The sequence below is a fragment of the Nonomuraea sp. NPDC051298 genome (assembly GCF_055586305.1).
In genome coordinates this window covers 1-91,049 of sequence record NZ_JBVJIM010000034.1, presented here as the reverse complement: position 1 = coordinate 91,049, position 91,049 = coordinate 1, and the positions used below count along the sequence as shown (strand labels likewise).

The 91,049-nt window shown below is 72.2% G+C and carries 72 protein-coding genes and 2 pseudogenes; 35 read left to right on the top strand and 39 right to left on the bottom strand.

Annotated features, from left to right (window positions below):
* Positions 1–206 precede the first annotated feature (206 nt).
* The 3 genes from ACZ6S0_RS48380 to ACZ6S0_RS48370 form a co-directional block, all read right to left on the bottom strand.
* On the bottom strand, positions 207–902 hold the full coding sequence (locus tag ACZ6S0_RS48380) for a hypothetical protein (protein ID WP_465927075.1): 696 nt from the start codon (positions 900–902) through the stop codon (positions 207–209).
* Positions 903–1,032: 130 nt separating this feature from the next.
* On the bottom strand, positions 1,033–1,656 hold the full coding sequence (locus tag ACZ6S0_RS48375; RefSeq protein WP_465927073.1) for a DUF305 domain-containing protein: 624 nt from the start codon (positions 1,654–1,656) through the stop codon (positions 1,033–1,035).
* A gap of 84 nt (positions 1,657–1,740) precedes the next feature.
* On the bottom strand, positions 1,741–2,166 hold the full coding sequence (locus ACZ6S0_RS48370; protein ID WP_465927071.1) for a hypothetical protein: 426 nt from the start codon (positions 2,164–2,166) through the stop codon (positions 1,741–1,743).
* Positions 2,167–2,300: 134 nt separating this feature from the next.
* Between ACZ6S0_RS48370 and ACZ6S0_RS48365 the strand changes: the two genes are divergently transcribed.
* Genes ACZ6S0_RS48365 through ACZ6S0_RS48355 form a run of 3 tightly spaced genes read left to right on the top strand, consistent with a single transcriptional unit; the run spans position 2,301 to position 4,571 of the window.
* Complete coding sequence (locus ACZ6S0_RS48365; protein WP_465927069.1) at positions 2,301–2,675, top strand: BlaI/MecI/CopY family transcriptional regulator; 375 nt, start codon at positions 2,301–2,303, stop codon at positions 2,673–2,675.
* On the top strand, positions 2,672–3,622 hold the full coding sequence (locus tag ACZ6S0_RS48360) for a M56 family metallopeptidase (protein ID WP_465927067.1): 951 nt from the start codon (positions 2,672–2,674) through the stop codon (positions 3,620–3,622). Before ACZ6S0_RS48365 ends, ACZ6S0_RS48360 begins: the two co-directional genes overlap by 4 nt.
* Positions 3,623–3,665: 43 nt before the next feature.
* Positions 3,666–4,571 (top strand): F510_1955 family glycosylhydrolase, encoded by a 906-nt coding sequence (locus ACZ6S0_RS48355; RefSeq protein ID WP_465927065.1) that lies wholly within the window; start codon positions 3,666–3,668, stop codon positions 4,569–4,571.
* A 28-nt stretch (positions 4,572–4,599) separates the two neighbouring features.
* Here the strand turns inward: ACZ6S0_RS48355 and ACZ6S0_RS48350 are convergent, their stop codons facing one another.
* Genes ACZ6S0_RS48350 through ACZ6S0_RS48330 form a run of 5 tightly spaced genes read right to left on the bottom strand, consistent with a single transcriptional unit; the run spans position 4,600 to position 10,354 of the window.
* Positions 4,600–6,129 (bottom strand): sugar ABC transporter ATP-binding protein, encoded by a 1,530-nt coding sequence (locus tag ACZ6S0_RS48350; protein ID WP_465927063.1) that lies wholly within the window; start codon positions 6,127–6,129, stop codon positions 4,600–4,602.
* Positions 6,129–7,118, bottom strand: a complete 990-nt coding sequence (locus tag ACZ6S0_RS48345) for an ABC transporter permease (protein ID WP_465927061.1) — start codon at positions 7,116–7,118, stop codon at positions 6,129–6,131. The genes ACZ6S0_RS48350 and ACZ6S0_RS48345 overlap by 1 nt, the downstream gene beginning before the upstream one ends.
* Positions 7,115–8,185, bottom strand: a complete 1,071-nt coding sequence (locus ACZ6S0_RS48340; RefSeq protein ID WP_465927059.1) for an ABC transporter permease — start codon at positions 8,183–8,185, stop codon at positions 7,115–7,117. Before ACZ6S0_RS48340 ends, ACZ6S0_RS48345 begins: the two co-directional genes overlap by 4 nt.
* On the bottom strand, positions 8,182–9,267 hold the full coding sequence (locus ACZ6S0_RS48335; protein WP_465927057.1) for a mandelate racemase/muconate lactonizing enzyme family protein: 1,086 nt from the start codon (positions 9,265–9,267) through the stop codon (positions 8,182–8,184). Before ACZ6S0_RS48335 ends, ACZ6S0_RS48340 begins: the two co-directional genes overlap by 4 nt.
* Before the next feature lie 28 nt (positions 9,268–9,295).
* The gene (locus tag ACZ6S0_RS48330; protein WP_465927055.1) at positions 9,296–10,354 is read right to left on the bottom strand and encodes a sugar ABC transporter substrate-binding protein; all 1,059 of its coding nucleotides are present in this window, start codon (positions 10,352–10,354) and stop codon (positions 9,296–9,298) included.
* A gap of 122 nt (positions 10,355–10,476) precedes the next feature.
* Between ACZ6S0_RS48330 and ACZ6S0_RS48325 the strand changes: the two genes are divergently transcribed.
* Positions 10,477–11,151, top strand: a complete 675-nt coding sequence (locus ACZ6S0_RS48325) for a GntR family transcriptional regulator (RefSeq protein WP_465927053.1) — start codon at positions 10,477–10,479, stop codon at positions 11,149–11,151.
* Between the two features lie 69 nt (positions 11,152–11,220).
* Entirely contained in the window at positions 11,221–12,018 is a 798-nt protein-coding gene (locus ACZ6S0_RS48320; RefSeq protein WP_465927051.1) for a DUF1963 domain-containing protein, read from the top strand.
* On the opposite strand, the gene ACZ6S0_RS48315 is transcribed toward ACZ6S0_RS48320, so the two are convergent.
* Complete coding sequence (locus tag ACZ6S0_RS48315) at positions 11,984–12,733, bottom strand: FMN-dependent NADH-azoreductase (protein WP_465927049.1); 750 nt, start codon at positions 12,731–12,733, stop codon at positions 11,984–11,986. The genes ACZ6S0_RS48320 and ACZ6S0_RS48315 overlap by 35 nt on opposite strands.
* A gap of 148 nt (positions 12,734–12,881) precedes the next feature.
* Here ACZ6S0_RS48315 and ACZ6S0_RS48310 point away from each other — a divergent pair.
* Positions 12,882–13,229 (top strand): annotated as a pseudogene (locus ACZ6S0_RS48310) (sigma factor); the annotation flags it as partial.
* 486 nt (positions 13,230–13,715) lie between these two features.
* Here the strand turns inward: ACZ6S0_RS48310 and ACZ6S0_RS48305 are convergent.
* Positions 13,716–19,310, bottom strand: coding sequence for a non-ribosomal peptide synthetase/MFS transporter (locus ACZ6S0_RS48305; protein WP_465927047.1), 5,595 nt, complete (start codon positions 19,308–19,310; stop codon positions 13,716–13,718).
* An 80-nt stretch (positions 19,311–19,390) separates the two neighbouring features.
* Here ACZ6S0_RS48305 and mshB point away from each other — a divergent pair, with 80 nt between their 5' ends.
* Positions 19,391–20,206 carry an N-acetyl-1-D-myo-inositol-2-amino-2-deoxy-alpha-D-glucopyranoside deacetylase gene (gene mshB, locus ACZ6S0_RS48300; protein WP_465927045.1) on the top strand — a complete coding sequence of 272 codons (816 nt, stop codon included), beginning with the start codon at positions 19,391–19,393 and terminating at the stop codon, positions 20,204–20,206.
* Here mshB and ACZ6S0_RS48295 read toward each other — a convergent pair.
* The 4 genes from ACZ6S0_RS48295 to ACZ6S0_RS48280 are packed head-to-tail and all read right to left on the bottom strand — an operon-like array spanning position 20,175 to position 31,571.
* On the bottom strand, positions 20,175–20,450 hold the full coding sequence (locus ACZ6S0_RS48295) for a phosphopantetheine-binding protein (protein WP_465927043.1): 276 nt from the start codon (positions 20,448–20,450) through the stop codon (positions 20,175–20,177). The two genes, mshB and ACZ6S0_RS48295, sit on opposite strands and share 32 nt — an antisense overlap.
* Positions 20,447–26,824 carry an amino acid adenylation domain-containing protein gene (locus ACZ6S0_RS48290; protein ID WP_465927041.1) on the bottom strand — a complete coding sequence of 2,126 codons (6,378 nt, stop codon included), beginning with the start codon at positions 26,822–26,824 and terminating at the stop codon, positions 20,447–20,449. The genes ACZ6S0_RS48295 and ACZ6S0_RS48290 overlap by 4 nt, the downstream gene beginning before the upstream one ends.
* 2 nt (positions 26,825–26,826) lie before the next feature.
* A complete protein-coding gene (locus ACZ6S0_RS48285; RefSeq protein WP_465927039.1) occupies positions 26,827–30,114 on the bottom strand; it encodes a non-ribosomal peptide synthetase in 3,288 nt (1,095 codons plus the stop codon).
* Entirely contained in the window at positions 30,114–31,571 is a 1,458-nt protein-coding gene (locus tag ACZ6S0_RS48280; protein WP_465927037.1) for a class I adenylate-forming enzyme family protein, read from the bottom strand. The genes ACZ6S0_RS48285 and ACZ6S0_RS48280 overlap by 1 nt, the downstream gene beginning before the upstream one ends.
* 164 nt (positions 31,572–31,735) lie before the next feature.
* Here ACZ6S0_RS48280 and ACZ6S0_RS48275 point away from each other — a divergent pair, with 164 nt between their 5' ends.
* Together ACZ6S0_RS48275 and ACZ6S0_RS48270 are read left to right on the top strand one after the other, a co-directional pair.
* A complete protein-coding gene (locus tag ACZ6S0_RS48275; RefSeq protein WP_465927035.1) occupies positions 31,736–33,058 on the top strand; it encodes a condensation domain-containing protein in 1,323 nt (440 codons plus the stop codon).
* Positions 33,055–33,786: a tyrosine-protein phosphatase gene (locus ACZ6S0_RS48270; RefSeq protein ID WP_465927033.1), complete on the top strand. Its 732-nt coding sequence runs from the start codon at positions 33,055–33,057 to the stop codon at positions 33,784–33,786. Before ACZ6S0_RS48275 ends, ACZ6S0_RS48270 begins: the two co-directional genes overlap by 4 nt.
* 105 nt (positions 33,787–33,891) lie before the next feature.
* Here ACZ6S0_RS48270 and mshA read toward each other — a convergent pair whose 3' ends face one another.
* From mshA to ACZ6S0_RS48245, 5 genes are all read right to left on the bottom strand, one after another.
* Positions 33,892–35,142: a D-inositol-3-phosphate glycosyltransferase gene (gene mshA, locus ACZ6S0_RS48265; protein ID WP_465927031.1), complete on the bottom strand. Its 1,251-nt coding sequence runs from the start codon at positions 35,140–35,142 to the stop codon at positions 33,892–33,894.
* 165 nt (positions 35,143–35,307) lie between these two features.
* Complete coding sequence (locus tag ACZ6S0_RS48260; protein WP_465927029.1) at positions 35,308–36,750, bottom strand: sensor histidine kinase; 1,443 nt, start codon at positions 36,748–36,750, stop codon at positions 35,308–35,310.
* A gap of 219 nt (positions 36,751–36,969) precedes the next feature.
* The gene (locus tag ACZ6S0_RS48255; RefSeq protein ID WP_465927027.1) at positions 36,970–38,436 is read right to left on the bottom strand and encodes a DUF6297 family protein; all 1,467 of its coding nucleotides are present in this window, start codon (positions 38,434–38,436) and stop codon (positions 36,970–36,972) included.
* A complete protein-coding gene (gene ccmA / locus ACZ6S0_RS48250; RefSeq protein ID WP_465927025.1) occupies positions 38,430–39,056 on the bottom strand; it encodes a heme ABC exporter ATP-binding protein CcmA in 627 nt (208 codons plus the stop codon). The genes ACZ6S0_RS48255 and ccmA overlap by 7 nt, the downstream gene beginning before the upstream one ends.
* Before the next feature lie 89 nt (positions 39,057–39,145).
* A complete protein-coding gene (locus ACZ6S0_RS48245; RefSeq protein WP_465927023.1) occupies positions 39,146–39,910 on the bottom strand; it encodes an SbtR family transcriptional regulator in 765 nt (254 codons plus the stop codon).
* Between the two features lie 97 nt (positions 39,911–40,007).
* Between ACZ6S0_RS48245 and ACZ6S0_RS48240 the strand changes: the two genes are divergently transcribed.
* The 4 genes from ACZ6S0_RS48240 (at position 40,008) to bla (ending at position 43,569) form a co-directional block, all read left to right on the top strand.
* Positions 40,008–40,922: an NmrA family NAD(P)-binding protein gene (locus ACZ6S0_RS48240; RefSeq protein ID WP_465927021.1), complete on the top strand. Its 915-nt coding sequence runs from the start codon at positions 40,008–40,010 to the stop codon at positions 40,920–40,922.
* A 53-nt stretch (positions 40,923–40,975) separates the two neighbouring features.
* Complete coding sequence (locus ACZ6S0_RS48235) at positions 40,976–42,115, top strand: WD40 repeat domain-containing protein (protein WP_465927019.1); 1,140 nt, start codon at positions 40,976–40,978, stop codon at positions 42,113–42,115.
* Between the two features lie 173 nt (positions 42,116–42,288).
* Positions 42,289–42,492 (top strand): hypothetical protein, encoded by a 204-nt coding sequence (locus tag ACZ6S0_RS48230; protein WP_465927017.1) that lies wholly within the window; start codon positions 42,289–42,291, stop codon positions 42,490–42,492.
* Between the two features lie 123 nt (positions 42,493–42,615).
* Complete coding sequence (gene bla / locus ACZ6S0_RS48225) at positions 42,616–43,569, top strand: class A beta-lactamase (RefSeq protein ID WP_465927015.1); 954 nt, start codon at positions 42,616–42,618, stop codon at positions 43,567–43,569.
* A gap of 30 nt (positions 43,570–43,599) precedes the next feature.
* On the opposite strand, the gene kduD is transcribed toward bla, so the two are convergent.
* The 8 genes from kduD to ACZ6S0_RS48185 are packed head-to-tail and all read right to left on the bottom strand — an operon-like array spanning position 43,600 to position 52,718.
* The gene (gene kduD / locus ACZ6S0_RS48220; RefSeq protein WP_465927013.1) at positions 43,600–44,355 is read right to left on the bottom strand and encodes a 2-dehydro-3-deoxy-D-gluconate 5-dehydrogenase KduD; all 756 of its coding nucleotides are present in this window, start codon (positions 44,353–44,355) and stop codon (positions 43,600–43,602) included.
* Positions 44,352–45,182 (bottom strand): 5-dehydro-4-deoxy-D-glucuronate isomerase, encoded by an 831-nt coding sequence (kduI, locus tag ACZ6S0_RS48215; protein WP_465927010.1) that lies wholly within the window; start codon positions 45,180–45,182, stop codon positions 44,352–44,354. The genes kduD and kduI overlap by 4 nt, the downstream gene beginning before the upstream one ends.
* Positions 45,179–46,273, bottom strand: a complete 1,095-nt coding sequence (locus ACZ6S0_RS48210) for a glycoside hydrolase family 88 protein (protein WP_465927008.1) — start codon at positions 46,271–46,273, stop codon at positions 45,179–45,181. The genes kduI and ACZ6S0_RS48210 overlap by 4 nt, the downstream gene beginning before the upstream one ends.
* Positions 46,270–48,867 (bottom strand): hypothetical protein, encoded by a 2,598-nt coding sequence (locus ACZ6S0_RS48205; RefSeq protein ID WP_465927005.1) that lies wholly within the window; start codon positions 48,865–48,867, stop codon positions 46,270–46,272. The genes ACZ6S0_RS48210 and ACZ6S0_RS48205 overlap by 4 nt, the downstream gene beginning before the upstream one ends.
* A gap of 13 nt (positions 48,868–48,880) precedes the next feature.
* Positions 48,881–49,774, bottom strand: a complete 894-nt coding sequence (locus ACZ6S0_RS48200) for a carbohydrate ABC transporter permease (RefSeq protein WP_465927003.1) — start codon at positions 49,772–49,774, stop codon at positions 48,881–48,883.
* Entirely contained in the window at positions 49,771–50,667 is an 897-nt protein-coding gene (locus ACZ6S0_RS48195) for a carbohydrate ABC transporter permease (protein WP_465927000.1), read from the bottom strand. Before ACZ6S0_RS48195 ends, ACZ6S0_RS48200 begins: the two co-directional genes overlap by 4 nt.
* Complete coding sequence (locus ACZ6S0_RS48190; protein ID WP_465926998.1) at positions 50,664–51,935, bottom strand: ABC transporter substrate-binding protein; 1,272 nt, start codon at positions 51,933–51,935, stop codon at positions 50,664–50,666. Before ACZ6S0_RS48190 ends, ACZ6S0_RS48195 begins: the two co-directional genes overlap by 4 nt.
* Before the next feature lie 9 nt (positions 51,936–51,944).
* Positions 51,945–52,718, bottom strand: coding sequence for an IclR family transcriptional regulator (locus ACZ6S0_RS48185; protein WP_465926996.1), 774 nt, complete (start codon positions 52,716–52,718; stop codon positions 51,945–51,947).
* Positions 52,719–53,258: 540 nt separating this feature from the next.
* Between ACZ6S0_RS48185 and ACZ6S0_RS48180 the strand changes: the two genes are divergently transcribed.
* Positions 53,259–53,852, top strand: coding sequence for an exonuclease domain-containing protein (locus ACZ6S0_RS48180; RefSeq protein ID WP_465926994.1), 594 nt, complete (start codon positions 53,259–53,261; stop codon positions 53,850–53,852).
* 433 nt (positions 53,853–54,285) lie between these two features.
* On the opposite strand, the gene ACZ6S0_RS48175 is transcribed toward ACZ6S0_RS48180, so the two are convergent.
* The 4 genes from ACZ6S0_RS48175 to ACZ6S0_RS48160 form a co-directional block, all read right to left on the bottom strand.
* Complete coding sequence (locus ACZ6S0_RS48175) at positions 54,286–54,633, bottom strand: YciI family protein (protein ID WP_465926992.1); 348 nt, start codon at positions 54,631–54,633, stop codon at positions 54,286–54,288.
* Between the two features lie 4 nt (positions 54,634–54,637).
* Positions 54,638–55,039, bottom strand: coding sequence for a transposase (locus ACZ6S0_RS48170; RefSeq protein WP_465926990.1), 402 nt, complete (start codon positions 55,037–55,039; stop codon positions 54,638–54,640).
* Between the two features lie 68 nt (positions 55,040–55,107).
* Positions 55,108–56,082 (bottom strand): hypothetical protein, encoded by a 975-nt coding sequence (locus ACZ6S0_RS48165; RefSeq protein WP_465926988.1) that lies wholly within the window; start codon positions 56,080–56,082, stop codon positions 55,108–55,110.
* Positions 56,079–56,432 (bottom strand): GntR family transcriptional regulator, encoded by a 354-nt coding sequence (locus ACZ6S0_RS48160; RefSeq protein ID WP_465926986.1) that lies wholly within the window; start codon positions 56,430–56,432, stop codon positions 56,079–56,081. Before ACZ6S0_RS48160 ends, ACZ6S0_RS48165 begins: the two co-directional genes overlap by 4 nt.
* Before the next feature lie 155 nt (positions 56,433–56,587).
* Between ACZ6S0_RS48160 and ACZ6S0_RS48155 the strand changes: the two genes are divergently transcribed.
* From ACZ6S0_RS48155 to ACZ6S0_RS48130, 6 genes are all read left to right on the top strand, one after another.
* The gene (locus ACZ6S0_RS48155) at positions 56,588–58,375 is read left to right on the top strand and encodes a PA14 domain-containing protein (RefSeq protein ID WP_465926984.1); all 1,788 of its coding nucleotides are present in this window, start codon (positions 56,588–56,590) and stop codon (positions 58,373–58,375) included.
* Positions 58,376–58,666: 291 nt separating this feature from the next.
* Positions 58,667–59,452: a hypothetical protein gene (locus ACZ6S0_RS48150; RefSeq protein WP_465926982.1), complete on the top strand. Its 786-nt coding sequence runs from the start codon at positions 58,667–58,669 to the stop codon at positions 59,450–59,452.
* A 29-nt stretch (positions 59,453–59,481) separates the two neighbouring features.
* Positions 59,482–60,444 (top strand): SMP-30/gluconolactonase/LRE family protein, encoded by a 963-nt coding sequence (locus tag ACZ6S0_RS48145; protein ID WP_465926980.1) that lies wholly within the window; start codon positions 59,482–59,484, stop codon positions 60,442–60,444.
* Between the two features lie 195 nt (positions 60,445–60,639).
* Entirely contained in the window at positions 60,640–61,074 is a 435-nt protein-coding gene (locus tag ACZ6S0_RS48140) for a hypothetical protein (protein ID WP_465926978.1), read from the top strand.
* A 137-nt stretch (positions 61,075–61,211) separates the two neighbouring features.
* A complete protein-coding gene (locus tag ACZ6S0_RS48135; protein WP_465926976.1) occupies positions 61,212–62,375 on the top strand; it encodes a sensor histidine kinase in 1,164 nt (387 codons plus the stop codon).
* A complete protein-coding gene (locus ACZ6S0_RS48130) occupies positions 62,372–63,037 on the top strand; it encodes a response regulator transcription factor (protein ID WP_465926974.1) in 666 nt (221 codons plus the stop codon). Before ACZ6S0_RS48135 ends, ACZ6S0_RS48130 begins: the two co-directional genes overlap by 4 nt.
* A gap of 92 nt (positions 63,038–63,129) precedes the next feature.
* On the opposite strand, the gene ACZ6S0_RS48125 is transcribed toward ACZ6S0_RS48130, so the two are convergent.
* Positions 63,130–64,278, bottom strand: coding sequence for a CU044_5270 family protein (locus ACZ6S0_RS48125; protein WP_465926972.1), 1,149 nt, complete (start codon positions 64,276–64,278; stop codon positions 63,130–63,132).
* Positions 64,271–64,822 (bottom strand): RNA polymerase sigma factor, encoded by a 552-nt coding sequence (locus tag ACZ6S0_RS48120; protein WP_465926970.1) that lies wholly within the window; start codon positions 64,820–64,822, stop codon positions 64,271–64,273. Before ACZ6S0_RS48120 ends, ACZ6S0_RS48125 begins: the two co-directional genes overlap by 8 nt.
* A 226-nt stretch (positions 64,823–65,048) precedes the next feature.
* On the opposite strand from ACZ6S0_RS48120, the gene ACZ6S0_RS48115 reads away from it, so the two are divergent.
* Positions 65,049–65,372 carry a cupin domain-containing protein gene (locus tag ACZ6S0_RS48115; RefSeq protein ID WP_465926968.1) on the top strand — a complete coding sequence of 108 codons (324 nt, stop codon included), beginning with the start codon at positions 65,049–65,051 and terminating at the stop codon, positions 65,370–65,372.
* Positions 65,373–65,940: 568 nt separating this feature from the next.
* A complete protein-coding gene (locus tag ACZ6S0_RS48110) occupies positions 65,941–66,441 on the top strand; it encodes a hypothetical protein (protein ID WP_465926965.1) in 501 nt (166 codons plus the stop codon).
* 132 nt (positions 66,442–66,573) lie between these two features.
* On the opposite strand, the gene ACZ6S0_RS48105 is transcribed toward ACZ6S0_RS48110, so the two are convergent.
* Positions 66,574–66,741, bottom strand: coding sequence for a universal stress protein (locus ACZ6S0_RS48105; RefSeq protein ID WP_465926963.1), 168 nt, complete (start codon positions 66,739–66,741; stop codon positions 66,574–66,576).
* A 323-nt stretch (positions 66,742–67,064) separates the two neighbouring features.
* On the opposite strand from ACZ6S0_RS48105, the pseudogene ACZ6S0_RS48100 reads away from it, so the two are divergent.
* The 6 genes and pseudogenes from ACZ6S0_RS48100 to ACZ6S0_RS48075 form a co-directional block, all read left to right on the top strand.
* A pseudogene (locus ACZ6S0_RS48100) lies at positions 67,065–67,505 on the top strand (MFS transporter); the annotation flags it as partial.
* 399 nt (positions 67,506–67,904) lie between these two features.
* A complete protein-coding gene (locus ACZ6S0_RS48095; RefSeq protein ID WP_465927079.1) occupies positions 67,905–70,385 on the top strand; it encodes a glycoside hydrolase family 95 protein in 2,481 nt (826 codons plus the stop codon).
* A gap of 256 nt (positions 70,386–70,641) precedes the next feature.
* Complete coding sequence (locus tag ACZ6S0_RS48090) at positions 70,642–71,493, top strand: ABC transporter permease (protein WP_465926961.1); 852 nt, start codon at positions 70,642–70,644, stop codon at positions 71,491–71,493.
* Positions 71,490–72,422 (top strand): carbohydrate ABC transporter permease, encoded by a 933-nt coding sequence (locus ACZ6S0_RS48085; RefSeq protein WP_465926959.1) that lies wholly within the window; start codon positions 71,490–71,492, stop codon positions 72,420–72,422. The genes ACZ6S0_RS48090 and ACZ6S0_RS48085 overlap by 4 nt, the downstream gene beginning before the upstream one ends.
* A 25-nt stretch (positions 72,423–72,447) precedes the next feature.
* Positions 72,448–74,115 (top strand): type 2 periplasmic-binding domain-containing protein, encoded by a 1,668-nt coding sequence (locus ACZ6S0_RS48080; RefSeq protein WP_465926957.1) that lies wholly within the window; start codon positions 72,448–72,450, stop codon positions 74,113–74,115.
* Positions 74,112–75,851, top strand: coding sequence for a right-handed parallel beta-helix repeat-containing protein (locus tag ACZ6S0_RS48075; protein ID WP_465926954.1), 1,740 nt, complete (start codon positions 74,112–74,114; stop codon positions 75,849–75,851). Before ACZ6S0_RS48080 ends, ACZ6S0_RS48075 begins: the two co-directional genes overlap by 4 nt.
* Before the next feature lie 89 nt (positions 75,852–75,940).
* Here the strand turns inward: ACZ6S0_RS48075 and ACZ6S0_RS48070 are convergent, their stop codons facing one another.
* The gene (locus ACZ6S0_RS48070; protein ID WP_465926952.1) at positions 75,941–78,091 is read right to left on the bottom strand and encodes a discoidin domain-containing protein; all 2,151 of its coding nucleotides are present in this window, start codon (positions 78,089–78,091) and stop codon (positions 75,941–75,943) included.
* Complete coding sequence (locus ACZ6S0_RS48065; protein ID WP_465926950.1) at positions 78,088–81,492, bottom strand: discoidin domain-containing protein; 3,405 nt, start codon at positions 81,490–81,492, stop codon at positions 78,088–78,090. The genes ACZ6S0_RS48070 and ACZ6S0_RS48065 overlap by 4 nt, the downstream gene beginning before the upstream one ends.
* A gap of 244 nt (positions 81,493–81,736) precedes the next feature.
* Between ACZ6S0_RS48065 and ACZ6S0_RS48060 the strand changes: the two genes are divergently transcribed.
* The 4 genes from ACZ6S0_RS48060 (at position 81,737) to ACZ6S0_RS48045 (ending at position 85,841) form a co-directional block, all read left to right on the top strand.
* Positions 81,737–83,077, top strand: coding sequence for a DUF1996 domain-containing protein (locus tag ACZ6S0_RS48060; protein ID WP_465926948.1), 1,341 nt, complete (start codon positions 81,737–81,739; stop codon positions 83,075–83,077).
* 181 nt (positions 83,078–83,258) lie between these two features.
* Entirely contained in the window at positions 83,259–84,299 is a 1,041-nt protein-coding gene (locus ACZ6S0_RS48055) for a LacI family DNA-binding transcriptional regulator (protein ID WP_465926946.1), read from the top strand.
* Between the two features lie 159 nt (positions 84,300–84,458).
* On the top strand, positions 84,459–85,406 hold the full coding sequence (locus ACZ6S0_RS48050) for an ornithine cyclodeaminase family protein (protein WP_465926944.1): 948 nt from the start codon (positions 84,459–84,461) through the stop codon (positions 85,404–85,406).
* A 207-nt stretch (positions 85,407–85,613) separates the two neighbouring features.
* Positions 85,614–85,841 carry a tyrosine-type recombinase/integrase gene (locus ACZ6S0_RS48045; RefSeq protein WP_465927077.1) on the top strand — a complete coding sequence of 76 codons (228 nt, stop codon included), beginning with the start codon at positions 85,614–85,616 and terminating at the stop codon, positions 85,839–85,841.
* A gap of 314 nt (positions 85,842–86,155) precedes the next feature.
* On the opposite strand, the gene ACZ6S0_RS48040 is transcribed toward ACZ6S0_RS48045, so the two are convergent.
* Positions 86,156–87,223 carry a serine hydrolase domain-containing protein gene (locus ACZ6S0_RS48040; RefSeq protein ID WP_465926942.1) on the bottom strand — a complete coding sequence of 356 codons (1,068 nt, stop codon included), beginning with the start codon at positions 87,221–87,223 and terminating at the stop codon, positions 86,156–86,158.
* Between the two features lie 199 nt (positions 87,224–87,422).
* On the opposite strand from ACZ6S0_RS48040, the gene ACZ6S0_RS48035 reads away from it, so the two are divergent.
* On the top strand, positions 87,423–88,094 hold the full coding sequence (locus ACZ6S0_RS48035) for a response regulator transcription factor (RefSeq protein WP_465926940.1): 672 nt from the start codon (positions 87,423–87,425) through the stop codon (positions 88,092–88,094).
* The gene (locus tag ACZ6S0_RS48030; protein ID WP_465926938.1) at positions 88,082–89,287 is read left to right on the top strand and encodes a sensor histidine kinase; all 1,206 of its coding nucleotides are present in this window, start codon (positions 88,082–88,084) and stop codon (positions 89,285–89,287) included. Before ACZ6S0_RS48035 ends, ACZ6S0_RS48030 begins: the two co-directional genes overlap by 13 nt.
* A 514-nt stretch (positions 89,288–89,801) precedes the next feature.
* Here ACZ6S0_RS48030 and ACZ6S0_RS48025 read toward each other — a convergent pair.
* Positions 89,802–90,236 carry a nucleotidyltransferase domain-containing protein gene (locus ACZ6S0_RS48025; protein ID WP_465926936.1) on the bottom strand — a complete coding sequence of 145 codons (435 nt, stop codon included), beginning with the start codon at positions 90,234–90,236 and terminating at the stop codon, positions 89,802–89,804.
* 331 nt (positions 90,237–90,567) lie between these two features.
* Between ACZ6S0_RS48025 and ACZ6S0_RS48020 the strand changes: the two genes are divergently transcribed.
* The gene (locus ACZ6S0_RS48020) at positions 90,568–90,729 is read left to right on the top strand and encodes a hypothetical protein (RefSeq protein WP_465926934.1); all 162 of its coding nucleotides are present in this window, start codon (positions 90,568–90,570) and stop codon (positions 90,727–90,729) included.
* Positions 90,730–90,866: 137 nt separating this feature from the next.
* Here ACZ6S0_RS48020 and ACZ6S0_RS48015 read toward each other — a convergent pair.
* A partial coding sequence (locus ACZ6S0_RS48015; RefSeq protein WP_465926932.1) for a hypothetical protein occupies positions 90,867–91,049 on the bottom strand: 183 nt, incomplete at its 5' end.

Here is a 91,049-nt window from a genome sequence, read left to right as displayed (position 1 = left end):
CGCCGCTTCGTTGCACAGGCGCAGCGTGTCCGCCAGCGCCGCTTCCTGGGCGGGCGTGGGGAAAAGCCGCACCTGCACAACGAATTTCACGCTGCAAACTTTACCATTACTCGAACAAACGTGCGGCACCGTAAGCGATTCCTCCCGGACCTGAAGGACCGGGGTTCCCCGCCCGCTACCGCTGAACCCACGACCACCGGCGGCGCTCAGGCGGCCGGTCTCGCCGCGGCCCGCCGCCGTCGCTCCAGTCGCTCCACGAGCACGAACTGCATCACGACCACACCCGTGAACGCGGCGGCCGCCGTCCACACGACCGCCTGCCCGATGGCCTCCACCACCTCGTTCCTGCCCGGCGGCAGCACGGCCATCTGGACGGCAGCCCCGGCCGGCACGGTCAACGTCGCGAGCAGACCGACCGCTCCCGGCCGCCGCACGCACGCGCCGACCGCTCCCAGGGGCCCGCCGAGAACGACCGCGGCGACCCACCAGAGGGCCGGCTCGGACTCGTACCAGGGGAAGGACGAGCCCCTGCGGACGGTGTCCACGGCGCTGTAGGCGGCCACGGCCGCGAGCAGGGCCAGCACCCCGGCGCCGGCGCCTCGCGCCGACGCCACGGCCGGCCGCTGCCCCGAACGGGTCGCCAGCCACCCCACCACCACCGCCAGGCCCGCCCACGCCCAACCGGAGTCGAGCACCACGCTCATGATCTCCGCGACCGACCACCCGCCGGTGGTGTAGGCGCGGCTTCCCAGGTCGGCCTGGGAGTGGGAGAGGGCGTTGACGAGGGAGGCCGCCGCGCCGAACCCCGCTCCGGCCACCGAGGCGCTCCCCACGAACGCCACGGGCACGACCACCCGCGAACGAATCCCCCGTCGACGGTCCTGCCGCTGATCGTCAGTCACGACGCCCTTCCTACCGCAGAATCACGCCCTACGGCAGGTGGCCATCGCACTCGCCTTTACATTGTAGATTCTTTCAGCGGGCGACCCAGTGACCCGCCCGAGCGGGTGGGTGCTCGGGCGGGTCAGGGGGTCAGAGGCGGTCGAGGAGCTTGCGCAACTGCTCCACCTCGGCTTGCTGCGCGGTCTCGATGGTCTTGGCCAGGGCCTTGGCCTGCGGGTTCGAGCCGTTGGCCTGTTCGGTGCGGGCCATCTCGATCGCGCCCTCGTGATGGGCGATCATCTGCCGCGCGAACAGCTTGTCGAACTCCGTCCCCTTGGCGGCCTCGAGCTTGGTCATGTCCTCCTCCGACATGACGCCGGGCATCTCGTGTGCCATGCCACCGTCGGGGCCGCCCTCGGGCGCGGGCCTGCCCCACTCGGTCAGCCAGTCCTTCATGGTCCGGATCTCCGGGTCCTGGGCCGCCTTGATCTTCGTCGCCAGTTCCTTGATCTCCGGGTCCGCCGCGCGCGTGGGCGCGAGGTCGGCCATCTCGACCGCCTGCTCGTGGTGCGGGATCATCATCTGCGCGAACATGACGTCCGCCTCGTTGAACGTGGCGGACGGCCGCACGGCGGCGGTCGTGGCGGCCGCGGGCGTGCTGCCGCTCCCCATGCCTTCGTGTCCGGTCGTGGAGTCGCCGCCGCCACCGCACGCGGTCAGCAGCGCGAGGGCGCCCGCGGCGACGGGGATGGATATCTTGCGGTTGATGCGCATAGCTGGTTGTTCTCTCGATCGGGTTGGAACGGTCGGCCGGTACGCGGGCAGGCGAAACCACCGGCCCGCACAAAAGGCGTCGGCCTATATGCGCAACATCGAGAGAACGGCCAGGCGCCGCGACGTGAGCTTCGGCGGCGGCCGCGCCACCCGCCGGACGGACGACGGCCGCTCGACCCCGGCCGCGCTTCGCCGTCCCGCCCAGGCCCATCCGGCGCCCAGCAGCAGGACAACGAGAGACGCCAGGACGGCCAGGCACACGTCCGTCGGGTCGAAACCGGGCATCGTACGATCCGGCACGAAGGCCACGAGCCCGACGGGCACCGCGGACAGCACCTCGGGCGGCACCACGGGCGGGGCCGCCGGGGCCACCTCGGTGGCGTGCGCGCCGCCGGGCGCCGAACCGTGAGGGCCGTCGAGGTGCCCGAGGGTGTGCATGCCGCCGATGCCCAGGGCGAGGGCGACGAGCAGGACGGCGCGGACGGCGCACGATGCACGGCGTCGCCGCATTGATTCCATCGCCCCTCCCAGGCCATCCGCACGTCACGACGGTTGCCAGTGTACTAATGCGAATCGTAGTACCTGCCCCGAACCGGCCCGGTCGCCGGTAGCATTGACGGGATCGCCGGCGAAGGGACCGTCAGATGGCGCGTGATCTCGGAGAGCTCGAGTCCACGATCATGGATCACATGTGGGCCGTCAGGCGGCCGGCCTCGGTCCGGGACGTCCTGGAGCACCTCCAGGAGGAGCGGCCCCTGGCCTACACGACGGTCATGACCGTGATGGACAAGCTCCACACCAAGGGCCTGCTCAAGCGCAAACCCGTCGGCCGCGCCTACATCTACGAGCCGGTGTCGTCCAAGGAGGCGTACACCGCCGACGTGATGCGCGAGTCCCTGGCCAGGAGCGGCAACCAGGCGGCCACGCTGGTGCACTTCCTCGAACGGCTCACCCCCGAGGAGGCCGGGGCCCTGGAGGCGGCGCTCCAGGTGTACCCGCCGGGAGGGCGCAGCTCATGACGGTGGCGGTCGTCCTCGCCGCCTACGGCGTCCTCGCGGCCCTGTGCCTGCCCAGGCTGCTCAGGCGGGCCGCCTGGGCCGACCGCGCGCCGCGGCTGGCGATCGCCATGTGGCTGGCGGCCGGCGCGTCGGTGATCGCCTCCGCGGTGCTGTCGGCGCTGGCCGTGGCCGTACCCGCGGCGGCGGTGGGGCATGGCCTGGCCGAGCTGTTCGCGGCCTGCGCCGCGCTGCTCGGCGACGAGACGGCGCTCGGCTCGGCCGGGGCCAGGGCGGGCCTCGCCGTCGGCGGGCTCCTCCTGGTCCGGGTCGCCGCCGTGGGGGTGTCGGTGCTGTTCCGCGCCCGCCGCGAGCGTCGCCGGCACGCCGCGGCGCTCTCCCCGCTCGGCAGGCACGACCTCGACCTCGACGCGCTCGTGGTCGACTACGACGAGTGCCTGGCGTACTGCCTGCCGGGCCGCAAGGGGCGCGCGGTGATCACCACGGGGGCGTTGCGTTCACTCGCCCCCGAGCAGGTCGCGGTCGTGCTCGCGCACGAGCGGGCACACCTGCGGGGGCGGCACCACCTGCTGCTCGCCGCCGCCGAGACCCCGGCCCTGGCCTTCCCCCGTCTGCCGCTGTTCGAGGAGGCGCGCGCCGAGGTCGCGCGGCTGGTCGAGCTGCTGGCCGACGACGTGGCGGCCCGCCGCCACCCCCGCATCCACCTCGCGACCGCCCTCGTACGCCTCGCCACCGGCAAGACGCCGGCCTTCGCGCTGGGGGCGGGCGGCGAGACCGCGCTGACCCGCGTACGCCGGATGCTGCATCCGCAGGCGCCGCTCGGGCGCGGGGAGCGTGCCGCGGGGCGGCTGGCGGTCACGGCGCTGCTCGCGGGGCCCGCGGCGCTGGCGACGGCGCCGGGGGTGGCCGCGTTCCTCGCCCACCACTGCCACTCGTTCCTCCCTCTCTAACCCTCTACTATGAGCGATAGTAGGAAGCGGTAGACTTCCCGCCATGAAGCGTGCGGGACATCGGCTGCGTGCGGGCAGCGTGGGAGTCGTGCTGGGCCTCACCCTGGCGGGCTGCGGCTCGGCGGCGCGGCCGCAGGACGTGGCCGGTCCGAGCCTTGGCATCGGCCACGTGCACGGGGTCGGCCTCGACCCGGCCGACGGGGCACTCTACGTCGCGGGCCACTACGGACTCTTCAAGGTCACCTCCCCCACGACGGCCGTCCAGGTCCCCGGGCGCGACCAGGACCACATGGGCTTCACCGTCGCGGGCCCGAAGACGTTCCTGGCCAGTGGGCACCCCTCCGCCGAGGACGTCTCACCGCGACGCCCGCCGCACCTCGGCCTGATCAGGTCGGCCGACTCCGGCCTCACCTGGAAGACGCTCTCGGAGGACGGGACCGCCGACTTCCACTCCATCCAGCCCGCCGGAGACAACCTGTACGCCTACGACAGCCAGACCTCCAAGGTCTGGCGCAGCCTCGACGGCGGCGCGACCTGGACGCAGGGCACCGAGGAGCAGGTGCTCGACCTCGGGGCCGACGCCGGGCAGCCCTCGCGCGTCTACGCCACGACGCCCGGCGGGCTGAAGGTCAGCGAGGACGGCGGGATCAACTACGCCGACGTGGCCGAGGCACCGCTCCTCACCCACGTCGAGGTCCTCCCGGGCGACGCTCCTCCGGGCGACGCTCTCCCGGTCGACGTGCTGGTGGGGGCCGACGCCGACGGCCGGATCCACACCAGCCAGGACTCCGGCAGGACCTGGTCGGCCGTCGGCCGGCTCCCCGGACGGGCGGCGGCGTTCACCGCCGTGGACCGCCGCCGCCTGCTCGCCGCCCTGGAGGACGGCACGGTGCTGGACTCCGAGGACGGCGGCGCGACGTTCGTCCCCGCCTTCTCCCCCGCGAACTGACGCGACCGGCCCAGGCCGGTGGTGCGCGTCAGGCCGCCGCCGCACCGCCCGCGGGCGGGCGCGGGGGCGCGGTGTGGATCAGCCGGATGATCGCCTGGCTCATCCGGGCGTAGTCGTGGTCGTTGACCAGCTCGCCGCGCAGGCTGAAGTCGTTCATCACCGCGATCCGGTCGGCGAGCGTGACGATCTCCGGCAGGTCCGAGGAGATCAGCAGCAGCGCCAGCCCGGCCTCCGCCAGCTCGGCGATCAGCTCGTGGAACGCCGCCTTGGTGCGTACGTCGATGCCCACGGTCGGCTCGTCCACGATGAGGATCTCGCACTCGGCGGCCAGCCACTTCGCGAGGCTGACCTTCTGCTGGTTGCCGCCGGAGAGCTGGCCCGCGAGCTGCGACGGCGACGAGATCCTGATGCCCAGCCGGTCGGCGTACCGGTCCACCAGCCGTCGTTCCGCCCGGTCGGTGACCAGCCCGGCCCTGGCCAGGCGGCGCCACACGGTGACGCCGACGTTGCGGGCGATCGTCTGGTCGAGGAAGAGGCCCTCCTCCTTGCGGTTCTCGGTGACGTAGCCGATGCGGTGGCGGCGCAGCGCCTCGCCGACGTCGCGGATGCGCACCGGGCGGCCTCGCACCTCCACCGTTCCCGAGGTGATCCGGTCGAGCCCGAGCAGCGCCTTGGCCAGCTCGCTGCGACCGGCCCCGACCAGGCCGTACAGGCCGAGGATCTCCCCGGGGCGCACCGACAGGGAGATGTCGCGGTGGCCCCGCGCGGTGGAGACCCCGTCCAGCCGCAGGGCCGGTGGCGTCGCCGGGTCGACGTGCCGCTCGGCGAGGCGGACCGACGAGTACGCCCGCCCGACCATGAGGTCGACGATCTGGTCCTGGGTGTAGCCGGCGAGCGGCTCGGCCTCGGCCACGGTACGCCCGTCGCGCAGCACGGTGACCGTGTCCGCGACCGCGAACACCTCCTCCAGCTTGTGGCTCACCAGCACGACCGCGTGCCCGCCGTCGCGCAGCTTGCGGACGATCCCGTAGAGGCGGTCGGCCTCGTCCCCGGTGAGCGACGCGGTCGGCTCGTCGAGCAGCAGCACCTTGCTGTCGACGCTCAGCGCCTTGGCGATCTCGACGAGCTGCGCCTGCGCCACGGACAGCCGGGAGACCGGGGTGTCCGGGTCGAGGTCCAGATCGAGCAGGCCGAGGCAGCGGCGGGCCTCGGCGCGCATCCGTTCCCTGTCGACGAGGCCGAAGCGGCGGGGCAGGTGGTGCAGCAGGATGTTCTCGGCGACGGAGAACCCTGGGATCAGGTTGCGCTCCTGGTGGACCACGCCGATGCCGGCCCGCTGGGCGTCGAGCGGCCCGCTCAGGTGCAGCTCGGCGCCGTCGAGCGCGACCCGCCCGCCGTCCGGCCTGTGCACCCCGGTGAGGATCTTGATGAGCGTGCTCTTGCCCGCGCCGTTCTCGCCCAGCAGGGCGTGCACGCTGCCCTCGGCCAGCCGCAGCGTGGCCCCGTCCAGGGCGCGGACTCCCGGGAACGTCTTCACCAGCTTCTCTGCGACGAGCATTACGACGGCCCCCTCGACAGCTTCTGGCGTGCGGTGCCGAGCAGCACCGCACCGAGGACGACCGCGCCGACGATCAGGTCGATCCAGCGCGGGTTGATGCCGAACTGCGCCTGCATGACGTCCACCAGCCGGACCAGGAACGCCGCCAGGCACGTGCCCGCGACGCTGACCACCCCGCCGGCCAGCGCGACCCCGCCGATGATCGGCGCGGCGAAGCTCGGCAGCAGCAGGTCGTCGCCGATGCTGGAGTTGACCGATCCGGACGCGGCGACCGTGATGACGGCGGCCACCCCGGCGAGCAGGCCGCTGAGCCCGTGCGCGATGACGATCGAACGGTCGTTGGAGACGCCCGACAGCCGCGCGGCGAACGGGCTGCCGCCGGTCGCCAGCAGCTTCCTGCCCGCCACCGCCCGGCCGAAGAACAGCGCCACCAGGGCGGCCACCACCAGGGCGAAGACGAGGACGACCGGCAGCCCGAGCAACGAGGCCGAGCCCAGGTCGCGCAGCCCCTGCGAGTATCCCTGGAAGGTGTCGGGGCCGTTGATCCCGTACCGGAGCCCTTCGATGATCGTCATGGTGGCGAGGGTGACGATGAAACCGTTGATCCGGGTGAACACGACGAGCAGCCCGTTGACCAGGCCGGCGGCCAGGCCGACCCCGAGCGCGCCGAGCACGGCCAGCGGGGCGGGCAGCCCGGCTTCGAGCATGAGCCAGGCCGCGACCATGGCGCACAGGCCCGTGAGCGTGCCGACCGACAGGTTCATCTGGCCGATGGCCAGCACGACCATCTGGGACAGGCCGATGACGATCGGGACGGCCAGGAAGCGGAAGAACGCGTCCAGGGTGCCGCGTGAGAGCAGGTTGCCGTCCGTGGCGACGGCGAGCGCGACGAACCCGGCGGCGGCGAGCACCGCGAGGGTGAACTCGGGCCGGGCGGTGACGCCCCTGAGCCCGCCGACGGGCCGGGCGCTGTTGGTGCCGGTGCTCATGCCCGCGCCCCCCTTCGTTCCGCGGCGACGTGGCGTACGCGGTCGAGCGACAGCGCGCCGAGCAGCACCAGGCCGATGTAGAGGTTGAGCTGGTCGAGCTGGAACTGCAGCAGGTTCAGGCCCTTGTAGATGACCTGGGTGAGCGTCGCGCCCAGCACCGTGCCGAGCACGCTGACCGCGCCACCGGCCAGCAGCGTGCCGCCGAGCACCGGCCCGAGGAACGACGGCAGCAGGAACGCGTCGCCGATGCGCGCCGAGAACGCGCCGTTGTTCGCGGCCAGCAGGAACCCGGCCAGCCCGGCGAGCAGCCCGCTCAGCGCGTGGGCCTGCACCACCCGGCTCCGTACGGGGATGCCCGACAGCTCGGCCGCCCTCTCGTTCGCGCCGGTCATCAGGATCTCCCTGCCCAGCCTGCTGAAGCGGAACAGCAGCCCCACCGCCAGCACCGCGACGAGGGCGAGGGGCACGACGAGCGGGATGTACGGCCCGCACACGTCACCCATGCAGTAGTCGGCGAACGTGTCGTTGCGCAGCGCGTCCATGCCGGCCGGCCGGACGCTGAAGGCGACCCCGTCGGTGAACCTGGTGTAGAGGATCGTGATGAGCCCCACCAGCGCGAAGTCCATCGCCAGCGTGACCACGAACGAGTTGACCCCGGTCCGCGAGATGATCAGCCCCGCCAGCGCGCCGAGCAACGTGCCCACGAGCAGCCCGATCACCAGGCCCACCACCAGCGAGACGCCGAGGCGGTCGTAGGCCAGCCCCATGGCGAACGCGCTCATCGCCGCCATCCGGCCGACGGCCATGTTCATGTGCCCGAGCGACAGGACCGCGAGCTGGGACAGGCCGACCACGGCGTACACGCTGATGTCCGACTGCAGGGGCACGAGCGTGAGCGTGGTGTCCAGGAACGCCGGCCGCAGCGCGGTGAAGAGCGCGACCAGGGCGAGCAGCAGGATGAGCAGGCCGAGACGCGGGTTGGCCCAGAGCGGCGGCCGTGACGCCCCGCGCGGTCCGGGCCGCCCCGGTGCCGGGGTCTGCGGCGGCGTCGCGATGCTCGTGCTCACCGGACTCTCCGGTCGTCGATCGCGTCCCGGTCCCAGACGATGCCGAGCCCGGGTGACGACGGCGCGAGCGCGTACCCGTCGACGACCTCGATCTCCTGCCGGGTGATGGCCCTGAGCTGGGGGATGTGCTCCAGGTAGCGGCTGTTCGGGACCGCACAGCACAGGCTCACGTGCAGCTCCATGAGGAAATGCGGGCAGACCGGCACGTTGTACGCCTCGGCCAGGTGCGCGACCTTGAGCCAGGGCGTGATGCCGCCGATGCGCGCCACGTCCACCTGCACGATGCCGGCCGCCTGCCGGTGCAGGTACTCGCGGAACTGCGCCACGGAGTACAGCGACTCGCCGACCGCGACGGGGATCGAGGCGGCCGCGGCCAGCGCCTGGTGCCCGGAGACGTCGTCGCCCGGCAGCGGCTCCTCGAACCAGTACGGGTCGGACGGCTCCAGCAGCCTGGCCCGCCTGATCGCCTCCGCGGGGGTCAGCGACTGGTTGGCGTCGAGCATCAGGTCGAAGTCCGGCCCGACCGCCGCGCGGACCGCGGCCAGCCGCTCCGCGTCCTCCACGGGCGAGCGGCCGATCTTGAGCTTCACACCGGGCCAGCCCGCGGCCTTGCTGGCCCTGGCCCCGGCGATGAGCTGCTCGGTGGTGAGGTGCAGCCAGCCGCCCTCGGTGTCGTACAGCGGGATGCGGTCCTTCGCGCCGCCCGCGAGGACCCACAGCGGCTGGCCCGCGTCCCGGCACCGCCAGTCCCACAGGGCCGTGTCCACGGCGGCCAGGGCCAGGGAGGTGATCGCGCCGACCGTGGTCGCCCTGGTCGCCGCGAACAGGTCGTGCCACACGGCCTCCACCCGGCGCGCGTCCGCGCCCACCAGCCTGGGCAGCAGGTAGTCGCGCAGCAGGGCGAGCACGGCGGTGCCCCCGGTGCCGATCGTGTACGTGTAGCCGGTGCCGGTGCCGCCGTCGTCGGTCTCGACCTCGACGAAGACGGTCTCCTGCTTGATGAACGACTGGACGGCGTCCGTCCGGACGGTCTCCACCTCGAGGTCGACGAGGTACGCCGCGGCGTGGGTGATCGCGGGCAAGGGTGGCTCCTCCTGAGGGCTCGCTGGACTACTTGCAGGACAGGTACTGGCTGTCGAACGCCGTCTTCAGCTCGTCCGTCTTCGCCTGCCGGTCCGTGTCGTAGGTGTCGATGTCGTCCTTGGTCACGACGAAGGAGCCGGAGTCGACGGTCACGCCCGGCTGGGTCATCGTGCAGCCGCCCGCGAGCTTCGTCAGCGCGTACGAGCCGACGGACGCCTGGCCGACCGGGTTCTGCAGCACGGTCGCGGCGACCGAGCCGTCGCGGATTCCGGCGAGGATGGTCTTGTCGTCGTCGATCGCGACGACCTTGATCGGCAGCTTGGCCCGCTGGACGCCCTCCGCGGAGGCCACCGCCGGGTTGTAGGCGGTGTTGACGATGCCCTGGATCTGGTCGCCCTTGGCGGCGAGCAGGTCGGCGACGGCCTTCTGCGCCGTCTGCAGGTCCTTGTCCACGTCGGTCACGGTCTGCAGGAGCTTGACCTTCCCGCCGGTCTCGTCCACGGCCTTCTGCACGCCCGCGATGCGGCGCTGGGTGTTGGAGTCGACCTTGTTGCCGGTCAGGTGCACCAGGTCGCCCTGGCCGCCCATGGCCTCGATCGCGGCCTGCGCCGCCTTGTAGGCGGCCAACTGCACGTCGGTGGACAGGCAGAAGTCCGCCTTGTCGACGTCGCCCGCCGGGCAGGACGCCAGCGAGGCGACGGGGAAGCCCTGCCGCTTGAGGTCCTCGAAGGTGGCGTTGATGTTCTCCGGGGAGACGCCGAACACGCCGAAGGCGTTGTAGCCCTGCGCGGCGAGGGACTTCAGCACGTCGTTCTGCTTGGTCTGGTCCCAGTCGGAGGTCTCGTTGAAGGTGACGTCGCCGACGCCGAGATCGCTCTTCGCCTTGGCGGCGGCGTCCTTCCACGGCTGGAAGTACGGGTGCGCCCCGCCCGGGACCAGGGCGATTCTGACCTGGTCAGGCGTCCTGGTGGACGCGTCCGCCGTCGCCGGGTCGTCGCTCTTCCTCGTGCAACCCGCGATGGCGGTGGCGGCGAGCACCAGGGCGGCAGCCAGCCCGCCGAGCCGGACCAGTGGTCGTTGATTCATGACCGCGCCTCTCGAAGGATCATGGATCCTATAGGATGTTTCATGGAGGTATAGTCCGTGTTCCGGCAGCGCGTCAAGACCTGGCGTCCGGGCAATACGCCGCCGTGGGAGGATGGGGCCCGATGTCAGCCACCGAACCGATCCGGCTCCGGCGCTCGACGCTCGGAGACGACGTCTACGACGTGCTCAGGGCGCGGATCCTGGAGCACAGCATGCGGCCCGGCGACCGGGTCAACATCGACGCGCTCGCCCGCGACCTCGAGGTGTCACAGACACCGATCCGCGAGGCACTGGCACGGCTGGAGTCCGACGGGCTGGTCCGCAAGCGTCCCCTCGTGGGCTACACGGTCAGCCCGCTGCTCACCCGCGCCGAGTTCGACCACCTCTTCGAGATGCGGCTGCTGCTGGAGTGCGCCGCCACGCGCTGGGCCGCCGAACGGGCCACCCCGCAACAGCGCGAGGCGATCACCGCGGAGGCCGCCACCACGATCGCCCAGGAACCTGACGACCCGAGCGGCTGGCGCTGGCACTCGGCCTTCACCACGCACGACGCCCGCCTGCACGACCTCATCGCCGCGGCCTCGGGCAACCCCCTGCTGCGCGAGGGCCTCGAACGCCTGCACGTCCACCTCCACCTCCACCGGAGATACTTCCCCTACGCCCACGCCGGCACGACGATCGAGGAACACCAGCGCATCGCCGAGGCCATCGAGGCCGCCGACCCCGACGCGGCGGAGACGGCGATGCGCGCACACCTGACCGCGGCCCGCGAGCGCCGCCTGACAGCCTTCGACTGACTGCGTTCGACTCGCAGCGTTGCCGGGGCCGGTTCCGCATCGGCGGGGGGAGCCTGAGAACATCTCGGCATGGAATTCGACGACCAGCACGAGCTGCTCCGCGAAAGCGTCGAACGGCTCGGCGAGCGGGCCGGGCGGCAGTTCGCCGCCCTGGCCCGCCGCGGTTTCCGGCTGGCCCCCGCAGCGGACGGCGCCGAGGCCACCGGGCACTGCCGGTTCGGCGGCCCCGCCCTGCTCGAACCCGGCACCTCGTGGCCTCGGTTCGGCGGCTTCCCGCTGTCCCTGCACGCCGTGCTCGACACCGGCGCGCTCGCCGCCTGGCTCGGGACCGACCTGCCCACCCGGCCGGGCCTGCTCAACTTCTTCTTCCTCGACCCCGACGTGCCGTACGACGAGCACCGGCACCTGGACGATTCCGCGCCCGAGGCGTGCCGGGTGATCCCCGCCGATCCGGCACGGGCGGCCGAGACCGCGGCCCCCGCCCCGGCGAGGACCTATCCGGCCGTCCCCGTGCACGCCGACCCGGTGGTCATGCTCCCGGACTCCTTCGACGTCGATGACGACGACATCCCCTACGATCGGGACGAGCACTGGGGAGCCACGTCGCTCATCCTCGACACGATGTACGACTTCGACAGCAACACCTCCGGCGGCCACCGCGCCTTCGGCTGGCCGGACACGTCGTACGCGTCCAAGGTGACCCGGCGCGACGCCGACGGGCCCGTGGTTCACCTGCTCCAACTGGCGGCAGACGCGCACCTCGGGTGGGGGTGGGGCGACAACGGGACGATGTACTTCACGATCCCGATGAAGGCGTTCGCGGAGGGCGACTTCAGCCGGGTCGAACCGGAGATGCGCTGCTGCTGACCGCCGGGGCGGCCCGCCACACCGCCGCACCGGCCGTCTCGGTCGCCAGGGCGCTCACCTCGGCGCGTGCCGTGGCCAGCGAACTCGCCGCCGACGGCCGGAAGGCGGCCAGGTGCGGCATCAGACCGGCCATGGTCAGCTCGGCGGTGACGACGAAGAGGTTCTCCTCGGGCACGCCGTGCCCGGCGAAGTACGCCCGCAGGTAAGGGGTCAGGAAGTCCCAGCCCTCCCGGGGGGTGCCGGGGCCGTACGCGCCGCCGCGCGCGGTGATCACCACGACCCGGGTGTCGCGCAGCAGGCTGTCACCGGTGTCAGGATCTCTGAACGCCCCGGGGAAGCTCACCCGGTCGATCCAGGTCTTCAGCGCGGCGGGCACCCCGTAGTTGTACATCGGCGCGCCGATCAGCACCGTGTCGGCCGCCAGCAACTCGCTGATCAGCGGGTGGGTCAGCGCCCACTCCCGCCGCTCGGCCGGGCTCCCGACCAGCTCGCCCACCCGGTCCGGCGGCAGCGCGCCGTGCCGCTCCACCCGCCTGCCCAGCGCGCAGTAGGCGGTGTCCAGCGGCGGCACCGGGTCGGCGGCCAGATCCCTGTACCGGTAACCGCCGGAGCCGTGCAGCGCCCGCCACGTGTCGGCGAACGACGCGGTCAGCCCTCTGCTGACCGACTCCTCACAACGATGGGCACTGGAATCCAGATGCAGCAAGGTCGTCATGGTCCTCTCCTGTCACCTCGGTCACGCCGGGTACGTCATAGGGGAGTGACGCGGCGAAGTGCGGAAAGGTGACCAGGTGAACGAGGGTGACGGGCTGGCCGAACGGTTCGAGGCGCACCGGGGACGGCTGCACGCGCTCGCGTACCGGATGCTGGGCTCGCGGAGCGAGGCCGAGGACGCCGTGCAGGAGACCTGGCTCCACCTGGCGCGCGTCGACGCCGGTCAGGTGGACAACCTGGGCGGCTGGCTGCGTACCGCGGTGACCAGGATCTGCCTCGACCTCCTCCGTTCGCGCAGGTCACGGCCCGAGCACCTGGCCGGGCAGGAGGTGTTCGACGAGGTGCCCGACGGGAGAGCCCGGCCGGAGGACGAGGCGGTGCTGGCCGACTCCGTCAGCAACGCGCTGCTCGTGGTGCTCGACACGCTGAACCCGGCGGAACGTGTCGCGTTCGTGCTGCACGACATGTTCGGCGTGCCGTTCGACCAGATCGCGCCGATCGTGGAGCGCACGCCCGTCACCACGAAGAAGCTCGCCAGCCGCGCGCGGCGGAAGGTCCACGGCACACCGGTGGTCCCGGCGGCGGAGCTGGCCCGGCACCGGCACGTCGTCTCCGCGTTCCTGTCCGCCGCGCGCGAAGGTGACCTCGACGGCATCCTCGCCGTGCTGGCCCCCGACGTGGTGCGCCGCGCCGACCCGGCGGCCCTGCCCCCGGGCATGGCTGCCGAGGTGCGCGGCGCGCGGGCCGTGGCGGAGGGGACCGCCGCGCTCGCCCGCCGGTCGCGGCTCGCCGAACCGGCGCTGGTCGACGGCAGGGCCGGGCTGGTCGTGGCCCCGGGCGGGCGGCTGGTGTTCGCGGTCGCCTTCACGGTCGAGCACGACAGGATCACCGCGTACGACGTGATCGCCGACCCCGAGCGCCTGAGGCGGCTCGACCTCGCCCTGCTCGATCCCCCCTGCCGAGGGCGCCGGCGGTGCGTGAGGTCAGCGTGGCGAGCGCGTGACGCCGGCGGGTTCCGCGGCGCGGCGTCGCAGAGCCTGGAGGCCGACCAGGTCGTCGGCGAGGGCGTCGGGGACCTCGGCGTCGAAGCGGGCCAGGACCGGGCGGCGCGCGGCCACGGCGACGACCACGGTCATGGCGACGGCGAACAGCACATAGACGAAGCCGATCCCGCGTCCCTCGCCGACGCCGATGACCGCCCCCACCGTGGAGGCGAGCGGGCCGCCCGGCGCGAGCAGGGGCTCGGCCACGGCCGCGCCCAGGGGGGCGACGACGCCGAACGCGAGCGGCAGCGTCGACCAGGCGATCAGCGTGTTGAGCGCGAACACCCGCCCGTGGTAGCGCTGCGGGACCTTGACCTGGACGATCGTGGCGTAGATGCCGTTGACCAGGGCCAGGCACAGCGACATCCCGAACGCCCCGGCCGCCACGAGGGCGAGGTCGGCCCGCAGGCCGGTGGCGAGGCAGAAGACGGCCAGGACGAGCGTCCCGAGCAGCACGCCGCGCATGCGCGAGCGGCGCGGGCCGCCCCATACGGCCATGGCGAGCCCGCCGAGGAAGGCCCCGAGCCCCGACAGGAACGCCACCCTGGCCACCCCGTCGAGGTCCGAGAACGACAGCACCAGCGGCGAGACCATCAGGAACAGCGGCGACAGGAAGACGTTGAGCGCCGCGAAGTACAGCAGCATGGCGCGCAGGCCGCGCTGGCCCCACGAGTAGCGGAACCCCTCCACGATCTCGGCCGTCACCGACTCCTTGCGCCGCCACGGCATGGTCGCGGGGAAGCGGACGAGCAGCACCACCGTGATGGCGGCGACGTAGCTGAGCACGTCCAGGATCAGGATGCCCTCGAGGCCGATCGAGGCCATCAGCCCCACCGCGATGAGCGGCACGATGAGCTGGGCGGTGCCGCCGACCATCTGCACGACCCCGTTGGCGTGGCCGAGGTACCGCTTGGGGACGAGCTGGGGCACGGCCGACGAGTACGCGAGCCGTTGGAACGTCAGGGCCACCGACAGGCACGCCAGCGTCGGGTAGATGTGCCAGACCTCCAGGTTGCCCGTCCACAACAGCGAGCCGAGGAGGAGCTGGACGCCGCCCGCGGCCACGTCGCCGATGATGAGCACCCGCCGCCGGTCGGAACGGTCGATGATCGCCCCGGCGATGGGCGAGGCGAGCATGCCCGGCACCAGCCCGATCACGGCGAACAACGCGAACTGCGCCAGCGACCCGGTGGTGAGGTAGATCCAGATCGGGATCGCGAACTCGGTCAGCGCGGACCCCGCCATCGACACGAGCTGGGCCACCGCGACCAGCAGGAACCTGCTCATGCTCGGCCGCGCCCCGCCCGTGCCCAGGTCCGCCGTGCTCAGGTCCCTCGTGCCCAGGTCCCCCGTGCCCGCCTCCCCCGTGCCCGCCTCCCCCGGCACCGCCTCACCGGCGGTCGGGACGTCCGAGCCCGGGGCGCCGGAGACGGGGATGCCGGAGACGGGGGCGCCGGACGCCGGGGCGTCCGAGACCGAGACGCCCGACAGCCGCCAGCCGGGGCCGCCCGGCTCCGGGCCGGGAACGCCGCGCGCCGGGGCGTCCTCGGTCCCGAGCGCGGGATGCGTCCGCGTGACGATCTCCGCCAGCTCCTCCGCCCGGTACTTGAGGAAGAAGTGGCCCGCCTCGTCGAGCACCACCACGGCGGCCCGGGGAGTGAGGAAGTGCCACTCCCTGAACCGCTCCTGGTAGTACTCCGTGGCCGGGTCGCGCTCCCCCGCGACGGCGATGACCGGGGCGCGCAGCCGTTCGACCGACCGCTGGAAGAGCCCGGTGAAGTACTCCTCCGCGGCGTCCGAGTCCCGCCGCATGTTGCGGATGATCCGGCGGGCCTGGGCCGGGTCCAGCTCGCCCATGTCGACGCCCATCGAGGTGAGCCAGTTGGCGTACCCCTGGTCGCCGCGCAGGAACTCCATCCGGGCCAGCCTGGACAGCACCGACATCGCCCTGCCGCTCGGCCTGGCGAACGGGAAGATCGCCCCGATGTAGACCGCCTCCAGCGCCCTGCCCTCGGCCTCCAGGCGGCGGGCGATCTCCACGGTCAGCGCCGAGCCGACGCCGCAGTGCCCGTACAGGACGAGCGGGCCGGTGACCTTCGCCCTGATCTCCGCCACGCACCGGGCGGCCAGGTCGTCGAACGCCAGCCGCTCCTCGTCCAGGCCCACGTCGTGCCCGGGGATCGCCACCGACCACAGCGCGCACGTGCCGGGCAGGGCGTCGGCGAGCGGCTGGTAGACGATCGCGCTTCCCCCGCCGTACGGGACGCAGACGTACGTCAGCTCGGCCGTGCGTCCGGCGGGGGTCAGCTCCTGCAGCAGCCCGCGCTCCCGCGGCGGCCCCTCGACGAGGGCGGCCAGCTCTCTGACCGTCGGGTGGCGGAACAGGTCGGTCACCGCCACGCCGCCGGAGCCCTCGGGCAGCTCCCTGCGCAGCCTGGCCACGGCCCTGATGGCGACCAGCGAGTGGCCACCGGCCTGGAAGAAGTCGTCGTCGATGCCGAGTTCCGCCACGCCGAGCAGGTCGCACCAGATGGCGGCGATCGCCCGCTCGGTCGCGGTACGCGGCGCGACCCGCTCACCCTCGCCCGCCGCCGGGCCCGGGGCGGGCAGGCGTGCCCTGTCGACCTTGCCGTTCGAGCTGAGCGGCAGTCGTTCGAGCTCCACGAACCGGGTGGGCACCATGTAACCGGGCAGGTCGCGGGCCAGGTGGGCGCGCAGGGCCTCCGTGCCGGGGCCGGGCAGCGAGCGCGGCACCACGTACGCGACCAGTTCGCGCTCCCCGCGCTCCCCCACGGTGGTGACGACGCATTCGGCCACGCCCGGATGCCGGGCCAGGTGCGTCTCGACCTCGCCCGGCTCCACCCGGTAACCCCGGATCTTGACCTGGGAGTCGGCCCGGCCGAGGAACTCGATGGTTCCGTCGTGGTGGTGGCGTCCCAGGTCGCCGGTCCGGTAGAGGGGCTCGCCGGTGCGCGGGTGGGTGACGAAGGCCGCCGCCGTACGCTCGGGGTCGCGCCAGTAGCCGGACGCGACCCCGGCCCCGCCGATGAACAACTCGCCCGGCACCCCGGCGGGCACGTCGAGCAGCCGCCCGTCGAGGATGTGGAAGCTCTGGTTGGCCAGTGGCCGGCCGTACGGGATGGAGGGCCAGGCGGGGTCCACGTCGCCGATCTCGTGGTGGATCGACCAGATGGCGCCCTCCGTCGCGCCGCCGAGGCTGACGACGCGTACGCCGGGGGCGAGGGCGCGGATGCGGTCGGGCAGGCTCAGCGGGATCCAGTCGCCGGACAGCAGGACGAGCCGCAGCGAGGACAGGTCGGTCCCCTCGTGCTCGGCGTGGTCCACCAGCAGCTCCAGGAGGGCGGGGACCGAGTTCCACACGGTGACGCGGTGCCCGGCGACCAGGCGGGCCCAGGCCGCCGGGTCCTTGTCCTCCTCGGGCGCGGGCAGGACGAGGGACGCTCCGGCGGCCAGGGTGCCGAAGACGTCGTAGACGGACAGGTCGAAGCTGAGCGCGGAAAGGGACAGCACGCGGTCGCCGGCGTGGACGCCGAAGCGCCGGGTGATGTCGCGGACGGTGTTGAGCGCGGCCCGGTGCTCGATCATCACGCCCTTGGGCGTTCCGGTGGAGCCGGAGGTGAAGATCACGTACGCGAGGTCGGACGGCTCGGCCGCGAAGCCCTCTTCAGCGGCGGCGACGGTGGCGGCAGTGGCGGCAGTGGCGTGGACGGGCAGCACGGTGAGTCCGGGCGGCCAGTCGAGGCTCTCGCCCAGCGCGGGCTGGGTGAGGGCGACGGCGCAGCCGCCGCGTTCGATCAGGTGGTCGCGCCGGGCCGGCGGCAGGTCGGCGTCCACCGGCAGGTACGCCGCCCCCGCCCGGTTGATCGCCAGCACCGCGACGACCTGCTCCCAGCCGCGCCGCATCACCACCGCGACCAGGTCTCCCCTGCCCACCCCCGCCCCGGCCAGCTCGGCGGCCAGCGCCGTGGCCCGGCGTTCGACCTCCTGGTGGGTGAGCACGCCGTCGGGGTGCACCAGCGCGGTGGCATCGGGGGTGCGGCGGGCGGCGGCGGTGACGTCCCAGTGGAGGCAGCCGGGCTCGCCGAGGTCGGCGGCGGTGTCGTTCCAGGTCGCGCGCCGCGCCTGTTCCGCCTCGCCCAGCAGGTCGATCCCGAGGACGGGCCGGCCGGGGTCCGCCGCGACCGCCTCGAGCAGCGTCAGCAGGTGGCCGCTCATCTCCTCGACGCGCTCGCGGGTGAACAGCGCGGTGTTGTACACGAACAGGCCGGTCAGCTCGCCGTCCTCCTCGCTCGCGTACAGCTCCAGGTCGAAGCGGGTCGCCCACTCCCCGAGGTCGAACGGCTCCGCCTCGGAGGCCGCCCCGCGCGGAGCGCCGTAGTTCTGCATGGCGAAGACGACCTGGAAGATCGGCGAGCGGGAGGGGTCCCTGGGCACGTTCAGGTCGGCGACGAGCTGCTCGAAGGGCAGCTCCTGGTGCGAGTACGCGTCCAGCGCGCTCTCGCGGACCCGCAGCAGCAGGTCGCGGAACGACGGGTCACCGCTCACGTCCATCCGCATGGCCAGCAGGTTGACGAAGCAGCCGACCAGCCCCTCCAGCTCCGGGTGCGACCGCCCGGCCACCGGGGAGCCGATCACCACGTCGTCCTGGCGGGCGTAGCGGCCGAGCAGCGCGCCGAAGGCGGCCAGCAGCACCATGTACGGCGTCGCCGCGTGCTCCTCCCCCAGCCGGGCGAGCCGGGCGGTGACCTCGCGGCCCACCCGGAAGCCGTGGCCCGCGCCCCGGTAGGTGATCTCGGGCGGCCTGGGCCGGTCGGCCGGCAGGTCCAGCGGGACGGCCCCGTCCAACCGGTCCCGCCAGTGGGCGAGGTCGTCCTCGGCCCCGGGCCGCGAACGCTGCCAGGCCGCATAGTCCGCGTGGCGCAGCGGCAACGGGTCCGGCTCGCGCCCGGCGTACAGGTCGAGCAGCTCGCGCAGCAGGATCGCGGCGGACCAGCCGTCGGCGGCGATGTGGTGCACGGCCAGCGCCAGCACGTGGTCCCCGGGGGCCAGCCGGAGCAGGAGCGCGCGGGCGACGGGGCCGGAGGCGAGGTCGAACGGGACGGCGAGGAACCGCGCCACCCTGGCCCGCGCCTCCTCCTCGCCCGGGGCGTCCTCCACGGTCAGCGGGAGGTCGGCGGAGCCGAGCACGACGGCCGACGGGCGGCCGTCGTCGGACTCGGGGAAGCGGGTGCGCAGCGTGTCGTGCCGGGCGGCCAGCCGGGCCAGCGCCGACCGCAGCGGCTCCGGGTCGATCGGGCGGCGCAGGCGCACGCTCAGCGGGACGGTGTACGCGGCGGCGCCCGGCGCGTACTTCTCCATGAACCAGAGCCGCTCCTGCGCGAAGGAGAGCGGCGGCTCGGCGTCGTCGGCGAGCCGGGGGATCCCTGGCCCGGACTGGCGGGCGCGCAGCCGCTTGGCCAGCAACGCGCGCCGGGCGTCGGACAGGGTCGCCGGGGCACCTCCGCCATCGGTCACAGAAACCTCCACGATGCCAATAAATTGCAAGATTCTGCTAGAAATTTGTCGTTGATCGTCAGGTAGTGAAAGGGGCCATCATGCGCCGCATCCTGTTCGTCCACGCCCACCCGGACGACGAGTCGATCGGCACCGGCGCCACCATGGCCAAGTACGCGGCCGAGGGGGCACACGTCAGCCTGGTGACCTGCACGCTGGGCGAGGAGGGCGACGTGGTCCCCGACGACCTCGGCCACCTCACCACCGACCGCGACGGCCTCGGGCGCTACCGCCGGGCCGAGCTGGCCCGCGCGTGCGCGGCGCTCGGCGTGCGCGACCACCGCTTCCTCGGCGGGCCGGGGCGCTGGCGCGACTCCGGAATGATGGGCACGCCGACCAACGACGACCCGCGCTGCTTCTGGCGGGCGGACGTCGACGAGGCCGCCGCCGAGCTGGCCCTGGTGCTGCGCGAGCTGCGCCCGCAGGTGGTGGTCACCTACGACGACAACGGCCTGTACGGCCACCCCGACCACATCCAGGCCCACCGGGTGACCCGCCGGGCCGTCGAGCTGGCGGGTGAGCGGGCGGCCAAGTTCTACGCCACCGCCACCCCGCTGTCGCTGCTGGCGCGGGCGGTCGGCGCCGGGCCCTTCGAGCGGGTGAAGTCGGTGGCGGACTTCGGCTTCGGGGTGCCCGACGAGCAGGTCACGGCGCGCGTCGACGCGACCGGCCACCTGGCGGCGAAGGTGCGGGCGCTGCGCGCCCACCGCACCCAGCTCACCGTGGCGGACGGGTTCTTCGCGCTGTCCGACAACGTGGGACAGCCGCTGGCCGGTGTCGAGCACTACACGCTGCTGTCGGGAGCCTGCGGCGACGTGGACCCGGTCACCGGGATGGAGACCGATCTGTTCGGCTAGCCACCAGCTCGGCCAGCGCGTCGAGGCCGGAGGGGAACCAGTCCTCGCCGTCCAGCTCGATCAGCACGTCCAGCTCCTCCTCCACGGCGTCGAGCAGCCGTACCAGGGCGATGGAGGTGACGCCGAGCGCGGCGAAGGAGCCGCCGTCGCGCAGCAGCTCCTCGGCGCTCACCTCCCCGTCGCTCGCCTCGGCCAGCGCGCGCGCCAGCCACCGTCTCAGGTCGTCGTCGGCACGGTCGGTCACGGCGTCTCCTTCAACAGGCGGTCGACTTCCTCATCGGTCAGCCCGGACAGCTCGTCGGCCAGCAGCCGTTCCACCTCGGCGGCCAGCTCGGCGACCGTGCGGTGGGCGAAGACGGCCCGGATGGGGACGTCCACCCCGGCACTCGCCCGCAGCCTGGCCGTCACGCGTACGGCGAGCAGCGAGTGGCCGCCGAGCGCGAAGAAGTCGTCCAGCGCGCCGACGGGGGCGCCGGTGCCGAGCACCTCCCGCCACACGTCCGCGACCAGGGCCTCGGCGTCGGTGCCCGGAGCGACGTAGCGGCGGCCCTGATCGGGGCCGGGGTCCGGCAGCGCGGCCCGGTCGACCTTCCCGCCCGGGGTGAGCGGCAGCGCGTCCCGCGCCACCCACAGGTCCGGCACCAGGTACGGCGGCAGCGCCCCGGTCAGGTCGCGGCGCAGCTCCGCCACCTCGACGTCGCCCGCCACGTAGGCGACCAGCCGGTCGTCCCTGGCCACGACGGCGGCCTGCCTGACACGGGGATGGGCGAGCAGGCGCTCCTCGACCTCGCCGGGCTCGATCCGGAAGCCGCGCACCTTCACCTGGTCGTCGAGGCGGCCGAGGAACTCCAGCAGGCCGTCGGGGCGCAGCCGTACCCGGTCGCCGGTACGGTAGGCGCGCTCGCCTCCGGGGCCGGTCACGAAGCGTTCCGCGGTCAGGCCGGGCCGGCCCAGGTAGCCCCTGGCCAGCCCGGCGCCCGAGAGCAGCAGCTCGCCGGGCACCCCCGGTGGCACGAGTTCGCCGTCGGGGCCCACGACGTGGGCGCGGGCGCCGCCGATGGGCAGTCCGATGGGGGGCCGCCCTGGATGGTCCTCGCCCAGGTCGGCGGCCGTGGCGATGATGGTCGCCTCGGTCGGCCCGTAGGTGTTGACCAGCCGTACGGCGTCGCCGAACCGCGCGCGCCAGCGCGCCACCGCGGGCGCGGGCGCCTGCTCGCCGCCGATGACCACCAGCCGGAGCCGTTCCGGCCAGGCCACCTGCTCGATCTGCGCGACCAGTTGGTGCCAGTAGGCCGTGGGCAGGTCGAGCACGGTGATCTCGCGGCCCCCCGGTGAGGCGAGCAGCTCGGGCAGCGTCAGCGGCCCGCCGGGCAGCAGCTCCAGCGCGGCCCCCGAGGCCAGGGCCGGGAAGATCTCCTCCGCGTGCGCGTCGAACGCCGTCGAGGCGAACTGGACCACCCGGTCGCCCGGTCCCAGGCCGTAGTGCTCCCGCATCCAGGCCACCCGCCCGGCGAGGGCTTCGTGCTCCACCACGACCCCCTTGGGCCGCCCGGTGGAGCCGGAGGTGTAGATGACGTACGCGGCGTCGCCAGGTTTCGGGCCGTCCGCCGGTCCCGGTCCGCGGGCGGGCGGGGCCCCCGCGTCGCGGGCGGAGGCGATCTCCTCTCCGGACAGCACCAGGTCGGCGCCGCCATCCTCCAGGAGCAGGCGGACCCGCTCGCCGGGCAGGTCGGCGTCCAGGGGAAGGTACGCGCCGCCCGCTTCGAGCACCGCGAGCAGCGCCACGACGGTCGCGATCGACCGGTCCGCGCGGATCGCGACCACGCTCTCGGGGCCGGTGCCCAGCGCCCGCAGCCGGGCCGCGAGCGCCCGCACGCGCGCGCCGAGCGCCGCGTAGCCGAGGGCGTCCGCGCCGCAGCGCACGGCCACGGCGTCGGGGTGCGCGGCGACGGCCGCCCTGACCAGCTCGGGCACGAGCGGGGCGCGCACCGGCTCCGCGGGCGGGCCGGCCAGTGCGCGGAGCCGGGTCTCGTCGGCCTCCGTACGCCAGGGCAGCTCCCAGACCGGCCGCGCCGGGTCCGCGGCGACCGCCCGGCACAACACGGCGAGCCGCTCCGCCAGCGCGGCCACGGTCGAGTCGTCGAACAGCTCCGCGTCGTAGCCGAACACCCCCGACAGCCCCTCGGGACCGCGCCACGCCTCCACCATGAGGTCGAACTTGGCCTGCCGGTACCCGGCCTCGAACGGCTCCACCGCCAGGTCGGCGAACCTGTCCCCCACCCCGCCGTCGTCCTGGCTGTGCAGGATGAGCATGGTCTGGAACAGCGGGGCGCGGCCCGGCCCGCGCTCGGCGTTCAGCTCGGACACCAGCTCCTCGAAGGGCACGTCCTGGTGGGCCATCGCCGAGAGCACCACCACGCGCACACGTTCCAGCAGCTCCTCGAACGAAGGATCGCCCGACAGGTCGCCGCGCAGCACCAGCGTGCTCGCGAAGTACCCGATGACCGGCTCGAACTCGACGCGGTCGCGCCCGGCGGACGGCGAGCCCACCAGGAGGTCCCGCTGTCCCGTGTGCCTGGCCAGCAGCACCAGATAGGCGGCCAGCAGCACCATGAACAACGTCGCCCCGCGCCGCCGGCCGGCGGACTCCAGCGCGTCCGCCACGTCCGCCGGCAGGGAGAACGGGTGGAACGCGCCCCTCGGCGCGGGGACCGCGGGGCGGGGGCGGTCGAGCGGCAGTTCGAGCGCGGGCGGGGCGGAGAGCCGGTCGCGCCAGTAGGCCAGCTCGTCGCCCAGGTCCCGGCCGCGCCGCCAGAAGGCGAAGTCGCCGTACTGGAGCGGCAGCTCGGGCAGGGCGGGGTCGCGGCCTTCGCGCCGTCCGGCGTACAGGGCGGCCAGGTCGTCGCCGAGGACGTTGAGCGACCAGCCGTCGGCCGCGATGTGGTGCAGCACCACGCACAGGACATGGTCGGCCTCGGCGAGGCGGATCAGGGTGACCCGGAGCGGCGGGGTCATGGCGAGGTCGAAGGGCTCGTTGGTGCGCTCGGCCACCAGCCGCCGAGCCTCCTCCAGCCGCCGCTCCTCCCGCTGCCGGGCCGCTTCCCGACGCTGCTCCTCTCCCGGGTGCCGCTGCTCTCCCGGGTGCCGGTCGCCGTCCGGTGCGGGGGCGGACAGGTCCACGTGCTCCACCTGCGGGCCGCCCGGCGGATCCACCACGCCGATGGGCCGGCCGTCGACGTCGGGGTAGCGGGTGCGCAGGGTCTCGTGCCTGGCCACGAGGTCGCCCAGCGCGCCGGTCAGCGCCCGCGCGTCGAGGGGGCCGCGCAGCCGCCACACCAGGTACATGTTGTAGGAGGCGTCGCCGGGGTCGAGCCGGTGCAGGAACCACAGCCGCTCCTGCGCGGGTGACAGCGGCGGCAGCGTCCCCCTCGGGCGGGGGCCCGGCCGCGCGCCGCCACCCGGACCGGCCGTCCGGGTGGCCACGGCCTCCCGTACGGCGTCGGCGAACGCGGCGACCGACGGCCGGGCGAACAGCTCGCGCAGCGGGACCTCCGCACCGGCCGCGGCCGCGATCCGCGCGATGACCTTGACGGCCAGCAGCGAGTGACCGCCGAGCGCGAAGAAGTCGTCGTCGGCTCCGAGCCGCGCGGGCTCCAGGCCGAGCACCTCGGCGAACGTCCTGGCCACCAGCCGTTCCGCGGCCGTGCGCGGGGGACGGCCGCGCCCGGTGGCCCGTTCGGGGGCGGGCAGCGCCCTCCTGTCGAGCTTGCCGTTGGGGGTGAGCGGCAGCTCGTCGAGGCGTACCAGCGTGGACGGCACCATGACGGCCGGGAGCGACCGGGCGGCGTGCTCGGTGAGCCCCTCGGTCTCGCCCACGACGTACGCCACCAGCGTCCCGTCCACGACCGCGGCCACCGCCCTGCGCACCGCGGGGTGGCTCTCCAGCACGGCCTCGACCTCGCCCAGCTCGATCCGGTGACCGCGCAGCTTCACCTGGCCGTCGGCCCGGCCGAGGAACTCCAGCCGCCCGTCGGCCCGCCACCGCACCCGGTCGCCGGTCCGGTACATCCGCGAGCCGGGCACCCCGTACGGGTCGGGCGGGAAACGCTCGGCGGTCAGCTCCGGACGTCCCCGGTAGCCGCGGGCCACGCCGGAGCCCGCGACGAACAGCTCTCCCCACACCCCCACGGGGACCGGCGTGAGGCGTTCGTCCAGCACGTAGACGCGGGTGTTGCCGAGGGGGCGGCCGATCGTCACCGGGCCGGAACCGTCGTCCACGCGGTCGCGGGTGGACCAGATCGTCGTCTCCGTGGGGCCGTAGACGTTCCAGAGCTGCCCGGTCCGCTCGCGCAGCGCCGTGGCCAGGGCCGGTGGCAGGGCCTCCCCGCCGACGAGCGCCGTCACCGGGCGGTCGAAACCGGCGTCCAGCATGGCCTGCCAGCCGGACGGCGTCGCCTGGACGTGTGTCACGTCGTGCTCGGCCGCCAGCCGGACGAGGGCGTGGGCGTCCGCGGCCTCGCCTGGCCCGGCGATGACGACGTGCCCGCCGCAGACGAGGGGGAGCAGCAGTTCCAGGGCGGAGATGTCGAAGGACGGCGAGGTGAGCGCCAGCCACCGGACGCCGGGCCCGGCCCCGAGGTCGTCGCGCATCGACAGCAGCAGGTTGACCAGCGACCGGTGCTCGATCTCGACGCCCTTGGGACGTCCGGTCGAGCCCGAGGTGTAGATGACGTAGGCCAGGTCATCCGGCCCGGCGGCCCGCGCGGGCGGGTGGCCGGGTTCCTCCGCGTGCGCGCTCAGGCCGGTCGGGTGGCCCGGCTCCTGCGCGTACGCGCTCAGGTCGTCGATGAGCAGGACCGGCAGATCGGGTACGGCGTCGGCCAGCCCGTCCGGCACCCCCTCCCCCGCGAGCAGCAGCCGGACACCGCAGTCCCGCAGCACGAACGCCAGCCGCTCGGCCGGGTAACCGGGATCCAGCGGCAGGTAGGCCCCGCCCGCCTTCAGCACGGCGAGCAGCGCGACCAGCAGCTCCACCGACCTGTCCGCGCACAGCGCGACCACCTCGCCGGGCCGCACGCCCTCGCGCCGCAGCCGCCGGGCCAGCCCTTCCGCGGCGGCCTCCAGCTCCGCGTACGTCAGCCCACGCCCCTCGCACGTCACGGCGATCGCGCCGGGCTCGCCCGCGACCAGCTCGTGCGCGGTGACGTCGGGCCTGGGGGCGGCCGTGTCGTTCCAGGAGACCAGGAGCCGCTCGCGTTCGGCCGCGCCGAGCAGGTCCAGCTCGGAAAGGCGCAGGCCGGGCTCCGCCACCGCGCGGGACAGCAGGAGCTCCAGATGCTCTCCCATGCGCTCCACGGTGGCGTGGTCGAACAGGTCGGCGGCGTAGATCAGGGAGAGCCCGAGCCCGCCGTCCCCGGTGTGGCGGAACTCGGCGGACAGGTCGGTCGTCGCCGCGCGCACGCCCGGGTCGAACGGCTCGGTGGACAGACCGGTGAGCGCGAGCGGCGTGCCGTCGTAGTTGTAGAGGACGAGCTGGGCGGAGAACAGCGGGGTCCGTCCGGTGTCCCTGGGCACGCCCAGCTCGCCGACCAGCCATTCGAAGGGCAGCGCGGCGTTGGCGTAGGCGTCCAGGCAGGCGTCCCTGACCCGGCCGAGCAACTCGCGGAAGGCGGGGTCGCCGGACAGGTCGGCGCGCAGGACGAGCGTGTTGATGAACGGCCCGATGAGCCGCTCCAGCTCCGGCCTGCCGCGTCCGGCGACCGGTGTGCCCACGCAGACGTCGTCCTGGCCGCCGTAGCGGGAGAGCAGGGCCGCGTAGGCGGCCATCAGCACCATGAAGCCGCTGCAGCGCGCCTGCCTCGCCAGTCGTTCCACGTCCGCCGCGAGCGCGGCGGGCAGGGTGCGGGTCACCACGCCGCCCGCCGCGCCGCGGGTCGCCGGGCGCGGCCGGTCGAGCGGCAGGTCCAGCACGGGCGGGTCGGCGAGCCGGTCCCGCCAGTACGCGAGCTGCCCGGCCGCCTCCTCGACCAGCCGTTCGCGCTGCCAGGCCGCGTAGTCGCCGTACTGGAGGGCCGGTGGGGCCGGTGCCCGGCCGTACGGGTCGGGGTAGAGCGCGGCCAGGTCGGCGGAGAACAGCTCCGTGGACCAGCCATCAACCGCGATGTGGTGGAACACCACGCACAGCACGTGCTCGCGCTCGCCCAGGCGGAACAGGCTCGCCCGCCACGGCGGCCCCGCGGCCAGGTCGAAGGGCCGCCGGATCCGTTCGGCCGCCAGCTCCCTGGCCCGCGCCTCACGTGACCCCGTGGGCAGCCCGGACAGGTCCAGCCGCTCCAGCGGCACCCCGTCGCCGGGTTCGCCGACGATCTGGACCGGCTCGCCGTCGCGGCTCGCGTACGTGGTGCGCAGGATCTCGTGCCGGGCCGCGATCGCGCCGACGGCCGCCGCCAGCCCGTCGGCGTCGAGGTCGCCGCGCAGCCGGTGGGCGAGGAACACGTTGTAGGCCCCGGCGTCGGCCTCCAGCCGGTCGAGCAGCCACATGCGCTCCTGGGCGGGCGACAGCGGCCGCTCGCCGCCGCCGAGCCGTACGGGGATCGGGTCCGCTTCGATCGCGCCCATGGCTATCGCGCTCCCCCGGTCATGCCCGCCTCGATCCTGGCCACCAGGTCGCCGAACGTCGCGCTGTCGAAGAAGGCGCGCAGCGGCAGGTCCACGCCGAGCCGTTCGTGCACGCGGGAGGCGATCTGCATAAGCGTCAGCGAGTGCGCTCCGAGGTCGAACAGGTCGTCCCGCGGGGCGATGGCGTCCACCCGCAGCACCTCCTGGCAGATCGCCCGGACCACTTCTGCGGGGCCGGTCCGCTGAGGGCCGGGCTCCTGAGGGCCGGGCTGCTCGAGGTCTCCCGTGTCGGCGGGCGGCTCGGGGAGCGCGGCGCGGTCGAGCTTGCCGTTCGGGGTCAGCGGCAGCTCCGGGAGCGGGACGAAGCACTCGGGCACCATGTACGGCGGCAGCCGCCGCGCCAGGTGTCGCCGCAGCTCCCGCTCGTCCACCGGCCCGCTCCGGACGAGGTAGGCGATCAGCCGTCCGTCGAACGAAGCCGCCGCGGCCTGCTCGACCTGGGGGTGCCCGGCCAGCGCCGACTCGATCTCGGCAGGCTCGACCCGGTGCCCCCGGATCTTCAACTGCCCGTCGGAACGGCCGAGGAACTCCAGCGCGCCGTCCGCCCGCCATCGCACCCGGTCGCCCGTGCGGTACATCAAGCCGCCCGCGTGCGGGTCGGCCTGCGGGTCGGCCTGCGGGTCGGCCTGGGGGTCGGCGTGCGGGCGGGCGAACGGGTAGGGCACGAAGCGTTCGCGGGTGAGGTCGTCCCTGCCGAGGTAACCGCGCGCCACCCCGGCGCCCGCGATCACCAGCTCCCCCGGCACGCCGATCGGCGCCAGGCCGCCGTACTCGTCCAGGACGTGTACGGCGGTGTTGGCGATGGGGCTCCCGATGGCCACGGTCTCGGGGTCCGGCGGGACTTCCCAGGCGGTCGACCAGATGGTCGTCTCCGTCGGGCCGTACATGTTGACCAGCCGCCCGACCCGCGGCCTGAGCTGCCGGGCGAGCGGCGCGGGCAGGGACTCGCCGCCGGTCAGCGCGACGACCCCGGGGGCGTCGAACCCGGCGGCGAGCAGCATCCGCCACCCCGACGGGGTCGCCTGCACGTGCGTGACGCCCTCCGCCTTGATCAGCTCGACGGCCGCGGCCGGGTCGGACTGGTCGGCGAGGACCACCCGGCCGCCGGTGACGAGCGGGAGGAGCAGTTCGAGCGCCGCGATGTCGAAGGCGGGCGAGGTCAGGGCGAGCCACGTGTCGCCGGGGCCGCCGCCGAGGAGGTCGCGCATGCCGAGCAGCAGGTTCGCCAGCGCCCGCTGCGGCACGGCCACCCCCTTCGGGCGGCCCGTGGAGCCGGAGGTGTAGATCACGTAGGCGAGGTCGTCCGGGCCGGGGCCGCCGTAGGCCGAACCGCCTTGGGCGGGCCCGTCCCGGGCCGGGTCGTCGGGGGTGGGGCCGTCCGAGGCCAAGCCTTCCGGGGTGGGGGCGTCCCGAGCGGGGGCGTCCGGGCCGAGGGCGTCCGGGCCGAGGGCGTCCGGGCCGAGGGTGGTGGCGTCGGCGCGGATCTCGCGGAACGGCGCGGACGCGGGCACAGGCACGGAGCCGTCGGTGAGGACGGTGCGCACGCCCGCGTCGGCCATGATGGACGCCAGGCGTTCATCCGGGTGCCCGGGATCGAGCGGCAGGTAGGCCGCGCCCGACCTGAGCACCGCGAGCAGGCTCGCCACCAGCGGCCACGACCTGCCCAGCAGCAATGCCACCGGCGCGTCCCCCGCCCGGGGCAGCCGCCGGGCGAGGCGGTCCGCCAGCGCGTCCAGTTCGCCGTACGTGACGCGCCGCTCGCCCGCGACGACCGCGACGGCCTGCGGCGCGGACCGTGCCCGCGCGGCGAACAGCGCCGGGACGACCAGCTCCGCCTCCTCGTACGGCACGCGGGTGTCGTTCCACGCGGTGGAGAGCAGGTCGCGCTCCGGCTCCGGGAGGATCGCGAGGTCGCCGAGCGGCGTGTCGGGGCGCTCCGCCACCTCGGCGAGCAGGGTGCGCAGGTGACCGGCGAAGCGCGCCACGTCGTCCGCGTTCAGCTCCGCCGCGTCGTACCGGAGGCTGACGGCCAGGTCGCCCGCGCCCTCCACGACCTGGAGGTCCAGCGTGCCGCGGACCGCGCCGGGGAACATCGTCCAGCGCACGGCGGCGTCGAGTCCTGGGAACACCGGCTCGGCCGCGCGCCTGCGGTAGCTCACGGTCACGGGAGTCAGCGCGGTACGCGGGCGCGCCCCGCCCACGGCCCGGCCGAGCGGCACGTGCCGGAAGCGGTAGGCGGCCCGCAACTCCGCCCGTACGGCCGCCGCGAACTCGCGGAACGTGGCACCCTGCGCGGGGTCGGCGCACACCGGCAGCTCGTTCACGAACAGGCCCACGTGGTCACGGGTCGCGGCGTCCCTGGTGCCCAGGCCGACCGAGATCGGGACCGCGCGGTTGCCGTACCGGTGCAGGAGGGCGCGCAGCAGCGCGACGACCGCCTCGAACCGGGTGACGCCTACCGCCTCGGCGGCCTTGCCGAACCGCTCCCAGGCCGCGCCCTCCAGCGTGAGGGCCTCCCCCGCTCCCTCCGTCGCGGCGGCGCGGCGCAGGCCGGGGAGCACGAGGTCGGACGTCTCCCGCCAGCGCGGCGCCCAGAAGGCCGCGGCACCGGCGAGGTCCGCGGCCACCCGGTCGTCCTCGGCTCGGGCGTGCTCGCCGTACGAGACGGGCAGGTCCGGCAGGGTGTGGGGACGTCCGGCGCGGGCGGCGGCGTAGAGGGCGGCGAGGTCGCGGAGCAGCACGTCCTTCGAGCCGCCGTCGAAGACCAGGTGGTGGGCGACGAAGAGCAGCAGGTGCCGGTCGGCGGCCAGGCTCACCAGGGTGAATCGGCACAGCGGCCCGGCGGTGAGGTCGAAGGGGCGTTCGATCTCCGCCCGGACCAGCTCCTCCACGCCCGCCACAGTGACCGCCGCAGCGTCCACCGGGGTGTCCACCCGGGTGTCCACCGGGGTGTCCACCGCCGCCGCGTGCGCGTCCGTTCCCTCCTGGAGCCGTTCGTGGTGGAAGGGGGGCGGGGTGGCGGCGGGGAGCGCGTGCAGGGCGCCGGCCCGTTCCTCGAAGCGGGACCGGAGCGGCTCGTGCCGGTCCACCAGCGCGACGCACGCCGCGCGCAGCGCCGCCACGTCCAGCTCACCGTCGAGGGCCACGGCGAGCGGCATGTGGTAGGCGGCGCCGGCGCGGCCGGTCTGCTCCGCCAGCCAGATGCCGTGCTGGGCGTGGGACGCCTGCATCAGTTCTCCTCCCTGAGCGCGCGTTTGAGCACCTTGCCCAGGGCGTTCCTGGGCAGCGAGTCCCGTACGTCGATCTGTCCCGGCAGTTCGTGCGGGGCGAGCTTGGGGGCGAGGAAGGCGCGTACCTCGCGGCCGGTGATCCCGGGCGGCGCGACGATGGCCGCCGCGACGCGTTCCCCCAGCACCGCGTCGGGGACGCCGAAGACGGCGGCCTCCTCGATCAGCGGGTGTTCGTGCAGCGCGGCCTCGATCTTCAACGTGGAGATCTTGAACGCTCCCGACTTGATGACGTCCTGGTCGCGGTCCACGAGGTGCAGGTAGCCGTCGCCGTCCAGGTAGCCGACGTCGCCCATGCGGACCCACCGGCCGCGGAAGGCGGCGGCGTCCGGGTCGCCGTAGTAGAACCGCGGGGCCGTCGGCGAGCGCAGCCACACCTCGCCCGCCTCGCCCGCGGGCAGCGCGGCCCCGTCCTTTCCCGCGATGCGGAGATCGCCCGGCGAGGCGGGCCGCCCCACCGACGTCGGCCTGGCCGGGTCGAACACCATCGTGGTCTGCGCGGGGGCGGCCTCGGTGGAGGTGTAGTAGTTGACCAGCACCGCGCCGGGGAACAGCGCACCGAGCCTGACCGCCACGTCGGGCGGCAGCGCGGACGCCGTACAGCCGAACAGCTTGACGCTCGACAGGTCGTGCCGCTCGTGCACCCGCGCCCGCAGCAGCTCGATCGCCATCGACGGCACCGCGAACACCGTGCCGGGAGCCCTCGACTCGATCAGCCGGGCGAACCGGCCGGGGGTGAAGCGCGGCAGCGTCAGCGCGCCGGGCCGGGCGTCGAGCGCGTTGAGCAGCATCGTCTGTCCCGCGTTGGTGCCGATCGGGTAGGCGTGCAGGAACAGCCGGGAGTGGGCGAGGGGACGGCGGCGCGGGCGGTCCGTGGTGCCGTGGGTGAGGTTGGCGTGGGTCGCGGCCACGCCCTTGGGGCGTCCGGTGGTGCCGGAGGTGTAGAGGATCTGGGCCAGCGCGGTGGGCGGGACCTCCGGCACGGCGGATAATCCGGCGGACAACTCGCGCCCGTCGTCTGATTCGTCCGTCGTCGCGGTCCAGCCCGCGTCCCAGCCGGGAGAGACGCCGTCCTCGTGCAGGAGGCCGGAGGCGGAGCAGTCGGCGAGCATGGCGGCCCGCTCGGCGGGCGTGGCGCGCTCCGGCAGCGGTACGGCGACGCCCCCGGCCTTGTGGATCGCGCAGTAGGCGACGGCGAACTCGATCCAGCCGCGCCCGCCGTACTGCAGGCCGACGCGGTCGCCCGCGCGTACTCCCCGGTCGAGCAGCGCTCGCGCGACGGAGCCGGAGCGGCGGTCCCACTCCTGGAAGGTCATCGAGCCGACGGTGTCCACCACGATGGCGGCGTCGTCGGGATCCTGCGCCGCCCTCGTCGCGAGGAGCTGGGGGACCGTCCTCACCGGGGCTCCTGGGCGCGCGAAGAACACGCCCACGGAAGATCCATCCGTCTCACAACAAGAGGATGACAGATGACAACTTGCCACAGCAATAACAGGACGAACTGTGTTCAGATGTCATCATGGAACGCGCAAAAGACCTACAGCCTGCGCCGTGGACACCTCCCATGCCGGTGCTGCGCAGCGGGCGGCTGACCTGGTCGCAGCAGGAGTGGGTCCAGTGGGTCCCGTCCGACTCGGCCACCTCGTTCGAGGACAACATCTGCGAGAGCGTGCCCGTCGACGGCGTGCCCCGGCGCCACGTGCTCGCCGCCGTGCGCGACGTCGTACGTCGGCACGAGGGCCTGCGCTCGCTCGTCCTGCGCGGCCCCGGCCAGAGCGGCAGCCAGCACGTCTGCCCCGTCGAGGCCGGGCTCGACACGGTCGTGGAGTTCACCGACGCGGACCCGTCCAGGCCGCACGGCCGCGGCCCGTGGCGGCTCACCTGCTTCCGCGTCGGAGAGCGGTGGCCGACCGCGTTCGTGCTGTTCGCCGCGGGCGACGAGGTGCGCGGGATCGACATCGTGATCGACCACGTGGCCGTGGACCCGTGGGGCATGCGCGTGCTGCGCGAGGACCTGGAGCACGCGATCGGGGCCCGTGCCGCCGGCGCCGAGCCGTTCCCGGATGACCGGCCGGTCGAGCAGCCGATCGACGCCGCCGAGGCCGAGGTGTCCCCCGCCGGGCTGGCCTACCAGCGGCGCGCGGCCCGGCACTGGGAACGGCGCCTGGGCCGGATGGCCGAGTCGCTCGACGGCCACGTGCCCCGCGCGCCCGCGCCGCGTCCCGGCGGCGACGGCGCGGCGGCGCTCACCGCGGTCGCCACCGCCGACGAGGCCAGGTTCCGCTCGGCGTGGCTGGCGTCGCGTCGCGTCGCGAAGGCGGCCGTGATCGTCGCGGGTGCGGCGGGCGTGCCGGTCTCGGCCGTCTACCTCCTCGCCTTCGGCAGCGCCGTCGCGATGGCGGAACGCGCCCCTGGCGCGGGGATCTTCGCCATCTCGGCCAACCGGTTCACCCCCGGGGCCGCCCGCTCGGTGCGCAAGGCGACCATGACCATGCCGGTGTTCGTCCCCGCCCCGGCCCGCGACTCCTTCGCCGCCGCGCTCACCGCCTGCGCCGCGCAGCAGTTGCAGGGGCACCGGTTCGCGAACGCCGACCCCGCCGGAACCGAGGCCATGTGCCAGGAGATCCTCGCCGGACTCTACGGCACCGGCGTGGCCTACCCCCGGTTCAGCTTCTTCGAGGCCGACCTCCCGCTGCCCGCCGGTGAGGGCGAGGTCGTCTTCTCCAGACCCCGGCTGCTCGGGGCGCGTTACATGCTGACCGTGACCCACGGCCCTCGCAGCGCCCTGCTCGACCTGCAGTACGGCGACGACACCTGCTGGGGACCCGAGGCGGAGGGCATGCTGGTGCACATGGAGGATCTGATCGTCCAGGCGGCCGGCCGGTGACCCCGCCGGACCGCCATCTCGACTGGGAGGGCTCCCACAACGCCCGCGACCTCGGCGGGCTGCCCACCGCGGGCGGGCGGCGGACCCGGTGGGGCGCCGTCGTCCGCTCCGACACCCCGCACCGGCTGACCCCCGCCGGGTGGAAGTCGCTCGCGGCGTACGGCATCGGCACCATCGTCGACCTGCGCAACGACGCCGAGCGCAGGCCGGAGGCCGAGCACGTTCCCGAGGACGTCGACGTGGTGCGCGTGCCGATCGAGGACCGCGCCGACACCGGCTTCTGGGACGCGTGGGGCGGCGACCCCCGCTACGGCACGCCGCTGTCCTACCGGCCGCTGCTCGACCGCAAGCCCGAGCGGTGCGCCGCCGCCGTGGCCGCCGTCGCGCGGGCCCGTCCCGGCGGGGTGCTGATCCACTGCGTCGCGGGCCGCGACAGAACCGGCATCGTGACCATGCTGCTGCTCGCCCTGGCCGGGGTCGCGCCGGCCGACATCCTCGCGGACCACGAGCTGACCGCCGGACGGCTGCGCCCGCTGTACGCGAAGCTGGGCGAGGCGGACGACTCGGTCAGGGTCCGGGCGGTCCTGGCGCGGCACGGCACCACGGAGCGGGAGGCGGTGCTGTCGCTGCTCACCGGGCTCGACGCCGAGGGCCGCCTGCGCGCGGGCGGTCTGGGCGACGCCGACCTGGCCGCCGTCCGCGCCCGCCTCCTCGACCCGCCCACCTGACCGCGCGACCTCCTGCCGCCGCCCCGGCCCAGGCGTCCCCGCTCGGGACGTCGTCCGGGCGCTGGGGCGTCGGCGCGTTCGGGACGTCGTCCGGGGCTCGGGCGTTCAGACGCGGACCCGCTTGGCGACGTCGTCGGCGGCCCCGGCGTAGACGCGCAGCAGCCGCTCGACGGTCCGGTCCCAGCCGAAGCGGGACGCGTGCTCGATCGCGCCCCTGCCCAGCCGCCGCGACCACCTCGGACGCCGTACGAGGTCGCCGAGCACCCGGGCGTACGCGGCCGGGTCGTGACCGTCCACCAGCACGCCGGAGACGCCGTCCCGCACGGCTGTGCGGAGTCCGCCGACGGCCGCGGCGACCACGGGGGTGCCGCACGCCTGCGCCTCCACCGCCACCAGCCCGAACGTCTCGGCCCGCGAAGGCACGACGAGCACGTTCGCCGCCCGGTACCAGTCGGCGAGCACGGGCTGGGCGCAGGGCGGCTCCAGCCGTACCAGGTGGGCGATCCCGAGAGTGGCGGCCAGGTCGGCCACGCGGCGCGGGTCGGCCCGCCCCGAGCCGCTGGGGCCGCCGACCACGGCCACCACCAGCCGTCCCGCCAGCTCCCTGTCCTCGGCCAGCTCGGCGGCGGCCATCAGCAGCACGTCGGGGGCCTTGAGCGGCTGCACGCGACCGGCGAACAGCAGCACCACGGCGTCCTGCGGTAATCCCAGCCGGTGCCGCGCCACGTCCCTCGGGCCCGGCCGGAACACGGACAGGTCGACGCCCGGGTGGATGGTGCGGACCTTGGCCGGGTCGGCACCGTACAGCGAGACGAGTTGCTCCGCCTCCTGGGCGGTGTTGGCCACCAGCCGGTCGGCGGCGGCCACGACCTCGTCTTCCCCCACGAGCCTGCTCTCCGGCTCGCGCGCGTCGCCCCGGGCCAGCGTCGCGTTCTTGGTCCTGGCCAGCGAGTGCATGGACTGCACCAGCGGCACGCCCCAGCGCCGGCCCACGAGCGCCCCGACCCTGCCGGCCAGCCAGTGGTGCGCGTGCACGACGTCGAACCCGCCGTCCCGCGCCAGCATCCCCTCGGTGAACGCGCCGAGCGTGCCCGGCAGGTCGTTCTTGTCCAGCTCTCTCAGGGGCCCGGCGGCCACCTGCCGTACGAGCACGCCGGGCGCCAGCTCGGCCACCGCCGGTAGGTCCGCCGACACGGCCCTGGTGAAGATCTCCACCTCGACCCCGGCCGCCGCCAGCCGGCGGCCGACCTCGACCATGTAGACGTTCAGCCCTCCGGCGTCGCCGGCGCCCGGCTGGGCGAAGGGTGACGTCAGGACGCTGATGGTCGCGACTCTCCGCAGATCGGCCCGGGGCATGCATCCGACCTCTTCCTGGCGCGAAAGAGCCGAGCCATCCGCGGCAGCAGCACGCCCTCGATGTCGACAACATGGTGCAATATAACGAGATCGTCGCGCAAGATATTGACTTGAGCCTGCCGCGATCACGGCAGGCTCCGCCCTCGGCGGCAACCGGCTCAGGTCTCAGCGCTCAGGGCCGGGCGAGCCACCGGCAGAGCCGTCGGAGTCGCCGGTGGAGCGGCCGTCGGAGTGGCCGGTGGAGAGATCGGAGCGGCCGGTGGGGGCGTCGTGCTGGGGTTCGGCGGCGGACGGATAGAGCGGGATGGTGGTGACGAACCGGGCTCCCCCATCGGAGTCGGCGAGGGTGAGGCTGCCGCGGTGGCGTTCGGCGATCTGGCGGGCGATGGCCAGGCCGAGCCCGGTGCCGCCGGCGTCCTTGGCGCGGGAGTCCGCCAGGCGCACGAACCGCCGGAAGATCTCCTCCCTCTTCTCCTGCGGCACGCCGGGGCCGTCGTCGGAGACCTCGAGCACGGCGTCGTGGCGGTCGCGGGTGAGCCGGACGGTGACGGTGGAGTCGGCATGGCGACCGGCGTTGTCCAGGAGGTTGGCCAGCAGACGCTGCCATTCCAGGACGTCACCGGCGACCAGAACACCGGGTTCGATCCTGGAGACGAGGACAGGGCCCGCGCACATGGCCCGGTGCTTCAGCTCGGCGGTCACCATCTGGCTCAGGTCCACCACGTCGGTGGACCTGCCGACGCCGTCCAGCCTGCTGATGGCGAGCAGGTCGGTGACGATCGCCTGGAGGCGTTCGAGGCCGGCGAGCTGGGTGTCGGCCAGGTGCCGCCAGTCGGCCGGGTCGGGGCTCATCAGCGCCTCCTCCACCTGCAGCCGCATGGCCGCGATGGGGCTGCGCAGGTCGTGGGAGGCGTCGGAGGTGAACTGCCGTTCGCGCTGCATCGCGGCTTCCAGCAGGCGCAGCGTCTGGTTGACGGTGGTGGCGAGCTGCCAGATCTCGTCGTGGTGGGCGGGCACGGGCACCCGGCTGCCGAGGTCGGTCGAGGTGATGCGGTCCAGCGCCGTACGGATGTCCTGGACCGGCCGCAGCGTCCGCCCGACCACGCGTGACGTGCCGAACGCCACGACTCCGACGATCGCGATGCCGACGCCCAGGAGCACGGTCAGGGTGGGGACGCTCACGTACCAGGGGGTGGCGGGGACGACGCCGTAGACAAGGAGGTCGTGCGCGACCGTGGTCCTGGGCATCCAGACGGCGCTGACGATCATGCATCGTCCGGGGAACGCCGGTATCCCGCAGCGGATCATGTCCACACCGCCCGCGCGCCGCGGGGGCGTGAGCAGGGCCAGTCGCGGGCTGCCGAGCAACGGCCGGCTCGCCGCGATCACCTGCCCCGACGGGTCGACCACCTGGACGGCCCACACCCCCTCGACGTCGTCGATCACGGCGGGGATCGGCTGGTGGTCATAGCGGAACGCCACCCGCCAGGTGCCGTGGTAGGCGTTGTTGACCCGGTGTTTCATGTCGCTGGCGTGCAGGAAAGCCAGGCCGAGCAGGATGAGGACCGCGCAGATCAGCGTGACCACCAGAGTCGAGAGCACCGTCATACGGGTCCGGATGGTCCAGTCACGCCGAAGTAGGTCCACAGCTCCTCCGACATCATGCTAGAAATCCGCCGTTACCGGGAAGGACGGCTGTTCCACAAGCCGCACCCATGATTGGGCCCGGAATCCCAGGAGAGCCTCCCGCGCGGACAGATCACGATTTCCCTGGCGAACCCGGACGAAACGGTTCCACCGTCCCCACGGGCGTGGACGAATCGGAGGTCAGGCCCGGCCCGATCGCCCCGCGCCCCGCCGTCCCAGGCCACCGGCGGCCGACAGGATGGAGCCGCCGAGCACGCCCAGACCCGTCACGACCTGGGCCACCAGGTAAGGGGTCAGGTCCACCGGCTGCGCGGCGAACGCCACCAGGGCGGGCGCGCAGCCGAGCAGGGCGAGGTCCACGCCGGTGAACGCCCAGAACAGCGGCCCCATGGGGATCGCACCGCCCGGCGTGTCGATCACGGGCATGGAGTGGTCGACCGGCGAGCGCCTGGCCATCCGCGACGCCGCCGCGGCCAGCGCGGGCCCGCAGGCCGGTCCGAGCAGCCACCACGGCCCGTCAGGGAGGGCGCCCACGGCGCTCATCCCGGCGAGGGCGACGCCCAGCCACACCGCCGCCAGCGACGCGGCCGGCAGGCTGCGCGCGGCCAGCGCGGCGGGCCGTCCCACGGCCAGCAGCCGCAGGAGCGCGGGGTTGTCGCCGTCGCGACGCGTACCGGACGTGACCGACGCGGCCGCCGAGAGCGCGCCCCCCAGCGCCAGCACGGTGGCCACCTGGGGCAGCCCGGCCGCCACGGCGAGGGCGGGCAGCGCGCAGGCGACGGCCAGCACCGCGAACCGGGCCGGACGCCGACCGGCGCGACGGACCTCCTGCCAGGCCAGCGTCCACGCGCCGGTCACCGGCCAGCGCCGCGAGCGCAGCGTACGGCCCCTCCAGTGGTTGTCCTCCGCCGCCCACGTCAGCGCGCCGGGATCGAGCATGGCGGTGGCCTGCGCCACCCTGCCGGTCTTGAGGGAGGCGGCCATGATCTCGCGGGCGGGCACGCGGTCGAAGGCCGCCCAGGCCCGCCGTACCAGGAACGCGGTCACCGTCACCGCGCACCCGGCAGCGGCGGCGGCCAGCCCGGCCGGGGCGCCCGCCAGCGACGTCAGCGCGGAGCGGCCGGGTCCGGCGCCGAGCACGGCCAGCAGGACGGCCGCCACCACGGTGATCGCGATCAGCGCCTGGAACCATCCGTCCCAGGCGGGGTGAGCCTGGCCCAGCACGCCCAGCGCCATGCCGCCCAGCCCCGCGCCGAGGCCCAGGACCAGCGCGGCGGTCAGCCGCAGCGAGGTCTGGTCGGGGGCGCCGAGCACCGACACCAGCGCCACGCCCAGCAGCAGTCCGCCCACGACCGAGACCGCGAGCAGCACCAGCGCCGTCCTGCCCAGCACGGCCCGGCGGGGCAGCGGGGACAGCAGCCGCCAGGACGCGTCGGCGGCCGGCAGCACCACCGGGCCGACGGTCCTGACCAGCGCCAGATAGCCCGCGTACGCCACGGCCACCAGCGCCAGGCCGGAGCCGAGCCGGGCGGGGTCGGCCTCGCGGGCGAGCCCGCCCAGCGCGGACGCGATCGGCTGCCCGCCGATCGCGAGCACCAGCGCCACGCCGAACAGCGTCACGTACCGGTCCTGCCAGCGCCTCAGCACGCCGTCTCCAGGGTGACCAGCCGGGCCCCGCACGCCGTGGCGAGGTCGCGGTCGTGGGTGGCCATGACGACGGTTCCGCCGTCGGCCGCGTACGCGCGCAGGAGGTCGCCCAGGCGAGCGCGGAAGTCGGCGTCCAGGCCGCGCTCCGGCTCGTCGAGCAGCAGCAGGCGGCTCGGCCTGATGAGCGCCATGGCCAGCGACAGCCGCTGCCGCTGCCCGGTGGACAGGGTGAGCGGGTGCTGGTCGGCGCGCCCGTCGAGCGCGAAGGCCGACAGCGCCGCCTGAGCGCTCAGCCGTCCGCCGTCGTGCACCGACAGGGCCATCTCCAGGTGCTCGAGGACGCTCAGCCCCGGGTACCAGGCCGGTTCGTCACCCACCAGGGCCACCTCGCGCCAGAAGCCCGCCGCGTCGACCGGCGGGCCGTCCAGCACGTGGACCCGGCCGGAGGACGGGGTCTGCAGCCCGGCCAGGCAGCGCAGGAGGGTCGACTTGCCCGCTCCGTTCTCCCCGGCGATCGCCACGATCTGGCCGGGTGAGGCGGTCAGCTCCACCCCGTCGAGCACGCGGTGGCCGCCCAGCTCCACCCGGACGTCACGGGCGGCGACGATCTCTGCCTTCATGCTTGGGGAGTTTATGCGCGCCGTCGGCCTGCCACGCGCGGTTGAGGTGGTCGCTGCGGATTCGTCAAGGATCAGCGGTTCTGTGGTGGTCATCCGGCGACGCGGCGGCGGCGGGCGCGCTGGCGGCAGGTCGGACCGCAGTAGCTGGCCGGCCGTCCGGTGGCCCGGACGCGCAGCCGGACGCCGCATTCGAGGCAGTGCCGCACGGTGTGCGCGGCTGTTTCGTGACGCTGAAGGGCGGAGGTGTCGCGAAACGCCTCGGGTTTCGTGACGGCGGGCGGGCGCAGCCCGTCCAGCAGCAGCCGTACGAGCCGCGTCCCGCGTTCCCTGTCCCGGTGGGCCGAGCGCAGCGCGGCGGCGCCGACGCTCAGCGCGGTCAGGTCGTCCACCCGCACGTCGGCGCGGATCGCGCCGGCCTGCTTCGCGTTGCGCAGCAGGCGGACGAGCGCCTCGTGGAAGCGCTGTGAGGCGGCGGACAGCAGGGCGCGCGGCCAGCTCGTGTCGGCGGTGAGCGCGTCGCAGAGGTGCGCGCGACCGGCCGACTGCTCGATCACCTCCATCAGGAACCCGAACAGCGCGTCACCGGGCGTGGCTCGGGCGGCCCACCGGTCGGCGGCGGCCACGAATCCCGTGACCTGCTCGGCGAGCACCGCCTCGACCAGGACCTCCTTGCTCGGGAAGTGCCGGTAGACGGTGCCCGCGCCGACCCCGGCCCGCTGCGCGATCCGGCCGAGCGACACCTCGTACCCCTCCTCGGCGAACACCCGCATCGCGGTGCGCAGCACGTTCTCCCGGTTGCGGCGGGCGTCGGCCCGCCCGGCGAGTGCCGGGCCCGGCGCCGGTGCTGCTGTCATGTCACGTAATCCTTGTCCGTGGCGTGGAAGGGGGTGGAGCATTCCGGATTGTCAGAGTATCCACCGCCCCGTCTCCACCGTCCATGGAAAGGACACCATGACCACCGTGACCCCGCCCGACTCCGGCTCCCCCATCCTCGTCACCGGCGCCACCGGCAAGCAGGGCGGCGCCACCGCCCGGCGGCTGCTGGCGGCCGGCCGGCCGGTGCGCGCCCTGGTGCGCGACCCCGCCGCGCCCGCCGCCGCCGCGCTGGCCGCCGCGGGCGCTCAGCTCGTACGCGGCGACTTCGACGACCCAGCGAGCCTGCGGCCCGCGCTGGACGGCGTCGGCGGGCTGTTCGGCGTGCCGCCGGTGACCTTCGGACCGGCCGGACTGGAAACGGAGGTCGAAGCGGTGCGCGGCCGGGCGCTGATCGACGCGGCGGCCGCGGCCGGCGTCGAGCAGGTCGTCTTCAGCACCATCGCCACGACCGCGACGGCGGCACCGGGTTCGGCGGGGAAGGCGCTGATCGAGCGGTACCTGCACGATCGCATCGCGCTGCCCACCGTGCTGCGCCCGGTCCGGTTCATGACCAACTACTTCGCCCCCGGCGTGGCGGGCATCGACGGCCTCCACGGCGGCGTGCACCGGCACATGTTCCCGCCGCACGAGCCGATGCAGATCATCGCGCTGGAGGACATCGCCGAGTTCGCCGCGCTCGCGTTCGCCGAGCCGTCCCGGTTCGCCGGGCGGACCCTGGAACTGGCCGGTGACGAACCCACCCCGGTCGAGGCCGCCGCCGCGATCGCCGAGGCCACCGGCCTCCCGATCCGGTACGAGCACCTCACCGACGCCCAGGCCACCGCGATCCACCCGGAGATCGCCACGGTCAGGAAGCGCTGGCTCGCCGGTGAGCGGTGGCACGCCGACGTCGAAGCGCTGCGCGTCATCCATCCGGGGATGCGCACCCTCTCCGCCTGGCTCGCCGAGTCCGGCGCCGCCGCGATCCGCGCCCACCTCGCCCAGCCCTGACCGATCCCGCACCGTGCTGGTCAGGAAGGCCGCCTCCGTAGGATGATCCCCGTATGTCCTCCTCGGTGTCCCGCTCGCTGGCGGGCTTGGCCCTGGCCGTCCTGGTGACCGGCTGCGCCGATCCGGCGGCCGACCGGGTGTCGCTCGCCAGTGCGGCGCAGCCGTCGTCCACGCTGGTCCCGGGGTTGCCCTCGCACCTGACGACGACCCCTCCCACCCTGCGCCCGTTACCGGCGGCGACCTCCCTGACCGATCCCACGGCCACCGGAACGCCCCTGGCGGCGACGGGCGAGCCGCGTTTCCTCGTCTCGGCGCGGGGTCCGCTCACCCGCTTCGCCGACCGCTCCAAGACCGCCGTCTTCACGCCGGTGCCACCCGCCGTGCACGACGCGGAGACCGGGGCGTTCGTCGCGAACATCCCACTGCCGCCCGGCGTCACCAGTTCCTGGCACCTCGTGGCCGCCGCCCGCGACAACCGCACGTTCGCCGTCGCGGGCTGGACCGAGCCGAAGGACCCGGCCATCCGCTTCTTCCTGGTACGCCTCGGCGAGGACGGGCGGCCGGGGAAGCCTGTGGCCGTCCCGCAGACCGAGCCCGACGACTTCCCGGTGGTCCACGACCTCGCTCTCAGCGCCGACGGCACCCGCCTGGCCTACGCCACGCCGCTCATCGGAGGCGGCGCCAAGATCTCCCTGCTCGACGTCGCCACCGGCCGCCGCCTGGACTGGACGACGATGTCGCACTCGCTCGTCCATGGCCTGTCCTGGGCCCCGGACGGCCGTTCGCTCGCCTACGTGCTGGGGGGCCGGACCGTCGCCGTACTCGACCTCGCCCGCCTGGGCGCGGGGGCGGGCGGCGAGGCGTCCAGGATCGTCAAGGAGGTCGCGGGCACCATGCCGATCGAGTCGGTCGCCCACACCCCCGACGGCAACGCGCTGGTCTACGCGTCCGGGCACACCGTCGAACGCGTCCCCGTGGCGGGCGGGCCGTCACAGGTCCTGGCCCGGCCGAAGCCGCCGCCCCGCGCCTCGCTGAGCCTGCGCTTCAGCGTCGACGGGACCGGCCGCCACCTGGTGTACGCGCACGACTGGCGCGCCTACCGGGTCGACCTGACCGACGGCGCGGTCACCTCGATGCCGATCACAGCCGCCGAACGCCCGAACGAGGGCAACTCACCGCGCGTCGCCTGGTGACCGCCCGGCGCGCGTCCGGATTGGCCAGGCTTTGCCTCCCGCCGAGGGTCCCGTGGGCCGCCCCTCGCTAGGGTGAGGGTGCGGGGGTGTCCCGGCGCTCCTCGGGAGCCCCGGTCGATGCTCCGTCAGCCCACCTCATCCGGGGTGTTCGTCTACATCACGGGGTGATCCTGATGTTCGGACGTCTACTCGTCGCGGCAGCCCTGGTGGCAGGCCCGATCACCGGTTCTGCCGCACTCGCCGCCCAGTCCTCCGGCGCGGCCGTGCCGCCGGGCACGCTCACCGCCCAGGCCCCGCCCGCGGCGGCGACGCCACCGCCCTTCCCGGTCCCGGTCCCTCCGGCGCCGCTCCCTCCGGGGGTCCCGGACCTGGCATAATTCCACCTCAATTGCAGTTGCCGATTCTGTGGCCCCGGACCAGCCCTGATATCCGCACGGATATGAAGGAATGATCCATAGCGATATTGGACACGTCGTCCAGGTTCTGCTCTGCTCTTCCGCATGACGAAACAACTCCTCCCCCGGCTGGGAGTCGCCACCTTGACCGCTTCCGTGCTGCTGGGCGTCCCCGCCCAGGCGGCGACGGCCGAGACGAGCGCCTCCGGCGTCACCGCCAGGAACGGCGTCAGCGCCGCGTCCGACCTGGAGCAGACGCTGCAGGAGCTCGAGAAGTCCTACAACGGGCGCATCGGCGCGGTGGGCATCGACCTGGGCACCGGCAAGACGGTCAGCTATCGGGCTGACGAGCGGTTCCCGTTCAACTCCATGTTCAAGGTGTTCGCGTGCGCGGCGGTGCTGCAGAAGGCGCGCAAGAGCGATCCCGGGCTGATGGACCGGGTGATCCGCTGGAAGCCCGCCGACGTGGCCGAGCTGACCTCGAACTCCCCGGAGACCACCGAGTACACCGACACCGGCATGACCCCCGCGCAGTTGTGCCGAGCCGGGGTCACCAAGTCCGACGGCTTCGCGGGCAACACGCTGCTGAAGCAGATCGGCGGGCCGCGCGGGCTGACCGAGTTCTTCCGCGCCACCGGTGACCGGACGAGCCGCCTCGACCGGGCGGAGCCCACGCTGACCGAGTGGCAGCCCGGTGAGGAGCGCGACACCAGCACCCCCGCGGCGGCCGCGCAGACCTTCATCAAGCTCACCACCGGCAAGATCCTCGACACCCGCGACCAGGCCCGGCTGGTCGGCTGGCTGAAGGCCAGCCAGACCGGCGCCACCCGGATCAAGGCCGGGCTGCCCAAGGACTGGACGATCGGCAACAAGACCGGCACCGGCGGTGCGAGCAACCACGGCACCGCCAACGACCTGGCGATCGTCTGGACGCCCGGCGCCAAGGCGCCGATCGTCCTGTCGGTGTTCACCAACCGCAACGTCGACAACACCCCGAACGACGACAAGGTGATCGCCTCCACCGCGACCGCGCTGGCCAAGGCCCTCGGCAGGCTGTGACCGTCTGACGCCGGGCAGCGCTCCAGCGGGTCAGCGGGCGAGCCAGCCGCCGTCGACGCACAGCACGTGGCCGCACACGTAGTCGGACGCCGGAGCCGCGAGGAAGACGGCCGCGCCCACCAGGTCGGCGGGCGTCCCCCAGCGGCCGGCCGGGATGCGGTCCCTGATCTGCGGCTCGCGTACCGGGTCGGCCCGCAGCGCGGTCGTGTTGTTGGTGGCGACGTACCCAGGGGCGATGGCGTTGACCTGGATCCCGTCGCGGGACCACTCGTTGGCCAGCGCCCTGGTCATGCCCACCAGCGCGTGTTTGCTGGCCGAGTACCCCACGACGTTGACGCCGCCCTGGAAGGACAGCAGCGACGCGATCGAGATGATCTTTCCGGAGCGGCGGTCCAGCATGCGCCGCCCCGCGGCCTGGGTGATGGCGAACACGGCGTCCAGGTTGGTGGTCAGGACCGCGTCCCAGTCCTCCTCCGCCATGTCGGCGGCGGGTGAGCGGCGGATGATCCCGGCGTTGTTGACCAGGATGTCCACGCGGGTCCCGTCGAGCAGGCCGTCGAGGTCGGCGGCGAGCCCGTCCGTCCGCGAGAGGTCGCGGATCCAGCGCCGCGCGGAGCGGCCGTGGGCCTCGACCGCCGCCTGCGTCTCGTCCAGGTCGTCGTGGTGACCGTGGAGCACCAGGTCGGCTCCCGCCTCGGCCAGGCCGATCGCGACGGCCTGGCCGATGCCGGTACGCGACCCCGTGACGAGCGCCGTCCGCCCGGTCAGGTCGAACAGGGCGCTCATCGCAGCTCCGCGATCGGGTACGGCTCGACGTCGGCGTAGTCGGTGTTCTCCCCGCCCATGGCCCACACGAAGGCGTAGGCCCCGGTGCCGAACCCGCAGTGGACGGACCAGCTCGGCGAGATCACCGCCTGCCGGTCGGCCACGATGAGGTTGCGGGTCTGGTCGGGGCGGCCCATCAGGTGCACCACCCGGTCGTCGGGGTCGAGGCCGAAGTACAGGTAGACCTCCGTACGCCGGCCGTGGACGTGCGCGGGCATGGTGTTCCACATGCTGCCGTCGGCCAGCTCCGTGATGCCGAGCACGAGCTGGCAGCTCTGGATGCCCTCGGCGTGGATGAACTTGTAGATGGTGCGCTCGTTGGAGCTGCGCTGCGCGCCCAGGCTGATCGGGGTGGCCTCGGCCAGCGTGCCCTTGCGGGTCGGGTACGTGGCGTGCGCCGGGGTGGACACGAGGTAGAAGGCGGCCCCGCCGGACCCGGCGAAGGACACCTCGCGGCTGCCCCGGCCGACGTAGAGGACCTCCTTGACCCCCAGCTCGTGATCGGCGCCGTCGACGGTGACCGTGCCCGGCTCGGTGCCGACGTTGACCACGCCCAGCTCCCGCCGGTCGAGGAAGTGGTCGGCGGCCAGCGGCTCGGCCGTCTCCAGCCGTACGGGGGCGCCCGACGGCCGTACGCCGCCGACGACGATGCGGTCCTCGTGGCTGTACACCATGGTGATGCCGCCGTTCCCTCCCCCGAAGAGGTCCTCCACGAGGAAGCGCGCGCGGAGCGCGTCGGTGTCGAACCCCGGGATCTGGCCGGGGTCGGTGGCGTGCCTGGTCTTCATGTGGTCTCCTGGAGTGCTGCCGCGTACGCCTGCAGGGCCAGGCCCTGGCCCCACGGCTGGATCAGGTCGGTGCGGATGACCGAGTAGCCGAACGGAATGAGCTGCAGGACCGTCCCCGCGCTGGTCCGGGTGAGCGTGCCGTCGCCCGCGACGTACGGGTGGATCCCGGCCAGCGCCCGCCACCCGGCCGGGCGGAGCCGTTCCTGGTCGATGCCGAGGCGGGCCGCGCGGAGCATCGCGGCGGCGATCCCGGCGGCGGCCGAGGTCTCGAGGATGCCGCGGTTCTCCGGCTGCCCGTCCACCAGCACATCCCACACGCCGTGCGGGGGCTGGTGCTCGGCAAGGGCGCGGAGCTGGCGGCGCAGCACGTCGCGCACCTGCGCGGACCTGGCCCCACCGGCCTCGAGGTACTCGACCGACGCCAGCGCGGTCCAGGCGTTGGCCCGGCCCCAGAAGTTCCAGATCGTCCGGCCCTCGTGGGAGCCGTGCGCGTACAGCCCGGTCTCCGGGTGCTGGAGGACGTCGGCGTGGGCGAGGATCTGCTCCCCCGCCTCCTCGATCAGCTCGGGCCGGCCGGCGCGCAGCCCGTAGTGGATGAGGAACGTGCCGCCCATGTAGACGGTGTCGGCCCAGACGCCGCCTGGCCAGTGCTCGATGGCGCCGCCGGGCGCGCGGGTGACGGCCTCGTCCTCGCGCAGCCAGCGCAGCATGCGCTCGCACGCGTCGGCGTAGCGGCGCTCGCCGGTCTCGCCGTAGAGGTCGGCGCAGACGGCTCCGGGGGCCAGGTTGTTGACGTGGCCCAGCTCGATGCCGTCGCGCAGGTGGGCGTCGACGAACTCGGTGACGTACGGGTGCCGGGGCGTCAGCCGCATCATGCCCTGCAGGACGACGCCCTCGCCCCAGAACCAGTGCGTGAGGCCCATGGCCACGGCCCGGTCGGCGATCCGCCGCGCGGTCCCGGCGAGCACGTCAGGGGTGAGGTCGGCCGGGTCGGCGGGCGGGAGCGGCGGCTCCGCGCCCTTCGCCTGGCTGGTGTCCAGGCCCTGTCCCCGGCTCTGGAGCCCGGTGCGTGGGCCGGTCGGCTCGTTCACGCGTCGCGGCCCTGCTGGAGGTGGATCTCGTGCGACCCGATGGACAGCGTACGCGCGCCGAACTCCAGCCGCGCGTACGGGTTGTCGAGCTGGGGAGGGCGGGCGATCGTCCCGTCGGGGGCGAGGTCGGCCGGGCGTCCGCCCACGGTGAAGGGGCCGTTCCAGGTCAGGTTCAGCTCGGCGCCCCCTGGCGGGGTGAAGGAGACCCCGTCGCGGGCGAAGCGCGGCTCGGTCAGGGACGCGACGAAGCCCGCGAAGTCCCCGCCGCCCCCGACGGTGCAGACCCAGGCCGTGCCCGGTCCGAGCGGCCGCAGCTCCTGCCAGGCGTCGGGCCCGGTGGTCAGCGGCTCCGCCCCGCCCTCTGTGGCGAGGGCGACGTAGCCGTCACCCCTGCGGCCGACGGTCCACACGCCCGCCCGCGTCCACTCGTCGAACTCGGCGACGGGGAACCAGGCGTGCGTGTAGCCCATGACGTCGTCGCCGGGGATCCGGTACAGCGCCAGCACCGTGCCCTCGTGCTGGCGGGCCCGGGGCAGGATCCGGTTGCCCGCCCACGCGTTGGGCCGGGCCGAGGGCGAGGCGGAGGAATTGGGGGCGTGCGTGACGAACACCTGCGTCTCGGGGCCCAGGGTGGCGCCCCAGATGTGCTCCTGGAGGCCGGGCAGCCCTGGACGGTAGTCGTTGACGCACGAGAGCAGCACGTGCGGGGTCTTGAACACCGACACGTCGGACGCGTACGGCCTGCTCAGCAGGTCGTACGCGAACCGGTACTCCCCCCGGTAGCTCTGCGTGCCCCACCACCGCTCCGGCAGGTCGTTCGCGGCCCGGCGGATCACCTCGGGCATCCGGTAGCGGCGCGCGGTCGCGATCGCCGTCGCGGGCAGCACGGCGTCGTTGAGCGCGCCGGTGCCGAAGCACAGCCACATGATCGGCGCGGTCTCCTCCAGCCGGGACGAGCGCAGCGTCGACACGTACGACCGGCCGTGGGCGCAGCCGTGGATGCCGCGCCAGGAGTTGGCCGCCAGGCTGAACAGCACCCGGTCCGCGACTCCCGCCGCCAGCGCCCTGACCTCGTCGTCCTCGTCATCCTCGGCGAACTCGACCAGCGACACCAGCGCGAGCAGGTCGATCGCGAGATAGGCGTTGGAGTCGAACTCGCTGAACCCGCCGGCGAGCTTGCGCCGCATCCACTCGACCGCCATGCGCCGCCCGTGCGCGGCGTGCCGCGCGCCCGTCCAGCCGGTGTTGGAGAAGGTCTCCTCGCTCAGCGCCGTGCCCCACAGCAGCTCCGCCGTGTGCCAGACGAGCTGGTGGTTCTCGGTGAAGTAGCACATCGCGTCCAGGCCGGGCTGGTCGATCCAGTACTTGAAGCCGAGCATCGACGCGCGGACCCGCTCGCGCAGGCCCGGCTCCCAGGCCGCGGCGCGGTGCCAGAGGTGGGCCAGCCCGACCGCCTCGAAGTCGGCGCAGTCGGCCCGGTTGCCGATCATCCACAGGGCGCGTTCGAGGCCGGTGACGACGTACGACGGGTCCTCGGTGGCGCGTACCAGTTCGGCGGCCGAGGTGCCGGCCATGCCCGCGGCGTGGCGCAGGAACTCGGCCCGCCAGGTGGCGGGATCGCCGTGCGGGGCGGAGCGGTACTCGGGGGGCAGGACGGCGACGGGGAACTCCCTGAACACCGGCGAGCCGTCGACGGAGACGCGCAGCACGGTCTCGCCGGTCGACAGCATGGAGGCGTTCCCGACCTCCTGGCCGCCCCCAGCCTGGTCGAGGCGCTGGTCGAGGCGGAGGGTCGCCCGTCCGCCCGTGAGCCGGACGAGCCGCTCCCGCTCGGCCCAGCGCACGCGCAGGGCGACGCCGTCCGGGCCGGTGATCGGCACCGTGCCGTCGGTGGTGCCCCAGCGGGTGACGCCCACAGCCTCCAGGAGGCGTTCCGCGACGGCCGCGGTGTCCTCGCGCGCGCCGGGGCCGGGCACGACGACGCGGACGGGCAGCCCGTCCACGCGCAGCCGCAGCACCTGGCGGCACTCGCGGAAGGCCACCTGCCAGGAGGCGACGACCACCGTCGAGGTGCCGGAGGGCAGCCACACCCGCCGGGCGCGCTCGGCGGGCTCCATGTAGGTGAAGCCGTCGGACTCGTCCACCAGTTCGCCGTTGACGAACAGCAGCGTCGGGCCGGTGGACGCGAGCCGCAGCGTCCGCCATTCGGCCTGGTCGACCTCCAGGACGGTGGCGGCGAGCGCGACCCGGTACTCCGGGGTGAAGCAGAACTCGCTCCAGTCCACCAGGCCGTCGGCGCCGGTGTGCACCCGGCGCCACTCGCCCGCGTGCTCCAGGTAGCGGATCGGGCCGCCCTCGGCGATCGGCCCGGCGACCGGCTCGCGCGGCAGCGGCCGGTGCCGGTACAGCTCCTCCTTGAACGGGGTCACGTCGGGCCCGTTCGTCAGCCGCCAGCGGCCCCGATCCCCCCACGGGTCGCCGTCGGCCCGCAGGTGCTTGCCCAGGTCGTCAGCCGGTTCCCGCCAGGCGGGGCTGACCAGCCAGTCGAGGATCGTGCCGCGACGGTCGAGCGCGTGTACGGTCCGTTCTTCCATGTCCTCGAACCCTCTACTTGAAGCCGGTGTTGGCGATGCCGCGGACGATGTGGCGCTGCAGGATCAGGAAGATCACCACGACGGGGATCATGCTGACCACCGACATCGCCAGGATGTAGTTGAACGGCACCGACAACTGGCTGTTGAACTGGGCCAGGGCCACCGGCAACGTGTACATCGCCTGGTCCTGGCTGATGATCAGCGGCCAGAGGAAGTCGTTCCACCGCCACATCACCGAGAAGATGGTGACCACGGCGAGTGCCGCCCCGCACAGGGGCACGACGATCCTGGCGAAGATCCGGAACTCGCCGGCGCCGTCGATGCGGGCCGCCTCGATCAGGTCGTCGGGGATGCCGAGCATGTACTGCCGCAGCAGGAACACGCCGGTCGGCGTCGCGGCGGGCGGGATGATCAGCCCCCACAGCGAGTTGACCAGCCCGAGCTGCGCGGCCATCTGGTAGACGGGGATGAAGATGAGCTGCAGCGGGATCATGATGGTGCCGAGCACGACCAGGAAGAGCGCGTCCCGGCCGCGGAAGTTGTACTTCGCCAGCCCGTAGGCGCACATCGTGTTGACCACCACGGTCAGCAGCGTCGCGCCGACCGTCACGATCACGCTGTTCTGCAGGTACAGGCCGAAGTCGAACGCGCCGAGCGCCTCGGTGTAGTTGACCGGCGACAGCGACGACGGCAGCGGGGCCGGCGGCCGCTGCGCCAGCTCGGTCTGCGTCTTGAACGACGACAGCACCGCCCAGACCACCGGGGCGAGGACCACGACGGTCAGCCCGATGAGCGCCGCGTACGTGAGGACCCGCCCGGTGGTGGGGGTGGCGCCGCCGCCGGCCGAGGTCCATCGGGGCCGGTTCGCGCGGCCTGGCTGGGCCGGGGTCCATCGGAGCCGGTTCACGCGGCCTCCCTCCGCCTGCCGTACAGGAAGTTGAGCAGGGTCAGCGCGAACACCGTGACGAACAGCACCACGGACGCGGCGGCGGCCAGGCCGTACCGGATCGGGGACTGGAAGGCGTTCTCGTAGATGTACTGGACCATCAGCGTGGTGGCGCCGATGGGGCCGCCGCCGGTGAGCGTCCAGATGTAGTCGAACGCCTGGAAGCCGGCGATGAGGCTGAGGATGACCACCACTATCGTGGTCGGGCGCAGGAGCGGCAGCGTGATGCCCCGAAGCTGCTGCCAGCGCGTGGCGCCGTCCATGGTCGCGGCCTCGTAGTACGCCGGGTCGATGCCCTGCAGCCCGGCCAGGATGATGAGGATGTAGAAGCCGATGTGCATCCACAGCCCCACGAAGATCACCACCGCCATGGCCAGGCCGCCGTCGACGAGCCAGCCCGGCTGTCCCAGCCCGGCCCGCCCGAGCACGGTGTTCAGCAGCCCGTTGCCCCGCTCGAAGATCCAGCCCCAGATCAGGCCCACCACGACCGGTGAGAGCACGACCGGCAGGAAGAACACCGTCCGGAAGAACCCCCGGCCCTTGATGCGCCGGTTGAGCAGCAGGGCCAGCGCCACCGACAGCACCGTGGTGAGCACCACGAAGCACACGGCGAACACCACGGTGGCGCGGGCGGCGCTCCAGAAGTCGTCCGAGCCGAACAGCTCCTGGTAGTTCGCGCCGCCCACGTAGGTGAAGTCGCGGCCGTTGCGGCTGTCGTACAGGCTGATGTTGAAGTTGTTGATCGCCGGGTACACCACGAACAACCCGAAGATCAGCATGTTGGGCAGGACGAACAGGTAGGGCGCGAGCCGCTGGTTCCACGGCTTGGCCTGCCGTCTGTGGGCGGCGCTCACTGGGTGTCCTTGAGCGCCTTCTCCGCGGCGGCCCTGATCGCCTCGACGGCCTGCTCCGGCGTCTCCTGCTCGGCCAGCACCTTGCTCAGCTCGTCGACGGCGGCCTTCGCGCTGGCGGCGAACGCCGGGCTGTAGGTGGAGGCGAAGGCCGTGGGCGGCGTACGGCCCACGTCGGCCAGGAACACCTTCATGTCGGCGTCACGCTGGGGGTAGTCGACGCCGGAGGAGATGAGGTCCTTCCTGGTGGGCAGGAAGTTCGCCTCCTTGGCCAGGCGCTCCTGCGACTCCTTGGAGTTCATGTAGGCGATGAAGTCGGCGGCGGCCTGCTGCCGCTTGCTCTGCTCGAACGACACCATGAACTTCCCGCCGGGGAACCCGCCGCAGGTCTCCTGGCACGGGTTCGGCGCGGCGGCCCAGGTGAACGTGGCGTCCTTCGAGAACGCGCTGACCTGCCAGTTCCCGCTGATGTAGACCGGGGTCTGCTGTGCCAGGAAGATCTCGTTGGCCGCCTTGTACTTGGACCCGGCCTGCAGCCACAGGTCGGCCGGCATCGCGCCGGAGGCGTTCAGGTCGGCGAAGCGCTTCACCGCCGCGGTCGCCTTTTGCTGATCCAGCCCCACGGCGGTGCCGTCGGCGGTGAAGAACGCGGTGCCGAACTGGCTCAGCATGGTCGAGAAGCGGTGGCCCGAGACGTCCATGGCGAGCGCGTACTGGGTGTCGTTGGCCTTCTGCACCTTCTGTGCGGCGGCCACCATCTCGTCCCACTTCCAGGGCTTGGTGGCATCCGGCAGCGCCACCCCGGCCTTCTTGAACTGGTCGACGTTGACCAGCGGGCCGTTCATCGTCAGGTCGCTGGGCACCGCGAGCAGCTCGCCGTTCGCGCCCGTGACGTAGGACTTCGCACCGTCGACGAACTGGCCGTCCAGCGCCGCCTTCTGGAACTTGTTCAGGTCGAGCAGGTCGCCGCGGAAGGGCGCGATGTCGGCCAGCCGCGCCACGTCCGGCGCGTTGCCTCCGGACAGCCGCGCCTGCAGCCGCTGCTCCAGGTTGTCGAAGGGGACCACCTGCAGGTCCACCTTGACGCCGGACTTCTTCTCGTAGTCGGCGATCAGGCTGCGGGTGGCCTGCTCGTCGGGCCCGTCGGTGAAGTAGAGGTACGTCAGCGTCTTGTCGTCCACCTGCTGTTCGCCGCCGCTCGCGCCGGTCGTGCCCGGTGCGCAGGCGGCCAGCGACAAGGTGGCGAGGCATGAGGCCAGGATGCGTCGCATCTTCGGGGGTTACCTTCCCAGATTCACGAAGTTGACGGGCCCGACGAAGCCGAGCCGCCGGGAGATCGCGAGCGCCACCTCGGACACCCGATGGGGGACCACGTCCTGTTTGCCGAGCATCCGCTCGCGGGGGCCGGCGACGCTGATGGCACAGATGGGCATGCCGCGCTCGTCGCGGATCGCGGCGCCGAAGCACAGCACGTCCGGCTCGTTCTCGCTGTTGTCGATGGAGTAGCCGCGGGCGCGGGTCTCGTCGAGCTCGGCGCGCAGCCTCGCCCGGTCGGTGATGGTGGTGGGGGTGTGGGGGGTCAGCTCGAGCCGGTCGATGAGGGCGTCCACCTCGTCGATCGGCAGGGCCGCGAGATACGCCTTGCCGAGCGACGTGCTGTGCATCTGGCGGCGTACGCCGAGCAGCCGGCGGACCGCGATGGAGTGCTCGGTGACGTCCTCGTGGGCGACGTACACCATCTGGTCGCCGTCGCGCACCGCCATCAGGGCGGCCTCCGACAGCTCGCGCGACAGGTCACGCAGGTGCGCCTGCGCGGCCAGGTAGGGGTCGAAGTTGCTCAGGGCGGCCATGCCCAGGGTGACCGCGCGCTGGCCGAGGCTCACTCGTTCCGTGCCGTCCCAGTCGACATAGCCGCGCTGGCGCAGCGTGCCCAGGATCCGGTAGGTCGCGCTGCGCGACAGGTTGAGCCGCTCCGCGATCTGCACCGCTGTGATCGACCGCTCCGTGGCGAGCAGCTCCAGAATCGCGAAACCGCGCTCCAGAGTCCCAGCCAAACGGTCAAGCTCCGCCATAGCACCTACTAACGGCTCGATGAGTGGGAGGTGAAACCGATAGATGGGAGGGAAGGTACTGATATCGCCGCTATGTGTCAACGGCCGATAACACGGCGCAGGGCCGCCCCTCCGCCCGACCGCGCGGGTCGGCCGCGGGACAGTCGGCCGCGCGGGGCGGCAGGCGATCTTGCCTGAGGGGCTCCGCACGTCGAAAACGCATGATGAATGGCACGTTCCGCAGCCGCCCGGCCGGGTCGAACAATGCTCGCTCCGGGCGAAATCCGTGGTCCGCGAGCATTGACGACACCTCCCGTTCGGACGCTCGTCAGCACTTTGTGCGACATCGTTCAACGGGTCGCCACACGCGCTTGACAGGCCGTCAGCCGTCCGGTGGCCGGTCCCGTGGAAGCGCCAGGTGAATGTCCGGCGTCCGGGCGGGAGTAGTAGACTCCTCGCCGGTAACTCCCCGCTGCTCGCAGCACACCTGCGCAGCGGCGCGGTGTTCGACGGGAAACACTTCTGGGAAAAGGGAAAGCCGTTTTGTCAACCTTGGTGATTTTTGACCTTGAGTTCACGTCGTGGCCCCGCGCGCTCGAGCAGAACTGGTCGGCTCCCGGGCAACTCCGCGAGATCGTGCAGATCGGCGCCCTGCGGCTGCGGGACGACTTTTCCGTCGTCGAAGAATTCGAGGCGCTCGTCCGGCCGGTGGTCAATCCGCGGTTGTCCGCCTATTTCACCGACCTCACCGGCATCGAGCAGGCGGCGGTGGACCAGGACGGCCTCTCTCCTGCGGCGGCGTTCGACGATTTCCTGGCATTCTGCCAGGACCAGACGGTGCTTTCCTACGGCAATGACATGGTCGTGCTCGGGGAGAACGTGGGGTGGGCGCGAGTTCGCGGAGAAGAGCTGAAGAACAGTTTTCTCACCGCGCGTTTCCTGAATATCCGGCCCTGGCTGAACACAATTGCCCCGGTGACGGCTTCGGCCAATGTTGGCCGCCTGTGGCAGATGCTCGACCTGCCCAAACCGGTGGCCGGGCAGGAGCATTCAGCGCTTTTCGACTGCTATTCGTTCGCCGCCGCCCTCAGGCACCTGCGCGACACCGGCGCCACCTTGCCTGAGGGCTGCTTCTAAGAGGAGAACCATCGCCCGTCGTCGCATGAACAGCATCCGGGATGACGCTGCCGAGGCGGCTTCTTCACCATCTTCAGCCGGAGTGCGAAGTCTCCCGCCTCCGCTCGCCCTGCCCGCTGCCACGGGACATCAATCGCCCAGAGGGACGGAACCAGGCCGGCAGCTCGTAGGCGTAGGACCGCAGCGAGCGGGGCGATTGTTGTCGGCGAGAGGCATCCGGCGGTGAGTGCCGGTCCTGCGCGCAAGGCTATCCGCGTCTTGGGCCGGGCGCCGTCTGCCGACCGGCAGCGCTTCGTTGGGAGTGGTGTCATGCGGTCGTGCGTGTTCGAGGACTCGTCGTTCGACGAGCGTGCGCTACCGGTAATTCTCGCCGTGCACAGCGGCACGTTCCAAGGACGCGACTGCCCCGCTCGTGAGCCTCATCGCTTGGCGGTCAAGACGGCGCATCCCACACCGGCCGGATCTCGATGCCCGCGCCTATGGGACAGTGGCGGGCGATCTTCTCGGCTTCGTCCAGATCGGCGCATTCGATGAGGTAAAAGCCCGCCAAGTCCTGATCCAGCGCCACGAACGGCCCAGCGGCGGAGACTGGCCCCTGGTTGGAAGGGCGCAGCGTCCTGGCCTCGCTTGCCGGCTTCACGGCCTCCGCGGAGAACGTGATGCGCTGTTCCGTCAGGTATTGGGCGAAGGCTGCGTGCTCGGCCAGCGCTGCCTCCATCTCCTCACTTGAGACTGACCCCCAGTAGTCCTTGAGATCGAACAGCAGCAGTGCGAATTTCATCGGATTAGTGTGGCAGGAGTGAGTATCGATGACAAGTTCGAATATTTAGCCGGCCGGTCCTCGGTGATCTCGATGGCGGCGTGGTGGACGGTGAATCGTGGTGCCCCATGAGCGGACAGACGGTCGCGACGCGATCGCCAACCGCGCGAAACTGCGGGCTGTCTCCGGCTTGGCCGGGGGTGAGGACGAAGGACAGCGGACGGCATCGGCGGTCGGCCGACAGGTGGACAGTGGACCAGGGCCCGTACTCGACCGCGGGCAGATCCCGCCACGGGCAGCCCGTACGAAACCGCCACATCACCCCGTTGAACTGCCGCCGCAGATCCGGGATCGGGCCCCGCTCACCCAACGGCAAGTGAGGCTCGATCAAGGACCACTCCTCATCGGTGAGATCTCCACGCGCCATGGCGAAGGCCTACCAGGATCGCTGTCCGAAGCGCAGGCAATCCCTGTGATCTCAACTCCGTACCGGCTCTAGATGGGCTGCCGGTCGCGCATGCTGTTGACCAGGCCGGCGGCGGTGGCGGCGTCGCGGCAGGAGACCAGGAAGTCCGAGCCGTCGGCCAGGCGCAGCGCGAGCGCCGGTCCCGGCCACAGGACGAAGCCGCCTCCCGCGCCGTACAGCATGCCGTCCAGGAGCCACCTCTCGGGCTGGACGGAGACCACCTCGGCCCCGCGCACGCCGTCCAGCGCCACCTCGCGGCGGACCAGGCCGCAGCGCACCCGCACCGCCCGCGCGTCGATGACCAGCCGATAGGAGCGCATCGGCAGCAGCGCCACGGCGGTGGCCACGACGACGGCCGCCGCCCATCCGGGTGGGCCCGCCAGCGGCACCAGCAGGGCGGTCATGCCCACCCCGGTCAGCGCCAGAGCGGCGACGGCCCAGTCCACGGCCCTGAGGACGCGCCGCTCCTGCCAGGTGGCCCGCTCCTGGCCGGTCAGGGGCAGCCGCACCGCGCCGGGCTCGGGCGCTCCGGCCGCGCGCCCCGCCGGAACGCGGCGGCCGGCCAGCAGGAGGGCGGCCGATGCGCCGGCAAGCGCGGCGAGAGAGACGACGACGCCCATCACCCAGCCGTCGGGCACCCCCACCGGGGCTCCGGCCGGGGTGTCGAGTGCGGCGCGCAGGACGACCAGCAGGGCCGCCGCCGACGTCGCGGCGACCACGGTGACCGTCAGGTGGATGCCGGTCCGCAGCGCGTGGGCGCGCGTGGCCGGCGCCCGTCCGGCCAGCGCGAACCCGGCCAGCCCGGCCAGCCACAGGATCGCCGGGAGGCCGAGCAGCACGGCGGCCAGTTCCTCGACGGCGACGGCGCCGCCACCCCTGCCGTACGCCCCGGGCAGCGTGGCGGCTAGGTGGTCGCGCCAGGTCAGCACCGTGAGCGCGGAGCCGCCCAGCACCACCGCGGGCAGGACGACGATGCCGAGCAGCGAACGGATCTTCGTGGTCATGTGAACGCCTTTCCCACCATGGAGATGAGCTCGTTGCGGTCCAGACCCGCGCGGCGGGCGGTGGCGACCAGGTCACGGATGGTCTCGCTCAGGTGCGCCAGCTCCCGGGGGTTGGCGCCGGTGACCGTCGCGCCACGCCCGGGGCGTAGCTCGATCAGCCCTTCCTCGCGCAGGTCGGCGTAGGCACGCAGCACGGTGTGCATGTTGACGCCCAGCGACGCGGCCAGCTCGCGCCCGGCCGGGAGGCGGTCGCCCGGGCCGAGCAGGCCGTCGGCGATGCCCCGGCGAACAGATCCGGCGATCTGGTCGCTGAGCGGTGTGCTGCTACTCGGGTCCACACGGAAGAGCATGTTCTAATCATGATAGAACAATGCGACCTTCTCAAGTCCTTTTCCGCGAACCCACGGCGTGCTCGCCAGGCGGGAACCCGCCACGCAGTTCACTCAGCCGTCATCGGCCTCTGTCATGATCCACGGGAAATTCCGGATCTTGTGACAGGAGCACGATGACCGTATTAGCGCGCCGAGTGCTGCGTGCCGCCCTCGCGGGCGGCCTGGCCGCGACCGTCGCGATCTGGCCGACGACGACGCGGGCGCAGGCCGCCGCCGCGTCCGCGTCCGTCTCGGTCGACTTCACCAAGCCCGTCCGTACGCTGTCCGCCACCGACTACGGCATCGGCATCACCGGGTACGGCAACCAGTCGTACATCACCAACGACGCCCGGCACCGCGAGCACATCCGCAAGCTCAAGGCCGGTCGGATGCGCATCGAGCTGCACTACGAGGAGCCCGGCAACCACGCCAGCCCGATCGTCTGCGGCGGCTTCTACTGCGACACCAAGGTCACCGCCGACGCCTGGATCACCGCCATCCGCGACCTGGGCGCCGAGCCGGTCATCATCCTGCCGGTGGACTCCCGCCAGAGCGCCGCGGTGAACCGCGACGACGCGGTGGCGCTGTACGAGCACTTCGCGGCCACGGGTAAGCCGGTGCGGCGGTTCATCGTGGGGAACGAGACCGACTGCAGTTGCGTGCCGGGCAAGCCGGAGATCCCGGCCGCCGAGTACAGCGCCCGCTTCAACCTCATCGCCGACGCCCTGCGGGCCAAGGACCCGGGCGTCCAGCTCGGCGGCCCCGCCACGTCCTCGAACAAGCTCGACTACCTCAGGACGTTCCTCGAGGGCTCGGGCGACCGCGTGAACTTCCTCGACTACCACGACTACGGCAGCGGCAACGAGGTCATCACCGACGAAGAGCTGCTCGGCCCGGTCATCCGCGGGTACGAGACCGACCTGAAGGAGGTGTCCGCGCTCGCCGAGTCCATCCTCGGGCGCAAGATCGACCTCCAGATCGGCGAGTTCAACTCCGACTGGCAGGACGAGGACGGGCACCGTACCCTGACGCACTTCAACACGCTGTGGGGCGCGGCGGCGCTCGGCCAGATCCTGCACGCGGGGGCGGCCGCCTACCAGTACGGCGACAAGAACGGACAGCTCGGCCTGACCAGCACCGACGGCGAGGGCGGGGTGCCGCGCAACGAGCCGCTGCCCATCTACCACGGCATCGGCATGTTCACCGGCGAGGAGCTGTTCCGGCCGTTCGGCTCGACGATGGTGACGGCGACGGCCGACAGCGAACGGCTGCACGTGTTCGCCTCGAACGCGGCCAAGAACGTGGTCCTCGTCAACGTCGGCGACGAGCCGCTTAACACCACGCTGGCGTTCACCGGCCTGACCTCCGGGACGGCCACCGTCTGGCAGAGCACCTCCGCCGCGTGGGCCCCGCACCGCGCCGGCTCCGCCGCCGTGACGGGTGGCGCCGCCACGCTCACGCTGCCCGCCGCCTCGGTCACGACACTGGTCATCGAGGAGCAGGGGCTGAGCGCCACCTACTTCGACAACGCCGACCTGACCTCTCCCAAGGTGACCCGCGTCGACCCCACCGTGAACTTCGACTGGGGACCGAACTCCCCGGACCCGGCCGTGTCGCCGGACACGTTCAGCGTGCGGTGGACGGGCAAGGTGATCGCCGACCGCGCCGAGACGTACACGTTCATCACGACCAGCGACGACGGCGTCCGCCTCTGGGTGGACGGGCGGCTGGTCGTGGACGCCTGGACGGACCACTCCAAGCGGGAGGACAGCGGGCAGATCGCGCTGACGGCGGGCGCGCACGACATCAAGATGGAGTTCTACGACGGCGGCTACGACGCCATCGCCCAGCTCCACTGGTCGAGCCCGACCACCGTCCGCCAGGTCATCCCCAAGGAGAAGCTGCTCGCCGGGACGGCCTGACCCCTCTCCCCCGCGCCCACCGCGTTTCGCGGGCGGGCCGGGGCGGATGACGCGGTCGGCCGTGCGGAGACGCGGCTGACCGCGCACTGCCGTGACCAACGGCTGACCGCGCACTGCCGTGGCCAGCGGCTGACCGCGCACTGCCGTGCCACCGGTCGCGGCCACCGGTCGGGGCCGCGCCGCCTGCGGAGGGCGATTCGCGCAGCCCCGTGCGTGTCGGGCTTTACATGACTTTTCGGGGTTCGTTGATTGGGTGATGACTCGTCGCTGTTGATCTGCTTTTGGAGTGCCGTGAAGGTCACGACCGTCCTGTCCGCGATCATCGCATCAGTCTCCCTGTCCGTCTTCGCACCGGCCGCGTCCGCGAGCGCGGCCCCGCCCGATCCGGCGCCCGGCGGGCCGCAGCGCCCCTACGAGCCCGACGTCGAGGGCACCGAGAACGTCGACTCGCTGTCGGTGACGGCGACCCGGGGCGCCGGGCGCAGCGTGACGATCGCGTTCGACCGGCGCAGCCGTGCGGCGACGGGAACGGTCCCGGCCGGGGCGCGGCGGTTCGTGTTCCTGTTCGACCCGTCGGTGAGCTTCAATCCCGGCGCGTTCCCGACGTGCGCGCGTACCGTGATCGAGCGGCAGGGGGTGCGGGCGTGCCCGGAGGGGTCGCGGGTCGGCGGCGGGCTCGGGCAGACCGCCGACGGGGCGTCGCAGGAGGTGCTGGCCTTCAACACGAAGATCGGACGGCTGCCAGGAGTCCTGGTGGTGCTCCCCGCCTCCGGGGTGATCCTGGAGCAGACGTTCGAGCGGGTCTCGCACCCGTACGGCGGCGACTACCGGTGGGCGCTGGACGAGATCCTCCCGCCCACGAACGTGCCGCCGCAGGAGCGCGCGGGCACCACCCGCTTCCAGCTCTCCTTCGGCGCCACCCGGCAGCACCAGGGCCGCGCCGTCGGCTTCGCCGAGACCCGCGCCGAGCCCGGTGACCCGCTGAACTTCGGGCTGTGGAGCGAGTTCGTGACCGGCCAGGTCCTGCTGCCCGCCGTCCGCACGCCACTCGTGGCCGACACGGGCACGGAGGGCTGACGATGAGCGGACCGTCCAGGAGAACGGTCATGGCAGGCGCACTCGGGGCCGCGCTGGCCGCCACCGTGCCCGCCGTCCCGGCCGCCGCCGCATCCACGGACCCCCTGCCCGACGGGTACGTCATCCCCGGCGAGCGCGCCTTTCCCACCGGCATGGCGTACGACTCGCGTACTGGCCACTTCTACGTGGGCAGCGCCGAGGACGGCACACTCTACCGCGGCCATCTGACCAGGCCGGTGGCCGAGGTGTGGTCGCCCAAGGAACAGGACGGCCGCCGCCTCACCTCGGGCGTGGCGCTCGACCAGGAGGGCCGCCTGTACGTCGGCGGCGCCGACTCCCGTACCCTGCGCGTCTACGACACCCACACGCGCCGCCTGCTGGCCACCCTGCACAGCGCCGACGGCGGCTTCCTCAACGAGACCGCGGTCGCCGACGACGGCCTCGCCTACGCCACCGACTCCCTGGTCCCCGTGATCTACCGGGTGACCCGCGAGGACGGCCGGTGGCGGATCGAGCACTGGCTGGACGTGTCGTCCTCCCCCATCGACTGGGTGGACGGCGTGATCAACCTCAACGGCATCCTCGCGACCGGCCGCCACCTGCTGACCGTCAACAGCAACACGGGCCAGTTGTGGCGGATCGACCGGCACACCCGCCAGGCCGTGCAGGTCGACCTCGGCGGTCACCCGCTGCGCAACGGCGACGGCCTGGCCCTGCGCGGCAACCTGCTGTACGTGGTGCAGGGCAGCCTCTTCGAGGGCGCCGCGCCCCAGGTCACCGTGCTCACCATGGCGGACGACCTGTCGCGGGGCCGCTACAGCGCCCGCTACGACCCGCCCGGCGGTTTCCTGCACCCCAGCGCCATCGCGCTCACCGCCCGGCACGCCCTGGTCGTCAACAGCCAGTACAACCGCTGGCGGGACGGCCTGCCCCCGGTGACCCCGTTCACGATCTCCACGGTCGCCCTGTCCGGCGCTCTGCCACCGGGCTGACCCTCCGGCCGATCACTCGTTGACCGCCGAGGGGGTCCGTCAACGGGTGATCGGCTCCACTCCTACGCCGTTCGGTGTAGTGCGTACCGCCATTGGCGCACGGGCGAATGGCCGTCGATGGAGGACGCGCCCCCGCCGCGCCCCCGTCTAGCGTTTCCCCTCGAATCATCACGATGAGAACGAGAGGGATACGCCATGCGCAAGAGAGTGGTCACCGCGATCGCCGGGCTGAGCCTGACGGTCGGCGTGCTGGGATCGGCGGGCACTCCGGCCGGCGCCCACGTCGGCGCCCAGGTCGGCGCGGCCGGTGGGGCCACCGCCGTGACGGCCGCGCCGAAGCCGCCGAAGGGCGCCAGGGCGGTGGTCCGGGTCAGCCCCAACCCCACCGCCGAACGCGGCCAGGAGGTGACGATCACCGGTCACTGCGGGGGCGGCACGGGGCTCAGGGCCGTCGTCGCCGGGCTCGACCGGGAGCACCCGGTGCTGCGGGACGTCCGTATCATCAAGGACGACCCCAAGGGATTCGTGGCGAAGGCGACCCTCGACTCCAAGGTCGGCAACGGCGTCGGTCCCGTTCTCGTCGACTGCGGCGGCGAGGCGGGCGTGACCCTCCTGGTCACCCACGTCTGATCGGGCCCACCCGGGCGGGTGAACGCGTCCGGAGCTTCCGCCGCCCGAGCACAAGCGGCGGAAGCCCATGCGACCCGTCCCCCCGTACCTGTCCCTCGTACCTCGTACCTCGTACCTCGTCGAGAAAGCTCCTGTGCATGACCGAACCCCCGCCGCGTGGCGAGGCGCCACCGCGTCGCGAACCCGCCCCCGTCCGGCACCTCGCCCGGCTGACGGACGTCGCGCTCGCCGTGGCCACCCTCGTCTTCTTCGTCGCGGTCGCCCTCGCCACCGGCGTCCGCTCTCCCTGGAGCGGCCAGATCCCCCTCGGGCTGTTCCTCGGAGCGCTCCTGCTGGTCAGACGGCGCCTGCCGATGACCGTACTGCTGCTGTCGATCGGCGGGATCCTCGTTTACCGTCTCTCCGGACACTTCAGCCCAGCCGGCTGGATCTGGCCGGCCGCGATCGCCTACTTCACGGCCGCCACCACGCCCCGGGTGCGCTGGGTGGCCGTCATCGGCCTGGCCCAACTGGTCTACTCCGCGTTCGACTTCCGCGTGGCCCTGGACCAGAACCCGGCCCGCTACGTGATCCACCTCGCGGGGGAAGGGCTGCTCCTGGCGATCCTCATCATCGCGGGCATCACGTACGCCGCCGCGATCCGCTGGCGCGAACGGCTGCGCGAGGCCGACGGCCGGGCCCGAGCCGCCGAGGAGCGGCTGCGGGTCTCGCACGAGGTGCACGACGTCATCGCCCACACGCTGGCCGTCGTCGGGGTTCAGCTCAACGTCGCCGCCGACGCCCTCCAGGAGGACCCGGACGCGGCCGCCGCCGCGCTCCGCCTGGCCAAGGAGGTCAGGAACCGGGCGATGGCCGACCTCCGCTCCCTCATCGCCGTCCTGCGCGACGGCTCCGACGGCACCGGGCCCCAGCCCGACCTGTCCTCCCTGGGGACGCTCATCGCCGACGCCAGGGCCGCCGGGCTGGAGGTGACGTTCGAGGAGCACGGCGATCCCGCCGCCCTGCCCGCCATTCCCGCGATCGCCGTCTACCGCGTCGTTCAGGAGTCTCTGGCCAACACGCTCAAGCACGCGGCGGCGACCAGGGCCGCGGTGCGGATCGGGTACGAGCCGCGCTCGGTCAGCGTCGAGATCACCGACAACGGCCGCGGCGCCACCGCCGGGGCCGAGGTCACCGAGGGTCACGGCCTGGCGGGCATGCGCGAGCGGGTGAGCGCGCTCGGGGGCGCGCTCACCGCCGGGCCGGCTCCCGGGGGCTTCGCCGTACGGGCCGACCTGCCTGTGGCAGGCTCGACCGCATGACGATCCGGGTGCTGCTCGCCGACGACCAAGCTCTCGTACGGGCCGGTTTCCGTAGCCTGCTGTCCCGCTCCAGGGACATCACGGTCGTCGGCGAGGCCCGGGACGGGGGCGAAGCCGTACGCCTGGCCGCGAGCACCCACCCCGACGTGATCCTCATGGACATCCGCATGCCGGGCATGGACGGCATCACCGCCACCCGCCACATCGTCGCCGATCCCGCCGTTCCTGGCCGCAGGGTCATCATCCTGACCACGTTCGACACCGACGAGCACGTCTTCGCCGCCCTGCGCGCCGGGGCCAGCGGCTTCCTCACCAAGGAGGTCGAACCCGCCGAGCTGCGCCGGGCGGTCGCCGCCGTCGCGGGCGGCGACGCGCTCCTGTCTCCGGGGGTGACCCGGCGCGTCATCGAGGAGTTCGCCCACCGGCAGGACGTCGGGCCCGGCGCGGGGCGGCGGCTGGCCGTACTGACCTCGCGGGAGCTGGAGACGGTCAGGCTGGTGGCGCTCGGCCTGTCCAACCACGAGATCGCCGAGCGCCTCGTCATCAGCCCGCTCACCGCCAAGACCCACATCACCAGGGCCATCGCCAAGCTGAACGTGCGCGACCGGGTCCAGCTCGTCATCGTCGCCTACGAGAGCGGCCTGATCCGGCCCGGCGGCTGACCGGCCCGGATCCGTGGCGCGCCGGAGTGGTCAGCTCCTGCGCCGTCCCCGCTTTCCGTGATCCGCCGCCCCCGTGGCGGGCACGGTCGTGATCACGGGAGGGGGCGGTCGCTGAGCCGGCAGTCGCGTGGCCGCTCCGGCTCGTCGTCCGTCCAGCCCGCCTCGGACATCCATGCCGTGTAGGACATGTACGTGCCCTTGGCCAGCCCCTCGGCGCTCTCGTCCGCGATCGACGCCCACGTCACCAGGACGGTCCCGGTCTTGAGGTCGAGGATGTCGGTGTAACGCTCGGCCACCTCGTCGTCCGAGCCGAACTCTCTGGTGAACCCCTCGCTCTTGGTGAAGGTGACCGCGAGACCCGGACGTCCGAGCGGGTCGTCGACCGTTCCGCCCACCTTGGTCGTCGGCAGCCCCGCCAGCAGACGGAGGGCGGCCGCCCGTACCGCCGGACTGACCGGCATCTCCAGCAGCGCCGACGCGCGGGGCAGGAACTCCTCGAAGCTCTGGCGGTCCGGATCCGCCTGCCAGGCGGTATGCAGCCGCTCCCGCAGCCCGTCGACGTCGGTGGGCAATGCCGCGAGGTCGGCGATCGTGAGGGCACCCAGCCGCCGGTCGCCGATCACCCCGTCCGGTTCGGCGGCACGCGTGTACACGCACTGGGAGGGCTCGTCGCTGATGCGTACCTGCCGGCAGTCCTCGACACGCTTGCCCGGCGTGCACACCCGCTGGGCCACCGACGGCGAGCCGGCCTCCCGCCAGACGCGCTCGTCGGCCGGTGTGGCGGGAATCACGTCCTCATCCCGCAACCGTACCTGGACGGGGTCGCGCGGATCACGCGGCTGCCAGAGGTCGGCCCGGGATCGGGACAGGACGTTGAACCGTTCGCCCTCGGCCTCGACCCGGGTCAGGAAGACGTTGAGCAGCGGTCTGTGCCAGTACGCGCCGGTCTCGTCCGGGAGCCGGGCGACGTCGTCGGCGAGCCGGAACAGGACGTCGTTCTCGCGCGCGGGCACGATCACCGGTGCGGGAACCGGTGCCAGGTTCGCCACCAGGGCGATGACGGCGGTGATGACGGCGACGGTCGCCACGGCCGTCCATCCCCAGAAGACGCGGCGGCGGGCGCGGCGCGGCGCGGGCCGGTCCACGGCCGACGACAGCCGGGCGCGAGCCCGGTCGACCACCTCCGGCGACGGAGGCGGCGCGTCGGGGAGGGCCCTCGCCAGCAGGTCCAGCTCATCCATGGTTGTCCTCCAGCGGGTTGACGTCGCCGAGTGCCTTGCGAAGTTGTCCGCGGGCGCGGCTGAGGCGGGAGGCGACCGTGCCGGCCGGGATGTTCAGTGCACCGGCGACCTCGGCGTGGCTGAGGCCGCCCAGCGCGCTGAGCAGGACGACGTCGCGGTCCCTGCGGTTGAGCCCGGCCAGCGCCCCCGCCAGCCTGCCGGTCAACTCGCCCGCCGCCACCCGGGCCAGGGTCTCCTCCTCGTGGCTGTGCTCCGGCCGCTCGGCCGTCCGGCTGAGCGCCTTCCACTTGCGCAGTTCGGCCCGGTGGTGCCGGGCGATGAGATTCGTGGCGACCCCGTACAGCCAGGGCCGCACCCCGCCGCGTGAGGCGTCGTAGCCTCCCCGGTACGCGGCCAGGAAGACCTCCGCGGCCAGATCGTCGGCGACGTCGCCCGACAAGCGCCTGGCGATGTAGCGGTGAATCTCCGCGAAGTGCGTACGGAAGATGTCCTCCCAGCCGGCCCGGAGATCAGGCGGGTCGGTGAGGTCGGGTGATAGGGCCATGCAGGCGGTGCCCCCTGAGTCCGAGTGAACGCTGAACACCTCTTCTTGCCCGAAGCCCCGCGGCGCTTTCACGCGGTGCCGCCCGCAGGACAGCCGGAGGAGGGGCGGCGGGCGGGGGCGGCAGGATCAGGGCCGCCACCGTGTGAACACGCATGGCAGAAACGTACCTTCAGGTGTCATTCCAGACACTCGGCAGGAGCGGGCGCCTGCCGCGACGATGGCGTTCATGACGCGAGAGCCCGATGATGTTCAGTTCCTGCACGTCGACGAGGTCGAGCCGGTGGAAGTGGTCCCCGGGATCGTCCGGCGGCGCCTGCCCGCCACCGACCTGGCGCGTGGCTGGATGTACGACTTCGCCCCGGGGACCGAGTGGCCAGAGGTGGACGTGCACGAGGGCGAGGAGCGCTACTACGTGATCTCGGGCGAGTTCATCGACCGGGGGCGGCGGCTCGGGCCGGGCAGTTATGTGGTGTTCGCGCCCGGGAGCACGCACCGCCCCCGCACCGAGACCGGCGCCCGCATGCTCGGCATCAGCATCCCCGGCCGCTGACCACACGGGGGCGCTGACGGCGGCGGGAGCCGTCCGCGACCGGCGTTCCGCGACCGGCGTGCCCCCGCACGGTTCTCCGCCCCCGACGCGCCGGCCCTCCCACGCCAGACGGTACGGCCTCCACGACGCTCGCCTCGCGCTCGGCCCGGGACGTCACATAAAGACCTGCTGCCCGGTCTCAACTGCCGACCGAGACCGAAGGAACGGAGAACCTCGTGCGGACGACCCCGTCGGCGGACTGCGGCCGCCCCGCTGCTCTCCCAGGCGACCGCGCTGTGCCCGTATGCCAAGATGACCCGCCAAGGGATCCCGCCACCATCAACCTCGTCCCATGAGCCCTCACCTTCCAGACGCTTGAGCGCGGCGGTGCGCCGCCTCCCACCACGCGACGAGCACCGCCGCCTGGCCGGATCCCATGCGCGCCGCGTGGCGGCCGTGTGGAGTGCCATGACTCGTGCACGCTCCTGGCCTGGGATGGCGCTGTCCCATGACACCCGCCCGCTCCCGGACATTCTTGAGCGCCTGCTCAGGGCTGAACCCTCTGCCTGAGCCGACCATCTAAACGATCATGGACCTTCAGTACCTGAAACGCTCTCCCGCTCTGCAGTGCGCCCTGGCAGCACCGTTGCTGTACGCCGCGGTGACCTTCGTCGCGATCCAATCGGCGGCCCACCCGTCGGGGCTTGACCCCCGATACGAAGAGCCGAACCCCCTGTGGCCGTCACGACTGGACGGGGAGATCGCATCGGCGCGGGCGATGACGCTCGCCATCACCCTCATCTTCGCCGCCGAGGCGGCCTTGCTCGCCGTGCTGGGTGGTTGGCTGAATCGTCGCTCCACCGTCAGCGGCCTCGTGCTGCGCGCTGCCGCCGGCGGGGTCCACCTGTTGACTCTCGCCCTTGCCGCACTGGGCACCTACGCGACCGTGCTCTATCCCTCTGGCGATGTCGATCTCGGGCTGCTTTTCCCCGATTGGTACTTTCCTGCACTGATCATCATCGCCGTCACGACCCTCACCGCGCTGACCGTCTGGCTGTCCGCCACGGCCAAGGACGCCTCAGCCTCCTGATCGTCAGCGGCACCGATACCCCGCTGACGCCGAACCACCCGACCTCAGGAGCGGAGGCTGAGGATCGCCACGGGGCAGTCGGCCTGGTGGAGTGCCGTCTGGCTGACCGAGCCGCCCAGCAGAGCGCCCAGCTCATGGTGGTGGTGGGAGCCTGCCACGTACGACGACCATCGGGCAGGTGGCCTCGGTGGCGAGTTCGGCGCCGACCGACTCCAGCAGCAGGCCGCCGATCCTGCCGAGCCCGCGGCTGCCCACGACGAGAAGCTCCGCGTGCCGGGAACGCCGGAGCAGGGCGGGCACCGGTGCCTCTTCCGGCAATGCCGGTGCTCAAGCCGACACCAGGGGCGACCGCCCGCGCACGTTCCACCGCGCCGGCCAGGACCTGCTCGGCGGCGCACCGCTTCCCCCGCCGCCCACTCCACGGCCGCGTGGGCGAAGGCGTCGAGGTGAACGCCGGGACCGAACGCGTCATGCGCCGGATGCGGTGGCCGAGCGGATTTCACCCCGGCCACCGCATCCTTTTGGCCTGACTCTCCCCTACCAGTGAAAGAGAGAGATGGAGCCATGACAGAGGCTCCCAAAGCCCTCCAGGCCGACGGGCATCGGCCAGGGCCGGTGAGGTCGCCAAGCGATACGGGCCGCGGTGGCTGATGACGCTCGGGATTCTGGTGGCCGGGGCGGGGTTTCTGTGGATGAGCACGATCGGGTTCGGCGCGTCGTACCTGCTGCGGGTGCCGCCCGCGGTGTCGGTGTTCGGGCTGGGACTGTCGGCGGCGGTCGCACCGTTGGCGTCGACCGTGCTGGTCACGGCCGACGAGCGCCACGCGGGCACCGCGAGCGGCGTCAACAACGCGGTGGCCCGTTCCGGGGGCCTGCTGGCCGTGGCCGCGGTGCCGCCCCTGGTGGGGCTGGTCGGCGACGCGCTCCGGGATCCGGCGGTGTTCGACGCGGGTTTCGGGACGGCCATGCTGATCAGCGCCGGGATGAGGGTGGTGTCGGCGCTGATCACGTACTTCACGATCCGGACCAACGTGCTCACCGCCGGGGACCGCGCCGACGACTAGCCAGAACGGGCTGCGCATCCGTCGACCGGCGTCGCGGCAGGCACCTCACACGCCGAATCATCGGAGGGGTGCGCGGATCTCGGGCGGAACGGCATCGCCGTAGCCCGGCAACCGGCCAAAGTGCCACGTGCCGCGTCATTCCCGCTGGCAGCATGGTGCAGATCGGTTGAATTTGTAGCGATCTGTTTATTGACGACGGAATATGTTGAGCTCTACGGTTACGGGCACCAAACCGGTTACGCCTGGTGGTCGCGTCCCGAGGAGGAAAACCGATGGTGTCAGCGCTGGCAGGCCGATCCGCCCGGAGCCGACTGCTGCGGAAATACGTAGGACTTCTTCCCGTCGCCGGAGTGACCTGAGGACACCTCGCCCGCGCTCTGCGAAAGGAGCAGTGTGACGATGCTTCCGACCGAGCACCCGGCGGAGCACTCGACTGGGCACCCGCGAGTCCGCCACGCGGCCGACGACCTGGTCCTGTCCTGGCCGCAACCGGCCGAGAACTGGTCCGAGGCGGTGCCGGTCGGCAACGGCCGGCTGGGCGCGATGGTGTTCGGGGGAGTCCACCGCAGCAGGTTCCAGATCAACGACTCGACGGTCTGGTCGGGCACGCCGGACGGCCCGGCGGCCGGTCTGGCCGAGGTTCTCGCCGCGGGGGCCGGACCCGACCGGCTCGCCGAACTGCGGCAGGCCATCCGCACGCGGGACCGGCAGCGGGCCGAGGCGCTGGCGAAGTCGTTCCAGGGCCGCTACAGCCAGGAATACCTGCCGTTCGCGGACCTGTGGATGTCGTTGCCCGCCGGGCCGGAGGCGACGTACCGGGGCCGGACGCTGAACCTCGACACGGGTGTCGTGAGCGAGTCCATCGAGTTCGACGGCCGCCGCGTCGACCGGCGCACCTGGGCCAGCCGACCCGCGCAGGCGCTCTGTGTGTCGGTCATCGTCGACGGCGGGACGGTGGACCTGGGCGTGGAGATGTCCTCGCCCCTGAGGGTCGCGCACCGGACGACGGATCGTTCGGGGCTCGTGCTGGGTGTCGAGGTTCCCGTCGACGGCGCGCCGCGGCACGAGAAGGACGTCGCCGAGCCGCTGCGCTACGCGGAGCCGGGCGCGGGCGGTTACGACCCGTTCGCGGCGATCGCGGTCCGGATCGACACCGACGGTGCGGTCACCGTCTCGGGCGGCACCTGGTCCGTCCGCGGTGCGACGTACGCCCTGGTGACCGTGGCGAGTTCCACGAACGCGGGCGCGGCCTGGGCCGGGCGGCCGGCGGAGACCAGGCAGCGCCGCCTGGACGCCGCGGCACACCGTGCCGCCTCGGCCGTGACCGCCGGCGCCGGCGAACTGCTGAAGGCGCACGAGCGGGACCTTCGTGCGCTCCTCGGCACCACCCACCTGGCCATCGGCACCCGCCGGGCGGGCCAGGTGGATGTCGCGCGCGACGTGCTGGCCGGTACCGACGAGGGCCTGGCGGCGACGGTGCTCTTCCAGCTCGGCCGCTATCTGCTCGCCTCGGCGTCCCGCCCGGGCGGCCCGCCGGCCAACCTTCAGGGTCTGTGGAACGACGACCTGCGTCCCCCGTGGTCGTCGAACTACACGATCAACATCAACACCGAGATGAACTACTGGGGCGCCGAGAGCGCGGGGCTGAGCGAGTGTCACGAGCCCCTGTTCGACCTGGTCGAGCGGCTCGCGGAGCACGGCGGCCAGGTGAGCGGGCGGCTCTACGGCACCCGGGGGTGGGTGGGGCACCACAACACCGACCTGTGGGGCTGGGCGCTGCCGGTGGGCATGGGGCACGGCGACCCGTCGTGGGCCAACTGGATGATGGGCGGTGTCTGGCTCACCCAGCACGTCTGGGAGCACTTCGCGTTCACCCAGGACCTCGGCTTCCTGCGGGACCGGGGCTGGCCGCTGATGCGCGGTTGCGCGGAGTTCTGCCTGGACTGGCTGGTCGACCTCGGCACCGGCCCGCTGGACACGATCCCGTCGACGTCGCCGGAGAACCTGTTCCTCTCCCGCGACGGGCGTCCGGAATCCCTGTCGTACTCGACCGCCATGGACGTGGCGCTGATCCGCGCTCTGTTCACCAACTGTCTCGACGCGGCCGAACACCTGGGAAGGCAGGACGACCCGATCTGCCGGGAGATCCGGGCCGCGCTGCCGCGGTTGCGCCCGCCGGAGCTCACCGCGGACGGCCGGTTGCGGGAGTGGGCCGAGGACCACCAGGAACAGGACCCCCGCCACCGTCACCTGTCCCACCTGGTGGGTGTCTATCCCCTCGACCAGATCGACCCGGAGCGGACACCCGGGCTCGCCGCGGCCGCCGCGCGGTCTCTCGACTCGCGGGGACCCGGCGCCACGGGGTGGTCACTGGCCTGGAAGGTCGCGCTGCGGGCGCGGCTGGGCGACGCGCGGACGGCCCGCGACCTCCTGCGGGAGGCCGGTCTCCCGCACACCGCCGGTCCCGGGCCGTTCGACGGACCGGGCGGACTGCTGCCCAACCTCTTCAGCACCCATCCCCCGTTCCAGATCGACGGCAACTACGGACTCATGGCGGCGATCCTCGAGATGGTGGTGCAGAGCCACGCCGGCGTCATCCGCCTGCTTCCGGCCGTCCCCGAGGAGTGGCCCGACGGGTCCGTCCGAGGCGTGCGCTGCCGCGGCGGATGGACCGTCGACCTCGCCTGGGAGCGCGGGCGGCTCACGTCGGTGACGGTGCGCGGCAGCCATCGGGCCGGGAGCCGGGTGGCGCGGATCCGCTACGGCGCGACGACCGCCGAACTGGCCCTCGGCGCGGGCGAGGAGGTCCGGCTGGGACGGAATCTGACCGACCGCGAACAGGCACCACCCACCCCCTCAAACCGGGAGGTTCGACCGTGAGGTCTCCGCATTTCCCACCGGAAGCACCCGGCGCCGACCGGAATCTCGACGTTTCGTGCCCGCCGGCCCCGTGCCGGCCTCCTGCCCGCGCTGCCGACGGCCCGCGGGTGGCCTGATGGCGACCACCACGCGGCGCCCGAGGTCACCGCTCCCATCCGGTGGGCGAACGGACGCGCCCACGGGGTTCTGGAGCGGTCGCTGGGCCGAGGCGAGACGGTCCTGGCGGCGGTACTGGCAGCTCTACCTTCTGGTGATCGTGCCGGTGGCTTACTTCGTCATCTTCAAGTACGTCCCGATCGGCAACGCCGTCATCGCGTTCAAGAACTACAACGTCATCGACGGGCCGTGGGGCAGCGAGTGGGCCGGGTTCAAGCACTTCGCGCAGTTCTTCGGCAACCCCGTCTTCGGCACGCTGCTGAAGAACACCTTCATCCTGGCGTTCTACCTGGTGCTGGCGAGTTTCCCGATCCCGATCATCCTCGCCGTCGCGCTGAACGAGATCCGCAACGGCTGGTTCAAGCGCACGGTGCAGTTGGTCACCTACGCGCCCTACTTCATCTCCACCGTCGTGGTGGTCTCGATGACGATCCTCATCCTGTCGCCCCGGATCGGCATCGTGAACGACGCACTCGGGCTGTTCGGGATCCCGGCGGTCGACTTCCTCGGCGATCCCGACTATTTCCGGCACATCTACGTCTGGTCCGACGTCTGGCAGACGACGGGTTATTCGGCGGTCATCTACATGGCCGCGCTCGCCGGCATCGACCCGGCGCTGCACGAGGCGGCCAGGATCGACGGGGCCAGCCGATGGCAGCGGATCTGGAACGTGGACCTGCCGGGGATCATGCCCACCGCGGTGATCATCCTGGTGCTCGGGGTGGGGAACCTGATGGCGATCGGGTTCGAGAAGGCCTATCTGCTGCAGAACAGCCTCAACCTCGAGCAGTCGGAGATCATCTCGACCTACGTCTACAAGACCGGCCTGCTCAACGCCGACTTCAGCATGGCGACCGCCGTCGGCCTGTTCAACTCGGTGGTCAATCTCTGCCTGCTGCTGTTCGTCAACTTCGTCGCCAAGCGGATCACCGGGAAGGGACTGTGGGGATGAGCACGTCGATCGTGTCCAGGAGGCGGCGCGAGCCGGCGGTCAAGGAGAAGATCCGCGAGCCTTTCCGCGACCGCGTGTTCCTGGTCCTGGTCATGATCATGCTCGCGGTGCTGCTGGCTCTGGTGCTGCTGCCGCTGATCTACATTGTGGCCAGCTCGTTCAGCAGCGCGGGTGCCGTCTCCGCCGGCCGGGTGAGCTTCTGGCCGGTCGAGTTCTCGCTGCGCGCGTACGAGGAGGCGCTGAGCAACCCCCAGGTCCTGCGGGGGTACTACAACTCGCTGATCTACGCCGTCGCCGGCACCCTGATCAGCCTCACGCTGACCGTGGCCATCGCCTACCCGCTGTCGCGCAGGCGGTTCTTCGGGCGCAACGTGCTGATGACCGGCCTGATCTTCACCATGCTGTTCTCGGGCGGCCTGATCCCGACGTACATGGTGGTCCAGGACCTCGGTCTGCTCAACACCCGCTGGTCGCTGCTGATCCCGAACGCGATCGGCGTCTGGCAGGTGATCATCGCACGTACGTTCTTCGCGAACTCCATCCCGGAGGAGCTCCACGAGGCGGCGAACCTGGATGGCGCCGGCGAGTTGCGCTACCTCTGGTCGGTGGTGCTGCCGCTGTCGAAGCCGCTGCTGGCCGTGCTCGCGCTGATGTACACGATCGCCCAGTGGAACACCTATTTCGACGCGTTGATCTATCTCAAGGACGCCGATCTCTACCCGCTGCAGATCGTGCTCAGGAACATGCTCATCCTGGGCTCCGGCAACGGCGGCGCCACGGACCTGGCGCAGCAGCTCGAACAGCAACAGCTCGCCAACGTCCTGAAGTACGCCCTCATCGTCGTCTCGAGCCTGCCTGTTCTGATCATGTACCCGTTCGTCGCCCGTCACTTCACCAAGGGCGTGATGGTCGGCGCCGTCAAGGGCTGATGGCAACTCACGATTGAAGGAACCGATGAAGAAGCGCTCCACGGAGAAGAAGCTCGCCGCGCTGACGGTGGCCACGGCACTGGTCGCGGCGGGGTGCAGCGGCGGCGGGAAGAACGGCGCCGAGTCCGAGATCGGCGCCAACGGCAAGATCATCATCGACACGTTCTCGCCGGCCGACCCGGACACCAACCTGGACACGAACACCGTCTCCAAGCTGATGAGCGACAAGTTCAAGATCCAGTTCCGCTGGCAGACCACCACCTACGACGCCGGGCCCGCCAGGGAGAAGCGCCAGGTCGCGCTGGCCAGCGGCGACTACCCCGACCTGTTCTTCCTGATCTCGTGGGTCGACTCGTTCACCCAGGCCGAGGTGCTGAAGCTGGGCCAGCAGGGCGTCGCGGTGCCGCTGGAGAACCTGATCAAGGAGCATGCGCCGAACATCCAGAAGGCGCTGGACACCAACCCGACGCTGAAGGAGATGTCGGTCACCCCCGACGGGCACATCTACGCGTTGCCGCAATGGGAGGACTGCTACCACTGCACGTATCCGGACAAGCTCTGGATCAACAGCGCCTGGCTGAAGAAGCTGAACCTCCAGCCGCCGAAGACCACCGAGGACCTGCGTACCGTCCTGAAGGCGTTCAAGACGCAGGACCCGAACGGCAACGGCCAGGCCGACGAGATTCCGCTGATCGCCGACGCCACGAACAGCGCGCTGATCGCGTACATGATGGGAGCGTTCGCCTATGACCCGGTCGGCGCGAACAACGGCGTCCGGGGGCTGCTGGTGATGAACGGCGACAAGGTGGACACGCCGGTCGACAAGCCCGCCTGGCGCGAGGGTCTCAAGTACATCAACTCGCTGTACAAGGACGGCCTGATCGACCCGGCCACCTTCACCCAGAACGCGGAGGCGCTGCAGGCCATCGGGGACAACCCCAAGGCCGTCACGATCGGCTCGTCGCCCGTGCTGCACCCCGGCGTCTTCGTCCACCTGGACGCCAAGGACGGCCGGGACAAGCAGTACGACGCCGTGCCGCCGCTGACCGGTCCCAGCGGCAAGAGCTACACCGGACTGCAGTACCCCAGCTCGAACGGCTACACGTTCATGCTGACCAACAAGGCCGGCAAGGAGGCGCAGGTCGCCGCGATCAAGATGCTGGACTACGTCTACAGCGAAGCCGGACAGCTCGAGACGTGGGCCGGGCCCGAGGGGGTCGGCTGGGAGAAGCCCGCCCCCGGCGACATCGCGCTCGACGACAAGAGCACGCCGAAGTACAAGACGATCTCGGACGCGGTCAAGCCGAAGAACTCCTCGTGGGGCGCGCTGGCGCAGTACTACAAGACCCTCGCCTTCCGCAACGCGCAGGTCGTCCCGTCGGACATCTACTCCGAGGCCGGGTACGAGCGGCGGCTCTTCGAGGCGACGAAGCTGTACGAGGGCCATGAGGACAAGGCGCAGGTCTTCCCGACCACCTCGATCTGGCCGGACCCGGCCAACGCCGCCGAGCTGGCGACGCTGAAGACCAACCTCGACAGCTACGTCACGCAGGCCCAACTGGCCTTCATCACGGGGTCGAAGAACATCGACACGGAGTGGGACGCCTTCGTCCAGGGTCTCGACGGGGTCGGCATGAAGCGCTACCTGGAGCTGAACCAGCAGGGCTACGACAAGTACAAGGCCGGCCAGTGACACCTCGCTCGCACCTGCCGACGGTGCTCGACGTCACCGGCTTCGGCGCGCTCCCCGGCTCGGGCCACACCGACGCCGCGCCCGCGATCCGGGCGGCGCTGCACGCCGCCGTCGCCGAGGCCGGTCCGGTGGTGCTCCGCTTCCCGCCGGGCGACTACCACCTCTGGCCCGACGGCGCGCACCGTCGTGAGCTGTACGTCTCCAACACCACGGGAGACGACCCGCGGCACCGCCTCAAGTCGATCGCGCTGCTCGTGGAGGCGGCGCGCGACCTCGTCATCACGGGGGAAGGCGCCCGCCTCGTCCTGCACGGGCTCCAGACGACCCTCGCCGTCATCGACTCCCGGCGGGTACGCGTCGAGGGGCTCGAGTTCGACTTCGCGGTGCCGACGGTCGTCGACGCCACCGTGGTGGGCGCGGGCGTCGAGGCGGGCCGGGCTTACCGGTTGATCCGGGTTCCGGCGGCCACCCTCTTCTCCGTCGAGGGCACGTCGATCCGCTGGCACGGTGAGGTGCTCGGCTCGGGCGAGGTGGCGTGGTCCGGGCACGACGCGCTCGAGTACACCCAGATCCACGACCCCGCCGCCCGGCGGACCCGCCGTGGCCCGAACCCCCTGTTCGAGCGCGCCCGGTCGATCCGGCAGGTGGCAGAGCGTGACCTGCGGATCGACTACGAGCACGCCGAGGAACCGGCCGACCTGGGCCTCGTCTACTCGATGCGGCTGACGACCCGCGACCACCCCGGCGGGCTGGTGCTCGACAGCTCCGAGGTGACCCTGTCGCGGCTGCGCTTCCGCTTCCTGCACGGATTCGGCGTCGTCGCCCAGAACAGCCGGGACGTCACCGTCGAGGGCTGCGAGTTCCAGGTCCCGCCGGGCAGCGGGCGGCACAGCGCCGGGTTCGCCGACTTCGTACAGTTCTCCGGCTGCTGGGGGGAGGCGGTCGTCCGCGACTGCCTCTTCGACGGGCCGCATGACGACCCGATCAACGTGCACGGCACCTACCTGCGGGTCGCCGCTCAGCCTGACGCCCGAACGCTCGAACTGGAGTACGCGCACCCGGAGACGGCGGGCTTCCCCCAGTTCGCGCCTGGCGACCAGATCGAGGTGGTCGATCGCTCCACACTCCAGGCGGTCGCCCAGACCACGGTGACGAGCGCGCGCCAGCCGAGCGGCCGCGACCACGACCTGCCGCTGCGCACGATCGCCGTGACCGTCGAGGACGAACTCCCGGACGGCCTGTCCGGACAGGCCGCGGTGGAGAACATCACCCGGACGCCGGCCGTGCGGATCCAGCGCAACGTCTTCCGCAATGTGCCCACCCGTGGGGTCCTCGTGACCACTCGGCGCCCGGTGCTGATCGAGGAGAACCTCTTCGAGCGCACCGCGATGGCCGGGATCTACGTCTCGTGCGACGCCGACGAGTGGTGGGAGTCCGGCCCGGTACGCGACCTGACGATCCGCGGCAACGAGTTCGTCGAACCAGGCGGCCCGGCCGTCTTCCTCGACCCGAGGAACCGCCGCTGCGAACCCGGGCATCCGGTCCACCGGGGCGTGGTCGTGACGCACAACAGGTTCGTGCTCGACGGCGTGCCCGCGCTCGACGCCAGGAGCACGCACGGCATCCGGTTCCGGGACAACACCGTCGTCCGGCTCGGCGAGGAGACGCCCGACCTCGTCCTGCGCTCCTGCTCCGACGTGGCCGTCGAGCCCGACCAGGAGGGACCGCCGACGTGACACCCGGTCCTGCCGCCTACGTGACCGACGGCCGGGTGAAGGGTGACGCCCAGACCGCCCACGTCACATCGCGGCCCGGATCCGAAGTGTCAAGGAAAGGTCGTCACGGTGGCCGGGATCGTCTCGATCCCCTGCGCCGGGCCGCCGGTGTTGTTGATCACGTGGTTGTAGCGTCCCTTCCCGCCGAGCGAGACCGCCAGCAGACTGTGGAAGCGCACGCCCGGCTTGACTGGCACCTCGAAGCCGCGGTCCACTTCGATGGTGGGATCGCTGGTGAACACGCAGTAGCTGCCCATGCCCCAGCCCTCATGCTGGTTCACCGAGTCGGCCACCTTGTAGGCGGCCCAGCCCTTGACCGAGCCGTTCATGTAGGCGGCCTGGTTGGGCGGGTCGTAGGGCAGTTCGTTCTGGAAGAAGATGGTGCGGCCGCGCTCGCCGAACCACTCCACGTTGTACTTCTTGTAGTGCTCGACGAACAGCCCGGTGGCGAGTACGTCGTCGCCATGGACCCGCAGGCCGTAATCGGCGGGGTTGACGTCCCAGCCCACGCCCTCGCCGTGATCTGCCCGCCAGATCCAGGTGTGGTCGATGACGGTGTCGTCGGCGTGGACCGCGACGCTGACGGTGGCTTTGCCGGCGAACTGGCCGCCGACGCGTACGAACACGTCCTGCAGGGTGATCGGGTTGGCCGAGTGGTCGGTGTGCGCGCCCGGACGGCCGACCTCCAGCAGGACCGGCGAGTTGACCAGGCCCGCGTCGATGAGGAGGCCGGCCAGCCGTACCCCGTCCACGTCGGCGACCCTCATCGCGGCGACGCCGTTGCGCGGCACCAGCGTGGCCAGGCCGAGCCCGAGTACGACGGTGTCGGCCCTGTCGACCTCGACGGTCTTGTCGAGCTGATAGACGCCGGGGGTGAAGAGCAGGTGCAGGCCCTGGGCGAGCGCCTGGTTGAGGGTGTCGGCGCTGACGCCCGGCCTGGCCACGTAGAAGCGGCTGAGCGGGACCGACGTGCCCGGCGTCGGGCCGCTCTCCCATGAGACTCCGCGCGCGTTCGTGCGCTTGCTCGGTACGAACACCGCGTAGTCCTGGCCGTCGAGGTAGAGGTAGGGCTTCTCGCGGCTGACGGGCGTGGTGTCCAGCGTGGTGTAGCGCGGCTCGGGGAAGCTCGTGGCCGGGGCGCCCCGCACGCCGGAGAACGTCATGTTCCACACGCTGTTGGACCAGCCGCCGATGGAGCTGTCACGGGTGTACCACTGCTGCTGGGAGTAGGAGCCGACCTGGCCGTCGATCTTGCTGTCGGCGATGTAGCCGCCGGAGGCCCAGCCGTACCCGCTGGGCGCCAGGTTGAGCGCGCCGCGGATGTGCATGCGGCGGAACGGCGCGGCCTGCGCCACCGCCCACCGGTTGGTTCCGTCGTACGGTGAGACCGACAGGTTCTCCGTCGACCGCCAGAAGTTCTGTGTGGCGTTGCCGTTGAACCAGCCCGCGTCGACGCTGACGCCCTTGACGGTGACGTCGCCGGGGTTGCGGCCCAGGCCGTGCACGGAGGTGTAGAAGCCGGTGTCGACGTTGACGTCATAGCTGCCTGGTCTGAACATCAGCGCGTAGCGGTCCAGGCCGAACTGGGCGGCCTCCTGCTGGGCGAAGATCTGGTCGATCTGCGCCTGGATGGCGGAGGCGGGCATCGACGGGTCGAAGACCTTGACGTTCGGGCCGAGGTCGCCGCCGCCGGGCAGCGGGTCACCGCCGCCGCCCTCGCCGTCCGTGGTGTGCACGCTGAGCTCCCAGAGCGAGTAGCCGTACCCGGTGCCCCTGGTGGTGCCGTACACCCGCAGGTAGCGGCCTTCGCCGCTGACGTCGTAGACCGTGGAGCCGCCGGTGGCGCCGGTGACGGTCTTCAGCGTGGCCCAGGCCGAGCCGTCGGATGAGGTCTGGATGGTGAAGTCCTTGCCGTAGGCGGCCTCCCAGGACAGGCCGACCCTGCAGATGTTCCTGGCCGAGCCGAGGTCCACCTGGATCCACTGCGGATCGGCGAACACGCTGGACCAGCGGGTGCCGGCATCGCCGTCGACGGCCTTGGCAGCGGCCAGCCCGGCCTGCTCGGCCGAGGAGGCGGTGGCCGGACGGCCCAACGCGGCGTTGGTCTCCGAGCACACGGCGGTGTGCGCCGGGGTGGTGACAGCAGGTACGACGAGCAGGCCCAGCAGAGCCGCGAAAGCGGCCGAGGTCGATCGCATCATGTTCCCATCCGGTAGACGCCGAACTCCCACAGCGAGTAGCCGTACGCGGTGGCACGCTGCGTGAGGGAGAGCCGGACATAGCGGGCGGAGGCGGTGAGGTCGAAGCTGTCGAAGCCGCCATCGCCGTTGGCGACGGTCTTCAGGGTGGTCCAGGTGCTCCCGTCGGTGGAACCCTGGAGCTGGTAGGCGCGGGCGTGGGCCGCCTCCCATCCGAGCTGCACGTGCTTGATCGGGATGACCGCGCCCAGGTCGACCTGGATCCACTGGGCGTCGGACCACTCGCTGGCCCAGCGGGTGGCGAAGCTGCCGTCGGTGGCGCGGTCGGGTGTGAACGGCCCGCCGTCACCTGTGGCCTGGTGGCTGGAGGCGGTGGTGGATTTGCCGCGGGCGACGTTGACGCCGTCGACCGACGGCGGCACCACGCGGAACGAGCGCTGCTCGATGCCGACATTGCCGTGACCGTCGAAGGCGTAGACGTAGACCTTCCACACGCCGAGTCGTTCGGGGGCGGTGACGGCGAGCCTGCCCGGCGCGCTCTGGGTGAAGCGGGCGTGCCGGAGGCCGCGGTTGCCGGTGATGTGCTTGTCGCCCAACATGACGTGGTAGCGGATCAGGTCGCCGTCGGGGTCGGTCACCTGCGTGTCGACGGTGAGAGTCCCGCCCGCCGGGACCGCGGTCTGCGAGCCGACCGTCATCGAGTTGATGCGCGGCGGGGTGTTGCCCGTGGCCTGGCCGGTGTACGCCTGTTTGAGCGCGTGGAAGCCGTGCCGCCGCCAGCCGCCCGGGGTCACGTTCAGCCAGACGCCGCCGAAGTCGTTCTCCAGGCCGTAGTGGAACATGGTCGCGCCGAGTGCCACCCCGGTGTGGCCGGTGACAGCGTTCCAGCCGGCCGAATACATCTGGCCCTTCCGCAGGTCGGTCGGTTCGTCGGGGACGCCGTTGACATCGTTCGGCACCTCCCACTCGCCGTCGGGGCCGGCCTCGGTGACGATGTACGGCTTGCCGTACCCGCCCTGGATCCAGTCGTCCTTGACCGTGTGGATGGCGCCGTAGGAGTTGACCGCCAGCAGGTCGAGCGCCGGGGAGTGAGCCTTGTAGTAGCTCCAGGCGTGGGTGTAGGCGTCGGTTGAGGTGACCGGGTGGTTGGGGTCGGCGGCGTGGATGGCGACCGCGACCTCGTTGACGAACGCGGCGTAGGCGACCCGGCGCCGCTCCACCACGTCGGCGGGCAGGCCGTGGTCCTGCATGGTGAGGATGACCTCGTTGCCGACGTCCCACATCAGCACGCCCTGGTGGTTCTTCAGTGCGTTGACGCGGGCCACGATCTCGTTCTTCACGCCGGTTTTGTAGGCGGCGTCGTCGACGTAGTCGGCGCCCTGGTTGAGCCAGTGGCCGACGATCGCCTTGATGCCGTTGCGGGCGGCGGCGTCGAGCAGCGCCGGGGTGTGCGTGTCGTCCACGCCCCAGATGCGGATGGTGTTGACGCCCATGGCCTTCAGGTCGCGCAGGTAGCCGTCCGCGGCGGCCTGTGGCGGGCCGTAGGTCACGCCCTTGATCAGGTACGGCGAGCCGTTGACGGACAGTTGCCAGCTACCGTTGCCGCCGGCCACCTGGACGACGCTCGGCCCGGCGGGGACCGGCGCGTCGGTCATCGGGGCGGAGACCGCGCCGGACTGGCGGGCGACCGTCACCCAGTCGGCGTTCAGCACGCCGCCCGAGGTCGTCTCCGGCGACGGGGTGGTCACCCCGGCGACGGCGTTCGGCAGTGAGCCGCCGATGGCCAGGTCCAGACGCAGGTAGAAGCCGTGGTGCACGGCGGCGTTCCAGGCGGCGACGCCGACCTGGCTCTGCCGGACCACCCAGGTCTGCCTGCCGTCGAGGTAGAAGCGCACCTCCTCGTCGGTCTTGGTGCGGTCGATGACCTGCGAGAACTCGTGGTAGCCGGCCGCGCAGCCGCCGCAGGTGGCGAAGCCGCTGGTGCGGCCGTTGTACTCGTTGCAGACGCCGTCGGGCGCGGTGCCGCAGTGCAACGTGTTGGAGAACTCGTCGGCGCCGTTGACGCTGGTCATGATGTCGGTCTCGCCGACACCCGGCCAGTTGTTGAAATTGCCGCGGTAGGCGGCGCCCGTGGCGCGGAAGCCGGGCCAGTAGCCCAGGCCGTCGGCGACGGCGGGCAGCTTCAACCTGGCGCTGAAGCGGACCATCTCACCAGGTCGTGCCTCGAAGTCGGTGCGCCGGGTCTCGATGCGGCCCGAGGTCCAGTTGCCCGCGCCGTCCCTGATGGCCCTGATGCTCAGGTGGCCGTCGCCGTCGAGGCCGACGTTGGCGGTGGAGTCGCTCATCGTCTCGACCTCGCCGGTGCCCCAGTTGGGCGCGCCGCCGGGGTAGGAGGTGCCGGTCCGCATGATCCAGTCGGCGGCGGAGGGCGAGGTGCCGGCCGGGCCGGTGAAGTCCTCGCGCCACACCTCCGTCCAGTCGCCCGGCTCCTGGGTGCTCTCGGCGGTGTTGACCTGCAGTTCCCAGAGGGAGTAGCCGTGGCCGGTGGCGCGGGCGGTGCCGTACACGCGGACGTGGCGGCCGGTGCCGGAGACCTCGTGGGTGTCGGTGCCGCCGTCGCCGCCGGTCACGGTCTTCAGGTCCGTCCATGCCGTGCCGTCGGGGGAGGACTGGATCTTGTACGCGGTGCCGTAGGCGGCCTCCCAGGTCAGGACGACCCTGCAGAGGTTCTGGCTGGAGCCGAGGTCGACCTGGATCCATTGCGGGTCGGCCGCGACGCTGGACCAGCGGGTGCCGAGGTCGCCGTCCACGGCGGCGCTGGCCGGGAAGCCGGCGCTCTCGGTCGACGAGACCGCGACGGGTCTGCCCTGGGCGGCGTTGACCGTGTCACAGCCGACGCTCTGGCCGCCTTCGCCGTACACCTGGAACTCCCACAGGGAGTAGCCGTAGCCGGTGCCGCGCTGGGTACCGAGCACGCGGACATGGCGGGCGGTGCCGGAGACGACGTGGGTGTCGGTCCCGCCGTCACCGTCGGCGACGGTCTTCAGGTCGGCCCACGAGCTGCCGTCGGCCGAGCCCTGGAGTTTGTAGGCGCGGCCGTACGCGGCCTCCCAGGTGAGCACGACCCTGCTCAGCGCGGCCGGCGCGCCCAGGTCGACCTGGATCCACTGCGGGTCGGCTGCCGCGCTGGACCAGCGGGTGGCGGCGTTGCCGTCCACCGCCATCGCCGCGGTGGTGTCGCCGCCCTCGATGGAGGAGGCGGTGGCGGCCTTGCCCTGCGACAGCAGGCTCTCGGCCACCGCGGCCGCCGGCGCGGCCAGGGACGGGGCGAGTCCGGCCAGGCACGCCACCAGGGCGGCGATCAGGCCGAACCGTAACCAGCCGGGATGTCGGACGGTGAACACGTTCACTCTCCTCAACGGTGGGGGTGGCCGCATGATCCGGCACGGAGGAGAGCGCTCTCCGTGTGGTGACAGTGCATCGTGACAGAGGCCGCGTCAAGGCCCAAATCATCGTGCTGCCGAAACACGCAGGTGATGACCGTGTAACCAAGGGCAGCAATTTCACACCGCCTTGACAAGGCGCCACGTGGACGTCCACTCTCGTGGAGAGCGCTCTCCTGCGTCAGTCACCCCGAGGAGAGACACCATGCCCGTGTTCCGAAGAAGCCCAGCCCTCGCGTTAGCCGCCGCCATCGTCTCCGTTGTCGCCGCCATCAGCCTGGCCGTCGTCCTGCCTGCCGCCGCCGACACGGTGCTGTCCCAGGGCAGACCCGCCTCGGCGTCGTCGTCGGAAGGCGGCGCGCACGCGGCCGGAGCCGCCTTCGACGGCGACTCCGGCACTCGGTGGTCGAGCGCCTGGGCCGACCCGCAGTGGATCCAGGTCGATCTGGGCGGCACCGCCACCATCAGCAAGGTCGTGCTGTCGTGGGAGGCCGCCTACGGTACCGCGTACAAGATCCAGTCCTCCCCCGACGGCACGGCCTGGACGGACCTGAAGACCGTGACCGGCGGCGACGGCGGCACCGACACCCACGAGGTCTCCGGCACCGGCCGCCACGTCCGCGTGTACGGCACCGCCCGCGCCACCGGCTACGGCTACTCGCTGTGGGAGTTCGAGGTCCACGGCACCGGCGGCGCCCCGACCACCCCCCGGCCCAGCCCGACCTTCACCGACGAGGTCACGCACCACGAGTTCCAGGCCAACTGCTCCCTCACCGTCAACAGGCCCGACGACCCGATCGTCTACCCCGGGCTGCCCGGCGCGTCCCACATGCACACCTTCGTCGGCAACACCACCACCAACGCCCACAGCACCTCCTCGTCGCTCCTGGGCGGTGGCACCTCGTGCACCAACCACCATGACAAGTCCGCGTACTGGTTCCCCAGCTTCTACAAGGGCGACCAGCTCATCGAGCCCGTGGGCAACCAGGTGATCTACTACAAGTCCGGCATCCTGGAGTACTGGCGGGTGCAGCCCTTCCCCCAGGGCCTGCGTTTCGTCGTCGGCAGCCCGACCTCCACGCGGGAGCAGTTCCGCGACCACCCCGGCGCGGTCGAAGGCTTCGAGTGCGGCGACCTGTCCAAGAGCTGGGACATTCCGCAGTACTGCGTGCCCGGCAGCCAGGTCAACGTCCGCTTCCAGGCGCCGAGCTGCTGGGACGGGGTCAACCTCGACAGCCCCGACCACAAGAGCCACATGGCCTATCCCGTCGGCGGCTACTGCCCGTCGAGCCACTCGGTCGCGGTGCCGATGCTGGAGTTCAAGATCGCCTTCCCGGCGAGCGGAGACCTGTCGCAGGCCCGTCTGTCCAGCGGCCGCGGCTACACCTGGCATTACGACTTCTTCAACGCCTGGGACGACCCGCGCATCCTCGACGCACTGGTGACCCACTGCATCAACGGCGGGCTGCAGTGCAACCCACGCGGCTACGACCTCTACAAGCCGCACCGGGGCGCGGCCCTCACCGAGGACTTCGAGCTTCCCTGACGCTCTCCGCAGATGCCCTCCGCAGATGCTCTCCGCGAGGGCGACAGGCCCGTCCGCCCGCCCCGGTGGCCGGGGCGGGCGGACGCGGGTGACCGTGCTCGCCGGGCGTCCGGCGTACGCCGTCATAACGGTCTCGTACAGCTAGGAGAGCGCTCTCCGTCAGGCGTGTTATAAAAGGCTGGTGAACCGACTGCCGGCGGGGGGATTGCCCACTCTGGAGGACGTGGCACGGGCCGCCGGTGTCTCCCGCGCGACCGTCTCCCGGGTGATCAACGGAATCCGCAACGTCGATCCCTCCATCCAGGAGGTAGTGCGCCAGGCCATCGCCACCACCGGCTATGTCCCCAACCGCGCGGCCCGCTCGCTCGTCACCGGGCGCACAGGGGCGGTCGCACTGGTGCTGTCCGGTGTGGGACCCGACGACGACCCTTCGCCCAGCCCCATCCTCACCGATCCGTTCTTCGGGCGCGTCGTCACCGGGATCATCGGTTTCCTCCGGCTGCGCGGCATCCACCCGGTGCTGATGTTCGCCGAGACCGCCGAGAGCCGTGCCCAGGTCGTGTCCTACCTGCGGCAGGGCGACGCCGACGGGGCGCTGCTGGTCTCCACGCATGCGGCCGACCCCCTGCCAGGGCAACTGGTCCAGGCGGCGGTGCCCGTCGTGCTCTTCGCCCGCCCGGCCGGCCCGGTTCCGATCAGCTACGTCGACGTCGACCACCGGGCCGGCGCCTCCCTTGCCGCCGACCGTCTCGTCGAGCTGGGCCGCCGCCGCGTCGCCACCATCTGCGGCCCCCTCGACGTGCCCGCCGCACAGGCGCGCCTGTCCGGATTCCAAGACGCGATGGCCAGGCACGGGCGTGCCTACGTCCCGCTCAGCGAGGGCGGCTTCACCCACGACAGCGGCGGGCAGGCCATGGAACGGCTGCTGGCCCAGGAACCCGACCTCGACGCCGTGTTCGTCGCCAACGACCTGATGGCCCAGGGTGCGCTGCACGTGCTGCGCCACCACGGCCGTACCGTCCCCGGCGACGTGGCCGTGATCGGCTTCGACGACAGCAGCGCGGCCACCGCCTGCCGCCCACCGCTCACGACGATCAGGCACCCGGTCGAAGACATGGCCGCCGAGATGGGCCGTCTCCTGCTCGACCACATCGACGAGCCGGGCCGAGCACCCACCTCCGTCATCTTCGAACCCACGCTGATCCTGCGCGCCTCCGCCTGAACCACGCGAGAAACCCGTTCACCGCGTTGAATCCGTCAAATGCGACTACCGCTGCATGACCAGACGGAGAGGGCCGGGAAGCGCGGGCCATGGCGGCGATCCCACGGGCCACGAGACTCAGGTCGGGCTGATCCGCGTCGAGCTGAAAGTATCGTCCGCATGACTCGGATCCTCGCCCACCATGACTTGATCGCCCTGCTCGACCCGGACGCCTGCATCGAGGCTTTGCGCGATGGCTTCACCCGGAGCGATGCCGTGGCCGTCCCGGGGCAGCGGATCCGTACCGACCTGCCGTTCCCGGGCACCGCCACCGCCCTGATCCCGGGACTGCTGCCCGGGATCGACGCCTACACGGTGAAGGTCAACGCCAAGTTTCCCGGAGCCAGGCCCGCTCTGCGCGGGGTCATCTGCCTGCACAGTGGTCAGGACGGCGAACTGCTCGCGCTGCTCGATTCGGCGACCATCACCGCTTGGCGCACCGGTCTGGCCGCGGCGCTCGGCACCCACGTCCTGGCCGCCGATGCCGGGGAAGACGCCGTCCTCGGTGTCGTCGGCGCGGGCGCCCAAGCCGAGCTGATGGTGCTCGGCCTGCGACGGCTTCGTCGCGTCAGCGGACTGGTCGTGCACGACCTCGACCCGGCCCAAGCGGCTTCCTTCGCCGCCCACCACGGCGGCCACAGCGTCGGCTCGGCCGCCGAGGTCGCCGCCCGCGCCGACATCGTCCTGCTCGCCACGTGGTCGCGCACCCCGCTGCTGCACCTCGCCGACACCCGGCCAGGGCAGCACCTCACCAGCCTGGGCGCCGATGAACCCGGCAAGCAGGAGCTGTCCCGCGACGTGCTGGAGGCCGCCCTGCTCGCCGTCGACGACCGGTCGCTCACCGCGGCCATGGGCGTGCTCGCCGCGGCCGGACTTCCGGCGGAGGCCGCTCACGCCACTCTCGGCGAGATCCTGCGCGGCGAGTACCCCGGCCGCACCGATCCCGCCCAGCGCACCGTCTACGCCCCCGTTGGGCTGCCGTGGCAGGACCTCGCCCTGGCCTGGCTCGCCTACCGGGAGGCCGAGCGTCGCGGTCTTGGTCTTGAGGTTGACCTCCTCGGCTCCTGACCCAGGTCGGTGTCACCCAGGCCAGGTCCAGTCGGGTAAGAGCCTGTACGGAGCTGCCATGGCGCACGATAGCCACAAGAGGGAGCGGCAGAGGAAGGGGCCGCAGGGTGACACCAGCCTCTCCGCCCAGCGCCGTGGAACGACAGGAGAAGGTGTCGCAAGCCGGGTCGGCCCTCTCGCGTTATGCTGGACCCGCATGTGTGACCGATCTCCGGGATCGTCCAGGTCGTCCTGGCCGTCAGTGACGACGCTAAACTCCCCGGCCTGCGCCCCCACCGGCTCCGCCACACCTACGCCACCCGGCTGCGCGAAGGCGGCGCCGATGTCGCCCAGGTCCAGGCCCTGCTCGGCCACGCCTCCCTCGACACCTCGGCCCGGTACTTCCGTTCGGGCACCGCCGAGCAGGCCGCAGTCGTCGACCGCGTCTTCACGTAAAGCGGCTCACCTGTATCGGACCGCCGGATGGCGGTAGGTCTGCTGGCGTCGGCCCGCTACCGCCACTGACCGATTGGTTGCTGCTCAGGGGCCGAGGCGCTGTGGCGGATCTGCCGAACGACATGCGCCCGATCCTGCGACCGATCTCAGCGTCCTGGTGGGCCCGGTTGGCAGCCGAGTCCACCGACACACGCCAGCCGATCTGCCCGGCGGCCGTGGTCGCCTCCACCTCGCATGACAGAAGCCGCCCCCGCCCCCGACCAGACCTCAAACTTCCAGGTCAACCAGTCCCTGAAGCAGAACCGCACCCAAAGCTATCTCTCCTGGCAGAGCACCGCTTTGGCCGCCTGATCGATGGCCTCGCCGACGGCCATGGCCTGCTCGTTTTTGATCTTCAGCGTGGTGGACACGGCGAACTGACGGCGGCCGTCATCCGAGGTGTAGGTCACGGCTAGGAAGCCGGGGCCATTGCCCGCGGATGCCCGTACTGCCGGCTGACTCCCGCACAGACCACCGCCGGAGGGCGGAGGGACGATTTCCCGTTGCAACGAGGAGGGCAGCAACTTGCCTTGCGCAAAGGCGCGCTGGAAGGCGCTGATGTCGTGGGCGGTGGAGATGACCCCTCCGGCCGCGCCACCAAAGCTTGCGTTCTGCCGGTCCACGTCGCGCGGTATGCCCTTGGCGTCGGGTTGGTAGCCGTGCCCGTGCGGGCCCTTGATTCCCTGAGGGGGCCTGGTGGGCAGATAGGTACGGCTCATCCCGAGAGGTACGAAAAGCCGCCGGGTCAGCTCGGCAGACAGGCTACGGCCGGTCACCTTCTCGATGATCATGCCGAGGAGGAAGTAGTTGGTGTTGGAGTAGGAGAACCTCTCACCCGGCTCCCCGGTACGGGGAAGCTTGCGCGAGGCCCTCACCAGATCGACCGGAGGATAGTAGGTCGTGAAGTCGAAGGGATCGTCGAACTGCCCGGAAGCGAAGAAATCGGGGATGCCGGAGGTGTGGCGGATCAACTGCCGCACGGTGATCTCATCGGCCCGCTCCACGAGATCCTGCTGCGCTGCCTCTGGCAGAACGCCGGCCAGCTTGTCATCGAGACCGAGCTTGCCCTCCTTGACAAGTTGCAGCAGCACGGTGGCCGTCATCTGCTTGGTTTGGGACCCGATCCGGTAGCGGGAATCCGGGGAGATGCGGCCGCCCTTGCCGTTGAGCAGGCGGGAACCCGCCGTCCCCTGGCCCGCCCGCTTGCCGTCGACATACACCTGCCCGATGGCACCCACCACCCCGTCGATCTTCACCAGGTTCGCCATCGCCTGCTGGACGTCCCCCAGCTTGACCTGGTCGGCGGCGGCTGCGGATCCGGGGACGCTCAACGTCAGCGCCACGCACGCCACCCCGACAGCCATGCCGACCGTACTCCCACGCCTCACTGCTGAGGTCCTGTCTCCTTGGTGCGTGCTCGTCATGGTCGATCACCCTTTCTGGCGGAACTTCGAGGGTGATCACATCTACCGGCCGGCACCGATCGTCGGCCGATCGGCGGACCATATGCGGTGCATATGCGAAGCTTGCGATACTGCCGGGATGCGCGTGCTCTTGGTCGAAGACGAGCAGCCCCTGGCCGGGTACATCGAGGCCGGGCTGCGCAAGCACGGCTTCACCGTCGACGTCGCCCTCGATGGCCGCAGCGCTCTGGACAAGTGCGAGATCACGCCGTACGACGTGGTGGTCCTGGACCGGGATCTGCCGCTCGTGCACGGCGACGCGGTGTGCCGACGACTCGTCCAGCGGGGTAGGTCGCGGGTGCTGATGCTGACCGCGTCCGACGCCGTGGAGGACCGGGTCGGCGGGCTGATGCTGGGCGCGGACGACTACCTGGGCAAGCCGTTCGCGTTCTCCGAGCTGGTCGCGCGGGTCCACGCCCTGGTACGGCGTAGCGCACCGGCCCGCCCGCCGGTGCTGCGCGCCGCCGGGGTGGTGCTGGATCCGGCCCGGCGCATGGCCGAGCGGGACGGGCGGCTGCTGCGCCTGACGCCCAAGGAGTTCGGCGTGCTCGAACAGCTGCTCGCCGCCGGCGGTGACGTGGTCAGCGCGGAAACCCTGCTGGACAAGGTGTGGGACGAGCACGCGGACCCGTTCACCAACGCGATCCGGATCACCGTCGGCACGCTTCGCCGCAAGCTCGGCGACCCCCCGTTGATCGAGACCGTCACCGGCGCCGGCTACCGGATCGGCGGCGCAGGATGGTCCGGCTGACCGCCCGCGCCCGGCTCGCATCGCTGCAGACCGCCCTGGTGCTGGCCGCCGGCGCCGCGCTGACCGGGTTGACCTACCTGCTGATGCCGCGCCACGCGTTTTTCACCCACCTGGACCCGCTCGGGTCTGCCCCACCGGGCATGCCCCAGCCGATGCCATCGGGGGCCGAGGAATTGCGCGCACTGGCCGACCGGGTGCAGGCCGACACCCTGTCCGCGCTGCTGACCCAGGCCGGTCTAGCGCTCGTCGTGGTGACCGCCCTGGCCGCCGTGCTGAGCTGGGTGGTGGCCGGTCGGGTGCTGCGGCCGATCCGCGCGATCTCCTCCACCGCCCGGCGGCTGTCGGCCGAGAACCTCACCGAGCGGGTTCCAGTCACCACCCCTGCTGACGAGCTGTCGGCGTTGGCGGGCACCGTCAACGGGATGCTGGACCGCATCCAGCGCGGTGTCGCCGAGCGGGACCGGATCCTGGACAGTCAGCGGCTGTTCACCGCCAACGCCGCCCACGAGCTGCGTACGCCGCTGACCACCGCGCGCACGGCAATCGACGTCACCCTGGACGGAAAGCCCAGCCGTGCCGAACTGCTCGCGATGGCCGGCGATGTACGCGGCGCTGTCGAGCACATGCAGCGCGTCCTGGATGGGCTGCTGCTGCTGGCACGCAGCCAGGCCGGGCTCACAGCGCGGGAACCGGTCGACATGGCCGCTATCGCGGCCGCCGCCCTCGACGCCGCCCGGGCGCGGGCGGCAGCCGCCGACGTCGCCGTACAAGCCGAGCTCCGGCCGGCACCGGTCGACGGTGAACCAGTCCTGCTGGAACGAATGATCGGCAATCTGGTCGACAACGCCGTCCGCTACAACCGGGCGGGCGGGCAACTGGTGGTCGATACGGGCACGGCGGGTGGACGCGCCGTCCTGCGGATCTCCAACACCGGCCGACAGATCCCGCCCGGTGAGGCGGAGACGCTGCTGGAACCGTTCGTACACGGGCAGGGAACCCGCCTCCGTACCGACGGCCTGGGCTTGGGACTGTCGATCGTGCGCGCGGTCACACTCGCCCACCGCGGACGGATCGCGCTCACCGCCCGTACCGGCGGCGGCCTCGACGTCACCGTCGACCTCCCGCAGAGCCCAGTGACCACGGACGCGGGATCGCGGGCCACCGGATCACTCCAGGAAACAGCTCTTCCGTGAAGCAAATTGGTCTCATGTCCCATCGGCAGCACCAAAGACCTGGGAGATCGGAGAATCTACACGATCGTCTTCCGGGTTGAGGAATCTCTTCGCCGACCCTTTTCAGCGGTGCTCTCGCGGCTCCTCCCCAATCGGGATGAAACCATTCGCCAGGTAGCCCTCCCTGCAATCGACGTCAAGATCCTGCAAACCGAAACTCTTCAACGACGCCCGCGAGAGCACCATCGCCCGAGTGCTCTTCCACCGATCGGATCCCAGGGCATGCCCGACGCGCATGCAACTGACGGACCAGGAGTGGGAGTTCGTCGAGCCATGCCTGCCGATCGGCGAGTACCGGTCCGTACCTCGAGCGGCTGCGGCAGCAGTTCGAGGGTGTGATCTGGCGGTTCACGACCGGTCAGCGGCCTCGGGCCCGTGCTGCAGACCCTGTGCGACTGGGGAGCCGCACACCACTCACCCGGCTACCCGAACGGCACCGCCTGACCAGGTCGAACGCGTTCCATCACTGCCGTGGTCACGGCCCACGCCGCCCCAGATGCTCGACGTGACCGCCCAGCTCCGGCAGCTCAGGCCACATCGCGGCCGCCGATCCGGCCGGCGCCGGATAGCTCTCGTCGTTCTCGGGCGGGCCATTGACACCGTGACCGTCCTCATCGAGGACGATGACGTGGAAGTCAATCTGGTGCCCCTCGCCATCCTCGAAGACGAAGTTCCACGCTCTGGTGTCGCCACGGGAAACCGGCCGGTATCCGCGGCCTCGCAGAGCGGCGGTGACCGCTGGCACATCGTGCTCCTGCACAACAATGTCCAGATCGGCATGCGGCCGCGTTTGGGAACCGAGACACGCGTCCACTGCCCAGCCGCCGTCCAGCCATACGCGGATGCCCAAACTGTCGATCAGGGCCAGAAACTCTTGGACATCGCCTGCGGTCACCTCCGGTTCAGTCACGCTGACAAGTGTCCCGCCGGAACCAGCAGACCATCCGCGGTGGGCCCTGCCGTCGAGACACGCACCTGGTCCCCGCTCAACACGCTCTGAGCGGGACGTCTACCTGCCTTACGTGCCAGACAAGATCATATCGCTCTGACCTGCGGGAAGATCGAATAACCCAAGATAACGATTGAAGTAGGTGTTCACGGCCTTCAGCCCACATACGGCCAGAACCCACATCAAGTGGATCTTGGGCCGGGTTTCTCCTGGGCAGGGCGGGGACGGAAGGCGCCGGGAAGGTGTTGCGGTCTCGAGGGTTCCGGCTCGAACATGGAGGGATAAGTCCGGCATGATAACGATCAACGCCGTGTTTCCGCAGGTCGCGGTGCTCGCCAAGCAGCTTTATGTCAACCCGCACCTGGCCTGTCGGCTCCACCTCAAAGATCGCGAATGTGGGTTCTGGGCGTATGTGGGGTGCCCCCTGACCGGCGTGCCTGACCGGCGCGCGTAACCGCTGAGCGCGATCAGCCGGCTGCGGCGCGCTCGGTCTGCGACGCGGCCGCCCCTCGACGGGCTGAGACGGCGGCTCGTCGAGGGCGGGCGGCCCGGAGCACGATCCCGCGCCCCGGCCGTTCGGTCATCGCCCAGTCACTTGCCCGGGCAGAGTACTGTTTCGGCCGCCTTATTGATGGCCTGGCTGATCGCGAGTGGTGAACCGACGCTCGTCGTGGTGGATACGGCGAGCTGGAGCCGGCCGTCCGAGGAGGTGAAGGTGGTGGCGATGAAGCCCGCCGTGCCGCCCGACGGCACCTCGAACGCCGGGTCGCCGCC

What these genes read in the sequence shown, in the direction of transcription:
- ACZ6S0_RS48375 (WP_465927073.1), bottom strand. Translation starts at nt 1,656, where the DNA reads ATGCGCATCAACCGCAAGATATCCATCCCCGTCGCCGCGGGCGCCCTC.
- ACZ6S0_RS48370 (WP_465927071.1), bottom strand. Translation starts at nt 2,166, where the DNA reads ATGCGGCGACGCCGTGCATCGTGCGCCGTCCGCGCCGTCCTGCTCGTC.
- ACZ6S0_RS48365 (WP_465927069.1), top strand. Translation starts at nt 2,301, where the DNA reads ATGGCGCGTGATCTCGGAGAGCTCGAGTCCACGATCATGGATCACATG.
- ACZ6S0_RS48360 (WP_465927067.1), top strand. Translation starts at nt 2,672, where the DNA reads ATGACGGTGGCGGTCGTCCTCGCCGCCTACGGCGTCCTCGCGGCCCTG.
- ACZ6S0_RS48355 (WP_465927065.1), top strand. Translation starts at nt 3,666, where the DNA reads ATGAAGCGTGCGGGACATCGGCTGCGTGCGGGCAGCGTGGGAGTCGTG.
- ACZ6S0_RS48350 (WP_465927063.1), bottom strand. Translation starts at nt 6,129, where the DNA reads ATGCTCGTCGCAGAGAAGCTGGTGAAGACGTTCCCGGGAGTCCGCGCC.
- ACZ6S0_RS48345 (WP_465927061.1), bottom strand. Translation starts at nt 7,118, where the DNA reads ATGAGCACCGGCACCAACAGCGCCCGGCCCGTCGGCGGGCTCAGGGGC.
- ACZ6S0_RS48330 (WP_465927055.1), bottom strand. Translation starts at nt 10,354, where the DNA reads ATGAATCAACGACCACTGGTCCGGCTCGGCGGGCTGGCTGCCGCCCTG.
- ACZ6S0_RS48325 (WP_465927053.1), top strand. Translation starts at nt 10,477, where the DNA reads ATGTCAGCCACCGAACCGATCCGGCTCCGGCGCTCGACGCTCGGAGAC.
- ACZ6S0_RS48320 (WP_465927051.1), top strand. Translation starts at nt 11,221, where the DNA reads ATGGAATTCGACGACCAGCACGAGCTGCTCCGCGAAAGCGTCGAACGG.
- ACZ6S0_RS48315 (WP_465927049.1), bottom strand. Translation starts at nt 12,733, where the DNA reads ATGACGACCTTGCTGCATCTGGATTCCAGTGCCCATCGTTGTGAGGAG.
- mshB (WP_465927045.1), top strand. Translation starts at nt 19,391, where the DNA reads ATGCGCCGCATCCTGTTCGTCCACGCCCACCCGGACGACGAGTCGATC.
- ACZ6S0_RS48290 (WP_465927041.1), bottom strand. Translation starts at nt 26,824, where the DNA reads ATGGGCGCGATCGAAGCGGACCCGATCCCCGTACGGCTCGGCGGCGGC.
- ACZ6S0_RS48285 (WP_465927039.1), bottom strand. Translation starts at nt 30,114, where the DNA reads ATGCAGGCGTCCCACGCCCAGCACGGCATCTGGCTGGCGGAGCAGACC.
- ACZ6S0_RS48275 (WP_465927035.1), top strand. Translation starts at nt 31,736, where the DNA reads ATGCCGGTGCTGCGCAGCGGGCGGCTGACCTGGTCGCAGCAGGAGTGG.
- mshA (WP_465927031.1), bottom strand. Translation starts at nt 35,142, where the DNA reads ATGCCCCGGGCCGATCTGCGGAGAGTCGCGACCATCAGCGTCCTGACG.
- ACZ6S0_RS48260 (WP_465927029.1), bottom strand. Translation starts at nt 36,750, where the DNA reads ATGACGGTGCTCTCGACTCTGGTGGTCACGCTGATCTGCGCGGTCCTC.
- ccmA (WP_465927025.1), bottom strand. Translation starts at nt 39,056, where the DNA reads ATGAAGGCAGAGATCGTCGCCGCCCGTGACGTCCGGGTGGAGCTGGGC.
- ACZ6S0_RS48245 (WP_465927023.1), bottom strand. Translation starts at nt 39,910, where the DNA reads ATGACAGCAGCACCGGCGCCGGGCCCGGCACTCGCCGGGCGGGCCGAC.
- ACZ6S0_RS48240 (WP_465927021.1), top strand. Translation starts at nt 40,008, where the DNA reads ATGACCACCGTGACCCCGCCCGACTCCGGCTCCCCCATCCTCGTCACC.
- ACZ6S0_RS48235 (WP_465927019.1), top strand. Translation starts at nt 40,976, where the DNA reads ATGTCCTCCTCGGTGTCCCGCTCGCTGGCGGGCTTGGCCCTGGCCGTC.
- ACZ6S0_RS48230 (WP_465927017.1), top strand. Translation starts at nt 42,289, where the DNA reads ATGTTCGGACGTCTACTCGTCGCGGCAGCCCTGGTGGCAGGCCCGATC.
- bla (WP_465927015.1), top strand. Translation starts at nt 42,616, where the DNA reads ATGACGAAACAACTCCTCCCCCGGCTGGGAGTCGCCACCTTGACCGCT.
- kduD (WP_465927013.1), bottom strand. Translation starts at nt 44,355, where the DNA reads ATGAGCGCCCTGTTCGACCTGACCGGGCGGACGGCGCTCGTCACGGGG.
- kduI (WP_465927010.1), bottom strand. Translation starts at nt 45,182, where the DNA reads ATGAAGACCAGGCACGCCACCGACCCCGGCCAGATCCCGGGGTTCGAC.
- ACZ6S0_RS48205 (WP_465927005.1), bottom strand. Translation starts at nt 48,867, where the DNA reads ATGGAAGAACGGACCGTACACGCGCTCGACCGTCGCGGCACGATCCTC.
- ACZ6S0_RS48190 (WP_465926998.1), bottom strand. Translation starts at nt 51,935, where the DNA reads ATGCGACGCATCCTGGCCTCATGCCTCGCCACCTTGTCGCTGGCCGCC.
- ACZ6S0_RS48175 (WP_465926992.1), bottom strand. Translation starts at nt 54,633, where the DNA reads ATGAAATTCGCACTGCTGCTGTTCGATCTCAAGGACTACTGGGGGTCA.
- ACZ6S0_RS48170 (WP_465926990.1), bottom strand. Translation starts at nt 55,039, where the DNA reads ATGGCGCGTGGAGATCTCACCGATGAGGAGTGGTCCTTGATCGAGCCT.
- ACZ6S0_RS48165 (WP_465926988.1), bottom strand. Translation starts at nt 56,082, where the DNA reads ATGACCACGAAGATCCGTTCGCTGCTCGGCATCGTCGTCCTGCCCGCG.
- ACZ6S0_RS48160 (WP_465926986.1), bottom strand. Translation starts at nt 56,432, where the DNA reads ATGCTCTTCCGTGTGGACCCGAGTAGCAGCACACCGCTCAGCGACCAG.
- ACZ6S0_RS48155 (WP_465926984.1), top strand. Translation starts at nt 56,588, where the DNA reads ATGACCGTATTAGCGCGCCGAGTGCTGCGTGCCGCCCTCGCGGGCGGC.
- ACZ6S0_RS48145 (WP_465926980.1), top strand. Translation starts at nt 59,482, where the DNA reads ATGGCAGGCGCACTCGGGGCCGCGCTGGCCGCCACCGTGCCCGCCGTC.
- ACZ6S0_RS48140 (WP_465926978.1), top strand. Translation starts at nt 60,640, where the DNA reads ATGCGCAAGAGAGTGGTCACCGCGATCGCCGGGCTGAGCCTGACGGTC.
- ACZ6S0_RS48135 (WP_465926976.1), top strand. Translation starts at nt 61,212, where the DNA reads ATGACCGAACCCCCGCCGCGTGGCGAGGCGCCACCGCGTCGCGAACCC.
- ACZ6S0_RS48130 (WP_465926974.1), top strand. Translation starts at nt 62,372, where the DNA reads ATGACGATCCGGGTGCTGCTCGCCGACGACCAAGCTCTCGTACGGGCC.
- ACZ6S0_RS48125 (WP_465926972.1), bottom strand. Translation starts at nt 64,278, where the DNA reads ATGGATGAGCTGGACCTGCTGGCGAGGGCCCTCCCCGACGCGCCGCCT.
- ACZ6S0_RS48120 (WP_465926970.1), bottom strand. Translation starts at nt 64,822, where the DNA reads ATGGCCCTATCACCCGACCTCACCGACCCGCCTGATCTCCGGGCCGGC.
- ACZ6S0_RS48115 (WP_465926968.1), top strand. Translation starts at nt 65,049, where the DNA reads ATGACGCGAGAGCCCGATGATGTTCAGTTCCTGCACGTCGACGAGGTC.
- ACZ6S0_RS48110 (WP_465926965.1), top strand. Translation starts at nt 65,941, where the DNA reads ATGGACCTTCAGTACCTGAAACGCTCTCCCGCTCTGCAGTGCGCCCTG.
- ACZ6S0_RS48095 (WP_465927079.1), top strand. Translation starts at nt 67,905, where the DNA reads ATGCTTCCGACCGAGCACCCGGCGGAGCACTCGACTGGGCACCCGCGA.
- ACZ6S0_RS48085 (WP_465926959.1), top strand. Translation starts at nt 71,490, where the DNA reads ATGAGCACGTCGATCGTGTCCAGGAGGCGGCGCGAGCCGGCGGTCAAG.
- ACZ6S0_RS48080 (WP_465926957.1), top strand. Translation starts at nt 72,448, where the DNA reads ATGAAGAAGCGCTCCACGGAGAAGAAGCTCGCCGCGCTGACGGTGGCC.
- ACZ6S0_RS48070 (WP_465926952.1), bottom strand. Translation starts at nt 78,091, where the DNA reads ATGATGCGATCGACCTCGGCCGCTTTCGCGGCTCTGCTGGGCCTGCTC.
- ACZ6S0_RS48060 (WP_465926948.1), top strand. Translation starts at nt 81,737, where the DNA reads ATGCCCGTGTTCCGAAGAAGCCCAGCCCTCGCGTTAGCCGCCGCCATC.
- ACZ6S0_RS48050 (WP_465926944.1), top strand. Translation starts at nt 84,459, where the DNA reads ATGACTCGGATCCTCGCCCACCATGACTTGATCGCCCTGCTCGACCCG.
- ACZ6S0_RS48035 (WP_465926940.1), top strand. Translation starts at nt 87,423, where the DNA reads ATGCGCGTGCTCTTGGTCGAAGACGAGCAGCCCCTGGCCGGGTACATC.
- ACZ6S0_RS48030 (WP_465926938.1), top strand. Translation starts at nt 88,082, where the DNA reads ATGGTCCGGCTGACCGCCCGCGCCCGGCTCGCATCGCTGCAGACCGCC.
- ACZ6S0_RS48020 (WP_465926934.1), top strand. Translation starts at nt 90,568, where the DNA reads ATGATAACGATCAACGCCGTGTTTCCGCAGGTCGCGGTGCTCGCCAAG.